The 104,162-nt window shown below is 73.9% G+C and carries 82 protein-coding genes and 3 tRNA genes; 30 read left to right on the top strand and 55 right to left on the bottom strand.

Features of this window, described 5'->3' with window-relative positions:
• Nucleotides 1-193: 193 nt before the first annotated feature.
• The 8 genes from ACZ4W5_RS02985 to ACZ4W5_RS02950 all read right to left on the bottom strand — a co-directional run bounded on the left by ACZ4W5_RS02985 (nt 194) and on the right by ACZ4W5_RS02950 (nt 12,478).
• The gene (locus ACZ4W5_RS02985) at nt 194-2,791 is read right to left on the bottom strand and encodes a ComEC/Rec2 family competence protein (protein ID WP_465652396.1); all 2,598 of its coding nucleotides are present in this window, start codon (nt 2,789-2,791) and stop codon (nt 194-196) included.
• An 82-nt stretch (nt 2,792-2,873) separates the two neighbouring features.
• Nucleotides 2,874-3,815, bottom strand: a complete 942-nt coding sequence (locus tag ACZ4W5_RS02980) for a ComEA family DNA-binding protein (RefSeq protein ID WP_360228829.1) — start codon at nt 3,813-3,815, stop codon at nt 2,874-2,876.
• A gap of 186 nt (nt 3,816-4,001) precedes the next feature.
• The gene (locus ACZ4W5_RS02975; RefSeq protein WP_465652393.1) at nt 4,002-4,847 is read right to left on the bottom strand and encodes a DegV family protein; all 846 of its coding nucleotides are present in this window, start codon (nt 4,845-4,847) and stop codon (nt 4,002-4,004) included.
• An 81-nt stretch (nt 4,848-4,928) separates the two neighbouring features.
• Entirely contained in the window at nt 4,929-5,747 is an 819-nt protein-coding gene (locus ACZ4W5_RS02970; protein WP_360228835.1) for a hypothetical protein, read from the bottom strand.
• 326 nt (nt 5,748-6,073) lie between these two features.
• Nucleotides 6,074-8,983: a leucine--tRNA ligase gene (gene leuS, locus ACZ4W5_RS02965; protein ID WP_465652391.1), complete on the bottom strand. Its 2,910-nt coding sequence runs from the start codon at nt 8,981-8,983 to the stop codon at nt 6,074-6,076.
• Between the two features lie 281 nt (nt 8,984-9,264).
• Nucleotides 9,265-10,626, bottom strand: a complete 1,362-nt coding sequence (locus ACZ4W5_RS02960) for a hypothetical protein (protein ID WP_465652389.1) — start codon at nt 10,624-10,626, stop codon at nt 9,265-9,267.
• A gap of 97 nt (nt 10,627-10,723) precedes the next feature.
• Nucleotides 10,724-10,796, bottom strand: a tRNA-Ala gene (locus ACZ4W5_RS02955).
• Nucleotides 10,797-11,038: 242 nt separating this feature from the next.
• On the bottom strand, nt 11,039-12,478 hold the full coding sequence (locus ACZ4W5_RS02950; RefSeq protein WP_465652387.1) for an MFS transporter: 1,440 nt from the start codon (nt 12,476-12,478) through the stop codon (nt 11,039-11,041).
• A 103-nt stretch (nt 12,479-12,581) separates the two neighbouring features.
• Here ACZ4W5_RS02950 and ACZ4W5_RS02945 point away from each other — a divergent pair, with 103 nt between their 5' ends.
• Nucleotides 12,582-13,481 (top strand): helix-turn-helix transcriptional regulator, encoded by a 900-nt coding sequence (locus ACZ4W5_RS02945; protein ID WP_465652385.1) that lies wholly within the window; start codon nt 12,582-12,584, stop codon nt 13,479-13,481.
• Between the two features lie 73 nt (nt 13,482-13,554).
• Here the strand turns inward: ACZ4W5_RS02945 and ACZ4W5_RS02940 are convergent.
• From ACZ4W5_RS02940 to ACZ4W5_RS02905, 8 genes are all read right to left on the bottom strand, one after another.
• Nucleotides 13,555-13,627: transfer RNA gene (locus ACZ4W5_RS02940), tRNA-Ala, on the bottom strand.
• Nucleotides 13,628-13,682: 55 nt separating this feature from the next.
• Nucleotides 13,683-13,755 (bottom strand) — tRNA-Ala (locus ACZ4W5_RS02935).
• Nucleotides 13,756-13,943: 188 nt separating this feature from the next.
• A complete protein-coding gene (locus ACZ4W5_RS02930) occupies nt 13,944-14,591 on the bottom strand; it encodes a histidine phosphatase family protein (protein WP_360228988.1) in 648 nt (215 codons plus the stop codon).
• Nucleotides 14,588-15,046 (bottom strand): ribosome silencing factor, encoded by a 459-nt coding sequence (gene rsfS / locus ACZ4W5_RS02925; RefSeq protein WP_350505427.1) that lies wholly within the window; start codon nt 15,044-15,046, stop codon nt 14,588-14,590. Before rsfS ends, ACZ4W5_RS02930 begins: the two co-directional genes overlap by 4 nt.
• A 138-nt stretch (nt 15,047-15,184) precedes the next feature.
• Nucleotides 15,185-17,089: a LytR C-terminal domain-containing protein gene (locus ACZ4W5_RS02920; RefSeq protein WP_465652383.1), complete on the bottom strand. Its 1,905-nt coding sequence runs from the start codon at nt 17,087-17,089 to the stop codon at nt 15,185-15,187.
• A gap of 13 nt (nt 17,090-17,102) precedes the next feature.
• On the bottom strand, nt 17,103-17,735 hold the full coding sequence (nadD, locus tag ACZ4W5_RS02915) for a nicotinate-nucleotide adenylyltransferase (RefSeq protein WP_360228853.1): 633 nt from the start codon (nt 17,733-17,735) through the stop codon (nt 17,103-17,105).
• Nucleotides 17,736-17,859: 124 nt separating this feature from the next.
• Nucleotides 17,860-18,015: a hypothetical protein gene (locus ACZ4W5_RS02910; protein WP_350525618.1), complete on the bottom strand. Its 156-nt coding sequence runs from the start codon at nt 18,013-18,015 to the stop codon at nt 17,860-17,862.
• A gap of 154 nt (nt 18,016-18,169) precedes the next feature.
• The gene (locus ACZ4W5_RS02905) at nt 18,170-18,316 is read right to left on the bottom strand and encodes a hypothetical protein (RefSeq protein WP_360228856.1); all 147 of its coding nucleotides are present in this window, start codon (nt 18,314-18,316) and stop codon (nt 18,170-18,172) included.
• 306 nt (nt 18,317-18,622) lie between these two features.
• Here ACZ4W5_RS02905 and ACZ4W5_RS02900 point away from each other — a divergent pair, with 306 nt between their 5' ends.
• Complete coding sequence (locus ACZ4W5_RS02900; protein ID WP_465652380.1) at nt 18,623-19,711, top strand: M48 family metallopeptidase; 1,089 nt, start codon at nt 18,623-18,625, stop codon at nt 19,709-19,711.
• Nucleotides 19,712-19,863: 152 nt separating this feature from the next.
• On the opposite strand, the gene ACZ4W5_RS02895 is transcribed toward ACZ4W5_RS02900, so the two are convergent.
• The 11 genes from ACZ4W5_RS02895 to ACZ4W5_RS02845 all read right to left on the bottom strand — a co-directional run bounded on the left by ACZ4W5_RS02895 (nt 19,864) and on the right by ACZ4W5_RS02845 (nt 34,654).
• Nucleotides 19,864-20,925: an SCO2583 family membrane protein gene (locus ACZ4W5_RS02895; protein WP_465652378.1), complete on the bottom strand. Its 1,062-nt coding sequence runs from the start codon at nt 20,923-20,925 to the stop codon at nt 19,864-19,866.
• A 115-nt stretch (nt 20,926-21,040) separates the two neighbouring features.
• Nucleotides 21,041-21,616: an SCO2584 family spore wall biosynthesis protein gene (locus tag ACZ4W5_RS02890; protein ID WP_360228864.1), complete on the bottom strand. Its 576-nt coding sequence runs from the start codon at nt 21,614-21,616 to the stop codon at nt 21,041-21,043.
• Between the two features lie 89 nt (nt 21,617-21,705).
• The gene (locus ACZ4W5_RS02885; RefSeq protein WP_465652376.1) at nt 21,706-23,028 is read right to left on the bottom strand and encodes a glutamate-5-semialdehyde dehydrogenase; all 1,323 of its coding nucleotides are present in this window, start codon (nt 23,026-23,028) and stop codon (nt 21,706-21,708) included.
• 127 nt (nt 23,029-23,155) lie between these two features.
• A complete protein-coding gene (locus ACZ4W5_RS02880; protein WP_402483458.1) occupies nt 23,156-23,680 on the bottom strand; it encodes a hypothetical protein in 525 nt (174 codons plus the stop codon).
• Between the two features lie 162 nt (nt 23,681-23,842).
• Nucleotides 23,843-24,979, bottom strand: coding sequence for a glutamate 5-kinase (proB, locus tag ACZ4W5_RS02875; RefSeq protein WP_360228873.1), 1,137 nt, complete (start codon nt 24,977-24,979; stop codon nt 23,843-23,845).
• A 311-nt stretch (nt 24,980-25,290) separates the two neighbouring features.
• Entirely contained in the window at nt 25,291-26,766 is a 1,476-nt protein-coding gene (gene obgE, locus ACZ4W5_RS02870; protein WP_360228876.1) for a GTPase ObgE, read from the bottom strand.
• Nucleotides 26,767-26,882: 116 nt separating this feature from the next.
• On the bottom strand, nt 26,883-27,140 hold the full coding sequence (rpmA, locus tag ACZ4W5_RS02865) for a 50S ribosomal protein L27 (RefSeq protein ID WP_030058248.1): 258 nt from the start codon (nt 27,138-27,140) through the stop codon (nt 26,883-26,885).
• 14 nt (nt 27,141-27,154) lie between these two features.
• Nucleotides 27,155-27,472, bottom strand: coding sequence for a 50S ribosomal protein L21 (gene rplU, locus ACZ4W5_RS02860; RefSeq protein WP_030233759.1), 318 nt, complete (start codon nt 27,470-27,472; stop codon nt 27,155-27,157).
• Nucleotides 27,473-27,704: 232 nt separating this feature from the next.
• Nucleotides 27,705-31,307 carry an Rne/Rng family ribonuclease gene (locus ACZ4W5_RS02855; protein WP_465652373.1) on the bottom strand — a complete coding sequence of 1,201 codons (3,603 nt, stop codon included), beginning with the start codon at nt 31,305-31,307 and terminating at the stop codon, nt 27,705-27,707.
• 435 nt (nt 31,308-31,742) lie between these two features.
• On the bottom strand, nt 31,743-32,504 hold the full coding sequence (locus ACZ4W5_RS02850; protein WP_360228882.1) for a TIGR03936 family radical SAM-associated protein: 762 nt from the start codon (nt 32,502-32,504) through the stop codon (nt 31,743-31,745).
• 221 nt (nt 32,505-32,725) lie between these two features.
• The gene (locus ACZ4W5_RS02845; protein WP_465652371.1) at nt 32,726-34,654 is read right to left on the bottom strand and encodes a TIGR03960 family B12-binding radical SAM protein; all 1,929 of its coding nucleotides are present in this window, start codon (nt 34,652-34,654) and stop codon (nt 32,726-32,728) included.
• Between the two features lie 482 nt (nt 34,655-35,136).
• Here ACZ4W5_RS02845 and ACZ4W5_RS02840 point away from each other — a divergent pair, with 482 nt between their 5' ends.
• Nucleotides 35,137-36,444, top strand: coding sequence for a M14 family zinc carboxypeptidase (locus ACZ4W5_RS02840; RefSeq protein ID WP_465652369.1), 1,308 nt, complete (start codon nt 35,137-35,139; stop codon nt 36,442-36,444).
• A gap of 125 nt (nt 36,445-36,569) precedes the next feature.
• On the opposite strand, the gene rodA is transcribed toward ACZ4W5_RS02840, so the two are convergent.
• The 12 genes from rodA to ACZ4W5_RS02780 all read right to left on the bottom strand — a co-directional run bounded on the left by rodA (nt 36,570) and on the right by ACZ4W5_RS02780 (nt 53,275).
• The gene (gene rodA, locus ACZ4W5_RS02835) at nt 36,570-37,769 is read right to left on the bottom strand and encodes a rod shape-determining protein RodA (protein ID WP_360228891.1); all 1,200 of its coding nucleotides are present in this window, start codon (nt 37,767-37,769) and stop codon (nt 36,570-36,572) included.
• Complete coding sequence (gene mrdA / locus ACZ4W5_RS02830) at nt 37,766-40,099, bottom strand: penicillin-binding protein 2 (protein WP_465652367.1); 2,334 nt, start codon at nt 40,097-40,099, stop codon at nt 37,766-37,768. Before mrdA ends, rodA begins: the two co-directional genes overlap by 4 nt.
• 63 nt (nt 40,100-40,162) lie before the next feature.
• A complete protein-coding gene (gene mreD / locus ACZ4W5_RS02825; protein ID WP_360228897.1) occupies nt 40,163-40,804 on the bottom strand; it encodes a rod shape-determining protein MreD in 642 nt (213 codons plus the stop codon).
• 3 nt (nt 40,805-40,807) lie between these two features.
• Nucleotides 40,808-41,761: a rod shape-determining protein MreC gene (gene mreC / locus ACZ4W5_RS02820; protein ID WP_360228900.1), complete on the bottom strand. Its 954-nt coding sequence runs from the start codon at nt 41,759-41,761 to the stop codon at nt 40,808-40,810.
• 245 nt (nt 41,762-42,006) lie between these two features.
• Nucleotides 42,007-43,851, bottom strand: a complete 1,845-nt coding sequence (gene ilvD / locus ACZ4W5_RS02815) for a dihydroxy-acid dehydratase (protein WP_465652365.1) — start codon at nt 43,849-43,851, stop codon at nt 42,007-42,009.
• A 205-nt stretch (nt 43,852-44,056) separates the two neighbouring features.
• Nucleotides 44,057-44,827, bottom strand: coding sequence for a class I SAM-dependent methyltransferase (locus tag ACZ4W5_RS02810; RefSeq protein ID WP_465652363.1), 771 nt, complete (start codon nt 44,825-44,827; stop codon nt 44,057-44,059).
• Nucleotides 44,828-44,872: 45 nt separating this feature from the next.
• Nucleotides 44,873-45,676 (bottom strand): sugar phosphate isomerase/epimerase family protein, encoded by an 804-nt coding sequence (locus tag ACZ4W5_RS02805; RefSeq protein ID WP_360227625.1) that lies wholly within the window; start codon nt 45,674-45,676, stop codon nt 44,873-44,875.
• A gap of 615 nt (nt 45,677-46,291) precedes the next feature.
• Nucleotides 46,292-47,254, bottom strand: coding sequence for a Ppx/GppA family phosphatase (locus ACZ4W5_RS02800; RefSeq protein WP_402482073.1), 963 nt, complete (start codon nt 47,252-47,254; stop codon nt 46,292-46,294).
• A gap of 121 nt (nt 47,255-47,375) precedes the next feature.
• A complete protein-coding gene (locus ACZ4W5_RS02795; protein ID WP_465652360.1) occupies nt 47,376-48,230 on the bottom strand; it encodes a glycerophosphodiester phosphodiesterase in 855 nt (284 codons plus the stop codon).
• A 158-nt stretch (nt 48,231-48,388) separates the two neighbouring features.
• The gene (locus ACZ4W5_RS02790) at nt 48,389-49,708 is read right to left on the bottom strand and encodes an SUKH-4 family immunity protein (protein WP_465652358.1); all 1,320 of its coding nucleotides are present in this window, start codon (nt 49,706-49,708) and stop codon (nt 48,389-48,391) included.
• A gap of 270 nt (nt 49,709-49,978) precedes the next feature.
• The gene (locus tag ACZ4W5_RS02785; protein ID WP_465652356.1) at nt 49,979-52,747 is read right to left on the bottom strand and encodes a toxin glutamine deamidase domain-containing protein; all 2,769 of its coding nucleotides are present in this window, start codon (nt 52,745-52,747) and stop codon (nt 49,979-49,981) included.
• Between the two features lie 57 nt (nt 52,748-52,804).
• The gene (locus tag ACZ4W5_RS02780) at nt 52,805-53,275 is read right to left on the bottom strand and encodes a hypothetical protein (protein ID WP_360225831.1); all 471 of its coding nucleotides are present in this window, start codon (nt 53,273-53,275) and stop codon (nt 52,805-52,807) included.
• A gap of 429 nt (nt 53,276-53,704) precedes the next feature.
• On the opposite strand from ACZ4W5_RS02780, the gene ACZ4W5_RS02775 reads away from it, so the two are divergent.
• The gene (locus ACZ4W5_RS02775; protein ID WP_360227622.1) at nt 53,705-54,526 is read left to right on the top strand and encodes a DUF3109 family protein; all 822 of its coding nucleotides are present in this window, start codon (nt 53,705-53,707) and stop codon (nt 54,524-54,526) included.
• A gap of 56 nt (nt 54,527-54,582) precedes the next feature.
• Here ACZ4W5_RS02775 and ACZ4W5_RS02770 read toward each other — a convergent pair whose 3' ends face one another.
• Entirely contained in the window at nt 54,583-55,752 is a 1,170-nt protein-coding gene (locus tag ACZ4W5_RS02770) for an NADH-quinone oxidoreductase subunit D (protein ID WP_360225829.1), read from the bottom strand.
• Nucleotides 55,749-56,765, bottom strand: a complete 1,017-nt coding sequence (locus tag ACZ4W5_RS02765; RefSeq protein ID WP_465652353.1) for an SAM-dependent methyltransferase — start codon at nt 56,763-56,765, stop codon at nt 55,749-55,751. Before ACZ4W5_RS02765 ends, ACZ4W5_RS02770 begins: the two co-directional genes overlap by 4 nt.
• Nucleotides 56,766-56,894: 129 nt before the next feature.
• Here ACZ4W5_RS02765 and ACZ4W5_RS02760 point away from each other — a divergent pair, with 129 nt between their 5' ends.
• From ACZ4W5_RS02760 to ACZ4W5_RS02685, 16 genes are all read left to right on the top strand, one after another.
• Entirely contained in the window at nt 56,895-58,124 is a 1,230-nt protein-coding gene (locus tag ACZ4W5_RS02760; protein ID WP_465652351.1) for a sensor histidine kinase, read from the top strand.
• A 25-nt stretch (nt 58,125-58,149) separates the two neighbouring features.
• Complete coding sequence (locus tag ACZ4W5_RS02755; RefSeq protein WP_402482062.1) at nt 58,150-58,839, top strand: response regulator; 690 nt, start codon at nt 58,150-58,152, stop codon at nt 58,837-58,839.
• Nucleotides 58,840-58,926: 87 nt separating this feature from the next.
• A complete protein-coding gene (locus ACZ4W5_RS02750) occupies nt 58,927-59,874 on the top strand; it encodes a Rossmann-like and DUF2520 domain-containing protein (RefSeq protein ID WP_360225817.1) in 948 nt (315 codons plus the stop codon).
• A complete protein-coding gene (panC, locus tag ACZ4W5_RS02745) occupies nt 59,874-60,779 on the top strand; it encodes a pantoate--beta-alanine ligase (RefSeq protein WP_465652348.1) in 906 nt (301 codons plus the stop codon). The genes ACZ4W5_RS02750 and panC overlap by 1 nt, the downstream gene beginning before the upstream one ends.
• A 51-nt stretch (nt 60,780-60,830) precedes the next feature.
• On the top strand, nt 60,831-61,280 hold the full coding sequence (gene panD / locus ACZ4W5_RS02740) for an aspartate 1-decarboxylase (RefSeq protein WP_360225811.1): 450 nt from the start codon (nt 60,831-60,833) through the stop codon (nt 61,278-61,280).
• 15 nt (nt 61,281-61,295) lie between these two features.
• Nucleotides 61,296-62,969 (top strand): L-aspartate oxidase, encoded by a 1,674-nt coding sequence (locus tag ACZ4W5_RS02735; protein ID WP_360225809.1) that lies wholly within the window; start codon nt 61,296-61,298, stop codon nt 62,967-62,969.
• 4 nt (nt 62,970-62,973) lie between these two features.
• A complete protein-coding gene (nadC, locus tag ACZ4W5_RS02730) occupies nt 62,974-63,942 on the top strand; it encodes a carboxylating nicotinate-nucleotide diphosphorylase (RefSeq protein ID WP_465652345.1) in 969 nt (322 codons plus the stop codon).
• Nucleotides 63,943-64,015: 73 nt separating this feature from the next.
• On the top strand, nt 64,016-64,801 hold the full coding sequence (locus ACZ4W5_RS02725; RefSeq protein WP_360225803.1) for a type III pantothenate kinase: 786 nt from the start codon (nt 64,016-64,018) through the stop codon (nt 64,799-64,801).
• 172 nt (nt 64,802-64,973) lie between these two features.
• Nucleotides 64,974-65,723, top strand: a complete 750-nt coding sequence (locus tag ACZ4W5_RS02720; protein WP_465652343.1) for a hypothetical protein — start codon at nt 64,974-64,976, stop codon at nt 65,721-65,723.
• A gap of 103 nt (nt 65,724-65,826) precedes the next feature.
• The gene (gene lysX, locus ACZ4W5_RS02715) at nt 65,827-67,383 is read left to right on the top strand and encodes a bifunctional lysylphosphatidylglycerol synthetase/lysine--tRNA ligase LysX (protein ID WP_465652341.1); all 1,557 of its coding nucleotides are present in this window, start codon (nt 65,827-65,829) and stop codon (nt 67,381-67,383) included.
• A gap of 249 nt (nt 67,384-67,632) precedes the next feature.
• Nucleotides 67,633-68,097: a BlaI/MecI/CopY family transcriptional regulator gene (locus tag ACZ4W5_RS02710; RefSeq protein WP_465652339.1), complete on the top strand. Its 465-nt coding sequence runs from the start codon at nt 67,633-67,635 to the stop codon at nt 68,095-68,097.
• 9 nt (nt 68,098-68,106) lie between these two features.
• A complete protein-coding gene (locus ACZ4W5_RS02705) occupies nt 68,107-68,643 on the top strand; it encodes an amino-acid N-acetyltransferase (protein ID WP_387618514.1) in 537 nt (178 codons plus the stop codon).
• Between the two features lie 91 nt (nt 68,644-68,734).
• A complete protein-coding gene (locus ACZ4W5_RS02700; RefSeq protein WP_360225788.1) occupies nt 68,735-69,085 on the top strand; it encodes a histone-like nucleoid-structuring protein Lsr2 in 351 nt (116 codons plus the stop codon).
• A gap of 669 nt (nt 69,086-69,754) precedes the next feature.
• Nucleotides 69,755-72,274 (top strand): ATP-dependent Clp protease ATP-binding subunit, encoded by a 2,520-nt coding sequence (locus ACZ4W5_RS02695; RefSeq protein ID WP_360225785.1) that lies wholly within the window; start codon nt 69,755-69,757, stop codon nt 72,272-72,274.
• Nucleotides 72,275-72,547: 273 nt separating this feature from the next.
• Nucleotides 72,548-74,893 carry an immune inhibitor A domain-containing protein gene (locus tag ACZ4W5_RS02690; RefSeq protein ID WP_465652337.1) on the top strand — a complete coding sequence of 782 codons (2,346 nt, stop codon included), beginning with the start codon at nt 72,548-72,550 and terminating at the stop codon, nt 74,891-74,893.
• Between the two features lie 405 nt (nt 74,894-75,298).
• Nucleotides 75,299-76,240 carry a M23 family metallopeptidase gene (locus tag ACZ4W5_RS02685; protein ID WP_465652336.1) on the top strand — a complete coding sequence of 314 codons (942 nt, stop codon included), beginning with the start codon at nt 75,299-75,301 and terminating at the stop codon, nt 76,238-76,240.
• A gap of 10 nt (nt 76,241-76,250) precedes the next feature.
• Here the strand turns inward: ACZ4W5_RS02685 and ACZ4W5_RS02680 are convergent, their stop codons facing one another.
• Nucleotides 76,251-76,880 carry a TetR/AcrR family transcriptional regulator gene (locus ACZ4W5_RS02680; RefSeq protein WP_465652335.1) on the bottom strand — a complete coding sequence of 210 codons (630 nt, stop codon included), beginning with the start codon at nt 76,878-76,880 and terminating at the stop codon, nt 76,251-76,253.
• 244 nt (nt 76,881-77,124) lie between these two features.
• Here ACZ4W5_RS02680 and ACZ4W5_RS02675 point away from each other — a divergent pair, with 244 nt between their 5' ends.
• On the top strand, nt 77,125-78,720 hold the full coding sequence (locus ACZ4W5_RS02675) for an MDR family MFS transporter (RefSeq protein WP_360225773.1): 1,596 nt from the start codon (nt 77,125-77,127) through the stop codon (nt 78,718-78,720).
• A 63-nt stretch (nt 78,721-78,783) separates the two neighbouring features.
• On the opposite strand, the gene ACZ4W5_RS02670 is transcribed toward ACZ4W5_RS02675, so the two are convergent.
• Nucleotides 78,784-79,701 carry an HhH-GPD family protein gene (locus ACZ4W5_RS02670; RefSeq protein WP_402482036.1) on the bottom strand — a complete coding sequence of 306 codons (918 nt, stop codon included), beginning with the start codon at nt 79,699-79,701 and terminating at the stop codon, nt 78,784-78,786.
• Between the two features lie 235 nt (nt 79,702-79,936).
• Here ACZ4W5_RS02670 and ACZ4W5_RS02665 point away from each other — a divergent pair, with 235 nt between their 5' ends.
• On the top strand, nt 79,937-80,827 hold the full coding sequence (locus ACZ4W5_RS02665) for a hypothetical protein (RefSeq protein ID WP_465652332.1): 891 nt from the start codon (nt 79,937-79,939) through the stop codon (nt 80,825-80,827).
• Nucleotides 80,828-80,998: 171 nt separating this feature from the next.
• Here the strand turns inward: ACZ4W5_RS02665 and disA are convergent, their stop codons facing one another.
• The gene (gene disA, locus ACZ4W5_RS02660) at nt 80,999-82,057 is read right to left on the bottom strand and encodes a DNA integrity scanning diadenylate cyclase DisA (RefSeq protein ID WP_350745866.1); all 1,059 of its coding nucleotides are present in this window, start codon (nt 82,055-82,057) and stop codon (nt 80,999-81,001) included.
• A gap of 202 nt (nt 82,058-82,259) precedes the next feature.
• Nucleotides 82,260-83,807 (bottom strand): DNA repair protein RadA, encoded by a 1,548-nt coding sequence (radA, locus tag ACZ4W5_RS02655; protein ID WP_402482032.1) that lies wholly within the window; start codon nt 83,805-83,807, stop codon nt 82,260-82,262.
• 150 nt (nt 83,808-83,957) lie between these two features.
• On the opposite strand from radA, the gene ACZ4W5_RS02650 reads away from it, so the two are divergent.
• Nucleotides 83,958-85,892, top strand: coding sequence for a BACON domain-containing protein (locus tag ACZ4W5_RS02650; protein WP_465652330.1), 1,935 nt, complete (start codon nt 83,958-83,960; stop codon nt 85,890-85,892).
• A gap of 36 nt (nt 85,893-85,928) precedes the next feature.
• Here ACZ4W5_RS02650 and ACZ4W5_RS02645 read toward each other — a convergent pair whose 3' ends face one another.
• Together ACZ4W5_RS02645 and ACZ4W5_RS02640 are read right to left on the bottom strand one after the other, a co-directional pair.
• The gene (locus ACZ4W5_RS02645; RefSeq protein ID WP_360225758.1) at nt 85,929-87,263 is read right to left on the bottom strand and encodes a DUF1254 domain-containing protein; all 1,335 of its coding nucleotides are present in this window, start codon (nt 87,261-87,263) and stop codon (nt 85,929-85,931) included.
• Between the two features lie 77 nt (nt 87,264-87,340).
• Nucleotides 87,341-88,678 carry a DUF1254 domain-containing protein gene (locus ACZ4W5_RS02640; protein ID WP_465652328.1) on the bottom strand — a complete coding sequence of 446 codons (1,338 nt, stop codon included), beginning with the start codon at nt 88,676-88,678 and terminating at the stop codon, nt 87,341-87,343.
• 209 nt (nt 88,679-88,887) lie between these two features.
• Between ACZ4W5_RS02640 and ACZ4W5_RS02635 the strand changes: the two genes are divergently transcribed.
• Nucleotides 88,888-89,928 (top strand): NAD-dependent epimerase/dehydratase family protein, encoded by a 1,041-nt coding sequence (locus ACZ4W5_RS02635; protein ID WP_465652326.1) that lies wholly within the window; start codon nt 88,888-88,890, stop codon nt 89,926-89,928.
• Between the two features lie 126 nt (nt 89,929-90,054).
• On the opposite strand, the gene ACZ4W5_RS02630 is transcribed toward ACZ4W5_RS02635, so the two are convergent.
• From ACZ4W5_RS02630 to ACZ4W5_RS02610, 5 genes are all read right to left on the bottom strand, one after another.
• The gene (locus ACZ4W5_RS02630; RefSeq protein ID WP_360225749.1) at nt 90,055-91,104 is read right to left on the bottom strand and encodes a family 2 encapsulin nanocompartment cargo protein polyprenyl transferase; all 1,050 of its coding nucleotides are present in this window, start codon (nt 91,102-91,104) and stop codon (nt 90,055-90,057) included.
• A 175-nt stretch (nt 91,105-91,279) separates the two neighbouring features.
• A complete protein-coding gene (locus ACZ4W5_RS02625) occupies nt 91,280-92,701 on the bottom strand; it encodes a family 2B encapsulin nanocompartment shell protein (protein WP_465652324.1) in 1,422 nt (473 codons plus the stop codon).
• A 285-nt stretch (nt 92,702-92,986) separates the two neighbouring features.
• Nucleotides 92,987-93,529, bottom strand: coding sequence for a methylated-DNA--[protein]-cysteine S-methyltransferase (locus tag ACZ4W5_RS02620; RefSeq protein ID WP_465652322.1), 543 nt, complete (start codon nt 93,527-93,529; stop codon nt 92,987-92,989).
• Between the two features lie 182 nt (nt 93,530-93,711).
• Nucleotides 93,712-93,945: a hypothetical protein gene (locus tag ACZ4W5_RS02615; RefSeq protein WP_360225740.1), complete on the bottom strand. Its 234-nt coding sequence runs from the start codon at nt 93,943-93,945 to the stop codon at nt 93,712-93,714.
• Nucleotides 93,946-94,129: 184 nt separating this feature from the next.
• Nucleotides 94,130-95,422, bottom strand: a complete 1,293-nt coding sequence (locus tag ACZ4W5_RS02610) for an MFS transporter (RefSeq protein ID WP_465652320.1) — start codon at nt 95,420-95,422, stop codon at nt 94,130-94,132.
• A gap of 202 nt (nt 95,423-95,624) precedes the next feature.
• Here ACZ4W5_RS02610 and ACZ4W5_RS02605 point away from each other — a divergent pair, with 202 nt between their 5' ends.
• Nucleotides 95,625-96,488, top strand: a complete 864-nt coding sequence (locus tag ACZ4W5_RS02605; protein ID WP_465652318.1) for a hypothetical protein — start codon at nt 95,625-95,627, stop codon at nt 96,486-96,488.
• Between the two features lie 20 nt (nt 96,489-96,508).
• On the opposite strand, the gene ACZ4W5_RS02600 is transcribed toward ACZ4W5_RS02605, so the two are convergent.
• The 3 genes from ACZ4W5_RS02600 to ACZ4W5_RS02590 are packed head-to-tail and all read right to left on the bottom strand — an operon-like array spanning nt 96,509 to nt 99,333.
• Complete coding sequence (locus ACZ4W5_RS02600; protein ID WP_465652316.1) at nt 96,509-97,327, bottom strand: serine/threonine-protein kinase; 819 nt, start codon at nt 97,325-97,327, stop codon at nt 96,509-96,511.
• Complete coding sequence (locus ACZ4W5_RS02595; RefSeq protein WP_465652314.1) at nt 97,324-99,135, bottom strand: ABC transporter ATP-binding protein; 1,812 nt, start codon at nt 99,133-99,135, stop codon at nt 97,324-97,326. The genes ACZ4W5_RS02600 and ACZ4W5_RS02595 overlap by 4 nt, the downstream gene beginning before the upstream one ends.
• 60 nt (nt 99,136-99,195) lie before the next feature.
• On the bottom strand, nt 99,196-99,333 hold the full coding sequence (locus tag ACZ4W5_RS02590) for a hypothetical protein (protein WP_465652312.1): 138 nt from the start codon (nt 99,331-99,333) through the stop codon (nt 99,196-99,198).
• A 370-nt stretch (nt 99,334-99,703) separates the two neighbouring features.
• On the opposite strand from ACZ4W5_RS02590, the gene ACZ4W5_RS02585 reads away from it, so the two are divergent.
• The 5 genes from ACZ4W5_RS02585 (at nt 99,704) to ACZ4W5_RS02565 (ending at nt 104,067) form a co-directional block, all read left to right on the top strand.
• On the top strand, nt 99,704-100,165 hold the full coding sequence (locus tag ACZ4W5_RS02585) for a hypothetical protein (protein ID WP_465652310.1): 462 nt from the start codon (nt 99,704-99,706) through the stop codon (nt 100,163-100,165).
• A complete protein-coding gene (locus ACZ4W5_RS02580) occupies nt 100,158-100,955 on the top strand; it encodes a class F sortase (RefSeq protein WP_465652308.1) in 798 nt (265 codons plus the stop codon). Before ACZ4W5_RS02585 ends, ACZ4W5_RS02580 begins: the two co-directional genes overlap by 8 nt.
• 177 nt (nt 100,956-101,132) lie before the next feature.
• Nucleotides 101,133-101,996 carry a hypothetical protein gene (locus ACZ4W5_RS02575; protein WP_465652306.1) on the top strand — a complete coding sequence of 288 codons (864 nt, stop codon included), beginning with the start codon at nt 101,133-101,135 and terminating at the stop codon, nt 101,994-101,996.
• A complete protein-coding gene (gene cseB, locus ACZ4W5_RS02570) occupies nt 101,993-102,757 on the top strand; it encodes a two-component system response regulator CseB (protein ID WP_360225713.1) in 765 nt (254 codons plus the stop codon). The genes ACZ4W5_RS02575 and cseB overlap by 4 nt, the downstream gene beginning before the upstream one ends.
• Nucleotides 102,754-104,067, top strand: coding sequence for a sensor histidine kinase (locus tag ACZ4W5_RS02565; protein ID WP_465652304.1), 1,314 nt, complete (start codon nt 102,754-102,756; stop codon nt 104,065-104,067). Before cseB ends, ACZ4W5_RS02565 begins: the two co-directional genes overlap by 4 nt.
• Nucleotides 104,068-104,162 lie beyond the last annotated feature (95 nt).

The following is a 104,162-nucleotide window of genomic DNA, read 5'->3' as shown; positions in this document are numbered from 1 at the left end:
CCCCCCCCCCCCCCCCCCCCCACCCCCCCCACCCCCCCCCCCCCCTCCCCCCCCCCCCCCCCCCCCCCCCCCCCCGCCGCAATCCCTTTCCCCGGGGCCCCCGCCCCCGCCCCCCTCCCACCCTCCTCCCTCCACCTCCCCCACCCCTACCCCCTGCCCACCCCACCTCGTGGAGGGAAGAAGGAGAGCGGGGTCACGGGGGCGGGGCGCGGGGCCCACGGGTGGAGTGCCCCGGGGCGGCATGCCCGGCGCGGGTGCCGTGGGCAGGCTGGGGGTGGACGGCGACAGCGAGGGTGGCCGGGGAGTCGCCGGTCACGGCGACGTCCCCCACCCGGTCCGTACGCAACACCGTGGCGCCCAACGCACGCAGGTGATCGACCGTACGGGGCGACGGATGCCCGTACGGGTTGCCCTCGCCGCAGGAGATCAGGGCGAGTCGGGGCCGCAGGGCACCGGTCAGGTCCCAGTCCTGGTGGGCCGAGCCGTGGTGCGCCACCTTCAGAACGTCCACTCTTCCGAGGCGCCCCAACAGGGCCGACTGGGCGGGTGGTTCGAGGTCGCCGAGCAGCGCCATCCGCAGACCGCCGACCGACGACACCAGCAGTGCCACGCTCGCGTTGTTCGCACCCGGCGCGTCGAAGGCCGCCCCGGGAACGGGCGACACCACCTCCCAGGACAACTCCGCACCGGCCGAGCGCCGTTCACCCCGGCCCGCGCGCAGCAGTGGCACACCGGCCCCCGCCGCCCATGCCCTCACCCGGGCCGCTTCTCCCGGCGGGTCGTCCAGGACCGTGCCCTCGACCGCACCCACCTGGCGCCCCCGCAACACCCCGGGCACACCCTCGACATGGTCCGCGTGGAAGTGCGTCAGGAGCAGCAGCGGCACGGTCGTGATGCCGAGCTCACGCAGGCACCGGTCGGCGGCGTCCGGGTCCGGCCCGGTGTCGATCACCACCGCGCTGTCCGCCACACCGGTCGCAAGGGCCAACATGTCTCCCTGCCCGACATCGCACATCGCCAGCCGCCACCCGGGCGGCGGCCAGCCCGTGGCGATCCGGGCCAGCTGCGGCGGGCGCAGCAGCACCCCCAACAGCACCACCAGCAGGACACCCGTCACCAACGCCCGGGCCCAGCGGCGACGGACACCCGTGCGACGGCCGGGCTCCGCCCGACGGGGCAGCAGCAGCGGCGCCGCCCAGCAGGCCGCCAAGGTCGCCAGGGCGACCGTCACCACCCCGAACCAGCCTCCGGGCCAGGACAGTTGCCCACCGGGCAGTTCGGCCCCGCGCCGACCGACGAAGGCCAGCCAGCTCGCCGGAACCCCGGCCGGCTCGGCCAGCAGCCGGGCCAGGGACGGGAAGAACGGCTGCAGCACGAGCACCCCGAAGCCGAGCAGCGTCGCCGGGGCCACCGCCAGCTCGGCCAGCAGGTTGCACGGCACCGCGACCAGGCTGATGTGCCCGGACAGCACCACCGTCACCGGCGCGCACAGCGCCTGCGCCGCCGCCGTCGCCGCCAGCGCGCCCGCCAGGTGGTGCGGCCAGCGCCGGGCCCGCAGGGACTCGGCCCAGTGCGGCCCCAGCACGAGCAGCCCGGCGGTGGCGAGCACCGACAGCAGGAAGCCGAAGGAACGCGCCAGGTACGGGTCCAGCAGTACCAGGACCAGGACGGACCCGGCGAGCGCCGGTACGGCCTGGCGGGGCCGGCCGGTGGCCAGGGCCAGCATGCCGATCAGTCCCGTGCCCGCCGCCCGCAGCACGCTGGGTTCGGGACGGCAGACCGTCACGAACGCCAGGGTCAGCGCCGTACCGGCCAGGGCACTGGTGCGCAGCGACAGCCCCGACAGCGCGGCCAGTCCGCGCCGCTCCGCTGTGCCTGCCTGCGCCGGTGCGCCCAGCAGCACGCCGAGGACGATCGCCAGGTTGGCCCCGCTGACGGCCACCAGGTGCACCAGGTCGGTGGCACGGAAGGCATCCACCAGGTCGTCGGGCAGTCGCGAGGTGTCGCCGACGACCAGCCCGGGGAGCAGCCCGCGCGCGTCCGGCGGGAGCCCGTCGCTGGCCGTGCGCAGTCCTTCGCGCAGCCGCCCGGCGATCCGCTGCGGCAGGCTCGGCGGTGCGAGCTGCCGGGGCGGGCCATGGACGAGCAGCAGCGCCGCCGACTCGGTGTCGTAGCCCTCTCCCGCCGGCCGCACCTCGGCCTCGACGGCCAGCCGCTCGGACGGCAGCACCCGCAGCCAGGAGTCGCTCTCCGGCCCGCGGACCATGACCGTCACCGGGGTGTGGGTCCGGGTGGCCCGGCCGTCCGGGAGGACGGTCGTGCGGTCGGCCACGGCGTCGACGGTGAGGAGGGTCTGCCCGCCGGTGGTGCCGCCCCGGGAGGTGTGGACCTTCGGGTCCCCCGCGACGGTCAGCTCCGCCTCGACCGCCGTGGCGGGTGTGCCCGGGGCGCGCGGCGGCGCGTGCTCGGCCGCGCGGGCGAGCTCCGGCAGCGGACCCCGGTGCAGGTCGGCGGTGTGCAGCGGGGTCGCGATCGCGGCCGCCGCACCGGTGAGCAGGACGGCCGCCAGCGCCACCGCTGCCCCGCGCCGGGGCAGCAGGCCCGGCCGGACGAGCAGCAGGACGGCCGCGAGCACGGCGACACCGGCCGACAGCAGGATCAGCGGCTCGGACCCTGGTTCCACGGGCAGGAGCACCGCCGTGACCAGCCAGGCCGAGACGGCAGGCAGCAACAGTCGGAAGTCGGCACCCGAGGAGCGGGTGCGCGGGAGCGGCGCGGTGGTGGCGGACACGGCGGTACCTCCTTTCGGCATCGACGACAGGGCCGGCAGCGAGGCCGGGGAAGGGGAGGGAAGGGAAGGAAACGGAAGAACGTCAGAGTGTGAGGAGCGGACGGAGTTCGGCGAAGGTGCGGGCACCGATTCCGCTGACCTGCCGGAGCTGGTCGACCGAGCGGAACGAACCGTGCGAGGCGCGGTAGGCGAGGATGCGCTGGGCGAGGGTCGGGCCGACGCCCGGGAGGGCGTCGAGCTGTTCGAGGGTGGCGCGGTTGAGACTGACGGGTGGTCGGGGCGTGCCGGCGCCGGGCAGTCCGCCGGCACCCCCGGGAGCGGGGACGGAGACGGGAACGGGCGCCTGCTCACCGACCGTGATCTGTTCACCGTCCATCAGGACGCGGGCCAGGTTGAGGCCCCGGGTGTCCGTCTCCGGCAGCGGACCACCCGCAGCCCGCAGCGCGTCGGCCACCCGCGATCCCCCGGGCAGGGTGTGCAGACCGGGCAGGTGGACCCGGCCGCCGACGTCGATGACGACGGCGGGCTCGGCACCCGGGCCCGCGGAGCCCGTCGGCGGCCCGGCCCCGCTGCCGGGCGGGCCGTCGGTGGCGGGCGGGCCCGACTCCGGCGGCGCCGACGCGGCCGCCAGTGCCGGAACGGCCACCGCCTCCGGCCGGGCCAGCCAGAAGTGCTGCACGGCATAGCCCACCGCGAAGAGGAGCAGGACGGCCAGCCCGGCCACCGCCCGCCGGTCGAGCGCCAGGGCCGAGGCGAACCGCAGCCGCGCCCCGGCGCCCGGCGGATCGGGCAGGTGCACCGGCTCGGGCGGGCCCGCCCCCGGCGGCACTGCGGCGGGCGGTACGGCCGCCACCGGACCGCCCTCCGGCGGCTGACCCGCAGTCGGCTCACAGACCGCCGACTCACGGCCCGCCGGCTCACGAACCACCGGCTCGTCATTCGTCGGTAGCAGCGCCGCCATCCGCAGCCGTACCGTCTCGTCGATTGCTTGGCGCTTCGCCGCGCCCAGGCCCAAGGTCGTCATGGCGAGGACGCTAGGAGCACTTCGCGGAACGTGCGGAAATTTCCGAAAGCCTGTGGAAAACCCGGGGGTTGTGGACAAAAAGTGTCACTCACACGAGTGGCAGCGCTATCACGCGATTGACCCGCCCCCGACCCCGGCCCACCCTCGCCCCCAGCCCGAGCCGCCCCGCCCTCCCCCACCCCCGCCTCAGCGCGGCGCGACCACCACCGCCAGCAGCCCCGGCCCGACGTGCGCGCCGATCACCGCCCCGACCTCGCCCACGTACAGCTCCCGCAACCCCGGCACCCGCGCCCGCAGCCGCTCCGCGAGCTGCTCGGCCCGCTCCTCGGCGGCCAGGTGGTGGACGGTGATGTCCACCCCGCCCTCCCCCGAACGCTCGACCGCGATCTCCTCCAGCCGCGCGATCGCCCGCGACGCCGTCCGCACCTTCTCCAGCGGCTCGATCCGCCCCCCGGCCAGGTGCAGCAACGGCTTGACCGCCAGAGCCGAACCGAGCAGCGCCCGCGCCGCCCCGATCCGCCCGCCCCGGCGCAGGTGCTCCAGGGTGTCCACGTAGAAGAAGCCGCTGGTCCCGGCCGCCCGCTCGGCCGCCGCCCCGGCCGCCTCCGCGAGGCCCAGCCCGGCCTCGATCGCCTCGGCCGCCGCCAGCACGCCGTACCCGAGGGCCATCCCGACCAGCCGGCTGTCCACCACCCGCACGGGCACCGGCGCCTCGACGGCGGCCAGCCGGGCGGCCTCGACCGTGCCGGACAGTTCGCCGGAGATGTGCACCGACACGATCCCCTGCGCCCCGGCCTCGGCGGCCGCCCGGTAGGTGGCGGCGAAGGTCTCCGGGTTGGGCCGGGAGGTGGTCACCCGCTGCTTGCCGCGCAGCGCCTCGGCGACGTCCTTCGGGGAGATCTCGACGCCCTCGCAGCGGACCTCGTCACCGATCGCGACGCTCAGCGGTACCACCGTGATCCCGTGCCGGTCGAGCGCCGCCTGCGGCAGGTAGGCCGTGGAATCGGTGACAAGTGCGAGGTCGGAGGGCATGAGGCGGAGGTTACTCCCCGTTCGTCCGGGATGACAGCAGCTGTCCGCGCACTCCTGGGCAGGCCCGGCCGCGCGCGGGAATCAGCTCGCGGACGGCCCCGTGGAGGGCCCCGCCGACGGCTTCCGCAGCCGCTGCGCCAGCTTCGCCAGCGGATCGGCCAGCCCGAGGAGGTCCTCGGCGCTGGGCCGTCCCCGGCCGTCCGTCAGCCCGGCCCGGGCCGCACCGGCACCGGCACCGGCTCCCGCACCCCCGCCTGCCCCAGCACCCGCACCCGCACCCGCACCCGCAGCGACACCGGCACCGCCCGCACCGCCAGTACCCGAAGCACCGGAAGCACCGCCCTCCGCCGTGTCCCAGTGCCGCAGCGCCCCCGCCTCGCTCTCGCACTCCTGGCTCAGCCGGCTCAGCTCGTCGTCCGCGAACCGGTGCATCCGGTCCTGGGCCGCCCACCGCATGGTCTCCGCGGCGTGGGTGATCCGCTCCGCGCGCTCCCGCAGTTCCGGCAGCTTGGCCGCGATCCGCGCGGTGTCCGGCTCGCGCTCCAGCACCCGCAGTTCGCCGTCCAGCTCGGCCGCGTGCGCGTCGAGCCGGGTGAGTAGCGCGAGGGACTCACCGAGCTGGCCGTCCTGCTCCAGCCCGCCCTCCAGCACCTGCCGGGTGCCGTCCAGCGAGGTCCGCAGCTTGAGGCGGACGGTGGCGATCTGCGCGGGCGGGCCGACCTTGGTGTACGTCTTCGCCTTGAGGGTGGCGGTCTCGACGGCGCGCCGGGCGTTGGCCTCGTGCTTCTCGACCTTCGCGGCGACGGCCTTGGCCGCCTTGACCGTACCGACCACGGCCAGGACGAGCGTCGCGATCCCGAAGAGCAGGACCAAGCCGATCATCACGCCGAACACGTCCATCGCGCGTCACCTTCCGCCGCCGTTTCGGCCCCCGCCGGGCCCAACGCGGGCCGCACTGCCGTGGGTTCCACCGTAGCGGCCGCACCCGGGCCCGGAAGGCCCGGAACGGGCCCGGCGGACGGAGATCAGGGACAGATCCGGGATCTCCCCGAGGGCCCGGCCCGCACCCCGCCCGCACCCCCGCACCCCTGCACCCCACCTCCACAGAACACCGGGCGGGTGCCCCGAAGGACACCCGCCCGATCAACTCCGACCCTGGACCCGAACCCAATCAGCCCCGAACCCAATCAGTCCCGATCCGGATCAGTTCCGCTCCCGAACCGACCTCAGCCGGTCACGATGTTCACCAGCTTCGGCGCCCGCGCGATCACCTTCCGCACCGCCGCGTCACCGATCGCCGCGACCACCGCCGGGTCCGCCAGCGCCAGTGCCTCCAGCTCCGCGTCCGTGATGCTCGGCGCGACCTCCAGCCGGGCCTTGACCTTGCCCTTGATCTGCACCACGCAGGTCACCGACTCGTCGACCACGTACGCCGGGTCCGCGACCGGGTAGTCGGTGTGCGCCAGCGACTCGCCGTGGCCCAGCCGGCGCCACAGCTCCTCGGCGATGTGCGGGGCCAGCGGCGCGACCATCAGCACCAGCTGCTCGGCCACGGCCCGCGGCGTGGAGCCGCGCTTGACCAGGTAGTTGTTCAGCTCGATCGCCTTGGCGACGGCCGTGTTGAAGCGCAGCCCGGCCATGTCGCCGCGGATGCCGTCGATGGCCTTGTGCAGGGCGCGCAGCGTCGCGTCGTCCGGCTCCTCCTCCGTGACGACCAGCTCGCCGGTGGTCTCGGACACGACGTTGCGCCACAGCCGCTGCAGGAAGCGGTACGAGCCGACGACGGCCCGGGTGTCCCACGGGCGGGAGACGTCCAGCGGGCCCATCGACATCTCGTACAGGCGCAGGGTGTCCGCGCCGTACTCGTCGGCGATCTCGTCCGGGGCGACGGCGTTCTTCAGGGACTTGCCCATCTTGCCGGCCTCGCGCTTGACCGGCTCGCCCTGCCAGAAGTACTTGCCGTCGCGCTCCTCGACCTCGGCGGCGGGCACCGGGAAGCCGCGCTCGTCGCGGTAGACGTCCGCGGTGATCATGCCCTGGTTGAACAGCTTGTGGAACGGCTCGACGGAGGAGACGTGGCCCAGGTCGTGCAGCACCTTGTGCCAGAAGCGGGCGTACAGCAGGTGCAGCACGGCGTGCTCGGCACCGCCGACGTACAGGTCGGCGCCGCCGGCCGGCTTGGCCTCGGTGGGGCCCAGCCAGTAGCGCTCGTTGGCCGGGTCGGCCACCGCGTCGGCGTTGGTCGGGTCAACGTAGCGCAGGTCGTACCAGCAGGAACCCGCCCAGTTGGGCATGGTGTTGGTCTCGCGGCGGTACCTGCGGACGCCGTCGCCCAGGTCCAGCTCGACGTTGACCCAGTCCTCGTTGCGGGACAGCGGGGTCTCCGGCGAGGAGGCGGAGTCGTACGCGTCGTAGGTGCGCGGCGAGTAGTCGTCGACCTCCGGGACCTCGACCGGCAGCATCGACTCGGGCAGCGCGTGCATCACGCCGTCCTCGTCGTAGACGATCGGGAACGGCTCGCCCCAGTACCGCTGGCGGCTGAACAGCCAGTCGCGCAGGCGGTAGTTGACGGTGCCCTCGCCGATGCCGCGCTCGGCCAGCCAGGCGGTGGCGGCGGCCTTGGCGTCGACCACGGTCAGCCCGTCCAGAGACAGGGACGCGGACCCGGACTGCGCCGAATCGCCCTCGGAGCGCACCGAGTTGACGATGACCGAGTCGTAGGTGTCGAAGGCGTCGTCCCACTCCGCCGGGTCCGAGCCACGCCCGTCGGTGGGCTCGACGACGCAGCGCATCGGCAGCCCGAAGGCACGGGCGAAGGCGAAGTCGCGGTGGTCGTGGGCGGGCACGGCCATGATGGCGCCGGTGCCGTAGCCCATCAGCACGTAGTCGGCGATGAACACCGGGACGGACTCGCCGCTGACCGGGTTGACGGCGTAGGCGCCGGTGAAGACACCGGTCTTGACCTTGGCCTCGACCTGGCGCTCGACGTCCGACTTGGCGGCGGCGGCGGCCCGGTAGGCGGCGACGGCCTCGGCGGGGGTGGCGGCGCCACCGGTCCACTCGGCGGGCACGCCCTCCGGCCAGGCAGCGGGGACGATCGAGTCGACCAGGTCGTGCTCGGGCGCCAGCACCATGTAGGTGGCGCCGAACAGGGTGTCGGGCCGGGTGGTGAAGACGGTGATCTTCCCGCCGTCGACCGCGAAGTCGACCCGGGCACCCTCGGAACGGCCGATCCAGTTGCGCTGCTGCAGCTTGATGGCCTCGGGCCAGTCCAGCAGGTCCAGGTCGGCGATCAGGCGGTCGGAGTACGCGGTGATGCGCATCATCCACTGGCGCAGGTTGGACTTGAACACCGGGAAGTTGCCGCGCTCGGAGCGGCCGTCCGCGGTGACCTCCTCGTTGGCCAGCACGGTGCCCAGGCCCGGGCACCAGTTGACCGGCACCTCCTTGGCGTACGCCAGGCGGTACTCGCCCAGCACCTCGTCGCGCTCACCGGCGGACAGTTCGGCCCAGGCGCGACCGCCCGGCACCTCACGCGCGCCGGACTCGAACTGGGCGACCAGCTCGGCGATCGGGCGGGCCTTGCCGGCCGCCTCGTCGTACCAGGAGTTGAAGATCTGCAGGAAGATCCACTGCGTCCAGCGGTAGTAGTCCGGGTCGATCGTGGAGATCGAGCGGCGCGGGTCGTGGCCCAGGCCCAGCCGGCGCAGCTGGTGGCGCATGTTGGCGATGTTGGCCTCGGTGGAGACCCGCGGGTGGGTGCCGGTCTGCACCGCGTACTGCTCGGCGGGCAGGCCGAAGGCGTCGTAGCCCAGCGTGTGCAGCACGTTGTGGCCGGTCATCCGCTGGTAGCGGGCGAAGACGTCGGTGGCGATGTAGCCCAGCGGGTGGCCGACGTGCAGGCCCGCGCCCGAGGGGTACGGGAACATGTCCATGATGAAGCTGTGCGGCTTCGCGGCGACGTCGCCGGCGGCCGGGTCGGCCAGCTCACCGGTGGGGTTGGGGGCGTGGAAGGTGCCCTCCTTCTCCCAGATGTCCTGCCAGCGGGACTCGATCTCCGCCGCCAGCGCGGCGCTGTACCGGAACGGCTCGGTCGCGGTCTCGGCCGCGCCGGACGCAGGGGTCGTCTCGCTCATGGTCCTTCAAGCTCCATCGGTGTCAGTTGGCGAACCGCGACGCGGCCGACCGTGGACCCGTCCCACGACGCGGGCGGGGGCGGAAAACAAAAAATCCCCTCGCAGGAGGGGACGCCACGCCGACTCCGGCACCGCCCGAGGGCGCGGCCGGTCCTGGTCAGCGCGGCCGGCTAAGGAGCAGGCGCACGGTTCGCATGGGCTCAGGGTACCGCAAGCAGGTCAGCGGTCTCCTGGCCGTCCGCGCCGCCCCGCCATCCCGCAGTCCCGCAGTCCCGCACCGCCTACGGCGCAGCCGCCCGCCCCGCCCCGCCGTTCCGCAATCCCGCCGCCCCGCCGTCTCGCTGCCCCACCCCGCCGTCCCGCAGCCCCGCCGCCTCGAAGTCCCGCAGCGCCCTGGCCAGCCGCTCCGACTGCATCCCCGCCGCGAGCGAGCGCGCCAGCCCCGCCGTCCGGGCCGCCTCGCGCTGGTCGCCGAGCCGCCGGTGGGTCTCGGCCAGCCGGACCATCAGCAGCGCCTTGGAACGGGCCCGCCCCGGCCCGAGCCCGGCGACGGCCTCGGCGAGCAGGGCCTTCGCCATCCGGTGCTGACCGAGCGCCAGTCGCCCCTCCCCCACCATCCCGGCGAGGTCGGCCCGGGCCTCCTCGGTGCCGGGGACGCCGTCGAGCTCGGCGAAGGCCCGGGCGGCGGCCTCCTCGGCCCGCTCGACCTCGCCGCGGCGGCCGTGGGCGCGGGCGATCCGGCCGTACTGGCGGGCCCGCCCGGTGGGGCTGAGCGCGGGCCCGTGGGCGTCCAGGGCGGTGCGCAGCGCGGTGACGGCGTCCAGGCCGCGCCCGCCGCTGCCCTGGGTGGCGAGGGCCACCAGCGCGCCGAGCCCGGCGACCCCGAGCCGGACGTCGCCACTGACGTGGGCGGCGCGCAGCGCGGCGACGAAGGCCCGCTGGGCGGCCGCGTCGTGGCCGAGGTCGAATGCGGCCCAGCCGGCCAGCCGGGCCAGCCTGCTGGCGGTGCCGTACAGTTCGCGGCCGAGTCGTTCGTCGTACGCGCCGAGCTCCAACAGCTTGGCCAGCATGGCGAGTTCGGCGCGGGTGGGGCCGAGGACGAGGCCGCCGCCGCAGGAGCGTTCGAGGCGCTGCTTGCTGCGGTAGGAGAGGCCGAGCTCACCGGCCAGGGTGGGGTCCACGCGCAGCGCGCCCTCGCCGCCGCCGACCGGCGGCGGCGGCGAGGAGAGCCGTTCGGCGGCGTGGTCGAGGTCGGCGCCGCGGAACAGGTCGGTGAGCCGGACCGGTCCGGCGTCGGTGGCGGCCTCACGCAGCGCGGTCTGGGCGGTGTCGGCGGTCCACGGGTCGGTGAGCAGCCGGGGCGAGAGGATCTTGGCGCCGCGGTGGCCGCCCATCCGGCCCCAGAGCTGCTCGTAGGTGACGGCTATGCCGAGGGTGCGGCTGAGCACCTCGCAGACCGTCTGGTCGTGCGGGCTGCGCGGCACCATGCCGCGGTCGCGCCACTTGTACGGGGCGGTGGAGCTGATCGCCAGACCCGGCGGGAGGGCGAGGCTCACCTCACGGGCGAGCCGTTCCGGACTCCAGCCGAGCTGGTGCAGTATCCGGGCCAGCTCCTCGTTCCGCCTTCGCTGCAGATCGGCCATGGCACGACGGTAGCGGTCTTTCCCTCCCGCCCGCCGGTGGCATGCACACAACGGCGAAGAGCCGCCCCCCGTAACGGGAGGCGGCTCTCTGTCACTGTGGAGCTATGGGGAATTGAACCCCAGACCTCTTGCATGCCATGCAAGCGCTCTACCAACTGAGCTATAGCCCCTTGACCTGCGATGTCGCCGGGTTTCCCGTCGTTTCCGTCCGGTTTCCCTCGGCGACATCGACTACTTTACACGGTCCTGGGCGTGCTCCTGAAATCCGTTTCCCGAGCCCACCACCGCCGGCCACGGCAGCTGGCACGGCCAACACCGCGCCACCCACGCCACCGCCCGCGCCAGCTACCCCGTCAGCGCACCACCCGCGCCAGCCACCCCGTCAGCGCGCCACCCGCGCCAGCCACCCCCGTCAGCGCACCGCCCGCCGGCTCCACGCCGCGAACCCCGCCCCGACCAGCACCACCGCGCCGTTGACCGCCAGCGTCACCAGCAGCGCGTGCCCCGACTCCCCGGCCGACGCCGGCAGGTCCACCTGCCCGAGGAACACCGAGCCGATCACCGCGACCCCGGTCATCTGCCCGAGCTGCAGGACGGTCACCGTCACCCCGCTGGCGTCGGCCGCGTCCTCCGGTGCCACCCCCGCCAGCGCCCGGGCGAACAGCGGGGCGTAGGCGCAGCCGGCGACCAGGCCGAGCGCGGCCGTCTCCACCAGCACCACCGCCCCGATCCCGTCGCCGCCGCCGAGCAGCACCCCCAGCAGCAGGTAGCCGCCGCCGAGCAGTACCCCGGCGAGCACCGGCAGCGGGCCGTGCAGCCGGCCCGGCAGCCGGTGCCAGCGCAGGCTGGCCAGGCCGAAGCCGACCGCGACGGGCGCCGAGCAGAGCCCGGCCCGCAGCGCGCTGTGGCCGAGGGCCGCCTGCTGGTGGAGGGCGAAGGTGAACATGAAGCCCGCGTAGGCGGCCATGATCGTGAACAGTCCGACGGCGGCGGGGCGCAGCCCGGGGGCGCGCAGCACCCGGCCGGGGATCAGCGGCTGCCCGCCCCGCCGGGCGACCCGGCGCTCGACCGCCACGAACAGGCCGAACAGCAGCGCGCTGCCCGCGATCATCGCCCAGCCCCAGACCGGCCAGCCGAGCTCGTTGCCGAGCACCAGCGGCACCACCAGCAGGGCGAGCGCCGAACCCAGCACCATCAGTCCGGGGACGTCGAAGCCGCGCGAGGCATCACCGGGCAGTCTCGGCAGGAGCCGGGCGCCGGCCACCAGCAGCACCAGCCCGATCGGCACGTTGACCAGGAACACCGGCCGCCACCCGGTGCCGAACAGGTCGGCGCTGACCAGCACCCCGCCGAGCACCTGCCCGAGCGCGACGCCGACGGCCAGCACCGCCGAGTAGAGGCCGATCGCCCGGGTGCGGGCGGCCCCGGTGAAGGTGCGCTGGAGCAGGCTCATCACCTGCGGCACCATCAGGGCCGCGCCCGCGCCCTGGAGCAGCCGGAAGGCGATCAGCGAGCCGGTGGTCGGGGCGAGTCCGCAGGCCAGCGAGGCGAGGGTGAAGGCGGCCAGGCCCAGTTGGAACAGCCGGCCGAAGCCGTACCGGGCGCCGAGGCGGGCGCCGGTGATGAGCAGGACGGCGTAGGCGACGGTGTAGCCGGCGATCACGAACTGCAGGGCGGCGCCGGAGGCGCCCAGGTCGGTCCGGATGGTCGGCACCGCGACGTTGACGATGGAGCTGTCGAGCACGGCCATGCACTGCCCGCTCAGCACGATCGCGAGGAGCGGCCCGGGCCGTGCGGCCGGTGCCCCGGTGGTGCCCGCGGCCGCGCCGGGCCGGGTCTGGAGGTCGGTCATGGCCACCAGCCTGGGGCGGCGCCGGTACTGGTGGTTAGAGCCTGCCGATCCTGGTACTGGCAGCACCTGTATCGCCCGCGCCCGCTGCGGCACGATGGACGGCATGACCGTGCTGGAGGAACTCCCCGCCGCGACCGGCGGCCGTGAACGGCGGCGCACCGAGCTGGCCCGCTTCCTGAAGGCCTGCCGGGCGCGGGTCACCCCGGAGGACGTCGGCCTGCCGCCGGGGCTGCGCCGCCGCACCCCGGGGCTGCGGCGCGAGGAGGTCGCGCAGCTCGCCGGGGTGGGGGTGACCTGGTACACGTGGTTGGAGCAGGGGCGGCCGATCAACGCGAGCGAGCAGGTGCTGCTGGCGGTGGCCCGGGCGCTGCGGCTGGACGGCACCGAGCGCCAGCACCTGTTCCGGCTGGCCGGGGCGACCCCCTCGGCGCTGACCCGCCCGGCCCCGCCGGAGCTGAGCCCGGCGATCCAGGTGATCCTGGACTCACTGGCGCCGCTGCCGGCCGCGGTCTCCAACACCCGGTTCGACGTGCTGAGCTTCAACCGGCCGTACCGCTCGCTGTTCGGCACCGAGCGGATGCGCCCGTCCCACGGGGTGTTCTTCAACAGCCTCTGGTGCATGCTGACCGCGCCGGAGTGCTGCAACCCGTGCGACAACCCGGAGGAGACCCTGCCGCGGATGGTGGCGGTGCTGCGCTCGGCGTACGGCCGGCACGTCGGCGAGCCGGCCTGGGAGGAGCACGTGCGGCAACTGTCGGCCCGCAGCGAGCTGTTCCGGGAGCTGTGGGACCGCCAGGAGGTGTCGCCGCCGAAGACCCTGCTGCGGATCTTCCGCCACCCGGAGCTCGGTGTGATGCGGCTGAACGCCACCTATCTGACGATGCCGGGCGTGCCCGAGTGCTACATCGTCGTGTACGTCCCGGAGGGCCCGGACGACCGCGAGCTGGTGGAGCGGCTCAACTCCCTGCCGCCGGGCGGCTGGCGGCACACCTGCAAGCCCTGAGCGCCGGGGACCACGGAAACCACGGAAACCACGAGAGGCCGCCACCCTCGGGTGACGGCCTCTCGAACTACTGTGGAGCTATGGGGAATTGAACCCCAGACCTCTTGCATGCCATGCAAGCGCTCTACCAACTGAGCTATAGCCCCGCGACACTGGCGACCTGGCTCCGGAACTCCGATGTCCACGACCGCCGATGCGGAGTGGAGCTATGGGGAATTGAACCCCAGACCTCTTGCATGCCATGCAAGCGCTCTACCAACTGAGCTATAGCCCCGCACTCACCGGATCTCCCGCTTCCCTTCCGGGCCGCGTTCCTTCCCTGCGAACGAGGAAGACTCTAGCTGGTCAGGCCCGGAACTGCGAAATCCGCTCCTTCCGGGCCCCCTCGAAGCCTCCGTCACCGGCACTCGCGACGCCCCCGTCACCGGGTGCCTGCCGCCGAGCCCCCGTCGCCGAGTGCCGTCAGGTGTCGTCGCCGATCACCGGCTGCGGGAGCGTGCCCGCGTTGTGCTCCAGCAGCCGCCAACCGCGCGCCCCGCTGCCGAGCACCGACCAGCAGCAGTTGGACAGCCCGCCGAAGCACTCCCACAGGGGAGGCTCCAGGCCCAGCAGCCGCCCGAGCATGGTCCGGATGGTGCCGCCGTGGCTGACCACGACCAGGGTGCCGTTCTCCGGCAGCTTGGCGACCGCCTCCAGCACCACCGGCACCGAGCGGTCGGCGACCTCGGTGGACAGCTCGCCGCCACCGCGGCGCACCGGCTCCCCGGCCGCCCAGGCCGCGTACTCCTCCGGGTGGCGCTCGCGGATCTCGGCGTTGGTCAGGCCCTGCCAGGAGCCCGCGTACGTCTCCCGCAGCCCCTCGTGGTGCTGCACGTCCAGTCCGGTGACCGCGGCCAGCTCGTCGGCGGTGCGCCGGGCGCGCTTGAGGTCCGAGGAGATCAGCAGGTCGGGGCGCAGGCCGGAGAGCAGCCGGGCCGCCCGCTGGGCCTGCAGCACGCCCTGGCCGGTCAGGTCGATGTCCGTGGTGCCCTGGAAGCGCGATTCGAGGTTCCAGGAGGTCTGGCCGTGCCGCCAGAAGACGATGCGCGGGCCGCGCGCGTCCCTACTCAGTGCAGGTCCTCGGGCTTGCCGAAGTCGTCGGCCGGGGCGACGGCGTTGCCGGCGTCGTCGGTGATCGCGTCGGGGCGGTTGCGCGACTCCAGGGCGTCCGCGGGCAGGGGCAGCTCGGGGCAGTCCTTCCAGAGGCGGTCCAGCGAGTAGAAGGAGCGCTCCTCGGAGTGCTGGACGTGCACGACGATGTCCAGGTAGTCGAGCAGGATCCAGCGGCCCTCGCGCTCGCCCTCGCGGCGCACCGGCTTGATGTCCAGCTGCTCGCGCAGCTGGTCCTCGATCTCCTCGGCGATCGAGCGGACCTGGCGGTCGTTGTTCGCGGAGGCGATCAGGAAGGCGTCGGTGATCGACAGCACCTCGCTGACGTCGAAGGCGATGATGTTGTGCGCGAGCTTGTCGGCCGCCGCCTGGGCGGCGACGTTGATGAGCTGCTGGCTGTGGTCGGTGACGGTCACGGTGTTCTTCCGGCTCGGCGGCTTGGGGCGGCCCCCGCACGGCGGCAGGGGTCGCCTTCCAGGATCTCACGCCGTTCCCGCGGCCTCGGAACGCTTTTCCGGGGCCGCGGGGGCGGGCGAGGGGCCGGAGCCGCTCCGCTACGGGGTCTTCGGCGGCTGGTAGTCCTTGCCGAGCACGACCACCAGGTCCGCGTTCTGGGCGTCGCCGACCTTCTTCACCGCCGTGTCCGGCAGCCCCAGGCTGGTCGCCAGGGACTTCGCCGCGCCCTGCCGGGCGTCGTCGGTGTAGCGGATCTCACTGGTGGCCTGCGGCGCGGTCTTGGCGCCGCCCGGGATGAACGTCAGGCCCGAGTTGACGATCTGGACCTGGGCCGCGGCGCCCGCCGCGTCGTTGCCGGAGGCGTCCTGGAGCGAGACCCGGGCGGGGGCGTCGCCGGCCGCCGCGGACTTCACGGTGCCGCCGAGCACGTCCTTGACCTGCTTGCCGGCGGTGGCCTCGTCCAGGGTGCCGTCCGGCTTGACGGTCAGCGCGGTGGTGCCGAAGTGGCCGTCCTTGGCCTGCTGGGAGAGCTGGGCGAGCACGCCGGCCAGGGCGTCCTCGGGCAGCGAGGGGTCGAGCACCGCGTTCATCCGGTGCACGTCGTCCTTGGCGTCCTTGAACTGGGTCGGCATGGTGCGCACCACGGCGTCCATGACCTGGCCGAACCGGGCCAGTTGGGCGTCCCGGTTCTCGCCCGGGCCCTGGAGGGTGGCGTAGGCGACCGCGGCCTTCCCGCTGAGCAGGGTGTTCTTGCCCGCCGCGGAGAGCAGCTTGCCGTCCGGCTTGCCGCCCTCGTGGGTCTCGGCGTTGGTGTCCACCCGGACGCCGCCGAGCTGGGAGACCAGCAGTTCCAGGTACGGGGTGTCCAGCCGCCAGGTGCCGGCCACCGGGGCGCCGAGCACGGTGGACAGGCCGTCGCGGGTCGCCGAGGCGCCGATCGCGTCCATGGCCTGGCCGACCGTGGTCACCGGCGGGTCGCCCGGGCCGGGCAGCCGCAGCACGTCGGGCAGCAGCAGCACCGTGCCCTTGTGCCCGGAGGCGTCGTCGACCAGCAGCGCGCTGGACACCTTGCCCTGGAGGTCGCGCAGGTGGACGACGTTGACCTGCCGCCCGCCCGCCGCGGCGGCCGCGGTCGGCTTGTCCCCGGTGAACCACAGGTAGCCGCCGACGCCGCCGGCCGCGAGCGCCAGCACCACGCCGAGGCCGATCAGCCGGTTCTTGAGCTTGCGGCGGCGCTCGGCGCGCACCTCGCTGCGGGACTCGGCGAACTTCAGCCAGTCGATGACGTCCTCGGACTCCTCCGCCTCCTCGTCGACGAAGGTGAACTCGCCCGTCTGGTAGGAGTCCTTGGGCGCCCGGCTGCCGGCCTTCCCGGGCCGGGCCCCGGCCACCTGCTCGGAGGGCGCTTCCGCCGCGGCCGGGGTGGCCTCCGCGGCCGGCCGGGGGGTCCGGCGGCGCGGCGGCGGTACGACGGCGGGCCCCGCCGGGGCGGACGGCTCCGGGGCGGACGGCTGGGGCACGGTCGGCTGCGGCTCGGCGACCACCGGCGCGGCCTGGTACGGCTGCTGGTACCCCTGCTGCCCCTGGTACCCCTGCTGCTGGTAGCCCCCGTACGGGTCCTGCCCGTACACCGGCTGCCCGTACTGGTCGTACGTCGGCGGCTCGTACTGCTGCGGCTCGTACTGCCGCGGTTCGTACTGCTGCCCGTACCCCTGCTGCTGCGGGAACTGCCCGGTCTGCTGGTAGCCCTGGGCCGCCTGGGCCTGCTGCCCGCCGTACGTGCCCTGCCCGTACACCGGCTGCCCGTACTGGTCGTACTGGTCGTACGCCTGCGGCTCGTACTGCTGGTCGTACTGCTGCCCGTACGCCGGGGGCTGCTGCTGCCCCTGCGGGTGTCCCTGACCCTGGCCCTGCCCCTGGTACGGCTGCTGGTACTGGCCGGTGGACCACTCCTCCGGCTGCTGCCCGCCGTTGCCGCTGCCGTTACCGCTGCGATCGGTCACGCCCGCTCCTGGCTCAGGTCCCGTGCGGCGCGTACAGCGCCCGCTTGTCGATGTAGCGGACCACCCCGTCCGGGACGAGGTACCAGACCGGCTCGCCCTTGGCGACCCGGTTGCGGCAGTCCGTGGAGGAGATGGCCAACGCCGGGACCTCCACCAGGGAGACCCCGCCCACCGGAAGCCCGGCGTCCGACAGAGTGTGCCCCGGACGGGTGCAGCCGATGAAGTGGGCCAGCGAGAAGAGTTCGTCCGAGTCGTGCCAGGACAGGATCTGGGCCAGCGCGTCGGCGCCGGTGATGAAGAAGAGGTCGGCGGCCGGGTGCAGAGCGTGCAGGTCGCGCAGGGTGTCGACGGTGTAGGTCGGGCCCTCGCGGTCGATGTCGATCCGGCTCACCGAGAACTGCGGGTTCTCGGCGGTGGCGATGACCGTCATCAGGTAGCGGTCCTCGGCCGGGGTGACCTGGCGGTCGCTCTTCTGCCAGGGCTCACCGGTCGGGACGAAGATCACCTCGTCCAGGTGGAACGCGCTCGCCACCTCGCTCGCGGCGACCAGGTGGCCGTGGTGGATCGGGTCGAAGGTGCCGCCCATCACTCCGAGGCGCTTCTTCACCGGTTCCGGTCCGCCGGGATTCCCGGCCTGCTCTCCCATGCCGCCACACCTTACGCGACGCCCGTTGCGGTGCGGGAACGCCCGTGTGGGGGTTGCCCGCAGATGCGTGAGGGAGCGGCCGGCGCACTGGCCGGACGCTCCCCGAGCCGTCCCGGGACCGGGCTCAGCGGTCCCGGTTGAAGCGGGTGGTGATGAAGAGCAGGAGCAGCAGGATGAACAGCGCGGCGCCGCCCGTCAGCAGCGGGTTCAGGCTGTCGTGGTTGCCCCCCTCGCCCTCGGCGAGCAGGTTCAGGACGGGGAGTGCGGCAGCAGTGCTCATGGTCGGCGGGACCTTCTCGGCTCGGTGAACGGACCTGGGGGGTGGTTCCGGGCCGGTGAGGGCCCATCCGTCATCGTACGGGGGGTTGCGCGGCAACCGCTCGGCGGCCCACCGCCGCTGACCGGGCGTGAGCGAACCGAGTGGGACGCGGCGGCTACTGGCCCCGGAAGGCGCGGGCCATGATCCAGACCAGCAGTCCGATCCCGACGAAGGAGGCGATCACGATGATCCGCAGGAACAGGCCCGGGCCGGCCTCGTCGGAGATGGGTGTGGCCAGGCTGACCAGCGCTTCGGTGGACATCTGAGGGACTCCTCGAACTGCTCGGTACCGCGGCCGGGTCCGGTCTCGGTTCTCCAGGGCATTCAGGGTAAACCGGCCTCACACCGGCACCGCCCACCGGCCCCCGCGCCGCGCCCGGGCCTCCGCCGGCCGGTCCCCACGCCGCCGCCGACCCCTCCCCCGGCGCCCCTCCGACCGCCCCCGGGGACGAGTACGCAACCGCGGACGTTGCACAGGCAGTCGTTGCAGACGAGTCACTGCAGGCGAAGACCAGCGGGGGGCCGGGCGCTGCACCGGGACCGCCGTCGACCAGGAGGTACGCAGACCATGACCGACACGACCGCGAACGCACCGAGCCGCCGTCGCCAACGCTTCCCCGAGATCTCCACCCGGGCCTGGGAGCACCCCGCCGACCGCTCGGCGCTGGTCGCCCTGCGCCGGCTCTCCGGCTTCGACGACGTCCTCAGGAAGCTCGCCGGGCTGGTCTCCGAGCGCTCGATCCGGCTGATGTTCCTGGCCACCGCCGTGAAGACCTCCGAGCGCCAGTTCCCGGAGCTGTACAGCATGGTCCGCGACGCCGCCTACGTGCTCGACCTGGAGCAGGTCCCGGACCTGTACGTCAGCCAGGACCCGACGGTCAACGCGTTCACCATCGGCATCGACACCCCGATCATCGTGGTCACCAGCGGCCTGGTCGAGCTGCTGGACGAGGAGGAGCTGCGCTCCGTCATCGGCCACGAGGTCGGCCACGCGATGTCCGGCCACGCGGTCTACCGGACGATGCTGATGATCCTCACCAACATCGCCACCCGGATCGCCTGGGTGCCGCTCGGCAACCTGGCGATCATGGCCATCGTCACCGCGCTCAAGGAGTGGTTCCGCAAGGCCGAGCTGTCCAGCGACCGGGCCGGCCTGCTCGCCGGGCAGGACCTCCAGGCGTCCATGCGGGCCCTGATGAAGCTGGCCGGCGGGCACAACCTGGCCGAGATGAACGTCGACGCCTTCCTGGAGCAGGCCGAGGAGTACGAGAAGGCCGGGGACCTGCGCGACGGCGTCCTCAAGCTGCTCCAGCTGCTGCCGCAGACCCACCCGTTCGCGGTGGTCCGGGTCGCCCAGCTCAAGAAGTGGGCGGAGAGCGACGAGTACCGCTCGATCATGGCCGGCGCCTACCCGCGCCGCACCGACGACCGGGACGCCTCGGTCGGCGAGCAGTGGAAGGCCGCCGCCGAGCACTACACGACCTCGGTGAAGGAGAGCAAGGACCCGCTGATGGGCCTGCTGCGGGACGTGGCCGGCGGCGCCGCGACCGTCGGCGGCAAGCTGCGGGACACCTTCACCGGCGGCGGCCGCAACGACTCGGGCCCCCGCAACGGCTCCGGGGAGCACGGCGGCTCCGGGAACCGCACCGACGGCTGACCTCGGCGGGGAGCCTCCCCCGCCGCCCGCTCCGGCACCGCTCCGGCACCCACGGCCGGTGACCCGCCCGGGTCACCGGCCGCGCTGCGTCCGGTACCGCTCAAGCCGTCCAGCCCGCGGCCCCGCTCAAACCGTCCAGCCTGCGCCCCCGCTCAGCTCCCGGCCAGCACCCCGCACACCTGCCAGGCCGGCCGCGCGTGGTTACCCGGGTCGACCGGCGTCGGCGCGGCCACCGCCGTGCCCTGCGCGGTGGCCAGCACCGGCTGCAGGAAGCCCGCCATCGAGGTGGTGCACGGCTCCGGGCCGGCCTGCAGCACCGCGTCCACCAGCCGCAGCTGCGCCTGCCCCAGGTCGACCCGGTCGAGCTGGAAGGTCAGCTCGCGCCGCACGGTCTCCAGGGTGACCGGGGCGCCGGCCGGGGCCCCGGCGGGCTTCAACGCGTAGACGAAGGTGTGGTCGGTGATGATCTGCAGCGTCCCGCCGTCCGACTCGTCGACCCGCATCGCGCCGACCACCTTCACGGTGTCGGAGGCCAGCGCGACCTGCGCCGGGTCGAAGCGGACGATCCAGCCGGTCACCGCGTGGTGCCGGTCGTCCACCGGCTGGGCGACGCTCGCGTCGAACTGGGCCTGCTCACCGGGCGTGACGAAGGCCCGCACGTCCGTGGTGGCGCCCTGGACCAGCGCCGCTGGCGTCAGCGAGGAGGCGACCAGGTAGCGCTGCACGGTGTCGAGGGCCTTGGTCACCTCGACCTTGCTGAAGTGCTCGGTGCCCGCGCCGCTCGGGGTGTTCAGTCCGGCCGCCCCGTCGCCGTACCCGGGCGGCAGCGCGGCGAAGGGGTGCGCCGGGTCGGCGACCGGGCGTACGGCCGAAGCCGGGCTCAACGCGACCAGGCTGACGGTCAGTTGACTGCCCTCCGGCCGGGCCGGGATCCCCTTGGGCGAGTTCACCCCGAAGTACACCGCGGCCCCGAAGGCCAGCAGGATGAGCAGCAGCAGGGCCAGCGCCTGACGCGGCACGCTGCCCAGCGGCCCGAGCCGCACCCGGGCCCGGGTGGCCTTGCCGAAGGAGCCCGCGAGCCGCTCCCGGGCGGACAGTTCCTGGATCCGGGCAGCCCGGACGAACGACTCGTCGAAGACGACGGACCGGAACTCGTCCTCATTGCCGGAACCGCCCTCGGGCGTACCCTCAGGAGGCTCGCGCGGGTCACCCATAGCACCAGGGTAGGCGCACACCGGGCCCGCCACGAGGGCCCCGGCGCAGATTGCCGGGAACGCTCCGTGACCACCGCCCCGGGGCGTGCGCCCCTGGACACTTCCCGGAGCCGCGCTACGGGGTCGACGCCACCAGTGACGGCTCGGCCGGCGCCGACCGGGGGTCCGCGCCCGGGCTGCTGCTGCCGGACTCCGGGCGCCGGGGCGCCCCCGAGGAGCCGCCCACGCCCTGGTAGACCGCCGCGACCGCCACCGCCACCAGGCTCACGCCCATGATCACGGCCAGCACCCAGGCCACCGGCCGGTGCCAGCGCTGCTGGGCCACGTACCGCCCGCGGGCCCGCACCGGGTCGTGGCGCCGACCCCAGCGCCGGCCCTGGCGGCCGGCCGCCCGGCCCGGGCCCGACCAGGGGTCGGGGTAGAGGTGGTCCTCGTCGAGTCCGCTCGGGTACGGGCGCAGCTCCAGCGGCAGCCCGTCCCCGGCCGGCACGTCATAGCTCCAGCCCGGTCCCGCGGAATCCGGCTCGAACCGCGCCTCGGCGGCGGCGAGCTGCCGCTCCTTGGCGGTCGGCTCGTGCACGGCGGCGGACCGGACGAAGGCCTCATCGAAGACCACGGTGGCGAACTCGTCGTCCGCACCACCGTGGTCGGCGCCGTCGGGGTACGGCAAGCCCCCCACATCCTCAGCCACGGATTCAGCGTATTACCGGCCGGGCGATTTGTCTGTGGCTCCCGGCAGTTGGTCCGTCACACGTGTGACGACCGCCCCGCGCGGCGCCCTCACCCGGCGTCCGCGCCCCCGCCCACGGTCTGCGTCGCCTCGCCGCGGACATGCCCGTCACCAGTGACGATGTACTTGGTGCTGGTCAGCTCCGGCAGGCCCATCGGGCCGCGGGCGTGCAGCTTCTGGGTGGAGATGCCGATCTCCGCGCCGAAGCCGAACTCACCGCCGTCGGTGAACCGGGTGGAGGCGTTGACGGCCACCGTGGTCGAGTCCACCAACTGGGTGAACCGGCGGGCGGCGGCCTGCGAGGTGGTGACGATCGCCTCGGTGTGGCCCGAGGACCAGCGGCGGATGTGCTCCACGGCCGCGTCCAGCGAGGGCACCACGGCCGCCGCCAGGTCGTACGAGAGGTACTCGGCGCCCCAGTCCTCGTCGGTGGCGGGCACCGCGGTGACGCCGGTGCCCTCGGCGGCCTTGAGCACCGCCTCGTCACCGTGCACCGTCACCCCGGCCTCGGCCAGGGCGGCCAGCGCGAGCGGCAGGAAGGCGTCCGCGACGTCCTGGTGCACCAGCAGCGTCTCGGCGGAGTTGCAGACGCTGACCCGCTGCGCCTTGGAGTTCAGCAGGATGCCGACGGCCATCGCCAGGTCGGTCCGGGCGTCCACGTACACGTGGCAGTTGCCGGTGCCGGTCTCGATCACCGGGACGGTCGACCCCTCGACCACGGTGCGGATCAGCGAGGCGCCGCCGCGCGGGATCAGCACGTCGACCAGGCCGCGGGCGCGCATCAGCTCCTGCACCGAGTCCCGGCTCTCCCCCGGGACGAGCTGGATCACGTCGGCCGGCAGCCCGGCCGCGACGACGGCGTCCCGCAGGACGGCGACCAGCGCGGTGTTGGAGCGGTAGGCGGAGGCGGAGCCGCGCAGCAGCACCGCGTTGCCGGACTTGAGGCAGAGCGCGGCGGCGTCCACGGTGACGTTCGGCCGGGCCTCGTAGATGATGCCGACCACGCCCAGCGGCACCCGCACCTGACGCACGTCCAGGCCGTTCGGCAGGGTGTAGCCGCGCACCACCTCGCCGACCGGGTCGGCCAGGCCGGCCACGTCCCGCACGTCCGAGGCGATCGCGGCGATCCGCTCGCCGGTCAGGCTCAGCCGGTCGACCACCGACTCGGCCGTCCCCGCCGCGCGGGCCCGGGCCACGTCCTCGGCGTTGGCCTCGACGATCTCGGCGCTGCGGGCGACCAGCGCGTCCGCGATCGCCAGCAGCGCGGCGTCCTTGGCCCGGCGCGGCAGCGGGGCGAGCGCGGCGGCCGCCTCCCGGGCACGGCGCGCTACGGCGAGGACGGGGCTGTCGGCGGTGGCGAGGTCGCTGGTCATGCCGCAAGGGTAGCGACTGCACCCGCTCCGCCGAGCCGTCATTTCGCCGGGTGAGACGGCGCACGGACGGCTCCGCGCGCCCTCGATACGCGGTACGCCCTGCCTCGGTACGCGGTACGCCCCGCCCTCAGTACGGGTGCACCCCGCCCAGGTGCGGCGGCGGATCGCCGAAGCCCTCGGCGACCCGCTTGTGGTACGTCGCCCGGTCGACCACCTCCAGCCCGACGATCTCCCACGGCGGCAGGCTCGCGGTCACCTTGTGCTCGCCCCACAACCGCAGCGCTATCGCCGCCGCGTCGTGCAGGTCCCGGGCCTGCTCCCAGTAGCGGATCTCGGCGTGGTCGGCCGCGTAGCGGGCGGTCAGGAAGAACGAGTGGTCGTGCGCCAGCCGCTCCAGCGAGGCCCGCAGCGCGGACAGCGGCGTGGTCTGCCCGGCCACGCTCAGCACCACGTGCCACAGCCGGGCCTGCTCCGGCACGCTGGGCGGATCCGCCGCCTGCGCGCGCTGCGGCCGCAGCCGGCGCACCCCGCCGGACCCCTGCGACGGCGGACCGGCCGGCTCGGCGGGGCCGTCCCCGCGTCCGCCGTCGATGCTGGTCAGCCGCCGGCCCGCCGTCCCTCCGGTCAGCGCTGCCTCGCGCCTGCGTTCCACCGGCGGCCTCCTGTTCGGCGATCTCGTGTCGTCCCGCACCGGCCCGCCGGCCCCCGGCCGACCGGTACGGCTGCGCCCCTCCTCGCCCGCGGCCGGGCCGCTCCCGGTACGGAGCGGCCCGCCGACCGCGCTGCGCCGTACGGCCGCCGGCCGTACGGCCGGTCAGCCGTGCAGAACGACCAGGTCGTCGCGGTGGACGACCTCCCGCTCGTACCCGGCGCCGAACTCCTGGGCCAGGTCGCGGGTGGACCGGCCGAGCAGGCGGGGCAACTCCCTCGCATCAAAGTTGACCAGTCCGCGAGCCACGATGTGGCCGTTTTCGGCAAGAAGGTCCACCGGATCACCCGCGGCGAACTCCCCGTCGACCTTGGTCACCCCGGCGGGCAGCAGCGAGGCGCCGCCGGAGACGACCGCCTCGACCGCGCCCGCGTCCAGGTGCAGGGCGCCGCGCGGGCTGCTGGCGTGGGCCAGCCAGAGCATCCGGTCGGAGGTGCGGCTGCCGGTGCGCCGGAAGAGCGTGCCGGTGGGCCGCCCGGCCAGCGCGTCGGCGGCGTGGCTGGCGGCGGTGAGCACCACCGGGATGCCCGCGCCGGTGGCGATCCGGGCCGCCTCCACCTTGGTGACCATGCCGCCGGTGCCGACGCCCGCCTTGCCGGCGCTGCCGATCTGGATGCCGTCGAGGTCGTGCGGGCCGCTCACCTCGGCGATCCGGCTGGTGCCGGGCCGGGACGGGTCGCCGTCGTAGAGGCCGTCCACGTCGGAGAGCAGCACCAGCAGGTCGGCCCGGACCAGGTGGGCGACCAGTGCGGCCAGCCGGTCGTTGTCCCCGAACTTGATTTCGGCGGTGGCGACGGTGTCGTTCTCGTTGACGATCGGCATCGCGCCCATCGCCAGCAGCTGGTCCAGCGTCCGGTAGGCGTTGCGGTAGTGGGCGCGGCGGCTGGCGTCCTCGGCGGTGAGCAGCACCTGGCCGACCCGGATGCCGTACCGGGCGAAGGAGGCGGTGTACCGCGCGACCAGCAGCCCCTGGCCGACGCTCGCGGCGGCCTGCTGGCGGGCCAGGTCCTTGGGCCGCTTGTCCAGGCCGAGCGGGGCGAGCCCGGCGGCGATGGCGCCGGAGGAGACGAGCACCACCTCGGGCGCCCCGGGGCGGCTGCGCACCTTGGCGAGCGCGTCCACCAGGGCGTCCACCCGGTCGGCGTCCAGGCCGCCGGCCGCCGTGGTGAGTGAGGAGGAGCCGACCTTGACCACGATCCGCCGTGCGGTCAGCACCTCCTCCCGCAGTGAGTCCTCGCTCATCTCGCTGTACGCCCTTCCGGTGTGGTGCGGGTGCGGCGGGGCCCGGCCCGGCCGTCATGGCCGAAATCTACGCGATCCCCGCAGGTCGTCCCCAGGGGGTTTCACCGGCTGGACTCGCCCCGACCACCGGGCCGGACCCGGCCTACCCGCTCAACTTCCAGTCCCCGCAGGCGAGGTGATGGTGCGTCATAGCACAACGAAGCGGACGGCCCCGCCACCTCGACAGGTGGCGGGGCCGTCCGCTGCGCGGCGGGGCCGACTCAGTGGTCCTCGTCGCGGGTGGACTCAATGGTCCTCGACGAGGAGCCGACTCAGTGGTCCTCGTCGTCCTCGATCGCGGCCTGCCGACCGCTGGAGAGCGCCTCGAAGGCGAGGAACTCGGCCTCGGCCGCGTCCCGGCCCTTCTGCTTCTCACGGCGGCGGTCGACCGCCGGGCGCTGGGTCTCCATCCGGTGGTCCTCACCGCGACGGCCGAGCATCTCGGCGCCGGCGGCCATGGTCGGCTCCCAGTCGAAGACGACGGCGTTCTCGTCCGGGCCGATGATGACGGTGTCGCCCTCGTGCGCGCCGACCTTCCACAGCCGGTCCTCGACCCCGAGGCGGGCCAGCCGGTCGGCCAGGTAGCCGACGGCCTCGTCGTTGCTGAAGTCGGTCTGACGGACCCAGCGCTCCGGCTTGACGCCGCGGATGCGGTAGGCGCCGTCCTCCTCCTCGATGGTGAAGCCCGCGTCGTCGACGGCGGTGGGCCGCAGCACGATCCGGGTGGACTCCTCGACCGGCTTGGCGGCACGCGCCTCGGCGACGATCTTCGCCACCGCGAAGCTCAGCTCGCGCAAACCCTTGCGGGAGGCGGCGGAGACCTCGAACACCTGGTAGCCGCGCTCCTCCAGCGAGGCGCGGGTCAGGTCGGCGATGTCCTGGCCGTCCGGGACGTCCACCTTGTTGAGCGCGACCAGGCGCGGGCGGTCCTCCAGACCGCCGTACTCGGCGAGCTCGGCCTCGATGGTCTCCAGGTCGGTCAGCGGGTCGCGGCCGGGCTCCAGGGTGGCGCAGTCCAGCACGTGCACCAGCACCGAGCAGCGCTCGACGTGCCGCAGGAACTCCAGGCCCAGGCCCCGGCCCTGGCTGGCGCCCGGGATCAGGCCGGGCACGTCGGCGATGGTGTAGACGGTGTCACCCGCGGTGACCACGCCGAGGTTGGGGACGAGGGTGGTGAACGGGTAGTCCGCGATCTTCGGCTTGGCGGCGGAGAGCACCGAGATCAGCGAGGACTTGCCGGCGCTCGGGTAGCCGACCAGGGCCACGTCGGCGACGGACTTGAGCTCCATCACGATGTCGCGGGACTCGCCGGGCTCGCCGAGCAGCGCGAAGCCGGGGGCCTTGCGGCGGGCCGAGGCGAGCGCGGCGTTGCCGAGGCCGCCGCGGCCGCCCTGGGCGGCGACGAAGCTGGTGCCGTGGCCGACCAGGTCTGCGAGCACGTTGCCCTTGCGGTCCAGCACCACGGTGCCGTCCGGCACCAGCAGGACGAGGTCGTCGCCCTCCGCGCCGGTGCGGTTGCCGCCCGCGCCCGGCTTGCCGTTGGTGGCCTTGCGCTTGGGCGAGTGGTGGTACTCGAGCAGGGTGGTGACCTGGGCGTCGACGGTCAGGATGACACTGCCGCCCTCCCCGCCGTTCCCGCCGTCCGGTCCGCCGAGCGGCTTGAACTTCTCACGGTGAACGGAGGCGCAGCCGTGGCCTCCGTTACCCGCGGCGACGTGCAGTTCGACGCGGTCCACGAAGGTGGTCATGGTTGTGCCTCCAGTACGGGGAAGGGTTCTTCTACGTGAAGCGCGAAGGGTGGACCGGAGAATTCCGGCCCACCCTTCAGTGTGAGTCCTCAGCAGACTCGGGAGTCCGTTCGGACTCAGGCCTCGACGGCCACGATGTTGACGACCTTGCGGCCGCGACGGTTGCCGAACTGCACCGCACCGGCGGTCAGCGCGAACAGGGTGTCGTCGCCACCACGGCCGACACCGGCACCCGGGTGGAAGTGGGTGCCACGCTGGCGGACGAGGATCTCGCCGGCCGACACGACCTGGCCACCGAAGCGCTTCACGCCGAGGCGCTGGGCGTTCGAGTCACGGCCGTTACGAGTAGAGCTTGCGCCCTTCTTGTGTGCCATTTTTCGCTATCCCCTTACTTGCTGACCGAGTCGATGCTGGTGATGCGCACCGCGGTGTGCTTCTGACGGTGACCCTGACGACGGCGGTAGCCGGTCTTGTTCTTGTAGCGCAGGATGACGATCTTGTCGCCCTTGGTCTGGTCGACCACCTCGGCGTGAGCCTTCACGCCGGCCAGGACCCACGGGTCGGAGGTGACGGCGTCACCGTCGACGACCAGGATGGTCGAGAGCTCCACCGAGTCACCCGGCTTGGCCTCGATACGGTCGATCTCCAGCACGTCGCCGACGGCGACCTTGTGCTGGCGGCCGCCTGCGCGAACGATCGCGTACATGCGGTACCTACTTTCCCAACTCGGTCGGAACTCCCGACGCCAGCCACCTGGGTACGGACACAGGGGCCTCCCTCCGAACGCGCGCGCACGGGGCGCGGTGCTCTCGGAGAGGTGATGTGCTCGGGAGCGCGGCGTAGACACGCCGATGGTCAAGAATACGGACCGGCCGCCCAGGGGGCAAACCGGCCGGTACGGCCGGGGGCGGGAAGGACTCCCGCCCCCGGCGTGGGCACTACTCGGCCGCCGTATCACCCTCGGCGGCCGCGGCCTTCTTGGCCGCCGCGCTCGTCCGCTTGGTCGCGGTCTTGCGGGCGGTGGTCTTCTTGGCCGCCGTGGTGGTCTTCTTGGCGGCGGTCTTCTTCGCGGCGGTCTTGCGGGCGGCCCGCTTCTTCGGCGCCGGGGCCTCCTCGGCAGCGGCCTCGGCCTCCACCACGGGGGCCTCCTCCGCGGCGGGAGCCTCGGCGGCCTCCGCGGCCGGGGCCTCGACGACCTCGGCCTCCACGGCGACGGTCCCGGCGGCGGCCTCCGGGGCCACCTCCGCGACGGGCTCGGCCGCGGCCTCGGCCACCGGCTCGGCGGCCGGGGCGGCGGCGGCCAGGGCCGCCTCCAGGGCCGCGTCGGCCTTCGCCTGCAGCACGACGATCTCGGCGGCCTGCGGGGCACCGGCCGGAGCCGTCGCCTTGCGCACCGCGCGGCGGCGCGGACGGCCGGCCGGAGCGGCGGCGGGGGCCTCGGCCACCGGCGCCTCCACGGCCTTCGGCGTCTCGACCACCACGGTCCCGACGGCCGGGGCCTCGACGGCCGGCGCCTCGACGCCCGGGACCTCCAGGGCCAGCTGGCCCTCGATCTCCTCGCGCACCGGCTCGGCCGGCTCCTCGACCGCCTCGGCGACAGCCTCGGCCACCGACCCGGCCTCGACGGCCTGCGGCTCCTCGTGGCCCGCACCGCCCTTGCCCCGGCGACGGCGCTTGCCGCTGCCCGAGCCCGCCTCGACGGCGGCCGCCGGGGCGTGGACGTGGGCGCTCGGCTGCTCCATGTGCACGATCACGCCGCGGCCGTTGCAGTGCACGCAGGCCTCGGAGAAGGACTCCAGCAGGCCCTGGCCGACCCGCTTGCGGGTCATCTGGACCAGGCCCAGCGAGGTGACCTCGGCCACCTGGTGCTTGGTCCGGTCGCGGCCCAGGCACTCCAGCAGTCGGCGCAGCACCAGGTCGCGGTTGGACTCCAGGACCATGTCGATGAAGTCGATCACGATGATGCCGCCGAGGTCGCGCAGCCGCAGCTGGCGCACGATCTCCTCGGCCGCCTCGATGTTGTTCCGGGTGACCGTCTCCTCCAGGTTGCCGCCCTGGCCGACGAACTTCCCGGTGTTGACGTCGATGACGACCATCGCCTCGGTGCGGTCGATCACCAGCGAACCGCCGCTGGGCAGCCAGACCTTGCGGTCCAGCGCCTTCATCAGCTGCTCGTCGATCCGGTAGGTGGCGAACACGTCCACCTCGGAGGTCCACCGCTGGAGCCGCTCGGCGAGGTCCGGGGCCACGTTGGAGACGTACTCGTGGATGGTCTGCCACGCCTCGTCGCCGGAGACGATGACCTTGGTGAAGTCCTCGTTGAAGATGTCGCGGACGACCCGGACGGTCATGTCCGGCTCGCCGTACAGCAGCGCCGGGGCGTTGCCGGTCGCGGCCTTCTTCTGGATGTCCTCCCACTGCTGCTGGAGGCGCTGGACGTCGCGGGTCAGCTCGTCCTCGGAGGCGCCCTCGGCGGCGGTGCGCACGATCACGCCCGCGTCGTCCGGGACGATCTTCTTGAGGATCTGCTTGAGGCGGGCGCGCTCGTTCTCGGGCAGCTTGCGCGAGATGCCGGTCATCGAGCCCTCGGGCACGTACACCAGGTAGCGGCCGGGCAGCGAGATCTGGCTGGTCAGGCGGGCGCCCTTGTGGCCGATCGGGTCCTTGGAGACCTGCACCAGCACGGACTGGCCGGACTTGAGCACCGACTCGATCCGGCGCGGGCCGCCGTGGCCCAGCGCACCGAAGTTGACCTCACCGGCGTACAGCACCGCGTTGCGGCCCTTGCCGATGTCGACGAACGCGGCCTCCATGGACGGCAGCACGTTCTGGACCTTGCCCAGGTAGACGTTGCCGACGTACGAGGTGGCCTGCTCCTTGTTGACGTAGTGCTCGACCAGCACGCCGTCCTCCAGCACGCCGATCTGGGTGCGCAGGCCGTTCTGGCGCACCACCATGACGCGCTCGACCGACTCCCGGCGGGCCAGGAACTCGGCCTCGGTGATGATCGGCACCCGGCGGCGGCCCAGCTCGCGGCCCTCGCGGCGGCGCTGCTTCTTCGCCTCCAGACGGGTGGAGCCCTTGATGGACTGCACCTCGTCCGGGTCGAACGACGGCTCGGTGGAGCGGCGGCGCGGCTCGCGCACCTTCACCACCGTGCGGACGCCGTCCTCGGTGGTCTCGGCGGCCTCGACGGCGCCGGTCTCACCGCTGCGGCGGCGACGGCGGCGACGGCGACGCGACGAGGACAGGCCGGCGGCCAGGTCGTCCTCGTCCTCCTCGTCCTCCTCGACGACGGCCCGGGCCGGCTCCTCGGCGGCGGGCTGCTCGGTCTCGACGGCCTCGGCGGCCTCGAAGTCCTCGGCCTCGCCACGGCGGCGGCGACGGCCGCCCCGACGGCGGCGGCGGGACGGACGGCCGTCCTCCCACTCGTCCTCGGCCTCCGGACCGGCGACGGGGGCCTCCGCGACGGGCTCCTCGACGGCCGGAACCTCGACCGGAGCAGCCTTCACGGGAGCGGCCTTCACCGGGGCGGCCTTGGCCGGGGCCGCCTTGGCCTGAGCGGCCTTGGCCGGCGCCTCGGCGGCCGGCTTGCGGCGGTTCGGCTCGACCCGGGTGCGCACCCGACGGCGGCGGCCGACACCGCTGTACTCGTACTCGTCCTCGTCCTGGCGCTCGGCCTCGACGGCCGGGGCCTCGACCGGCGCCGGGGCGGCGGCGGTCTGCTGCGGCTGCGGCTGCGGCTGCGCGGCGGGCGCGACGTAGGGGGCGGGCTCCTGGAACACCGGGGCCTGGAAGACCGCGGTGGCCGGGCGGACGGCGCGGCGGCGCACCCGGTGGTGCGGCTCGGCCTCGACGGCCGGGGCGGGAGCGGCGACCGGCTCGGCGGCGGCCGGGGCCTCGGTGACGGCCTCGACGGCCTCCTCCTCGGCGGGCTCCTCCTCGACGGCGGGCTCCTCGGCCACCGGCTCCTCCACCGGGGCCTCGACCACCGGCGCGGCCTCGACCACGCGACGGCGGCGCGGGCGGCGGGCCGGAGCGGCCGGGGCCTCCTCGGCCACCGGCTCGGCGACCGGCTCGGCCACCGGGGCGGGGGCGGCGGCCTCGGCCACCGGCTCCTCGACCGGGGCCTCGGCCTTCTTGCGGGTCCGACGGGCCCGAACGGGCTTCTCCGCCTTCTCCTGGGCCTTCGTCCCCTCGGCCTCCGGTGCGGTGACCACGATCGCGGTCTCCTCCGGAGCGCCGGCCGGGGCCTCGGCACGCTTGCGGGTCCGGCGGGCCCGGACCGGCTTCTCGGCCACCGGGGCCGCCTCGACGGGCGCCTCGGCCGCTGCGGCCGCTGCGGCCGGGACGACCGTCGGCTCGGCCGGGACGACCGTCTCGGCCGTCTCGGCGGCCGCACCCTGCGGGGTGCCCGCCGGGCGGGACACCGCGCGGCGACGACGGCGCGGCGGCGCGGCGGACGCGCCCTCACCACCGGTCGCGGCGGTTTCGTTCTGTTCCGTGGCCGCAGCCTGCTGCGGGTCGGTGTTATCGAGCATGCGGGTGGATCTCCCGTCAGGCCCCCGGGCTCCGCATCCGGGCACGGCACGGCACCAGTGGGCGGCCGGCATCGCGAGGATGCTCGGGCCGGACCCTTTGACGGTGCCGCCGTGCGGACGCGAGGCCGCACAGGGGCTCGTAGTCTCGCTCGGCGCCCCGCGTTGCGCGGGGTGTCGAAAGTCTTCTGGTCTGACCAGTCTTCTGAGTTTTTCCCAAGCTGAGCCGTCCCCCAACCCCGGGTGGCTCCCGGACGGGGTCCCGAGCCCACCGACCGTCCTGGTCGGCGGGCCCCGAGTGGCCGGCCTGTGCTGCGACGACGCTCGCTCCCCTGGGGAGCCGCGGCAACCCTGGAGGACCGTCGGGTCCAGTGAGGCACTGGACCCGGCCTCCGCCCCCTAGGCGGACGCGGTAGCGCGCGGCCCGCCGGCCGTTTCTCAGCCGGCCGGGGCCGCGGCGCGGTCGAGCGCCAGCGGGTCGGTCACCGTGCCGGACTCCTCGTCGAGCGGCCCCTGCGCCAGCCTGGTCACCTCTGCGGGGACCGGCGGCGCCAGGTCGGCCGTCGCACGGAGACCGGACAATACGTCGTCGGGTCGTACGGCGGGTGTGGCGTGTCGTACTACCAGGCGCAGTATCGCACAGGGACGGCCCGTCCGAACATCGCGGCCGGTTCCGACCGCCGTGTCCGCACCGCCGTCGACCTGCGGCTCGACGGCTTCGAGCGCCGCCACCGCACCGCGCGCGTCGAAAACCCGCACGCCGTTCTTGGTCCGGCGCTCGACCTCGACCTTCTCCTCGGCCAGGAACACGCGGACCGCCTCGGCGGCCTCGGCCGGCTCGACACCGTCCAGGCGCACCAGCCACTCGGAGGCCTCCAGGCGCTCCACGAAGTTGGGCGTGCGCACCTCGACCGCGTCGGTCACGTCCAGTCCGTCCGGCAGCGACTCGTCCAGCTGCGCCCGCAGCTGCTCCGGGTCGCGCACGGCGGCCAGGCCGATCTCCAGGTACTCCGCCTCGCTCGCCACCCCGGTCGGGGCGGCGTTGGCGTAGGACACCTTCGGGTGCGGGGTGAAGCCCGCCGAGTAGGCCATCGGAACGGCGGACCGGCGCAGGGCGCGCTCGAAGGCGCGCTGGAAGTCACGGTGGCTGGTGAAGCGGAGCCGGCCGCGCTTGGTGTAGCGGAGACGAATCCGCTGCACCGTCGGCGCGGGCGGCGGACCGTCGGGCGTACGGCGTGCCAGGGTCGCTCAGTCCTTAGTCAGTTCTCCCCGTCCGGCGCGGCGCAAACCCGCCACTGTCCGGACTCTGTCACCCCAAAGGGTACGCGCCCCGCCGCCCCGCTCGCTCCGCCCCTGGTCAGCCGCCCACCACCGACCCCCGCCCGGACCACTCCGGCCGGGGGTCGAGCGCCCTGCCCCGACTACTTGTTGACGACCGACAGCGGCAGCAGCTTCTTGCCGGTGGGGCCGATCTGGATCTGGGTGTCCATCTGCGGGCACACGCCGCAGTCGAAGCACGGCGTCCAGCGGCAGTCGTCGACCTCGACCTCCTCCAGGGCGTCCTGCCAGTCCTCCCACAGCCAGTCCTTGTCGAGGCCGCTGTCCAGGTGGTCCCAGGGCAGCACCTCCTCGTAGGAGCGCTCGCGGGTGGTGTACCAGTCGACGTCGACGCCGGTGCCGGCCAGGCCCTTCTCGGCGGCGAGCATCCAGCGGTCGTACGAGAAGTACTCGCGCCAGCCGTCGAAGCGGCCGCCGTCCTCGTAGACCGCGCGGATGACCGCGCCGATCCGGCGGTCGCCGCGGGAGAGCAGGCCCTCGACGATGCCGGGCTTGCCGTCGTGGTAGCGGTAGCCGATGTTCTTGCCGTACTTGCGGTCGCCGCGGATGGAGTCGCGCAGCTTGGCCAGGCGGGCGTCGGTGGCCTCGGCGGACAGCTGCGGGGCCCACTGGAACGGGGTGTGCGGCTTGGGCACGAACCCGCCGATGGAGACGGTGCAGCGGATGTCGTTCTGGCCGGTGACCTCGCGGCCCTTCTGGATGACGTTCTTCGCCATCTCGCCGATCTGGAGCACGTCCTCGTCGGTCTCGGTGGGCAGGCCGCACATGAAGTACAGCTTCACCTGGCGCCAGCCGTTGCCGTACGCGGTGGCGACGGTGCGGATCAGGTCCTCCTCCGACACCATCTTGTTGATCACCTTGCGCATGCGCTCGCTGCCGCCCTCGGGGGCGAAGGTGAGGCCCGAGCGGCGCCCGTTGCGGGACAGCTCGTTGGCGAGGTCGATGTTGAAGGCGTCGACGCGGGTGGACGGCAGCGACAGGCCGATCTTGTCCTCGGTGTAGCGGTCGGCCAGCCCCTTGGCGATGTCACCGATCTCGGTGTGGTCGGCGCTGGACAGCGACAGCAGGCCGACCTCCTCGAAGCCGGTCGCCTTGAGCCCGCGCTCGACCATCTCGCCGATGCCGGTGATGCTTCGCTCCCGCACGGGGCGCGTGATCATGCCGGCCTGGCAGAAGCGGCAGCCGCGGGTGCAGCCGCGGAAGATCTCCACGGACATCCGCTCGTGCACCGTCTCCGCGAGCGGGACCAGCGGCTGCTTGGGGTACGGCCACTCGTCCAGGTCCATCACGGTGTGCTTGGACACCCGCCACGGCACGCCCGGGGCGTTCGGCACGACACGGGCGATCCGGCCGTCGGCCAGGTACTCCACGTCGTAGAACTTCGGCACGTACACCCCGCCGGTGCGCGCCAGGCGCAGCAGCAGCTCGTCGCGCCCGCCCGGGCGGCCCTCGGCCTTCCAGGCGCGGATGATCTCCGTGATGTCGAGGACGGCCTGCTCGCCGTCGCCGATCACCGCGCAGTCCAGGAAGTCCGCGATCGGCTCCGGGTTGAACGCCGCGTGGCCGCCGGCCAGGACGATCGGGTCCTCGTCGGTGCGGTCCTTGGCCTCCAGCGGGATGCCGGCCAGGTCGAGCGCGGTCAGCATGTTGGTGTAGCCGAGCTCGGTGGAGAACGACAGCCCGAACACGTCGAAGGCCTTGACCGGGCGGTGGGCGTCCACCGTGAACTGCGGCACCCGGTGCTCGCGCATCAGGGCCTCGAGGTCCGGCCAGACGCTGTAGGTGCGCTCGGCCAGCACGCCCTCGCGCTCGTTCAGCACCTCGTAGAGGATCATGACGCCCTGGTTGGGCAGCCCGACCTCGTAGGCGTCGGGGTACATCAGCGCCCAGCGGACGTCGCAGGCGTCCCAGTCCTTGACGGTCGAGTTGAGCTCGCCGCCGACGTACTGGATCGGCTTCTGGACGTGCGGGAGGAGGGCCTCCAGGCGTGGGAAGACCGATTCGACAGTCATGTACTAGGAACCCTTACGACGTGATTCGGTGCCGCGAGTCGGCACGGGAGGGGTGACCCTCAAGGGTAGCCCAATCCGGGGAACGACCCGCCCGGGGCGGTCGCCCTCCGGTGCGCCCCGGCGCGGTCGGCGCCCGCCGGTGACCGCCCCGGCGCGGTCGGCGCCCGCCGGTGACCGCCCCGGCACGCGCGGTGCGCGCCCGCCGACCGGCCCGGTCCACCGTTGACACGCCCGGAACGCCCGTGCGGTACTGACAGGGCCCTGCCCAAGGCCCTGTACCCCTTCCGGAGACGGGAGTTGGGTCGTACGCTCGGCCAACGCCGACTCCCCGGCGGCCCGCTCGCCCCAGCACACCCTCCCCGTCCCCGCGCGGCCCCCTCCCCAGGCCCCGCGGAGCCCGTCCCCCCGGCCCGCAGGCCGCGTCCGGCGGCGCGGCACGCCCGCGCGCCCCGGCGGCCGTGCGACCGGTCGCAAGGAGAACCATGACCGACACCGGTCGGCGGGTCCGGCCCCTGGCCCTGCGCGCCCCCGACGCCCGGCCGGCCCGCTACCCGACCGCGGCCCAGGCCGAGAGCGCGGCCCGCCGCCTCGCCCTGCGCCACCCCGACCGCTGCCGGCTGCGCGAGGTGGGCCGCTCCCGGGCCGGGCGCCCGCTGCTGCTGCTCTCGGTGGACCGCGGGCCGCGCGCCGCCCTGGTGGTCGGCGGCCCGCACCCGAACGAGCCGATCGGCACCGCCGCCGCCGTCCGGCTGGCCGAGGTGCTGCTGGAGCGCCCCGCCCGGCCCGGCCTGTCCTGGCACCTGCTGCTCTGCCTGGACCCGGACGGCGCCGCCCTCAACGCCGGCTGGCTGGACGGCCCGCTCACCATGCGCCGCCACTACGAGCACTTCTTCCGCCCCGCCTTCGAGGAGCAGCCGGAACTGCTCCCCGCCCCCGACTCCGGCCGCCCACCGATGCCGGAGAGCCTGGCCCTGACCGGGCTGATCGACGAACTGCGCCCCTTCCTGCAGTGCTCGCTGCACGGGGTGGACTTCGGCGGCGCCTTCGTCCAGCTGACCGGCCCGGTGCCCGGCCTGGCCGAGCGCTTCGCCCGCTCCGCGGACCGGGCCGGCATCCCGCTCGACGTGGACTCCTACGACGCGGTCGGCTGGTCCAGCCCCGCCCCCGGCACCTATCTGATGCCGCCGCCCGGCAGCACCGGCACCCCCCGGGCGCTGCCGGACGAACCCGAGCTGTCCACCTGGTCGTACGCGGCCCGGTACGGCGGGGTGACCGCCGTCCTGGAGGTCCCGATGTGGGCCGTGGACGCGGTCGGCGACGCCCGGATCCATCCGGCCGGGCCGCGGGCCGTCGGCGAGGCGGCCCACGAGCTCACCCTGCGCACCGAGCAGCTGGACGCGCTGCTCGCCCGTGTCCCGGACCAGGCCCGGGAGGCGTACGGCCCGCTGGTGCGCACCGCCGAGTTCAACCTGGCGGTGGCTCCGCGGATGGCCGCCGAGTGGCTGGAGCTGTGGTGCCCCGGCCCGCTGAGCGCCGCCCGGGCGACCACCGCCGGGCTGGTCGCCGCCCGGCTGCCGCTGCGGGTCGCCTCGATCCTGCTGCGGCTGCTCGCCGACGCCCGCGGCCCGGCCGCCGAGGCCACCCGGGAGCGCGCCCGCGCCGTCGTCGCGGACAACCTGGACCGGCTGCGGCACCGCTTCGGTGCCCGCTGGGTGCCGGTCCAGGAGCAGCTGGCCCACCAGACCCGGGCGGTCCTGGCCGCCGCCGACTGCCTGCTGCAAGCAACCTGACGTAACGTCAACTCCCGCTCCCGGCAAGGCGAAGGGCCGGCCCGGAAGGATCCGGACCGGCCCTGGACCGACGGCCCTGGGAGCCGACGGCCCTCGGGGGCCGACAGCCCCAGCGAGCCGACAGCTCAGGCCGCTATCGGCCGCTGGCTGCGCACCGCCTGGAGCAGCCCGATGCCGATCCAGACCGCGAACATCGAGGAGCCGCCGTAGGAGACGAAGGGCAGCGGGATGCCCGCGACCGGCATGATGCCCAGGCACATCCCGATGTTCTCGAAGGCCTGGAAGGAGAACCAGGCGATGATCCCCGCCGCCACGATCGTCCCGTACAGGTCGGTGGCCTGGCGGGCGATCCGGCAGGCCCGCCAGAGGATCACGCCGACCAGCGCGATGATCGCCAGCGCCCCGACGAAGCCCAGCTCCTCACCGGCGACGGTGAACACGAAGTCGGTCTGCTGCTCCGGCACGAACTGCCCGATGGTCTGGGTGCCGTGGAACAGCCCCTTGCCGGTCAGCCCGCCCGAGCCGATCGCGATCCGGGCCTGGGCGGTGTTGTAGCCGACGCCGTTGGGGTCGAGCTGGGGGTTGGCGAAGGCGGCGAAGCGGTCGATCTGGTACTGGCTGAGCAGCCCGAGCTTCCAGATCGCGATGCTCCCGCTGACGCCGAGCGCCAGGATGCCGAGCACCCAGCGGTTGGCGGCGCCGGAGCCGAGCAGGATGCCGAGCACGACCGCGGACATCACCATGACCGACCCGGCGTCCGGCATCAGCAGCACCAGGCCCATCGGCAGGCAGGCCCAGATCAGGCCCCGGAACACCGCCCGGTGCGAGGGGAACTCCCGCTCCCCCGCGTCGACCTGGTCCGACAGCACGACGGCCATCGCCAGCAGGATGGCGACCTTCGCGAACTCGGCCGGCTGGACGGAGAAGCCGCCGCCGAGCTGGATCCACGAGTGGGCGCCGTTGACGGTCGAGCCGATCGGGCTGAGCGTCGCCAGCAGCAGCAGGATCACGCCGACGTAGACGAAGGGCACCAGGGTGCGGACCCGCCGGGCTCCTATCGCTATCACCACGGCGCACAGCACCAGGCCGATCACGAAGTTCGTCAGGTGCCGGTAGAGGAAGTACTGCGGGTCCCCGTGGGTGAGGTTGTCGCGCCCGCGGGTGGCCGACCAGACCAGCAGTGAGCCGACGAGCGAGAGGGCGAGGCCCGCCAACAGCAGTATCCAGTCCAGCCGCCAGAGCGGGGAGTCCTTGGCCAGGGCCTTGGAGACCCCGCTGCGCTGCGGGGTCAGCCGCAGCTGCCGGTACGAGCCGTAGGAGGTCATGCCCGTCCCCTTCCCGGGCGGTTCGGTTCGAGGGCCGCGGCGGCCGCGGTGTACGACGCCGGGCTGTCGGCCGGGGGTGCCGGGTCGAGGAAGGCCGCCGCCGGGGCGGCGTCCGCCTGCGCCGGGGCGGCGTGACCGGCCGCTACAGCCGCTACGGCCGGGGCGAGCGGTGGGACCGGCGCGAGCTGCGCGCTGGAGGCCCCCTGGGCCGCACCGGCGTCGTACGAGGCCGGCTTGATGATCGCGGTGCCGTCCGGGTTGAACTTCGGCAGCTGGCCCTGCGGCGTGGGCAGCAGCGCCTTGCTGTTGTCGATGTTGCCCTTGTCGTCCACCCCGTACAGCGCCTGGTAGATCCGGCGCACGGCGTCGCCGGAGCCGCCGGAGCCGGTGCCGCCCTGGCTGATCGTCATGACGACGGCGTAGTCCTTGCTGTACGTGGTCAGCCAGGAGGTGGTCTGCTTGCCCTCGACCTCGGCGGTGCCGGTCTTGGCGTGCAGCTCGATCTTGTTCTGCGGCCAGCCGGCCCCGGCGAACTTCCAGGCGGCGGTGCCGCTGGTGATGACGCCGGCGGTGGCCTGGTCGATGTAGCTGAGCAGCTTCTGGTCGCCGGGGAACTTGGCGTCCTCGTGCGGGGCGATGTCGCGGACGAGGTCCCCGCCCGGGCTTATCACCGCCTTGGCGATGGTCGGCCGGTAGAAGGTGCCGCCGTTGGCCAGCGCCGAGTAGATCCGGGCCATCTGGACCGGGGTGACCAGGGTGTCGCCCTGGCCGATCGCGAAGTTGACGGCGTCACCGGCGCGCATCTGGTAGCCGTCGACGCAGTTCTCCCGGGCGATCTGGTCCGAGAAGCTGTTGCCGCCCTTCTGCGCCTGGGCGCACCAGGCGTCCTTGTTGTTGTCGTAGAAGGACTGCTTCCACTGCCGGTCCGGCACCCGGCCGGGGACCTCGGCCGGCAGGTCGATGCCGGTCTTGGCGCCGAGGCCGAACTCGTGGGCGGTCTTGAAGAACCAGTCGCCCGGGTTCTTCGGCTTGATGCCGCCGTCCTTCATCCACTGGTCGTACGCCAGGCCGTAGAAGACGGTGTCGCAGGAGACCTCCAGCGCCTTCTCCAGGGAGATGGAGCCGAAGTTCTCGCTCTCGAAGTTCTTGAACTCGCGCCCGCCGATGGTGAGGCTCTTGGGGCACGGGTAGCTGCCGTCCAGCGAGTAGCCGGCCTGCACGGCGGCGGTGGTGGAGACGACCTTGAAGGTCGAGCCGGGGGCGGACTGACCCTGTATGGCCCGGTTCAGCAGCGGGAAGTTGGAGTCCTTGCTGGTCAGCGACTGGTAGTCCTTGCCGCTGATGCCGCCCACCCAGAGGTTGGGGTCGTAGGTCGGGGCGCTGGCCATCGCGACGATCCGGCCGGTGTGCACGTCCATCACGACGGCGGCGCCGGAGTCGGCCTCGTAGTTGCGGTTGGTGACCTTGTCGAAGGTGTTCCGGGCGTCGGCCATGGCCTGCGCCAGGTTGTCCTCGACGACCTTCTGCACCCGGGCGTCGATGCTGGTGACCAGGTTGTTGCCGGTCTGCGGGGCGACGGTGCCGGCGGTGCCGATCACCCGGCCGAGGTTGTCGACCTCCAGCTTGGTGATGCCGGCGGTGCCGCGCAGGTCGCGGTCGTACACCGACTCCAGGCCGGCCCGGCCGATCTGGTCGGCCGGCAGGTAGCGGTCCAGGCCGCTCTTGTCGGCGGTCTTGCTGACCTCGTCGTCGGTGACCGGCGAGAGGTAGCCGAGCACCTGGGCCATGTTGGCGCCCTCGGCGCCGGTGTAGCGGCGTACGGCGGTGGGCTGCGCGGTGACCCCGGGGAAGTCCTCGCGGCGCTCCATTATCTGCATCGCCTGCTGGGTGGTCGCCTCCTTGGTGACCGGGATCGGCTGGTAGGGAGAACCGTTCCAGCAGGGCTGCGGGGTCTTGGCGTCGCAGAGCCGGACCTTCTCCTGGACGTCCTTGGCGGGCATCCCGAGCACGTCGGCGAGCCGGCCGAGCACCCCCTTGCCGCCGTCCTTCTGCTGGAGCAGCGAGGTGCGGCTGACGGACACCACCAGCCGGGTCTCGTTGCCGGCCAGGATCCGCCCGGAGGCGTCCAGGATCTCGCCGCGGACGGCCGGTTCGACCACCTCGCGGATGTGGTTGCCGGTCGCCTTGGCGGTGTACTCCTTGGCGTTGCGGATCTGCAGGTACCAGAGCCGTCCGCCCAGGGTGGCGAGCAGCGACAGCACCAGGATCTGCAGCACCACCAGACGGATCGTCACCCGCCGGGTACGGCCGGTCTCGGGGATGTTGCTCACGTCTCGTGCGCTCCAGGGGTGCGGGAGGGTCGGGAGGTCTGGGGGCGGGCCTGGACCGGCCGGCTACGGGCGTCGGGCGAAGCCGGGCACGCGCCGCTTCTTGTACGACGGGCCGCTGGAGACCTCGCGGGTGGTGCGGTAGCGGGCCAGCGTGCCCAGGCCCGGGCCGCCCTCGTCGTCGTCGCTGGCGGCGGACACCGGGTCGCGGCCGAAGCGGCGGCCGAACAGCATCACCAGCGGCACCACGAACGGGGCCAGCAGCAGGTCGTACAGCAGGGCGCTGATCACCAGGCCGCCGAGGCCGACGTGCCGGGCCGCGGTGTCGCCGACCAGGGCGCCGACCATCGCGTACAGCAGGGTGGAGGCGATCGCCGCGGCGCCGACCACCAGCAGCGCGCTGGAGACGGAGCGCTGGCGGCCGTGCTCGGGGCGCAGCAGCCCGGCGGCGTAGCCCATCAGGCAGAGCACCAGGGCGTAGCGGCCGATCGCGTGGTCGGAGGGCGGTGCGAGGTCGGCCAGCAGGCCGGCCGAGAAGCCGACCAGGCAGCCGCCGGTCGGCCCGTAGACCATGGCCAGGCCGACCACGACGAGCAGCAGTATGTCCGGGGTGGCTCCCGGGAGCTGGAGCCGGCCGAGGACGCTGACCTGGAGGATCAGGCCGAGCAGGATCAGGACGGCGGAGACGGGGATGCGGGCGAGGCGCATGGCTCAGTTCCCCCCAGTGGGCTTGGCGGGCGGGGCGGCGGGCGCGGAGGCCTGCGGCTGGGCGGGCGCGGCCGGGGCCTGGCTCTGCCCCGGGGTGGGGGCGGGCGGCAGCACGGCGTCGCGCGGGTCGGTGCGCGGGGGCACCACGACCACGCCGACCAGGTCCAGTCGGGTGAACTGGACGAAGGGCTCGACCAGGACGGTCTTGGTCAGCTGGCCGGCGTTGGCCTGGACCTCGACGACCTTGCCGACCGGGACGCCGGGCACGAACGGGCGGCCGCTCTGCGAGCCGAAGGTGACCAGCCGGTCGCCGGTCTTGACCTGGGCCTTCCCGTTGAGCAGGGAGACCTTCATCGGGCTGTCGCCGCCACCGGAGGCGAAGCCGATCTCGCCGCTGCCCTCCAGCCGGGTGCCGGCCGAGAAGCCGGGGTCGGAGGCGAGCAGCACGGTGGCGGTGGTCGGGCCGACGGTGGTGATCCGGCCGACCAGGCCCTGGCCGTTGATGACGGTCATGTCGCGGGTGAGGCCGTCGTCGCTGCCGGCGTCGACGGTGATGGTCCAGGAGAAGCCCTGGGCCGGGCCGATCGCGATGACCTGGGCGGCCTTGACGGTGTAGCCGCCGGCGCCGGCGGTGCGCAGCAGGTCGTCCAGCTGCTTGGTGCGCCCGGTGGCCATGTCGGAGGAGGCGAGCTTCTGCCGCAGTTCGGTGTTCTCGCGGGCGAGCTGGTCGGTGCGGCCGCTGTCGGTGGCGGCGTCGCGGAAGGCGCGGACGGTGTTCGCGACCGGGTCCACGACGGTGGCGGCGCCGCGCTCGACCGGGCCGAGGACCTTCGCGGCGGCGTGCCGGGCCGGGCCGAGCGGGGAGTCCTCACCGCCCTTGATGTCCACGGTGATGAGCGCGAAGGCGACGGCCACCAGCAGGATGAGCAGCAGCCGGCTCTCTCGTGTGTCCCTCACGGTGCTGGTACTGCCCCTTCGTACCTGGCGGGGGGCCGGGGGGGGGGGGGGGGGGGGGGGGGGGGGGGGGGGTGAGGGGGGGGGGGGGGGGGGGGGGGGGGGGGGGGGGGGGGGGGGGGGGGGGGGGGTTGGTGCCCGCGGTGGTGCATGGACCACTTGTGTGTGGCGTGGGGCACCTGCCCGGGGAAAAAGGGGGGGGGGGCCCCCCCCCACCCCCCCCCCCCCCCCCCCGTGGCCGGCCGGGCTCAGCCGAGCTTGCTGACGTCCCGGACCGCGCCCTTGTCGGCCGAGGTGGCCATCGCCGCGTAGGCCCGCAGCGCCTGGCTGACCTGGCGGTCGCGGTTCCGCGGCCGGTAGCCGTGCCCGGCCTCCAGCGCGCGGCGGCGCTCGGCCAGGACCTCGTCCGGGACCTCCAGGGAGATCGTCCGGGCCGGGATGTCGATGGCGATGGTGTCGCCGTCCTCGACCAGCGCGATGGTGCCGCCGGAGGCCGCCTCCGGGGAGGCGTGGCCGATGGACAGGCCCGAGGTGCCGCCGGAGAAGCGGCCGTCGGTGACGAGCGCGCAGGCCTTGCCGAGGCCGCGGCCCTTGAGGAAGGAGGTCGGGTAGAGCATCTCCTGCATGCCGGGGCCGCCCTTGGGGCCCTCGTAACGGATGACGACGACGTCGCCCTCCTTGACCCGCTTGGCGAGGATCGCCTCGACCGCGTCCTCCTGGGACTCCACGACGACGGCCGGGCCGCTGAAGGTCCAGATCGACTCGTCGACGCCGGCCGTCTTCACGATGCAGCCGTCCTCGGCGAGGTTGCCGTACAGCACGGCGAGGCCGCCCTCGACCGAGTAGGCGTGCTCGACGCTGCGGATGCAGCCCTTGGCGGCGTCGGTGTCCAGCGACTCCCAGCGCTCGGACTGCGAGAAGGCCTCGGCGGAACGCTTGCAGCCGGGGGCGGCGTGCCACAGCTCGACGGCCTCGGCGGAGGGCGAACCGCCGCGCACGTCCCAGGTCTTGAGCCACTCGGCGAGCGAGTCCGAGTGCACGGTGTGGACGTCCTCGTTGAGCAGCCCGCCCCGGTACAGCTCGCCGAGGATGGCGGGGATCCCGCCGGCCCGGTGGACGTCCTCCATGTAGTACGAGCCGTTGGGCGCGACCTTGGACAGACAGGGCACCTTGCGGGAGATCGCGTCGATGGCCCGCTGGTCGAAGTCCAGCTCGGCCTCCTGGGCGGCGGCGAGCAGGTGCAGGATGGTGTTGGTCGAGCCGCCCATGGCGATGTCCAGGGCCATGGCGTTCTCGAAGGCGGCGCGGGTGGCGATCGCGCGCGGCAGGACGGAGGCGTCGTCCTGGCCGTAGTGGCGGTTGGTGATCTCGACGACCGTGCGCCCGGCCTTCTCGTACAGGGCCCGGCGGGCGGTGTGGGTGGCCAGGACGGAGCCGTTGCCGGGCAGCGAGAGGCCGATCGCCTCGGTGAGGCAGTTCATCGAGTTGGCGGTGAACATGCCCGAGCAGGAACCGCAGGTCGGGCAGGCGTTCTCCTCGATGATCGCGATGTCCTCGTCGGAGACGTTCTCGTTCACCGCCTGGGAGATCGCGTCGACCAGGTCCAGCTTGCGCACGGTGCCGTCGACCAGGGTGGCCTTGCCGGCCTCCATCGGACCGCCGGAGACGAACACGGTCGGGATGTTGAGGCGCAGCGCGGCCATCAGCATGCCGGGGGTGATCTTGTCGCAGTTGGAGATGCAGATCAGTGCGTCGGCGCAGTGCGCGTTGACCATGTACTCGACGGAGTCGGCGATCAGGTCGCGCGAGGGCAGCGAGTAGAGCATGCCGCCGTGGCCCATCGCGATGCCGTCGTCGACGGCGATGGTGTTGAACTCGCGCGGGATGCCCCCGGCCTCCTTGATCGCCTCGGAGACGATCCGGCCGACCGGCTGGAGGTGGGTGTGGCCGGGGACGAACTCGGTGAAGGAGTTGGCGACCGCGATGATCGGCTTGCCGAAGTCCTCGCGGGCTACGCCGGCGGCCCGGAGAAGCGCCCGGGCGCCTGCCATGTTGCGACCGTGGGTGACCGTACGGGACCTCAGCTCGGGCACTGTGCTCCACTCCTTCGGGGCTCTCGCCGGCGCCCCGCCGGTGAGGGGGCGCGGGGGCCGTTGTGGCTTACGAGCCTACGCCCGCCGTCCGGCCGGCGGACGGCGCGTCCGCGATGCGGGCAGTCGGGGCGGGGCCCCGACGCAGCGGCAGGACGGCGGACGTACGGGCCCCCGGGCGGCGGACCGGCGGACCGGCGGCTCGCGGTCAGGCCGGCTTGACGGCCACGGTGAGGTCCAGGCTGAACGGTTCTGCGACCACGCCGTCCGGGAACTCGACGGCCATCGCCTCCCGCTCGGCGGCCAGCACCGGGGCGCGCTCCTCCGGGCTGAGCGAGGCCAGGTAGGAGCGGGAGGTCAGGTCGGTGAGCACGTGCTCGACGGTGACCTGCCGCTCCCAGTGCAGCACCGTCCGCTCGACCACCAGGCCGGCCGGGGCGAAGTGCCGGGTGTGGCCGCTGATCCCACCGTAGCCGCGGTAGCGGCCGGGCAGCGCGGCGGCCAGCCGCTCGGCCCGGGCCCGGACCCACGGCACGGTCTCGTCGTGCAGGTTCCACCAGGTGGCCAGGGCGCCGCCCGGCCGCAGCACCCGGAGCGCCTCCGGGATGGACCGCTCGGGCCTGGTCCAGTGGAAGGCCTGGGCGTAGCCGATCAGGTCGGCGGAGGCGTCGTGGAAGGGCAGGTCGTCGCCCGTCCCGCGGACCACCGGCAGGGCCGGCGAGGAGGCCAGGAACTGAGCGGCCATGCCGTCGCTGGGCTCGACCGCGACGACCTCGGCGCCCCGGGCGGCCAGCAGCCGGGTGGCGATGCCCGTCCCGGCGCCGACGTCCAGGACCCGGGCGCCCTTGAGGCCGCGGCCCCAGAGCCGCTCCACCGCGTCGAACAGCTCGTCGGGGTAGCCGGGGCGGCCCTGGTCGTACTCGGCGGCGACCGCGCCGAAGCTCATGGCGAGTTCCCGGTATTCCCGATCCTCCGTCATGTATCCCCCTCCGAGCGGAAGTTCGGGCCCGGCCGGGCCCGGTGCTCAGCGTACGCGCGAGGGGGTGGCGAGGTGCAAGCGGGTGAAGGCGAGGGCCTCGGCCAGGTCGGCCTCGCGTTCGGCGGGGGACGCGGAGCGGCGGGTGTTGACCTCCAGCACCACATGGCCGTCGAAGCCGGTGCGGGCGAGGTGCTCCAGCAGTTCGGCGCAGGGCTGCTTGCCCCGGCCGGGGATCAGGTGCTCGTCCTTGCCGGAGCCGCTGCCGTCGGCCAGGTGGACGTGGGCGAGCCGGTCGCCCATCCGCTCGACCATCTCGAAGGCGTCGATCCGGGAGGTGGCGACGTGCGAGAGGTCGATGGTGAAGTGCCGGTACTCCTCCTCGGTGACGTCCCAGCCGGGGGCGTAGGCCAGCACCTCGCGGTCGCGGTAGCGCCACGGGTACATGTTCTCGACGGCGAAGCGGACGTCGGTCTCGCCCGCCATCCGGTTGATGCCCTCGACGAACTCGCGGGCGTACTGCCGCTGCCAGCGGAACGGCGGGTGCACCACGACGGCGCCGGCGCCGAGCTTCTCGGCCGCCGCCCGGGCCCGGACCAGCTTGGTCCACGGGTCGGTGGTCCAGACCCGCTGGGTGATCAGCAGGCAGGGGGCGTGCACGGCCAGGATCGGCAGCTGGTGGGCGTCGGAGAGGCGGCGCAGCGCCTCCAGGTCCTGGCTGACCGGGTCGTTCCAGACCATCACCTCGACCCCGTCGTAGCCGAGCTTGGCGGCCAGCTCGAAGGCGACGGCGGTGCTCGCCGGGTACACCGAGGCGGTGGACAGCGCGACCTTGGTGTCCGGGATGTGCAGGGTCGGGTGCTGGGGCAGCACCAGCCGGTCGGTGGTGCGCAGCAGCGGCGGGCGGGCGGCGTCGCGCTTGGCGGCCTTCACCGAGCGGACGGACTGGACGGCGGCCTTGGCGGCGCCGGCGGCCCGGGCGGTGCGGGTCTCCTTGGGCGGCTGCCCGGCGGTCCCGGTGGCGGCCTTACGGGCCGTGCTCCGCTTGGTCGGGGTCTTCGCGGTCTTCGCGGTATTGCCGGTCTTCGCGGTCTTCGCGGTGGTCGGCTGCTCGCTCTGCTTCCGCTCGGCGGCCGTGGCCTTCTTCGCGGTGCGTCGGCCCGCCTCGACGGCCTCGGCCCCCTTGGCCGCCTTGGCGCTCTTGGCAGCCTTGGCAACCTTGACCTTGGCGACCTTGGCCACCTTGCCGGCCTGTGCCGCGGTGGCGCCCTTGACCGCCTTGCCGAGACCGGCCTTGCCGAGCCGGCCGCGCGGGCCGGCCGACCGCGGCTGCCCGTCCGCTCCGGGAGCGCGGCCCTCCTGCGTTCCGTCCTCGCCCGCTGGTTGCACCACGGGAGACAGCGTAAGCGGAGCGCGCCCCGAACGGGGGCGGACGCCCGGCGGAGTGACCGCCGGCACGCTCCCCCGCTACTGGGTGAGCGCGGGGCGGCGCCGGTCGGCGGGGCTGTCCATGGCGTCCAGCTCGCGCAGGATGATGCCCTCGCGCAGGGCCCACGGACAGACGTCCAGCTCGTCCAGGCCGAACAGGTCCATCGCGGCGTCCGCGACCAGGGCCCCGGCCAGCAGTTGCTTGGCCCGGCCCTCGGAGACCCCGGGGATCTGCGCGCGCTCGGCGACGGTCATCGTGGACAGCCGCGGCAGCCAGGCGGCGAGCCCGCTGCGGGTGAGCCGGCGCTCGGCGTACGGGCCGGCGTCGGCGGGGGCGGCGCCGGTCATCCGGGCCAGTTGCTTGAAGGTCTTGGAGGTGGCGACGGCGTGCTGCGGCGCCCCGAGCCGGGAGATCTCGCCGACCACGTTGGCGATCTCGGCGCGGACGTGCCGTCTCAACTCGCGCAGCGCGTCCGGTTCGGCGACGTCCCCGGGCAGCCAGCGGGCGGTCAGCCGCCCGGCGCCGAGCGGCAGCGAGCAGGCGACGTCCGGCTGCTCGTCCAGGCCGCAGGCGATCTCCAGGGAGCCGCCGCCGATGTCCAGGTTGAGCAGCCGGCCCGAGGACCAGCCGAACCAGCGCCGGACGGCCAGGAAGGTGAGCCGGGCCTCGTCCTGCCCGGAGAGCACCCGCAGTTCGATCCCGGTCTCGGCGGCGACCCGGCGCAGCACCTGCTCGCCGTTGGCGGCCTCGCGGACGGCCGAGGTGGCGAACGGCAGGATGTCGACCACGCCCTTGTCCTCGGCGACCCGCAGCGAGGAGGCGATGTGGCCGATCAGCCGGTCGACGCCGGCCTCGCTTATCGCACCGGAACCGTCGAGCAGTTCGGCCAGGCGCAGTTCGGCCTTGTGCGAGTACGCGGCCAGCGGGGCGGCACCCGGATGGGCGTCCACCACGAGGAAGTGGACCGTGTTGGAACCTACGTCGAGCACACCGAGTCGCATAACTCTCCACGCTACGCGATCCGGCCCTGGAGGAGATCGGTTGTGACCGTATTCGCGCTGGTCCAGGTCGTTCCCGACCGTTCCGGGTGCGATCGGTGGGTGCTCCCCGACCGCCGTGCGCTCAGTGGCCGCGCGGGCCGGCCCGGCGCTCGGTGCGGCAGTTGGCGTCCACCCAGCGGCGGGCCGGGCCCGGGGTGTCGGTGATCAGCCCGTCGGCATCCCGGGCGGTCATCAGCTGCCAGGCCTCGTCGCCGTCCAGCGTCCAGACGTAGACCTCGCGTCCGGCCTTGCGCTCGGCCGCGATCCGGGCGGCAGTGGCCAGGCCCGCGTCCAGGGCGATGCCGTCCAGTTTGAGGTCCCCCGGGTCCTCGGCGATCCCGCCGCTCTGGATCAGCACCACCGGCAGGGCGGGGGCCACCGCGTGGGCCTGGCGCAGGTTGGCGACCGAGAAGGAGTAGAGCACGATGTGCGCCCGGCTGCCGGCCGCCATCCGGGCGATCCGGACGACGTCCTCGGGGCGCTGCCACTTGAGCTCCATCAGCAGCGTGGCGCTGCTGGTGGAGAGCCGCGCGAGCAGTTCCTCCAGGGTCGGGACGGGCTGGGCGCCGCCCGGGCCGACGGTCACCCGCAGGGCGGCGACCTGGGCGGCGGTCAGGTCCGCGACGGCGCCCTTGCCGTTGGTGGTGCGGTCCACGGTCGGGTCGTGCATCAGCACCGGGACGCCGTCCCGGGTGGTCTGCACGTCGGTCTCCAGCCAGTCCGCGCCCTGCTTGAGGGCGGTCTCGAAGGAGGCCATGGTGTTCTCGGGCGCGTTGAACGGCGCACCCCGGTGCCCGATCACCACCGGGGACGCGCACACCGGCGGCGCGGCGGGCGAGCGGGCCTGCAACGCGGGACCGGCGGAGGCGCACCCGGCGGCCAGGACCGCGAGCGCGGCGAGGACGGCCGTCTGGGCGGCGCGGGGCGGGGCGGTCACGGCTCGGTGCTCCGGTTTCGGTCGCTCGGGGTCGGCTGGTACGGGTCATACGCGGTCATCTGATCCTTTGATCCTTCTGACAGCCCCGCACCGACGTCCGGTTCCCCGGTCCACCGGGATCGCCGGGATCGGCCGGTTCGCCACGGCCCGCGGCCGGATCAGAGCAGGCCGTCCCACAACTGTTCCACGATGACGGCCCACCAGTTCTCCGGATCGCCGTAGACCGTACCGTCCAGCTCCGCCAGCCCCCGCTGCAGGGCGTCCACCGCCGTGCCCGCCGCGGCCGGGTCCAGCCCGGGCAGGGTCGGCCACCAGCCGGCGAACAGCTCCAGGCAGCGGACGAAGGCCCGCAGGTCGGCGTTGCAGTGACGGGCCGTCGCGTAGTCCGGGTCCACCGCCCGGACGGCGCCGTCCGCCGGGTCGAGGGTGATCAGCGCCCAGCCGTCCGTCCCCAGCACCAGCTGCCCGGCCGCCGCCGTCCGCTCCCGCTCGGCCACCCGGGTGCCGCGGCCGAGCGCGGCGAGGTACGGCGCGAGCGGGGGCAGCACGGTGCCCGGGCGGGAGCCGTCCGCGATCGCCTCAGCGCCCGGGTGGTGCAGCGCGAAGAAGCCGTCCACCGCCTTCGGCAGCCCGACCGCCAGCAGCAGCGCCGCCGCCTCCCCGGGCAGCTCGGCGCGCACCACGTCCGCCGGATCGAAGCGCTGGACGCCCGCCGGACCGAACCGCTCGGCCAGCCGCTGCGCCAGGGCGGCGTCCGGCTCCGCCGGCAGCGGCGGCACCGCCCGCGGGAACGGCACCCGGTTGCGCCCCGGCCCGTCCGGCACGTCCGGCCCGGCGTGCCCGGCGTGCCCGGCGGCCAACTCCCGTACGGCGGCGGCCCGGTGGTCGAAGCGCGGGCCGTACGGCAGGTCGAAGTCCAGCCGGACGTGCGGCAGTTCGGCCGCCAGCGCGTACGACCAGTAGCCGCCGGGCAGGGCCGCCATCCGCAGGTCGGTCCGCACCGCCAGCACGTCCTCCGCCGCGACGCCCCGCTCCCGCAGCCACCACCAGCCGCGCAGCGCCGGATGCGGCAGCCCGGCCGCCGAGCGCAGCGCCAGCGCGCGGGTGGCGCCGGTGCCGTCCCGGTAGGTCAGCTCGGCCCGGGCGCCCCAGCCGGTGGCCGGCGGCCGGGTCGGGTCGTGGCCGCCCGCGCCGACGAAGTCCCGGTAGAGCCCGACCACTTCCTCCACCGGAACCGACGGCCAGACCGTGAACCGCCCGCTCTCCCGGTCCACCACGGCGCACGCGGCCCCGACCTCCTCGGGCGCCCGCCGCTCCCCCGTCCGCGGGTCCACCTCCACCCGCGGCGGCTCCGCCCAGACCACCCACCCCAGCTCGAACTCGTGCGCGCACACCCGCCGCGCCACCCCGGCTCCCTGCGGCAGATCCCCGTTGATCCACCGGTGCCCCGCCTCCACCGCCTGCGCCCGTGCGATCACCCGTACACCCCCGTCGTCGAATCGGACCCCATCATCGTCCAGCCCCGATCATCCAGCCCCGATCGGCCACCGGGGGAATCCGCCGAAGGAGGACGCCGGTACCGCTCCCGCCCGACCGGAGCCTCCGGAGGGACGGTGAGCGCAACACCCCTGACGAGGACCGCCCGACCGGGATCCCCGGGCACGGCCGCTCCGTCGGCGCGGGAAGTCGGCCGAACCGGCTTCCCACGCGAACCCGATGGCGTGCCAGGAACGGGTGACACCAGGAGCTCAGGCCGCCACCAGGTCCAGGGGACGGCCCTCCGGGTTCAGGGCGATGGCCCAGAGGCCCTGGGTGGCGGGGTGGAGGGGGGCGGGGCCGCGGCGGGCGAGCTGGTGGTCGAGGTAGGTGACGGTGTCCCGGTGGTTGACGGCGTTCCAGGCGTGCGGGCGGCCGTAGGCGTCCAGGGTGAGCAGCACGGCCTGGGCGCCGTGCCCGGCCCGGCGGAGTTCGGCGGCGAGGCGGGTGAAGGCCTGGCCGCCGTCGCCGAGGTCGCGGAAGGGGGCGCCGAGTTCGCGTTCGGCGCGGTCGCGGCCGCCGCGTTCACCGGCGTCGCCCTCGGTGGGGATGCGCGGGGCCGCGCAGGTGGGGCGGCCGGTGTAGGTGTCGACGGCGGAGAGGGCGATCTCCAGGCTGTTGTTGGCCCGGCCGGCTTCGCGGTGGCCGCCCGCGTTGACGGCCTCGGCCCAGCCGCCGGCCGCCGGGTCGGGGTGGCGGGCGGGCAGGTCGTCCTGGTCGCGGGGCACCCGGCGTTCGAGTTCGGCCTGGTGCTGGGGGTCGACCGGGCCGAGCCCGCCGGGCCGTCCGTACGGGCGGCTGTCGGCGATGGTGCGCGGTCGGGGTTCTTCGGGGCCGTCGGCGAGCGGGCCGCGGCGGGCGCGCAGGGCGAGTTGGAGGGCCATCGCGTGGGCGGTGGCGACCGGGACGGCGCCCCAGGCGAGGGTCGGGTCGGCGAGGGCCGCGGCGGTGTCCCGGCGGCGGCCGTCGGGGTGGTGGGGCTCGGGCCGGCCGATGACCGGGGTGGTGCCGACGATCGGCGGCTCGGCCGGCGGCGGGGGTGCGGTGGCCGGGCCGTGGGTTCCGGCCGGGGTGCGGGGCGCGCCGGGCTGCGGTCCGGCGGCCACCGGGGCACCGACGACGGGCGCGCCGACGACAGGCGTCCCGGCCACGGGCGCGCCGGCTACGGGCGTACCGGCCACCGGCGTACCGGCCGCGACGCCGCCGGGCGCACCCGCCCCGACGCCGCTGCCGAAGGGCGCGGCCGGGTGCGCCGGGTATCCGCCGCCCACGGCGAGCGGGCCGGGCCCGACAGTGCCGATCGGGCCCGCCACCGGGTAGCCGCCCGGGTAGGCCGGTGTCCCGAACGGCCCGGGCGCACCGACCACGCCGACCACACCGACCGGCCGGACGACCGGGGGCGCGTCCGGCGCCGGGCTGTAGCCGGGTCCGCCGGTGGAGGGCGCGGCGACGGGCGCGGGCGGCGCGGCCACGGAGTCGGTCCGTACGGTCACCGGCACGCTGCCGCCACCGCCGCCTCCCCCGGTGTGCGTGGGCGCCTGGAGCGGGTAGTCCCCGTCCGACCAGGCCGCCGCCACCGCCGAGCCGCCCTGGTGGGCGGGGGCCGCCGCCCGGACCGACGGCCCGTCGTCCCGGGCGGGCGGCGACCAGTCGGCGGCCGCGGCCACGGCCCGGTGCGAGCCGCCGTACGAGGGGCCGGTGGCCGCGGCGGCCGGGTCGGCCGTCGGTGCCGAGGACGGGGCGGCCGTGGGGTCCGCGTTGGGCGACGCCACGGCGAGCACGGACGGGACCACCGGCGCGACGGCCTGGTCCACCGTCGGCAGCACCCCCGCCCCCTTCGGGTCGCCGCCGGGGGCCTTCCGGTCCCGCGGGTCGGTCAGGTCGGCGAGCGGCAGCCCGTGCAGGTCCTTCCCGGCCTGGTCGGTGAGCACCGGCTGCCCGTGCTCGTCGAGCCGGACGGCCAGGTCGGCCACCCCGACCACCGGCTTGCCGTCCGCTCCGGTCACCACCAGCAGCCCGGCGGCGTCGGCCACCGGTGTGCCGTCGGAGCGCAGGATGACCGGCTTGCCGTCCGCGCCGAGGACGGGCTGCCCGTGGGCGTCGAGCGCGACGCTGAGGCCGGGCACGCCGACCAGCGGCCTGCCGTCCTTCCCGGAGAGCACGACCAGTCCGGTGCCGTCCTTGCCGAGCACGCCCGGTTCGCGGAGGGCCGCGGGCAGTCCGGCGGCGAGCGGGTCGAAGCCGCCCGCGGTGCGGTAGGAGGCGGTGGTGACGCCGGGCGTGGCGGTGGTGCCGAGGCGCAGCAGGGCGACGGCGGAGGGGTCCTTGAGCGCGGTGGCCAGGGCGTCCTTCATGCTGCGGCCGAGTTCGGCGAGCAGTCCGGCGATCTTGAGGGCTGCGGTCTCCACCGCCACGGCCTCGATGCCCGCCGCGACCTGGCCGGCGGCGGCGTTCCTGACGCCGTCCGCGAAGCCGGCGACGGACTTCGCCAGCCCGCCGAACACCCCGGTCCGCCCCGTCTGCCCCGCCTGGTCCGCCTGGCCCGCCTGGTCGGCGGTGCGGGCCACCTCGGCCGCGGTCTGCTGGACCTTGGCGGCCTGCTCCCGGGCCTGCTGGAGCTCGGCGGCCAGGTTCCGCAGGGTGGCGATGATCTCGGCCTTGCAGCCGTCGACGTCCTTCGCGGCGGTGTCGAAGGCGGCGGCGACCAGCCCGACGGCGGTGTGGGCATCCGGCAGCCGGCCCTTGCCGCCGTCGCTGTAGGTGCGCCAGTACGCGGTGAAGGAGTCGACGGCGTGGCCGGAGTTGTCGGCGGCCACCCGCTGGACGGACTCGCCGCCCCGGCGGGTGATCCGTTCGGCCTCGGCGGCGAACTCCCGCCAGTGCGCGGCCGCCTTGCGCAGGGCCTCCTCGTCGGCCTGCGGCCACGGGTGGCCGGTCCTGGCCAGGAGCGGGACCAGTTCCTCGGGCAGTTTCCGGGACACGCGCTTCTTCCCCCTTCGAGCCGGGCCGTTCAGACCGACGTGTTCAGACCGACGTGTTCAGACCGACATGTCCTGGGGGACGGCCGGTGCCGCCCCCGGGGTTGCTCCGGTGCCCGAAGTCGTCGGCGGGCCCTGGTACACGGCGGGCCGGGCGACCGCCCCCGGGGCGGCTCCGGCCGGTCCGGTGGTCGCGCCGAAGCCGTCCGCCGTCGAGGTGTCGGTGTCGGTGGTCCGCTCGGCCATGCTGTGCAGTCCGGCCCCGACCTTGCCCAGTTGGCCGGCCAGGGCTTTCAGCCCGCCGAGGAGTTCACCGTGCGCCGGGCCGTAGACGGCGGCGAAGGCGCTGCCCGGCTGGTCGGCGCCCCAGGGCGTGCCGAGTGCGGCCAGGTCCTTCTCCAAGGTGCCCACGGCCTTGCCGAGTTCGCGTCCGAGCTTCTCGAACTCCCGCCCCTCGCCGTGGAGTTCCCACGGCTTGAGGGCGAACCCGGTGCCGTCACCGTCGGACCTGCCGGTGCTGCCGCCTGCCATCCCGTACCTCCCCGTAGCGGACCGCGGCCGCCATCCTAGGGCGTGTCTTGTGGATCAGGTCGGACCAGACCGCGGCGTCAGGGTGCGTGCATCGCAAGGCGGAGGAGGGAGTCCATGCGGTGGGGGCACCTCCCGGCCGAAGGCTGGGGGCCATCGGCGACCGACGACAACGCGGCGAGGTGCGTGCCCTGGCGTCGCGGGCCTGGCCTGATCCACAAGACACGCCCTAGGCACGCGCCCGGCCCCGCAGGCGCCCACGGCCGGACCTCTTCACCCCGCCTTCACCGCGTCCCGGGCGCGCGCCGGGCGTCGTCCACCGGTCCGTACGCCCCCGCGAAGCTCTACCCTTGCCGGGTGGCACCAGCAGAAACGTCCAAGAAGAAGACCAAGGCGAAGCCCCCGGCCGCCCCCGCTCCCGTCGACCTCGCGATGCCGACCCTGCGCCGCGAGATCCCGCGCGACGAGGTCCCGCTCGACTTCCCGCGCGCCTGGGTCGAGTTCGCCGACCCCGCCGACGAGGAGCAGGTCTTCCGCTGCGACCTGACCTGGCTGACCTCCCGCTGGTCCTGCGTCTTCGGCCAGGGCTGCCACGGCATCCGCGAGGGCCGCGGCGAGTCGGACGGCTGCTGCACGCTGGGCGCCCACTACTCGGACGAGGACGACGAGAAGCGCGTCCTCGGCCACGCGGCCCGGCTGACGCCCGAGCTGTGGGAGAACTTCGCCGAGGGCACCGACGCCAAGGGCCGGATCCGCTCCGACGGCGGCGTGACCATGCTGGACGAGGACGGCGACCGCCAGACCCGCCGGGTCAACGGCGCCTGCATCTTCGTGAACAGCCCGGACTTCGCGGGCGGCGCCGGCTGCGCCCTGCACGCGCTGGCCCTCAAGGAGGGCCGCGAGCCGCTGGAGACCAAGCCGGACGTCTGCTGGCAGCTGCCGGTCCGCCGCACCTACGACTGGATCGACCGCCCCGACGACACCCGCTACCTCCAGGTGACGATCGGCGAGTACGACCGCCGCGGCTGGGGCCCGGGCGGCCACGACCTGCACTGGTGGTGCACCGGGGCGCCGGCCGCGCACCAGGGCGCGGTGCCGGTGTACGTCAGCTACCGCCCCGAGCTCACCGAGCTGATGGGCCGCGAGGCGTACCAGGTGCTGGCCCGGCTCTGCGAGGAGCGGATCGCCACCAAGGGCGACCGCAGGGTGGCCCCGCACCCGGCGGACCCGGTCAGGAAGCCGAAGAAGGACTGACCCCGCCCGCCGGTACCGGCACACCCCCGGTACCGGCGCACCCCCTGGGTACCTGCCTACTTGTCGATGTCGCCGACCACGAAGAACATCGACCCGAGGATCGCCACCATGTCGGCGACCAGCGTCCCGGGCAGCAGCTCGGTCAGCGCCTGGATGTTGTTGAAGGACGCCGAGCGCAGCTTGAGCCGCCACGGCGTCTTGTCACCGCGCGAGACCAGGTAGTAGCCGTTGATCCCGAGCGGGTTCTCGGTCCACGCGTAGGTGCTGCCCTCGGGCGCCTTGAGCACCTTGGGCAGCCGCTGGTTGACCGGGCCGGGCGGGAGGGTGGCGAGCTTGTCGAGGCAGGCGTCGGCGAGGTCCAGCGAGTTGCCGGTCTGCTCCAGCAGGCATTCGAAGCGGGCGAGGCAGTCGCCCTCCTCGCGGGTGACGACGGTGAGCACCTGCCGCAGCTCCTCGGAGCCGTACGCGAGGTAGGGCTCGTCGCGGCGCAGGTCGAAGTCGAGGCCGCTGGCCCGGGCGATCGGGCCGCTGACCCCGTACGCCTGCGCCTGGGCCGCGGTGAGCACGCCGACGCCGGCGGTGCGGGCGCGGAAGATCTCGTTGCCGAGGACGAGGTCCTCGAAGACCGGCAGCTGGGAGCGGACGGTGGCGACGGCGGCGCGGACCCGGCCGAGCCAACCGGCCGGGAGGTCCTCCTTGAGGCCGCCGACCCGGTTGAACATGTAGTGCATCCGGCCGCCGGAGGCCTCCTCCAGCACGTGCTGGAGGTCCTCGCGGCCGGTGAAGGCGTGGAAGATCGGGGTGATCCCGCCGAGTTCCAGCGGGTAGGAGCCGAGGAACATCAGGTGGTTGAGCACCCGGTTGAGCTCGGCGAGCAGGGTGCGGATCCACACCGCCCGCTCGGGGACCTCCATGCCGAGCATCCGCTCGACGCCGAGCACCACGCCGAGTTCGTTGGAGAAGGCGGAGAGCCAGTCGTGCCGGTTGGCCAGCATGATGATCTGCCGGTAGTCACGGGCCTCGAACAGCTTCTCCGCGCCGCGGTGCATGTAGCCGATCACCGGCTCGGCGGTGACGATCCGCTCGCCGTCGAGCAGCAGCCGCAGCCGCAGCACGCCGTGGGTGGCCGGGTGCTGCGGGCCGATGTTGAGCACCATGTCGGTGGTGCCCGCCTCGCCGGTGAAGTTCTCGGCTCCCGCCCCGATGCCGACCGTGGTCTCCCTCATGACCCCAGAGTCTGCCATCCCGGCAGGGCCGCCAGGCTTTCCGGTACCGGCATGCGGACGGCTTGCAGGACCCATCCGAAGCCGCCCAGCCCGGCCGGGTCGGTGAGTTCGGCCCCCTCCCCGGCGCCGCTCAGGGCCCGCAGGTAGCCGGCCGGGTCGGTGGAGGCGAGCGCCAGCGGCGGGCGTCCGCCGCTGACCCCGAGCGCGCGCAGGGCCTCGCGCTGCGTCGTCCACAGGCTGTGGAGACCGGGGACGGCGACGGCGTCCAGCGCGACGTGCGCGGTCACGTCGCAGGAGCCGTCCGGCACCGGGGCCACCTCCCGGCCGTCCCGGAAACCGGTGAAGGTCCCGAACGGCGGCCGCCGCCCGGCCGTGTGCCCGTAGTCGACGGCGACGGCCAGTCCGCGCTCCAGCCCGGCCACCGCCCGGGCCCAGGCGGCGTCCCGGGGCGCCCCGAACTCCACCACCTCCCCGGGCTCGACGACCGGCCACCAGCGCTCGGCCCAGGCCGCGTCGGCCGCCGAGACGGGTTCGCCGAGGCGCTCCTCACCGGTCGCGGTGTCCACCTCGCGGTAGCGCAGCACGCCGTCCCCGTCGACCTCCCCGGCGTCCAGCGGCACGTTGTCCAGCCACTCGTTGGCGAACAGCAGCCCGGTCGCCCCGCGCGGCGGCTCCGTCGTCCACAGGGCTGTGGACGGAAGCCCGGCGGGCCGCTCGGCGAGCTCCACGCCGTACGGGCGCAGCCGCGCGAGCACCGGCCCGGGCAGTTCGGCCAGCACCCCGGCCAGCAGTTCGCCGCGCCCGGCCCCGACGTCGACCAGGGCCAGCTCCTCCGGACGGCCGAGGGCCTCGTCAACCTCCAGCAGCAGCCGGGCCACCGCACGGGCGAACCTCGGCGAGGCGTGCACCGAGGTCCGGAAGTGCCCGGCCGGGCCCTCCGGCCTGCGGTAGAAGCCGCCGTCCCGGTCGTACAGGGCCCGTTCCATGGCGGGCGCCCACCGCATCCACGTCATGGGCCGGGACGCTACCCGGCGGCGCGCGGCCCCTTCCAACCGGAGCGGGGCCGTCTCCGACCTACGGAGTAGGACGGATCGCCCTACCGGCGGACCTGGGCACCTCGTACGACTGCCTAGGCTGGACACGTGCATCGACTCAACGCCTGGCTCCGCCGTCACCCCATGGTGGTCGACGCCGTCTGGGCGTCGTTCGTGCTCTTCTTCGCCCTGGTGTCCGACAGCTCCTCCGGCAGCGGCTGGCTCCTCAACACGCAGATCCTGATCGCGGTGCTGCTGCCGCTGCTGATGGTCTTCCGCCGGCGCTTCCCCGACGTCACCGTCGCCGCCGCCACCGGCGTCGGCCTCGGCCAGGTCGCCGCCGACATCGACCCGGGCGCCTCCTCCATCGCCTACCTGGTGTTCGCCTACACCGGCGCCGCCTTCGGCCAGAAGTGGACCTCCCGGCTCGCCCTGCTCGCCGGGCTCTCCGCCGGTCCGCTGGCGTTCTGGCGGATGCACCTGGTGAAGACGTCCACCACCGACCACACCGGGGTCTACGTCTCCCGCCCGTACGGCTTCGCCGAGGCGGCGCTGGTCACCGTGCTGATGAGCACCCCGTTCATCCTCTGCTGGGCCTGGGGCCGGCTGACCAGGGTGCGGCGGGCCTACCTGACCGAGCTGGAGGACCGCGCGGCCCGGCTGGAGCGCGAACGGGACGCCCAGGCCAAGGTCGCGGTCGCGGCCGAGCGGGCCCGGATCGCCCGCGAACTGCACGACGTGGTCGCGCACAACGTGTCGGTGATGATCGTCCAGGCGGACGGCGCCGCCTACGTGCTGGACAACTCCCCGCAGCAGGCGAAGGAGGCGCTCGGCACGATCGCCTCCACCGGACGGCAGGCGCTGGTCGAGATGCGCCGCCTGCTGGGCGTGCTGCGCACCGCCGACACCGCCGAGGAGTACGTCCCGCAACCGGGCGTCGAGGAGCTGCCCGACCTCCTGGAGCAGGTCCGCACGGCCGGGCTGGAGGTCGACTACGCGACCTCCGGGCACCCGCGCGAACTCCCCCGCGGGGTCGAGCTGACGGTCTACCGGATCGTCCAGGAAGCGCTCACCAACGTCCGCAAGCACGGTGGCCCCGACGTGCACGCCCGGGTCGCGGTCGACTTCGGCGAACGGGAGCTGGCCGTCCTGGTGGAGGACGACGGCCGCGGCAGCACCGACGAACAACTGGCCGCCGGCGGCACGGACGGTCTGGGCCACGGCCTGATCGGCATGCGCGAGCGGGTCGGCATGGTCAGCGGCAGCCTCGACGTGGGCCCCCGCCCCGGCGGCGGCTTCCGGATCCGCGCCGTCCTCCCGCTCAAGGCGGCGCACTAACCCCCCGCCCCCCTTAGGAGCCATCTTGACCATCCGCGTGATGCTCGTCGACGACCAGGAGCTGCTGCGCACCGGCTTCCGGATGATCCTCCAGTCGCAGGGCGACATCGAGATCGCCGCCGAGGCGGGCGACGGCGCCCAGGCCCTGGACCTGCTGCGGCACACGCAGGTGGACGTGATCCTGATGGACGTCCGGATGCCGCGCCTGGACGGGGTGCAGGCGACCCGCCGGATCTGCCTGGCCGAGGACGGCAGTCCGCTGCCGAACGCCCCGCACGTGCTCATCCTCACCACCTTCGACCTGGACGAGTACGCCTTCGCCGCGCTCAAGGCCGGGGCCAGCGGCTTCCTGCTCAAGGACGTCCCGCCGACCGAGCTGGTGGCCGCGATCCGCGCGGTGCACGGCGGGGACGCCGTGGTCGCCCCGACCACCACCCGGCGGATGATCGACCGCTTCGCCGAGGTGCTGCCGACCCCGCACAGCGCGCCCGGCTCGGACGTCCTGGACCCGCTCACCGAGCGCGAGCGGGAGGTGTTCCTGCTGGTCGCCCAGGGCCTGTCGAACGGCGAGATCGCGGCCCGGCTGGTGCTCTCCGAGGCCACCGTGAAGACCCACGTCGGCCGGATCCTGGCCAAGCTGGGGCTGCGCGACCGGGTCCAGGCGGTGGTGCTGGCGTACGAGGCCGGGCTGATCCGGGCCGGGGCGTCCGACTAGGTCCGCCCGCCGGGGCCGCCCGTACACTGGGGCGGTACGTCCGGTACCCGACGCGGACCGGAACGGTCATTCAGGACAAGGGTGGACATGGATTCGTCCGACTTCGCCGACTTCGGAGAGTTCGCCCCGCTCGCCGACGGCCTCGGCGACCCCAGCAGCCGACCGGCCCGGCTCGCCGTCGGCGTGGTCGGCACCGGCCGGGTCGGCCCCGCGCTGGGCGCCGCCCTGCAGCTCGCCGGGCACACCGTGGTCGCCGCCTCCGGGGTGTCCAGCGCCTCCCGCCGCCGCGCCGAGTCCCTGCTGCCGGGCGTGCGGATCGTCACCCCGCCGCAGGTGATGGCCGCCGCCGACCTGGTGCTGCTGACCGTCCCGGACGACGCGCTCGCCGACCTGGTGGCCGGACTGGCCGCCACCGGGGCGGTCCGCCCCGGCCAGCTGCTGGTGCACACCTCCGGCGCCCACGGCGTCGGCATCCTGGAGCCCGCCACCCGGGCCGGGGCGCTGCCGCTGGCCCTGCACCCCGCGATGACCTTCACCGGCACCTCGGTGGACCTCGCCCGGCTGGCCGGCTGCCCCTTCGGGGTGACCGCCCCCGAGGAGCTCCGGCCGGTCGCCGAGGCGCTGGTGGTGGAGATGGGCGGCGAGCCCGAGTGGGTGCCCGAGGAGGTCCGCCCGCTCTACCACACCGCCCTCGCCCACGGCGCGAACCACCTGGTCACTCTGGTCGCCCAGGCGATGGACCTGCTGCGCACGGCCGGCGTCGCCGAGCCCGGCCGGATGCTCGGCCCGCTGCTCGGCGCCGCCCTGGACAACAGCCTGCGCTCCGGCGACGCGGCCCTCACCGGCCCGGTCGCCCGGGGCGACGCGGGCACCGTACGGCGCCACCTGGCGCAGCTCAGTACGGTGTCCCCGGACATCCCGGCGGCCTACCGGGCGATGGCCCGCGCCACCGCGCAGCGGGCGCTCGCCAACGGGACGATCGACGACGCGTCGGCGGCGGCACTGCTGGACGTACTGAACGAGGAGAAGCACTGATGGCACGCGGGAAGCAGCCGAGCAAGCCCCAGCGGGCGCCGAAGGTCCACCGGGCCGTCGTCACCCACACCGTGGACGACTTCGAGGCCGCGTTCTGGCCGGACGAGAGCCCGGTGGACAACGCCGTGGTGATGACCATGGGCGCCCTGCACGAGGGCCACGCCGCGCTGATCCGGGCCGCCCGCAAGCAGGTCGGCCGGGAGGGCCGGGTCGCGGTCACGGTCTTCGTCAACCCGCTGCAGTTCGGCCCGACCGAGGACCTGGAGCGCTACCCGCGCACCCTGGACGCCGACGTGAGGCTGGCCGAGGAGAACGGCGCCGACGTGGTGTTCGCGCCGTCCGTCGAGGAGGTCTACCCGAACGGCGAGCCGCAGGTGCGCCTGGCGGCCGGCCCGATGGGCGAGCGCTTCGAGGGCGCCACCCGGCCCGGCCACTTCGACGGGGTGCTGACCGTCGTCGCCAAGCTGCTGCACATCACCGACCCGGACTTCGCGTTCTTCGGCGAGAAGGACGCCCAGCAGCTGGCGCTCATCCAGCGGATGGTCGCCGACCTGGACTTCGACGTCGAGGTCGTCGGCGTGCCGACCGTCCGCGAGGAGGACGGCCTGGCGCTGTCCTCGCGCAACCGCTACCTCTCCGAGGAGGAGCGCACCCGCGCCCTCGTCCTGTCCAAGGCCCTGTTCGCCGGCCGGGACGTCGCCGCGCAGGGCCCGAAGGCCGTGCGCGAGGCCGCCTCGGCCGTCCTGGACGGCGCCGAGGGCGTCACCCCCGACTACCTCGCCCTGATCGACCCGCACGACTTCTCGGAGGCGGCGGACGACTTCCAGGGCGAGGCGGTGCTGGCCGTCGCCGCGAAGGTGGGCTCGACCCGCCTGATCGACAACGTCCGCATCATCGTCCGGTAGTACCGCAGTCAGAACCCCTCAGGCATGCACTCACAGGAGGCGTGACCCGCAATGCTCCGCACCATGCTCAAGTCCAAGATCCACCGGGCCACCGTGACCCAGGCCGACCTGCACTACGTCGGCTCGGTCACGGTGGACGAGGACCTGCTCGACGCCGCCGACCTGCTCCCCGGCGAGCTGGTCCACATCGTCGACATCAACAACGGCGCCCGGCTGGAGACGTACACCATCGCCGGCCCGCGCGGCACCGGCGTGATCGGCATCAACGGCGCCGCCGCCCGCCTGGTCCACCCGGGCGACCTCGTCATACTCATCGCCTACGGGCAGATGGACACGGCCGAGGCCAAGGGCTACGAGCCGAAGGTCGTCTTCGTGGACGAGCACAACCGGATCACCGGCTTCGGCGGCGACCCCGCCGAGGCACCGGAGGGCAGCGGACTGCTGCGCGGGGACACGGCGTACCGTGACGAGGACGGCGCGGCCACCGCGGCCACGCGCTGAAGGAGCCACTGAGCCATGTCCGTTACGCATCGCCTCACCGCCCCGAGCCCCGGGTGGACCGCCACCACCGACGTGGTCGTGGTCGGCTCCGGGGTGGCCGGTCTCACCGTCGCCCTCAACGTTCGCAAGGCCGGCCTGCGGGTCCTGGTGGTCACCAAGGCCGTGCTGGACGAAGGCTCGACCCGCTGGGCCCAGGGCGGCGTCGCGGCCGCCCTGGGTGAGGGGGACACCCCCGAGCAGCACCTGGACGACACCCTGGTGGCCGGCGCCGGCGTCTGTGACGAGGAGGCCGTCCGTACCCTGGTCACCGAGGGCCCGGACGCCGTCCGCCGGCTGATCGCCACCGGCGCCCTGTTCGACCGGGGCGAGGACGGCGAGATCCTGCTGACCCGCGAGGGCGGCCACCACCGCCGCCGGATCGTGCACGCGGGCGGGGACGCGACCGGCGCCGAGATATCGCGCGCCCTGGTCGCCGCCGTCCGCACCGACCCCGGCATCGAGCTGATCGAGCACGCGCTCGTCCTCGACCTGCTGACCGACGCCGAGGGCCGCACCGCCGGGCTGACCCTGCACGTGATGGGCGAGGGCCAGCGCGACGGCGTCGGCGCCGTCCGGGCCCGCGCGGTGGTGCTCGCCACCGGCGGCATGGGCCAGGTCTTCTCCGCCACCACCAACCCGGCGGTCTCCACCGGCGACGGCGTGGCACTGGGCCTGCGGGCCGGCGCCGCCGTCACCGACCTGGAGTTCGTCCAGTTCCACCCCACCGTGCTCTGGCTGGGCCCGGACGCCGAGGGCCAGCAGCCGCTGGTCTCCGAGGCGGTCCGCGGCGAGGGCGCCCACCTGGTGGACGCGGACGGCGTGCGCTTCATGGTCGGACAGCACGAGCTGGCCGAACTCGCCCCGCGCGACGTCGTCGCCAAGGCCATCACCCGGCGCATGCAGGAGCAGGGCGCCGAGCACATGTACCTGGACGGGCGGCACTTCGGCGCCGAGATGTGGGAGCACCGCTTCCCCACCATCCTCGCCTTCTGCCGCGCCCACGGCATCGACCCGGTCACCGAGCCGATCCCGATCGCCCCGGCCGCGCACTTCGCCTCCGGCGGCATCCGCACCGACCGGCACGGCCGTACCAGCGTCCCCGGCCTGTACGCCTGCGGCGAGGTCGCCTGCACCGGGGTGCACGGCGCCAACCGGCTGGCCTCCAACTCGCTGCTGGAGGGCCTGGTCTTCGCCGAGCGGATCGCCGCCGACCTGGCGGGGCTGCACGCGGCCGGCGAGCTGCCCGAGCGCACGGTGGACGTCGCCGCGGCGCGGGCCGCGCACCCGGTGCCGCTGCCGGGCTCCGAGGCCCGGGCCGAGATCCAGCGGCTGATGTCGCGGGGCGCGGGGATCCTGCGCTCGGCCGCCTCGATGGCCGACACCGCGGCCGGACTGGCCCTGATCGCCGAGCAGGCCCGCTGCCACGTGGCCGAGGAGAAGCCGGCCGACCCCCGGGTGGAGACCTGGGAGGCGGCCAACCTGCTGCTGGTCGCCACGGCGCTGGTCGCGGCCGCCGCGCAGCGCGAGGAGACCCGCGGCTGCCACTGGCGCGAGGACTTCCCCGAGCGCGACGACGCCCACTGGCGGCGCCACCTGATCACCACCCTCGCCGCCTCCGGCGACCCCGTCAGCACCCCCGAGGAGCAGTAGAACCATGACCCACGCGCACGAGGAACTCCCCCTGGCCGAGCAGGGCGGCTGCGGCGACGGCTGCGCCTGCGGGGACGGCGAGGGCTACGAGACCGGCCTGGACCCGCAGCTGGCCGAGCTGCTGGAGGAGGCCGGGCTGGACCCGATCGAGGTCGAGGACATCGCCACCCTGGCGCTGGCCGAGGACCTGGCCGGCGGCGAGGACGTCACCTCGGTGGCCACCGTGCCCGCCGACGCGGTCGCCACCGCCGACTTCACCGCCCGCCAGGCCGGTGTGGTGGCCGGCCTGCGGGTCGCCGAGGCGGTCGTCTCGCTGGTCTGCGAGGAGGAGTTCGAGGTCGAGCGGCACGTCCAGGACGGCGACCGGGTGGAGGCCGGCCAGGTGCTGCTGTCGGTCCGCTCGCGCACCCGCGACCTGCTGACCGCCGAGCGCAGCGCGCTCAACCTGCTCTGCCACCTGTCCGGCATCGCCACCGCGACCCGGGCCTGGGCGGACGCCCTGGAGGGCACCGGCGCGGTCGTCCGGGACACCCGCAAGACCACCCCGGGCCTGCGCGCCCTGGAGAAGTTCGCGGTCCGCTGCGGCGGCGGTGCCAACCACCGGATGGCGCTCTCGGACGCCGCCCTGGTGAAGGACAACCACGTGGTCGCCGCGGGCGGCGTGGCCGAGGCCTTCCGGGCCGTCCGGGCCGCGTACCCGGAGCTGCCGGTCGAGGTCGAGGTGGACGAGCTGGCGCAGATCCCCCCGGTGCTGGACGCCGGCGCGGACCTGATCCTGCTGGACAACTTCACCGTCGAGCAGTTGAAGGAGGCCGTCGCGCTGGTGGCCGGCCGGGCGAAGCTGGAGGCCTCCGGCGGACTGACCCTGGCCGACGCGCGCGAGGTCGCCCAGACTGGTGTCGACTACCTGGCCGTGGGCGCGCTGACCCACTCCTCGCCGATCCTGGACATCGGCCTGGACCTGCGCGCCTGACCGTCAGACCGTCACCGTCAGACCGAGAGCGGTTCCTGCCCCGATCCCGTCCCGACTCGCAGAAAGCGTTCCCGTGCTCCTCACCATCGACGTCGGCAACACCCAGACCACGCTCGGCCTGTTCGACGGCGAGGAAGTGGTGGAACACTGGCGGATCTCCACCGATCCGCGCCGCACGGCGGATGAACTCGCGGTACTGCTGCACGGGTTGACGGGCAACCGCACCGCGGTCCGGGAGGCCGCGGTGGAGGGCCTGGCGATCTGCTCCTCCGTGCCCGCCGTGCTCCACGAGCTCCGCGAGGTGACCCGCCGCTACTACGGCGACGTCCCCGCGGTGATCGTGGAGCCCGGGGTGAAGACCGGGGTGCACGTCCTGATGGACAACCCCAAGGAGGTCGGCGCGGACCGGATCGTCAACGCGCTGGCCGCCAACCACCTGTACGGCGGCCCGTGCATCGTGGTCGACTTCGGCACCGCGACCACCTTCGACGCCGTCAACGCGCGCGGCGACTACGTCGGCGGCGCGATCGCCCCCGGCATCGAGATCTCGGTCGAGGCGCTCGGCGTCCGCGGCGCCCAGCTGCGCAAGATCGAGCTGGCCCGGCCGCGCAACGTGATCGGGAAGAACACCGTCGAGGGCATGCAGTCCGGCATCCTCTACGGCTTCGCCGGGCAGGTCGACGGCCTGGTCGAGCGGATGGCCCGGGAGCTGGCCAAGGACCCGGACGACGTCCAGGTGATCGCCACCGGCGGGCTCGCCCCCCTGGTCCTCGGCGAGGCCACCACCATCGACGAACACGAGCCCTGGCTGACCCTGATCGGCCTGCGCCTGGTGTACGAGCGCAACCGGCCGAGCTGACCCGGCCCGTCTCCCCGCTGCCCCGCTGCCCCGCACCCCCGGCCACTCGGCCGACCCGGTGGGCGCGGGGCAGCGTCATAGGCGCGGCGAAAGGTTTCTCCAGCGGGCCGACCGAGCGGAATTCCGCGCGACGTTACCGACAAATCGGATATTCCTCACGTAGTGTCAACCCATGCCTACGCCACACGGATCGCGCGGCGGCATGGCCTTCAGCGCCGACGAAGTCCGCGTGCTGCGCCGAGCCCTCGCCCAAGCCCTGCACCCCGCCGTCCCCGTCCACCTCCAGGGGCCCGACCGGACGGCGCTCGCCGGGCCGGGCGCCGAACTGTGGGCGGAGGACGTCCAGGACGCCCTGCGCCTGACCGAGGCGATCGACGAGGCCGTCCAGGAGGGCGGCCGGCTGCGCGCCTTCCTGCTGGCCGACCTCGGCCGCTACCGCGCCGCCCTGCCCGGCAGCGCCGCCGGCTACCTGGAGCGTCTGGAGGAGGCGGTGGCCGACGGCTACCTGCCCGGGCCCGAGGACCTCACCGCCCTGCGCGGGCTGACCCGCCAGCCCTGCGGCCACGGCGAGCGGGCCCGCCGCTCCCGGCTCGCCGGCCGCTGCCACGCGCTGGCCGAGGCCGCCGTCCGCGAGCGCCTGGCGCTCTCCACCGGGCATCCGCGCCACCTGGTGGCCGTACCGAACCCCGCCGCACCACCCAGCAGTCACCCCACCCCTGTAGGAGGACGGATCACGATGAGCAGCACCGACTCCCGGGACTCGCGCCCGGAGCAGCCCGCCGCCGCGCAGACCCCGCCCCGCCCGCACCGGATGCCCACCCCGGCCGAACTGTTCGGCCGCCGCCCCAAGCCTCCGGCCCGGCCCGCCCCGGAGGCCGGGCAGGACGAGGACGAGGTCGAACTCGCCACCGGCACCGGCTGAGCCCGCCCGCACCCGCCCCGGAGGGGAGGCCGTCGATCCGACGGCCTCCCCTCCGGTGTCATCCGGTCGCGGAGCACGGCGTACGGCTGGCTACCCTTGTGGGGTGAGCGATCAGAGCCTTGTCCCCGCGACCGACGACCTTCCCGAGCAGATGCGCGTCCGGCGCGAGAAGCTGGACCGGCTCCGGGCGGCCGGGGTCGACCCGTACCCGGTCGGATTCCCCCGCACCAGCACCATCGCGGACCTGCGTGCCAAGCACCCGGACCTCGAAGCCGACACCGCGACCGGCGAGCGCGTCGGCATCACCGGCCGGGTGATCCTGTCCCGCACCGGCGGCAAGCTGTGCTTCGCCACCCTGCGCGACGGCTCCGGCGACCTCCAGGTGATGCTCTCCCTGGACAAGCTCGGCGCCGAACGGCTGGCGGCCTGGAAGTCCGACATCGACCTCGGCGACCAGGTCGGCGTCGAGGGCGAGGTGATCACCTCCAAGCGCGGTGAGCTGTCGGTGATGGTGGACCGCTGGGAGCTCACCGCCAAGTGCCTGCGCCCGCTGCCGGACAAGCACAAGGGCCTGACCGACCCGGAGGCCCGGGTCCGCCAGCGCTACGTCGACCTGATCGTGAACCCCGAGGCGCGCGAGATCCTGCACCTGCGCAGCAAGGTCGTCCGCTCGATCCGCCGCACCTACGAGGACCGCGGCTACATCGAGGTCGAGACCCCGATGCTGCAGCCGGTGCACGGCGGCGCCAACGCCCGCCCGTTCAAGACGCACATCAACGCGTACGACATCGACCTCTACATGCGCATCGCGCCCGAGCTGTACCTCAAGCGGCTGGTGGTCGGCGGCGCCGAGAAGGTCTTCGAGATCAACCGAAACTTCCGCAACGAGGGCGCGGACTCCACCCACAACCCGGAGTTCACCTCGCTGGAGTCGTACGAGGCCTACGGCGACTACGACACCCAGGCCGAGCTGATCCGCGCGACGATCGTCAACGCCGCCCGGGACGCCCTGGGCACCACGGTGATCAAGGGCGTCGACCCGCACGGCGTGGAGCACGAGATCGACCTGGCCGAGCCGTGGGCGGAGGTCAGCGTCTACCCGGGCATCTCCGCCCACCTGGGCGTCGAGGTCACCCCGGAGACCTCCGTCGAGGAGCTGCGCGCGCTGGCCACCGAGCACGGCATCCCGTTCGAGAAGAACTGGGGCCACGGCCAGATCGTGCTGGAGATGGTGGAGCGCCTGCTGGAGGAGAACGCCGTCCGGCCGACCTTCATCAAGGACTACCCGACCGAGGTCTCCCCGCTGACCCGCCAGCACCGCTCGATCGCGGGCGTGGCCGAGAAGTGGGACCTGGTGATCTTCGGCACCGAGATCGGCACCGCCTACTCCGAGCTGGTCGACCCGGTCGAGCAGCGCGCCCGCCTGACCGCGCAGTCCCTGCTGGCCGCCGGCGGCGACGTCGAGGCGATGCAGGTGGACGAGGACTTCCTGCGCGCCCTGGAGTACGCGATGCCCCCGACCGGTGGCCTGGGCCTCGGCGTGGACCGCCTGATCATGCTGCTGACCGGCAAGAACATCCGGGAGACCGTGCTCTTCCCGCTGGTGAAGCCGGAGCCGAAGGCCTCCGCCGTCGCGGCGGAGAAGACCGAGGAGGAGTGACCTGATGGACTACGTCAGCGCGATCGTGCCACCGCTGGTCATGGCGATCGGCTTCGGATTCCTGGTGCGGGCCATCTTCCGCAGCCAGGGCGGGGCCCAGAAGGCCAAGGAAGACATCGACTGATCGACTGACGCCGTCAGCCGCTGCGAACCACCCGCGCCGCCATTCCCGATTCCCGGGGGTGGCGGCGCGCCGGTTTGGCGCACTTCACAAGATTTGCCCCATTCACTCCCTATCCTGGCCGCACTATGGTCCGGCAACTCGGTGAACTTGAGAACGCCATCATGACCCGGGTGTGGCGGTGGAACCGACCGGTGACGGTTCGCGAGGTTCTCCTGGATCTGCGGTCGGAACGCGAAATCGCGTACACCACGGTGATGACCGTCCTGGACAAGCTGCACAGAAAGGGCTGGTTGCGCCGCGAGCGGGTGGGCCGGGCCTATCGATATGAACCGGTCTCCTCGCGTGAGGCGTACACGGCGGCTCTGATGAACGACGCCTGGGCCACCGGTGACAATCCCGCGGCGGCCCTGGTCCACTTCTTCGGCCTGATGTCGCCGGAGCAGCGCGAGGCCCTCCGGGACGCCTTGCGGGTCGCGGCCTTGTTCCCGCCCGATCCAGCGGCGGATCAGCCCGCCCCGGATTCCCCCGCGGACGGCCCGGATAGCGGCGGAGCGGATACCGGGGAGACCCCGCCGGGCGCGACACGATAACGTCCCGCCATGGAGGTCACCATCCGCCGCGCGCGGACCACGGACGTACGGGCCGTACGCGGGCTCATCGACGCCTACTCGCGCGACGGCATTCTGCTCGACAAGCCCACAGTCACACTGTTCGAATCCGTCCAGGAGTTCTGGGTCGCGGAACGCGACGACAACGGCGCGGTGGTGGCCTGCGGCGCCCTGCACGTGATGTGGGAGGACCTCGCCGAAGTCCGTACGCTGGCGGTCGATCCGTCCTGCCGGGGCTTCGGGATCGGGCACCTGCTGTTGGAGAAGCTGGTGCAGACCGCCCGCTGGCTGGGCGTCCGTCGGATTTTCTGCTTGACGTTCGAGGTTCCGTTCTTCGCGAAACACGGTTTCGTCGAGATCGGGGAGCTCCAGGAAACCGATGATGGTACGACAGACCCGGCGGCGATCGCTACGGATGTCTATGAAGAACTCCTCCGCTCGTACGATGAAGGTGTCGCGGAGTTCCTCGACCTGGAGCGGGTGAAGCCCAACACACTGGGCAACTCGCGCATGCTGCTGCACCTCTGAGCGGCTCCGCGCCGGTCAAGGGTTTGTGTTTTCCGCAGAAAGGCGCTTTCCTTTCCTTAGGCAATGGGTCGTTTAGCGGAAAGGGAAGCCCGTGGCACAGAGGGTGCAGGTCATTCTTGAAGACGATCTCGATGGCGGTTCGGCGGACGAGACGGTGACGTTCGCGCTCGACGGCGTTGCCTACGAGATCGACCTGAAGAGCGCCAACGCGGACAAGCTGCGCGGTCTGCTGGCGCCGTACGTGGAGAAGGGCCGCAAGCAGAGCGGCCGGCTGGCCGGCGCCCGCCGCCCGGGCCGCGCCGCCGCTGCGCGCCCGTCCGGCAGCGCTCCCGACACCGCGAAGGTCCGCGCGTGGGCCAAGGAGCAGGGCATGGAGGTCAACGACCGCGGCCGGGTGCCGAGCACGGTCCGCGAGGCCTACGACAAGGCCAACGCGGCCTGACCCCGGCGCCACCACCGGCCCGCCGGAGCGGATGCGGGGCCCCGGCGGCCGCGTACGGCACCGACAGCACACGCGCGGGGCGCGGAGGTGACACCTCCGCGCCCCGCGGTGCGCACCGGGCCGGCCGCCGCACCGGCGGCCCCGGGGCCCTGGCCGGCCCGGCCGGCCGGGAGCGCGGGCTCGGGCGGCGGAACAATCACGAGCTGTGCAACGCTGTAGGGGCGAAGCGGTAACGCGGACACCCCGGGATGGCGTACGACCGTCCCCGGCCGCCGTCGAACCACCGTCACCGCGGCCGGACTTCTCGCCAGGCGAACACCGCCACCGCGGAAACTGCGCGAGAACCGCCCCGATACCGGGTATGAATGCAGGTGGACGGGTTCTTCGACCCGTCCAGGGGCAGCATGTGCGACCGGCCGAAGAGGGTCCGGCTCCGCCCCGGCGACGCTTGTTCGCCGATGGCGTAGCGGTTTCCGGTGCATCCGGCCCACCTGTGGGAACACCGATTCCCAGCATCAGGTTGGGATTGGTGTCGGCTGGTCGCGCAGCATCTCGCTCCTCTACCGGGGAGTGAATCCGTGGGCCGCGCCGCTGAGCGGGACTAGCATGCGGAAGGACAGGGCGGGGACGGACCCCGAACTGCCCGACCGCTCTGAGGAGCGATAAACGATGTTCGAGAGGTTCACCGACCGCGCGCGGCGGGTTGTCGTCCTGGCTCAGGAAGAAGCCCGGATGCTCAACCACAACTACATCGGCACCGAGCACATCCTCCTGGGTCTGATCCACGAGGGCGAGGGCGTCGCCGCCAAGGCCCTGGAGAGCCTCGGGATTTCCCTTGAGGCCGTGCGCCAGCAGGTCGAGGAGATCATCGGCCAGGGCCAGCAGGCCCCGTCCGGTCACATTCCCTTCACCCCCCGGGCGAAGAAGGTCCTGGAGCTGTCGCTCCGGGAGGCCCTGCAGCTCGGCCACAACTACATCGGCACCGAGCACATCCTGCTCGGCCTGATCCGCGAGGGCGAGGGCGTCGCCGCCCAGGTCCTGGTGAAGCTGGGCGCCGACCTCAACCGGGTGCGCCAGCAGGTCATCCAGCTGCTCTCCGGTTACCAGACCAGCGGCGGCAAGGAGTCGGCCACGGCCGGCGGGCCCGCCGAGGGCACCCCGTCGACCTCGCTGGTCCTGGACCAGTTCGGGCGCAACCTCACCCAGGCCGCCCGCGAGGCCAAGCTCGACCCGGTCATCGGGCGCGAGAAGGAGATCGAGCGGGTCATGCAGGTGCTGTCCCGCCGCACCAAGAACAACCCGGTCCTGATCGGTGAGCCCGGCGTCGGCAAGACCGCCGTGGTCGAGGGCCTGGCGCAGGCGATCGTCAAGGGCGAGGTCCCGGAGACGCTCAAGGACAAGCAGCTCTACACGCTGGACCTGGGCGCCCTGGTGGCCGGCTCGCGCTACCGCGGTGACTTCGAGGAGCGCCTCAAGAAGGTGCTCAAGGAGATCCGCACCCGCGGCGACATCATCCTGTTCATCGACGAGCTGCACACCCTGGTCGGCGCGGGCGCCGCCGAGGGCGCCATCGACGCCGCCAGCATCCTCAAGCCGATGCTGGCCCGCGGCGAGCTGCAGACCATCGGTGCCACCACCCTGGACGAGTACCGCAAGCACCTGGAGAAGGACGCCGCGCTGGAGCGCCGCTTCCAGCCCATCCAGGTCGCCGAGCCCTCGCTGCCGCACACCATCGAGATCCTCAAGGGTCTGCGCGACCGCTACGAGGCCCACCACCGGGTCTCCATCACGGACGCCGCCCTGGTCGCCGCCGCCACCCTGGCCGACCGGTACATCTCGGACCGCTTCCTGCCGGACAAGGCGATCGACCTGATCGACGAGGCCGGCTCCCGGATGCGCATCCGCCGGATGACCGCGCCGCCGGACCTGCGCGAGTTCGACGAGAAGATCGCCGACGTGCGCCGCGAGAAGGAGAGCGCGATCGACGCGCAGGACTTCGAGAAGGCCGCGTCCCTGCGCGACGACGAGAAGCAGCTCCTGCAGGCCAAGGCCAAGCGCGAGAAGGAGTGGAAGGCCGGCGACATGGACGTCGTCGCGGAGGTCAACGAGGAGCTCATCGCCGAGGTCCTGGCCACCGCCACCGGCATCCCGGTCTTCAAGCTGACCGAGGAGGAGACCTCCCGGCTGCTGCGCATGGAGGACGAGCTGCACAAGCGCGTCATCGGCCAGAAGGACGCCATCAAGGCGCTCTCCCAGGCCATCCGGCGCACCCGTGCGGGTCTCAAGGACCCGAAGCGCCCCGGCGGTTCGTTCATCTTCGCCGGCCCGTCCGGCGTCGGTAAGACCGAGCTGTCCAAGACGCTCGCCGAGTTCCTCTTCGGCGACGAGGACGCGCTGATCGCGCTCGACATGTCCGAGTTCTCCGAGAAGCACACCGTCTCCCGGCTGTTCGGCTCCCCGCCCGGGTACGTGGGCTACGAGGAGGGCGGCCAGCTGACCGAGAAGGTCCGCCGCAAGCCGTTCTCGGTCGTCCTCTTCGACGAGGTCGAGAAGGCCCACCCGGACATCTTCAACTCGCTGCTGCAGATCCTGGAGGACGGTCGTCTGACCGACTCCCAGGGCCGCGTGGTCGACTTCAAGAACACCGTCATCATCATGACGACCAACCTCGGCACCCGGGACATCTCCAAGGGCTTCAACCTGGGCTTCGCGGCCACGGGTGACACCCAGACCGGGTACGAGCGGATGAAGGCGAAGGTCGGCGAGGAGCTCAAGCAGCACTTCCGCCCCGAGTTCCTGAACCGCGTCGACGACATCGTGGTGTTCCACCAGCTGTCCGAGGACGACATCATCCAGATCGTCGACCTGATGATCGACAAGGTGGACGAGCGGCTCAAGGACAAGGACATGGGCCTGGAGCTCAGCGTCGAGGCCAAGAAGCTGCTGGCCAAGCGCGGCTACGACCCCATCCTGGGTGCCCGTCCGCTGCGCCGCACCATCCAGCGCGAGATCGAGGACCACCTCTCCGAGAAGATCCTCTTCGGCGAGCTGCGGGCCGGCCACATCGTGGTCGTGGACGTGGACGGCGAGGGCAAGGACGCCAAGTTCACCTTCCGCGGCGAGGAGAAGTCGGCCGTCGCGGACACCCCGGCCGCGGTCGCCTCGTCCGGTCCGGACCTGACGAAGTAGACCAACATTTAACAGACAACTTCACAGCCACGAGCCCCCGGCGTTCGCGCCGGGGGCTCGTGGCGTTCCGGGGTCCCGCGCAGGGCCCTGACCAGGCCTTCTCTGAGCAGCCGTCAGCTGACAGGAAATCGGCGAGCATAGCGCCGTGGCCATGTCAGGGTCAAGGTCTATCTTTTCCAGCCCCACTTCGGTCAAATGACGTCCACCTGTCTTTCATATTGGTTTACCGGGCCTTGGCCAAGAGTCAGCTCGGTCGGGGAGGGCGTCACAACGTTGAAGACCACCAGGAGAGCCGCAGCGGTCACCACCGCGGCGGCGGTCATAGTCACGCTCGGCGCGGGTCTGTTCCCGAGCAGCGCCGTCGCAGCCGGCTCGGCACCGGTTCCGAAGGACCCGGCCGAGGCCGTCCAGAACACCGAGCACAACATCCCGGGCCCGCTGACCGCCAAGGTCGACGCGGAGAAGAAGGCCGCCACCGAGCAGCTGCTCAACGGCACCGCCCAGGTCGAGCAGCACAACGGCAGCACCAGCGTGAAGCTCGGCAAGGACAAGTACGTCGAGCTCGCCCGTGAGCGCACGGACAAGATCTTCACGATCCTGGTCGACTTCGGCGACCAGGTCGACAACACCACCAAGACCGCCGACGGCAAGGTCAAGTACGGCGGCGACCCGGGCCCCAAGCACAACGAGATCGCAGCGCCCGACCGCGCCACGAACAACTCGACCGCCTGGCAGGCCGACTACAACCAGCAGCACTTCCAGGACCTGTACTTCGCCAAGGACAAGCCCTCGCTGAAGACCTTCTACGAGAAGCAGTCCTCGGGCCGCTACTCGGTCGACGGCGTGGTCTCGGACTGGGTCCGGGTGCCGTGGAACGAGGCCCGGTACGGCTCCGACTACTGCGGCTCCAACGTCTGCGCGAGCGCCCAGGACCTGATCCGCGACGCCGTCGACATCTGGTACAAGGACCAGCTGGCGAAGGGTCAGAGCGACGCCCAGATCAAGGCGACGCTGGCCCAGTACGACCAGTGGGACCGCTACGGTTCGCACCACGACGGGAACTTCAACCAGCCCGACGGGTACATCGACCACTTCCAGATCGTGCACGCCGGCGAGGACAAGTCGGCCGGTGGCGGCAAGCAGGGCAGCAAGGCCCTGTGGGCGCACCGCTCGTACGTCTACGGCAACCTGACCGGCCAGGCCGGCCCGGACAACAACAAGCTCGGCGGCGTCCAGGTCGGCAACACCGGCCTCTGGATCGGCGACTACACGATGCAGCCGGAGAACGGCGGCCTCGGCGTCTTCGCGCACGAGTACGGCCACGACCTCGGTCTGCCGGACCTCTACGACACCGCCGGCAAGGGCATCGACAACTCGGTCGGCTTCTGGTCCCTGATGTCCTCCGGCTCCTGGCTCGGCGAGGGCAAGGACAGCATCGGCGACATGCCGAACGACCTCGACGCCTGGAGCAAGTACCAGCTCGGCTGGCTCAAGGCCGACCGCGCCAAGGCGGGCACCGAGTCGACCCACCACATCGGCCCGGTCGAGTACAACACCGACCTTCCGCAGGCGCTCATCGTCGACCTGCCGAAGAAGAGCATCACCACCGACATCAACAAGCCCTTCGCCGGCAACAGCGAGTGGTGGAGCGGCAGCGCCGACAACCTGAACGTCACGCTGACCCGCGAGATCGACCTGACCGGTAAGGCCAAGGCCAGCATCAACGCCAAGGCCTGGTACGAGCTGGAGCCGGACTTCGACTACGCCTTCGGCGAGGTCTCCACCGACGGTGGCAAGACCTGGACCGTGGTGGACGGCACCTGGAACGGCGCCGCCCTCCCGAAGGAGAACGGCCGCCCGGCCCTCAGCGGCCTCACCGCCGCCTGGGGCGACCTGTCGTTCAACCTGGACGCCTACGCCGGCAAGAAGATCCAGTTCCGCTACCACAACACCACTGACGGCGGTCTGCACTACCGCGGCTTCGCGGCGGACAACATCGCCGTGGTCGCCGACGGCGCCACCGTGTTCAGCGACGACGTGGAGAACGGCGACAACGGCTGGACCGCCGCCGGCTTCACCCGCTTCGGCGGCTCGTACACCAAGGACTACGCGCAGTACTACATCGCGGAGAACAAGCAGTACGTGTCGTTCGACCAGACCCTCAAGACCGGCCCGTACAACTTCGGTTCGGCCGCCAAGCCCAACTGGGTCGAGCACTACTCGTACCAGCCCGGCCTGCTGATCTGGTACTGGGACGAGTCGCAGACCGACAACAACGTCAGCGCCCACCCGGGCCACGGCCTGGTCCTGCCGGTCGACTCGCACCCGACCCCGATGAAGTGGTCCGACGGCACCCTGATGCGTCCGCGCATGCAGGGCTTCGACTCGACCTTCGGTTCGCGCCGCGTCCCGGCGCTGACCCTGCACAAGGCCGACGCCGAGACCGTCATCCCGAAGTCCAAGGGCGTCGACGAGTTCTCCGACCTGAAGTCCTGGTGGTCGAAGGACAACCCGTACGCCGGTGTGGACGTGCCGAAGACCGGCACCAGCATCGAGGTCGAGAACGAGTCCGCGAACTACCTGGAGACCTGGATCCGGGTCCGCCCGGTCGACAACTGATCGTCCCTGACGGTCAGGCCGTGATCGCGCGGCACTGAGTTCTCCACGTCCGGCCCGCCCCCGCCACCGCGCGGGGGCGGGCCGGACGCTTTTTCGGCGGTCGGCCCCGGCCCGGGCCCAGGACGCCGGGTGGCACTGGTCACAGCGGTTCGGCGCGGTACGACCGGGCCTAGTAGTCGGCGGGACGGGACCGCGGCGCGGACCCGGTCGGGCCCCGGCGATCCGATCTCATGATCATTACTCCGTCGGCTTGAATCCCCGGCGCCACGCCGACTATGCGGGGTAGTACGTCGCCGGGTTTGGGGCTGCGCTCGGTGACGGTTAAAGCTGAGTGCTCCCCCGCGCAGCCGACCGCCCGACCGGCGTTCCGTGCTGCCCCCGTACGACCGTGAGGTACGACCCGCGATGTCCAACGTCCCGCCCGTGGGGCCGGCCCTGCGCCGGCTCGCCGTCCGCGCGACGGCCCAGGCGGCCGTCTGGCAGCCGCGGATCACCCAGGCCCTGCGCAGCCGCGCCGTACCGCCGCTGCGCCTGCTCACCACCCCCCGGCACGCCACCCTGCCGGGCAGCCGGCAGCGGACCGAGCGCGACCACGCGGTGGCCTCGGCCGGGGCGGCCGCCGCGCTGCTGGCGGGAGTGCTGCTGGTCGCCGCCCCCGGCAGCGCCTCGGCGCAGACCGTACGGCCGACCACGCCGGGCAGCTCGGCCTTCACCGCCCCGCGGGCGGAGGTGCCCGACCCGGGCCTGGTGCAGGTGGCCGGACCGAGCCCGTACAAGCTGCCGGAGGACGCCGCCTCGGCGCAGGCCTTCGTGGCGGTGGCGCCCAACCTGCTGCCGCTCGACCCGCCGGGCGCGGAGCCCGCGCCCGCCGAGCAGCCCGCCGAGCAGCCCGGTTCGCAGCCGGAGGCCGCACCGGCCCCCGCGCCCGCGCCCGCGCCGGACTGGTCGGCGCCGGCGCCGGACGCGCCGACCAGCAATCCGTACGGGGTGGCCAACTCCGGCTACGCCGCCGGGTACCACACCGGGGTGGACTTCGCGGTCTCCCCCGGCACGCCGGTGCTGGCCGTCGGCGACGCGACCGTGGTCTCGGCCGGCTGGGACGGCGCCTACGGCAAGGAGGTCGTCCTGCGGCTGGCCGACGGGCACTTCGCGCAGTACGCGCACCTGTCCGCGGTCTCGGTGTCGGCCGGTGACCGGGTGTCGGCGGGCCGGCGGGTCGGGCTGTCCGGGAACACCGGCAACTCCACCGGGCCGCACCTGCACTTCGAGATCCGCACCAGCAACCGCTACGGCGCGGTGGTCGACCCGATCGCCTACCTCGCCGCGCACGGCGTCACGGCGTTCTGAGGACCGCCGCTCAGCCCCGGGCGGGCTGCCCGATCCGGGCGCTGATCTCCAGCGAGACCTCGCGGGCCGCTTCGAGCGCCTCCTCCAGGTCCGCGGCCGGCAGCTTCTCGCCCCACACGTTCTCGGTGTCGCCGCCGTCGGAGGAGTCCTGCTTGAGCAGGAAGAACGCCGAGTGGGCGGTGAACAGCGCCATCGCCGCCCGCAGGCGGTCCCGGAACCCGGCGTCGGGCCCGTGCACCAGCTGCATCATGGTGATCACGCGCTCCCGGAAGGCCAGCCCGGCCGGGGAGTCGCGCAGCGCGGGCTGGTTCTCGTGGAAGAAGCGCAGCAGCGGGGCCCGCTCGCTCATCCCGTCCGCGTAGCGCCGGATCATCTCGTCGCGCATCTCCGGGCTCCAGGACTGCTGCTCCCGGCCCCACGCGATGATCTCGTCGATCGGGGCGGCCATCCGCTCGACGATGCCCAGGACGATGTCGTCCTTGGTCTTGAAGTGGTAGTACAGCGCGGCCTTGGTGACGCCCAGTCGGTCGGCGATCTCACGCAGCGAGGTCTGCTCGTAGCCCTGCTCCGAGAAGAGCTCCAACGACACCTCGATGATGCGAGCCCGGGTGTCGCTGCGGGGGCTGTGCGGAGTGCCCATGGCCTGCCTCGTTGACTGCGTCGGTGACTACTGGGGTGACTGCTGGGGTGACTGCTGCGGACCCAGGGTGGCGTCCGCCCCGGGCCATTGTCCCTGCCCAGGCGCCCGGTCTTAAAACTGGCTTGACGACCGGCTAGTAAAAAGCCTACCGTGCCGACGATCGATAAACTAGCCGGGCGTCAAGTAAGTGATCCGCACAGGCGGCGCGAGGCCCGTCCGAAACACCCTCGGGAGACCCCACCCCATGTCACAGTCCAAGACCGCCGGCCCGGTACCGGAGGACAAGGCGACCGAGGAGGAACAGCCGCGGTCGCCCCGCGAGATCCGCCTCGTGATGGTCGGCCTGGTCGTCACGATGCTGCTCGCCATGCTCGACAACCTGATCGTCGGCACCGCGATGCCGACCATCGTCGGTGACCTCGGCGGTGCCGAGCACCTCTCCTGGGTGGTGACCGCGTACACCCTGGCCACCGCCGCCTCCACCCCGATCTGGGGCAAGCTCGGCGACCTCTACGGTCGCAAGGGCGTCTTCCTGACCTCGATCGTGATCTTCCTGGTGGGTTCGGCACTGTCCGGCCTGTCCCAGAACATGAACGAGCTGATCGGCTTCCGGGCCGTGCAGGGCCTCGGCGCCGGCGGTCTGATGGTCGGCGTCATGTCGATCATGGGTGCGCTCGTCCCGCCGCGTGACCGCGGCAAGTACCAGGGCATGTTCGCCGCCGTGATGGCCCTCGCCACCATCGGCGGCCCGCTGGTCGGCGGCTTCATCACGGACCACCTGAGCTGGCACTGGACCTTCTACATCAACCTGCCGCTCGGCCTGATAGCCCTCGCCGTCGTCATCGTCACCCTCAAGCTGCCGAAGGTCACCAACACCGCCCGGATCGACTACCCGGGCGCCGTGCTGCTCACCGCGGGCATCACCTCGCTGGTGCTGATCACCACCTGGGGCGGCCAGCAGTACGCCTGGGGCTCCAAGGAGATCCTCGGCCTGGCCGCGCTCGCCGTCGCCTCGCTGATCGCCTTCTGCTACGTCGAGCAGCGGGCCCAGGAGCCGATGCTGCCGCTGAGCCTGTTCAAGAACCTGAACTTCACCCTGGTCTCGATCATCGGCTTCGTGGTCGGCTTCGTGATGTTCGGCTCGACCGTCTTCCTGCCGCTCTACCAGCAGATCGTCCAGGGCGCCTCGGCGACCAACTCCGGCCTGCTGCTGATGCCGATGATGTTCGGCATGCTGGTCGTCTCGCTGGTGGTCGGCCAGGCCGTCACCAAGACCGGCAAGTACCGGGTCTTCCCGATCATCGGCACCGTCGTGATGACCGGCGGCATGCTCCTGCTCTCCACCATGGGCGTCGGGACCAGCAGCTTCACCTCGGCCTGCTGGATGGTCGTGCTCGGCGCCGGCATGGGCTTCCTGATGCAGATCACCATGCTGGTCGCGCAGAACAGCGTCGAGCTCAAGGACATGGGCGTGGCCAGCTCCACCGCCACCCTGTTCCGCACCATCGGCGGTTCCTTCGGTGTCGCGCTGTTCGGCGCCCTGTTCAACAACCGGGTGAAGGACACCATGACCTCGCGCCTGGGCGAGCAGGCCTCGGCCGGCGGCGGGGCGAAGGACCCGGGCCAGATGAGCCCGGCCGAGCTGCGCAAGCTGCCCGAGGTCGTCCAGGACGCCTACCACCACGCGGTGTCCAACGGCATGCACACCGTCTTCCTGTGGGGCGCCGGGGTGGCCGTGATCTCCATCGCCGCGGCGGTGTTCCTGCGCGAGGTGCCGCTGCGCGGCACCGGCAAGGGCGAGAAGCCGGCCGAGGCCTCGCTGGAGGCCGCGGCGGTCTGACCCGCTCCGCACGGACCACGGCGCCCCCGGGAGAGGACCTCCCGGGGGCGCGCCGTTCCGTTCCTACCGGGGCAGTCGGTAGACGCCCTGCTCGACCGGTTCGACCAGGCCGTCGGCGACCAGGCCGTCCAGGGCCCGGGCGCGCTGCACCGCGTCCGGCCAGACCGCGTCCAGCCGGGCCTGCGGGACGGTGCCGTGCGCCTCGCGCAGCACCGCGAGCAGCTTGCCGCGCACCTGGCGGTCGGTGCCCTCGTAGGTCTGGCCGCGCCGGGCCGGGCCCTCGTACGGCGGGCGGCCGGCCCGCTGCCAGGCGCAGACGGTGAACAGCGGGCACTGCCCGCACTCCGGGCCGCGGGCGGTGCAGACCAGGGCGCCCAGCTCCATCACGCCGACCGCCCAGGTGGCGGCCGTCGCGGCGTCGTCCGGCAGCAGCGCGGTCGCGGTGCGGCGCTCGGCGGCGGTGGTGGCGGTGGCCGGGTACTCGACGCCGGTCACCGCGCGGGCGAAGACCCGGCGGACGTTGGTGTCCAGCACCACGTGCCGCTGGCGGAAGGCGAAGGAGGCGACGGCGGCGGCGGTGTACTCCCCCACCCCGGGCAGCGAGAGCAGCGTGGCGTGGTCGTCCGGGACCTCGCCGCCGTGCTCCTCGGTGATCGCCACGGCGGCCCCGTGCAGGCGCAGCGCGCGGCGCGGGTAGCCCAGCCGGCCCCACATCCGGACCGCCTCGCCGGGCGCCTCGGCGGCGAGGTCGGCGGGGGTGGGCCAGCGGGTCATCCAGGCCTGCCAGGCGGGCAGCACCCGCTTCACCGGGGTCTGCTGGAGCATGAACTCGCTCACCATGACGGCCCAGGGCGTCGCGTCGGGGGTCCGCCAGGGCAGGTCGCGCTTGCTGGCCTCGTACCAGTCGATGACGGTCGAGTGCAGCAGCGGCAGGGGCAGGGGCGGCGCGGGGGCGGCTTCGGTGGCGGTGATGGCAGTCATGGCCCTTCGATCCTCCCACGGCCGCGGAGCCGGGCCGAAGCGGATGCATGGGCTCCGGACGGGCCGTTCTCCGTCGCTCTCTCCTCGGTTCCCGCCCGGGCGTCCGGGTGAAAGGTCTCCCTCGAACGGATCAAATGGCGGATCATGTGAAAGAAGGGGCGACTGTGCGGTGTTGGTGAGTCAATCGCCACACGCAGTCCCATAGAGTTTGATCGTGCCCTCTTTGCGTCAACCCGTGGGACCGCTGCCGGCCTCGATCTACTGGCGTCGGCGTGTCGTCGTGCTCGTCGCCGTCGCGGCGGTCGTCGCCCTGATCGCCTGGCTGATGACCGATCAGGGCGGGGGTGGTGACGGCGGCTCATCGAGCAAGGCCGCGCAGGCCGTGCCGTCCCAGAGCCAGACACCCGCTCAGGCGATCACGCCCGGTGCCTCGCCGAGCGGCCCTGCGGCGCACCCGGCCGGCGGCGGCTCCGGCGGCGGGCCGGTGGCCAGCGGCGGCGGCAGCGAGGTCGGCCTCAGCGGCGGCGCCACGGGTGGCGGCGCCGGCGGCTCCGGCGGTTCGGGCGGTTCCGGCTCGGGCGGTTCCGGTGCTCCCGGCGGGGGCGGCGGTACGGGCGGCTCGGGCGGTGCCGGCGGCGGCAGCCCGGCGCCCGGCGGGACCGGCGGCTCGGGCGGTGGCGCCCCGGCGGTGAACACCGCCGAGGTGATGGCGCTCCCGGTCTGCTCCTCCTCGCAGGTCGCCCTGGAGCTGGCCGGCACCCAGAACTCGTACCAGCCCAAGGACAAGCCCAAGCTGGCGCTCACGGTCAAGAACTCCTCCGGCGCCAACTGCCGGGTGGACCTGGGCCGCACCGCCTCCGTGATCACGGTCAGCAGCGGCAGCAACAACGACCGGGTCTGGTCCTCCGGCGACTGCCCGCCCGACAAGGGCAACATCTGGGTGCAGATCCCGGCGAACGGCAGCCAGACCGAGACCTTCACCTGGGACCGCAGCCGCAGCAAGCCGCAGTGCGCGACCGCCGACCAGACCGCCCCGGCGAACGGGACGTACGTGGTGCTGGCGGAGCTCACCGGACTCTCCGGCGACAAGGTGTCGGCCCGGACCTCGATCCGACTGGACAACTGAGCGTCCGTCACGCCCCTACGGAGCCCCCGGCCGCCGAGCGGTCGGGGGCTCCGCGCATCGGCCCGTCGGCCCGTCGGCCCGTCCGGGCCCGCGTTCCGGGGCCCCGGGACGCGGAACGGCCCCCGGGGAAGCGTTTCTCCGGGGGCCGTTCGCGGTCCGCTGCACGTCCGGTCAGACGTAGCGCTCCAGGATGGACGATTCGGCAAGGCGGGACAGGCCCTCGCGGACCGAGCGGGCCCGGGTCTCGCCGACGCCCTCGACCGTCTGCAGGTCGTCGATGCTGGCCGCGAGCAGCTTCTGCAGGCCGCCGAAGTGCTCGACCAGGCGCTCTATCACCGTGTTGGGCAGGCGCGGGATCTTCGCCAGCAGGCGGTAGCCGCGCGGGGAGACGGCGGAGTCCAGGGACTCCGGCGTGCCGGAGTAGCCGAGCGCCTTGGCGACCGTCTGCAGGTCCAGCAGCTCGGCGTGGGTGAGCGCCTCCAGGTCGGCCAGCACCTCGGTGACCGTGCGGCCCTTCTTGGCGGCGCGCTCCGGGAAGTAGTCCCGGGCGACCAGTTCGCGCTCCGGCTCCACACCGGCGATCAGCTCGTCCAGCTGGAGCGAGAGCAGGCGGCCGTCGATGCCGAGCTCCAGCACGTAGCCGGCGATCTCGGTGGCGATCAGCCGGACCATCTCCAGGCGCTGGGCCACGGCGGTGACGTCCCGGACCGTCACCAGGTCCTCGATCTCCAGGGCGGAGAGCGTGCCGGCCACCTCGTCCAGGCGCAGCTTGTAGCGCTCCAGGGTGGCCAGCGCCTGGTTGGCACGGGAGAGGACCGTGGTGGAGTCTTCCAGCACCCGGCGGGTGCCGTTGACGTACATGGCGATCAGCCGCATCGAGTGCGAGACCGCGACCACCGGGTAGCCGGTCTGCCGGTTGACCCGCTCGGCGGTGCGGTGGCGGGTGCCGGTCTCGTCGGTGGGGATGGTGGAGTCCGGCATCAGGTGGACGCCGGCCCGGACGATCTTGGTGATGTCCTTGTCCAGCACCACCGCGCCGTCGAGCTTGCACAGCTCGCGCAGGCGGGTCGCGCTGAACTCGACGTCCAGGACGAAGCCGCCGGTGCACAGGGACTCGACGGTACGGTCGAAGCCCAGCACGATCAGGCCGCCGGTGTTGGCCCGCAGGACCCGTTCCAGTCCGTCACGAAGCGCGGTACCGGGCGCGATGGCGGTGAGGGAGGCCCGCAGCAGGGCCTCCTCACGGGAGGCCTTGTCCGCCCCCCGGTCGCTGGCTGCCACGTGACTCCTCCGGTCGACCCCGTGCCGCGCGCCTCGCGCCGTGCGCCGGTCCGCGGTCTGTTGCTCTGTCGCTCAGTACCGCTCCGGTACTGCCTACTGGCCAATGAGACTGGGGAAAGTCTAACTGCGTGCGGCTTCGGCAGGGCTTGGGTCAGCGCAGTTCGTCGGAGTCGAGCGGCTCCCAGCCGTCCATCAGCTCCTCCGGGTACGCCGGGACCCGGGGTGCGCGGGGCGCCGGCGGGGCCGACGGGGCCTCACCACGCGCCTCAGTACGGGCCTCGGTACGGGCCTCGCCGCGGGCCTCGGAGCGCGGCTTGGCGGCCGCCCGGCGGCGGCCCGGGATGGCCCGCAGCGCCTCACCGATGTCGGCCACCTCGACCACCTTCATGCCCGGCGGCACCTTGCCCGGGTCCGGCGGGACCAGGGCGTGGGTGAAGCCCAGCCGGTGCGCCTCGGCCAGCCGGCGCTGCACACCCGTCACCCGCCGCACCTCGCCCGCCAGGCCGACCTCACCGATCGCCACCAGGTTGCTGGGCAGCGGGGTGTCGGTGGAGGAGCTGGCCACCGCGAGCGCGACCGCGAGGTCGGCGGAGGGCTCGGTCAGCTTCACCCCGCCGACCGTCGCGGTGTAGATGTCCTGCTTGCCGAGCTTCACCCCGCCGTGCCGCTCGACCACGGCCAGGATCATCGCGATCCGGGGCGACTCCAGGCCCGAGGTGGTGCGCCGCGGGGAGGGGATCTGCGAATCCACCATCAGCGCCTGCACCTCGGCGACCAACGGGCGCTTCCCCTCCAGGGTGACGGTGAGGCAGGTGCCCGGGACGGGCTTGTCACGCCTGGTCAGGAAGAGGCCGGACGGGTCGGCCAGGCCGACGATGCCCTCGTCGTGCAGCTCGAAGCAGCCCACCTCGTCGGTGGCGCCGTAGCGGTTCTTGACCCCGCGGATGAGCCGCAGCCGGGCGTGCCGGTCGCCCTCGAAGCTCAGCACCACGTCCACCAGGTGCTCCAGCAGGCGGGGGCCGGCGATCTGGCCGTCCTTGGTGACGTGGCCGACCAGCAGGGTGGCCATGCCCCGGTCCTTGGAGGCCCGGATCAGCGCGCCCGCCACCTCGCGGACCTGCGCCGGGCCGCCGGGGGCGCCGTCCAGCTCGGCGGAGGCGATGGTCTGCACGGAGTCCAGGATCAGCAGGCCGGGGTTGACCGCCTCGATGTGCCCCAGCACCGCGCCGAGGTCCTGCTCGGCGGCGAGGTAGAGGTGCTCGGAGAGGGCGTTGATCCGGTCGGCGCGCAGCCGGACCTGCCCGGCCGACTCCTCGCCGGTGACGTAGAGGGTGCGGTGCCGGTCGGTGGCCGCCTTGGCGGCGACGTCCAGCAGCAGGGTGGACTTGCCGACGCCGGGCTCGCCGGCCAGCAGCACCACCGCACCGGGCACCAGGCCGCCGCCGAGCACCCGGTCGAGCTCCGGCACGCCCGTGGAGCGGGCCGTCGCGACCTGGCCGTCCACCTGGGCGATCGGCCGGGCGGGCGCGCTGACCGGGCCCGCGGCGGTGGTGCGGATCGGCACCGCGCCGTACTCCTCGACCGTGCCCCAGGCGTTGCACTCCGGGCAGCGGCCGACCCACTTGGGCAGCTGGTTGCCGCACTCGGTGCAGCGGTAGGCCGGGCGCGGCTTGGCGGTGGTCTTGGAACGCGGAGGCATGCGGCCCACGGTAGCGGCTGGGTGTGACAGCGGCGGACCACCGTCGGACCGGGCGTTCACCCACACAGATGGGCGATGTTGTTACCCGAAAGAAGTACATACGCGGTGAACGGCGGGGGCGGGCCGCCCGCTGCTCCTACCGTCGGTCGGGTGACAACGCGAACTGTTGGGCCCGTCGGGGCTGCGGACGCCGTGCTCGCGGCGTACGACCGGCAGGTGGACGGCCTGTTCACCTACTGCCTCTCGGTGCTGTGCGAGCACGACGCGGCCGCCGGCGCCCTGCGCGAGGTCCGCGAACTGGCCCGACGGCACGGCAACCGGCTGGCCGAGCCCGGACTGGTCCGGGCCTGGCTCTTCTCGCTGGCCCGGTACTGCTGCCTGCGGCGGCTCGCGGACGGGGCCTGCCCGGAGGGCGGGACCGCGCCGATGGACGGTACCGGGCCGGTGGACGGGACCTGCCCGGGCCCGGGTGCTGAGCCCGGGGCGGAGCCGACCGGGGCCGAGGCGGTCCGGCGGCGGCGCGAGCTGGCCTCGCTCGCCTGGCCGGAGGCGGCCGGTACGGACCCGGAGCAGCGCGAGGCGCTGGAACTCTCCGTCCGGCACCGGCTGACCCCGCTGGAGGTGGCGGCCGTCCTGGGCCTGCCGTTCGAGCGGACCCGGGCCCTGCTCGCCGCCGCCGAGGCCGAGGTGGCCCGGACCAGGGCGGCGCTGCTGGTGCTCGGGGTGGGCAGCTGCCCCGAGCTGGACCGGCTGGGCGGGGCCGGGGCCGAGTCCTGGCGGGACTGGGTGCTCGGCCCGGCGCTGCGGCGGGAGCTGGTGCAGCACGTGGTGGACTGCCCGACCTGCCGGGGGACGGCGGAGCGGGTGGCCGCCGGCGGAGCGGCGGAGGGCGCCTCCGGACTGTCGGGGCTGCCGCTGCTGACGGCGCCGGCCCCGGTGGGCGGGGCGGGCCTGTCCCCGGCGGGCGGCGCGGCGCAGCCCCCGACGGCCGGGGCGGCGGGGCGGCGGGGTGTCGCGGCGACCGAGCCGGGGCTGCGCTTCGACCACGGCGGCTTCCCCCGGCACCGGGCGCCGGACGCGGGCCGGAGCCTGGCGGTCCGTCGGCGGGTGGTGACCACCGGGGTGCTCGCGGCCGTCCTGGCGGCGCCGGTGGTGGCGCTCTGGGCCGGGCACCGGGGCGGCGCCGGGGCGGGGGCGGCGGCCTCGGTGTCCGCGGTGCGGGTGGACGGGGCCGGGTCGGACGCCGGGCAGCGGCCGCCGTGGTCGGCCGGGGTGGGCGCGGTCGCGGGGATGCCCGGGCTGGAGCTGGCGGGTGCGGGCGGCGGCGGGGCGGCTGACGCCGGTGGTGGAAGGGGTGCAGAAACGTTGCTGCCAGGTTTTCCTCGGCTCACCCTCCAGGGGCCGCTGGTCCCGGTGCCGGCCCACGGCGCGACCCCGCTCGGCAGCCCTACCCTGGTCGCCGCCCCGGCCCCCGCGGTCGAACGGGCCTCCGCGCCGGGCGGGGTCGACCCGGCGCCCGCCGGGCTGCTCACCGTCGAGGCCGGGGAGTACGGCAGCCGGACGGTGCTCACCCTCACCAACTCCGGCACCACGGAGATCCGCTGGCACGCGGTGACGGACGCCGGCTGGCTCCGGCTCAGCCGCGACTCGGGGACGCTGGCGCCGGGGCAACGGATCACCGTGATCGTCACCGTGGACGAGGACCTCGCGCCCACCACCCACTGGACCGCCCGGATCGCGCTGCCGCCCTCCCAGGCGGTGGTCACCCTGGAGGGCGGGCCGCAGAACCGGGGCGGCTCCGCGTCCTCCTCGGCGGAGCCCTCGTCGCAGCCCTCGTCGGGGAGCTCGTCGCAGCCCTCGTCCGGGCCTTCCTCCGGGCCTTCACCCTCGGGGCCTTCGTCGGCCTCGGCCTCGCCCTCCTCGCCGGTGTCCCCTTCGACGACGGCCTCGGCCCAGCCCACCTCGACGCCGAGCCGGACGGTCCCGCCGTCCCCCTCCGGACCGCCGAGCAGCCCGCCCGCGACCACGGCGTCCCCGACGGCCGGTGCCTCAGCGCACCCGACGGGGGCTGCGGCGGGGCACTAGGGAGGCGGGCCGCCGGGCGTCGGGGTGGGGTGGGTGTCAGCGGCGGTGGATCGGGGGGATCTGGTAGGTGCCGTCCAGGACCGACGGCTTCGGCCGGTAGAGCCGGATGATCGGGCGGAACTCGCCGAGCGGGGTGGGGAGCCAGTTGGCGGCGGCCGTCGGGTCCTCGGGCTGCTCGTGCTGGAGGGTCACGGTCAGCGAGCCGTCCGGGCCGTAGACCAGGCCGGGGGTGCGGTCGCCGATCGAGTAGCGGTCCACCGGGTTCTCCACCAGGTAGTAGTCCGGCACCGAGTACATCGTGACGGACCAGAAGGCCTCGGCCGGCGGGGGCTGCTCGAAGCGGAGGGTGTAGCTGTTGGCGCCGGTGAGCGGGCGGCCGTCGGAGTCGTCGTAGGTCATCGCGTACGAGGCCTCGTAGGCGTGGTTGCCCCACAGCCCGGCCCGGGCGGCGGCGGCCCGGCTGAGGTAGGCGGCGCGGCGGTCGGGGATGCGCCACTCGGGGTCGTCCAGGGTGCCGGGGCCCAGGTGGTCGAGGTTGTAGTCGAAGAGGTGGAGCGCCGAGCGCCACTCGCCGAGCGGGTGGTCCTCGGGCGGGCGGGTCGCGTCCTCGACCCGCTCCCGCCCGGCGGCCAGGCCCTTGGCGAGCGCCAGGGTCCACTCGGCGGCGGCGGCGCGGTACGGCGAGGCGCCGTCGTCCAGCAGGCCGAGCGGGGCGAAGCGGCGCTGGTACTCGATGTCGGGGGTGGCCGGCGGGAAGGCCTGCATCCACACCCGCAGGCGTTCGAAGAAGGCCAGCCGCTCGGGGACGTCCGGGTCGGGCTCGGGCACTCCGGCGGGCAGGCCGCCGGGCTCCAGCGGCTCCAGGGCGAGCGCGGCCTGGAGGGCCTTGACCCGGGGCAGGTCGTCCGGGCCGTCGCAGGCGAACCGGCCGACGATCGTGCCGACGGTGGTGGGCAGTTCGATCACCCGGTCCGGGTCCGGCGCGGTGCCGTGCCAGTCCGGCGGGACGACCAGCCAGGTCTGCGCCGCGGTGCCGGTGGCGCGGCTGCCGAGGTAGGCGACGTTGTCCGTCCAGGCCCCGATGAACTGCAGCACGTAGTAGGCGCCGGCGGTGTCCGGGACGTGCAGCACCTGCGGGCCCTCGGAGAGGTCCAGTTGGGCGATGGAGTAGATGGTGTCGTTGTTGACCGAGACGAAGTGGTCGCCCGGGCCGGCCAGCCGGGTGGCGTGGCTGAAGTGGTTGAACGGCGCCGCCGGGAGGGTGCCCAGGCCGCCCTTGGCGAAGCGCTCGACCATGGTGAGGCCGGCGACGAGCGGGTAGCCGTAGACGTAGGCGTCGGCGGCCAGGGCCTCCAGCTCGGGCAGGTTCATCGGGGGTCCTTCGTCGGGTCGGCGGCGGTGGGGCGGTGGGGCGGCGGTGGGGCGGCGGGCGAGGTGAGCGGCGGGGGTCAGCGCGGGGTGAGCGGCGGGGGCTGCCAGCGGCCGTCCAGTACGGCGGCCTCCGGGCCGTGGATCCGGAGCACCACGGCGAACGGGCCGTCCGGGGCGGGCAGCCAGTTGGCGGAGTGCTCGGCGTTGGCGGGGCGCTTGTGCTGGACGTAGAGGGTCAGGCCGCCGTCGGGGTCGCGGACCAGGCCGGGGGTGTCGCCGCCGACCGAGTAGCGGTCCAGGGTGTTGTCGACCAGCCGGTGCCCGGGGAGCGCGTACATGGTCGCGGACCAGAAGAAGCGGGCCGGCGGCAGGGCGTCCGGGGCGAAGCGGATCAGGTGGTCGCGGTCGGCGGCGTTCGGCGGACGGTGGCCCTCGCTGTCCGCCGCCCAACGGCCGTACCAGACCTCCTCGGCGGGCAGTCCGTACGGGTCGAGCTCGGCGGCGACGGCCAGCCGGAGGAAGTCCTCGCCGACTTCCTCGCGGGTGCCGAACAGGCCTGCGGAGTCACGGAGTTCGGCGACCGCCCGGGTCAGCCGGGCCCGGCCGTCGGCGATCCCGCGGCCGAGTTCGGCCCGCACCTCCAGCGGCAGGGCGGCGGGCTCGAACTCGCCGCGGCCGTCGACGCCGAGGTCGGTGAGGCGGCCGCGCAGCGCGGTCTCGGCGGGCGGGAGTGCGTCGGTCGGCGGGAAGAAGCCGAGCAGGAAATCGAGGAAGGTGAGGAACTCGACGCCCTCCGGGACCTCGTCGCGCCAGACCGGCCAGACCGGTTCGGGGGCCGGGGCGGGCGTCGGGGTGCCCGCGTACTCGTGCAGCGGGCGCAGCCGGTACTGCTCCTGGACGGCCCGCAGTGCGGCGAGGTCGGCGGGGGTGTTCCCTGGCAGGCGGGTGCGGCCGACGACGCCGACCAGCCGGGTGGCGGTGCGGATCACGCCGGTGATGCCCGGCGGGGGCTGGCCCCGCCAGTCGGGGCCGGCCACCAGGAAGTCCCCGGCGCCCTGGCCGGTGGTCCGGGAGCCGATCAGACCGGCGGGCAGGGTGTCGAGTTCGTGCACCGCGAGGACGCGGTAGTCATCCGTGGCGGGGACGGAGAGCACCCAGGGTTCGGCGCGCAGGTCGAGCCAGGCGCGGGAGGGGAGGGTGTCGTTGTCGGGGGTGACGGCGTCGGTGTCGGCGGGCCCGGCCGGGCGGGCGGTGTGGCGGAGGACGCCGAAGCCGCCGAGGTAGCCCGGGTCGGCGTCGTCCAGGGCCTGGGTGTACAGGGCCCGGTAGTTCCGCAGGACGGGATGGGCGCGGATCCAGGCCTCGGCCGCGGTCGCGCGGATGGTGGCCGGATCGACGAGTGCCGGGTTGACCATGCTGTCGCTCTCCCAGGCCGGGTCAGGCAGATCAGGGCAGATCGGGGCGTATCAGGGTGAACAAGGGCGGATCGGTACACCTGGGATGCTAAGGCGGGCGGGTGGGGGTGGCATGTCGGACGGCGCCCGCGGCGGGCGGATCCGGTCCGGCGCTCTGCTCAGCGCTAATCCGCGCGTGGCGGCGGGCCGGCGGGGACAGGCTGAGCGCTATGAAGATCCTCCTACTCGGGGGCTCGTCCTTCCTGGGACGTGCCTACGCCGCCGAGGCGCTCGCCCGCGGCCACCAGGTCACCACCTTCAACCGCGGCCGCAGCGCCCCCGACCTGCCCGGGGTCGAGGCCGTCCGGGGCGACCGCGACAGTGCCGAGGACCTCGCCCGGCTGGTCGAGGGCCGCCGCTGGGACGCCGTCGTCGACACCTCCGCCCGGCAGCCCGCCCAGGCCGCGCTCTCCGCCCGGCTGCTGCGCGGACGGGCCGACCACTACACCTTCGTCTCCTCGGTGCACGCCTACGCCGACTGGGCCACCCAGGTGATCACCGAGGACTCCCCGCTCCTCCCCTGCCCCGCCGACACCCCGCCCGACCAGCCCTTCGGGCGCGAGTTGAAGGCGGGCGGCGAGCGCGCGGTGCTGGCGGGCTTCGGCGCCGAACGCACCCTGGTGCTCAGCAGCGGACTGCTGGTCGGCCCGTACGAGCTGGGCGGCCGGCTGCCTTGGTGGCTGGAGCGGATGGCCCGCGGCGGGCGGGTGCTCGCGCCCGGTGATCCGGAGCGGACCATCCAGGTGATCGACGTCCGGGACTTCGCCGCCTTCGGGCTCGACCTGCTGACGGCCGGGACGGTCGGCCGCTTCCTCACCACGGCGCCGCCCGGGCGGCTCACCTTCGGGCAGTGGCTGGAGACCTGCCGGGAGATCGCGGGCGCGGCCGGCACCGAGCTGGTCCCGGTCGGGGACGCCGCCCTGCTGGCCGAGGGGCCGGACCAGGTCGACCCCTGGCTCGAACTGCCCTTCTGGGCGCCGGACCTGCCGGAGTGGAAGTACATCTGGCAGGTCGACAGCAGCCGCGCCGAGGCGGCCGGGCTGCGCTGCCGCCCGTTCGCGGAGACCGCCCGGGACACCTGGGAGTGGCTGCGCAGCCGGGGGCCGGCCGAGGACACCGACGCCGAGGGGCGGAAGCTGGTGCCGGGGGCGCCGTTCACCCAGGGCATCGAACCGGCCAAGGAGCAGCGGCTGTTGGCCGCGTACGGGTGAGGCACCCAGGCGGGCCGCCCGGGTGAGGCACTCGGGGCGCGGCCGGGAGCCAGGGCGGGAGCCAGGGCGGGAGCCAGGGCCGGGCCGGGGGCAGGAGCGCGGCCCCCCGCCCCCGGCGGGGCGTGCTCAGTGGCTGCGGCGGGTCACCAGCTCGGCCAGCACCAGCAGTTCGTCCGCCGCGGACGGCTCCGGTACGGCCACGGCCAGCTGCGCCATCGCCGCGGCCATCCGCTCGCAGGACTCGCCCTGCGCCCAGCCGCGCCCGCCGGCCTCGTCGACGGCGGCCGCGCACTGCGCCAACTCGTCTGCGCTGAGCGGACGTTCGAGCGCGTAGAGCTCGGCGAGCCGGGCCCCCTCGGGGGTGCCGGAGCGGAGCGCCTTGACCACCGGAAGCGACTTCTTCCGGGCGACCAGGTCCGCGCCGACCGGCTTGCCGGTGACCGTAGGGTCCCCCCAGATGCCGATCAGGTCGTCGATCAGCTGGAAGGCCAGGCCGATCTCGCGGCCGAAGCCGTCCATCGCCCGGGCCGCGTCCTCGGAGCCGCCGCCGTACAGCGCGCCCATGGCGCAGGCGGCGCCGAGCAGGGCGCCGGTCTTGGCCTCGGCCATCGCCAGGCACTCGGTGAGCGAGACGTCGTTGCGCTGCTCGAAGGCGCAGTCGATCTGCTGGCCCTCGCAGAGCTCGACCACGCAGTCGGCGAGCCGGCGGATCGAGCCGCGGGCGGCCGGGTGGGCGTCCTCGGCGACCAGGCGCAGCGCCAGGGAGTGCATCGCGTCGCCGGCCAGGATGGCCTCGGTGGTGCCGAACACCCGCCAGGCGGTGGGCCGGTGGCGGCGGGTGTCGTCCCGGTCGATGACGTCGTCGTGGAGCAGGGTGAAGTTGTGGACCAGTTCCACGGCGGCGGCCGCGGCGACGGCCGTCCCGGGGGTGCCGCCGAGGGCCTGGGCGGCGGCGAGGACCAGGGCCGGGCGGATCGCCTTGCCGGAGGAGGACTCGGAGGGCGTGCCGTCCGCCTCCCACCAGCCGAAGTGGTACCCGGCGACCTTGCGCATCGTGCCGGGCAGCGAGTCGACGGCGGCCCGCAGCACCGGGTCGACCAGTCCGCGGGTGCGGGCGAGGATGTCCGCCGCCTCGTGACCCTCTTTGTGGTCCCGCTCCAGCGTGGAGCTCGTCATGGGTTCCTCCCCCTGTAGGGCGCCTGTCGTGGGACGGCCGGCCCGTCGGGCGGCCGGGTTGCGCCGGGGCGGCGAGCCGGTGGCCGTGCACACCGCGGCGCGCCGCCCGGCCGGGGAGTGGTGCCCCGGCCGGGCGGCGCGGATCGGGCTCGGATGCCGAGCCGGGAGCCCGTCGTCAGCGCTGGGCGACGTCCACGTTCTCCAGTACGCCGACGGCGTCCGGGACCAGGATCGCGGCCGAATAGTAGGCGCTCACCAGGTAGGAGATGATGGCCTTCTCGTCGATTCCCATGAACCGCACCGAAAGGCCGGGCTGGTATTCGTCCGGAATTCCGGTCTGGTGCAGGCCGACGACGCCTTGGTTGTGCTCGCCGACGCGCATCGCGATGATCGAGCTGGTGTGCCCGCCGATGATCGGGATCTTGTTGCACGGGAAGATCGGCACCCCGCGCCAGGCGTTGACGTGCTTGCCCTCGACCTCGACGGTGCCCGGGTTGAGGCCGCGCTTGTTGCACTCCCGGCCGAAGGCGGCGATGGCCTTGGGGTGGGCCAGGAACATCTTGGTGCTGCGGCGGCGGCTGAGCAGCTCGTCCATGTCGTCCGGCGTGGGCGGGCCGGAGTGGGTCTGGATCCGCTGGTCGTACTCGGCGCTCTCCAGCAGCCCGAACTCCGGGTTGTTGATCATCTCGTGTTCCTGGCGCTCGCGCAGGGCCTCGATGGTCAGCCGGAGCTGGTGCTCGGTCTGGTTCATCGGCTGGTTGTAGAGGTCGGCGACGCGGGTGTGGATCTTGAGAATGGTCTGGGCGACGCTCAGCTCGTACTCGCGCGGCTTGAGCTCGTAGTCCACGAAGGCGCCGGGCAGGTCGTACTCGCCCTGGTGGCCGGCGGAGAGGTCGATCGCCGCCTCGCCGTGCTTGTTCTGCGCCTGCTGGAAGCCGTTCAGGTACTCCATGATCTGCAGCTGCAGCGAATCGGAGCGGTCGTGCAGCTCCTGGAAGGAGGGCCAGGCGAGCGCCATCACCGTGCCGGAGGTGGCGGCGCGGACGGTGTACGGCCAGGCGCCGCCCTCCTCCTGGAGCGCCTCGTCACCGAGGTGGTCGCCGTCGGCGAGGGTGCCGACCACCGTCTCCTCGCCGTACTTGCCGGTGCCGATGCGGTCCAGCTTGCCGTGCGCGATCAGGAAGACCTCGGTGATCGGCGTGCCGGCCGTGACCAGGACGTCGCCCGGGGCGAACTGCCGCTGCACGAAGCGGCCGGCCAACTCCTCCAGCACCGCGTCGTCCTGGTACCCGCGCAGCACCGGCACCTCGACCAGCGTCTGCGGGACGATCCGCACCTCGGAACCGGTCTTGACGAAACTCACCCGGCCGCGGCCGACCTTGTGGCGCAGACGGCGGTTGACCCGGTACGTACCGCCGGAGACCTCCACCCAGGGCAGCATCCTGAGCAGCCAGCGCGGGCTGATGCCCTGCATCTGGGGCGCGGACTTGGTCGTGGTGGCGAGGTTCCGCGCGCCCGCCGTGCTCAGGGACTGCTGCTGCCGGATCTCCGGCTGCGCACCCGGCGCAGGAATACCGGCATTGGTTTCGGTCGACATAAGGGAGGCCCTTCGCATGCCCGATGAAGTGTCGCCTTGCGCATTCATGTTGCAGCTTCATGGTGGGCCCGTTCAGGGGCGTCCCGCAATCACTCTTTCGAGTGGTTCCAAATAACCGAACAAATAGTACGACTAGATCACCTGATCGATATTTGTTCGACTATTTATTCGAAACCACCGGAACCCCCGACCCGCCATCTTCCCCCATCGACCGCCCCGTCCGCGCCAGCCCTTGACAGATCCGGCACGCGCCCACCCTGCTGTTCGAAGCCGTGCTCGGCGCGGCTAGAGCGGGCCGTTCCAGTCCAGCGTCGGCTCCAGCACCCCCTCCAGGGTGAGCAGCCAGCGCTTCACGTCGATCCCGACCCGGCCGCCGCCGAAGCCGCCGATCCCGTCCGCAGCCACCACCCGGTGGCAGGGCACCAGCAGCGGGACCGGGTTGGCGGCCATCATCTGCCCGACCGTCCGGGCGGCCAGGCCGGGCTCGGTGACGTCCTCGAACACCCCGCTGCGGGCGGCCAGTTCGCCGTAGGTGATGGTCTGCCCGTACGGCACCTGCTCCCAGAGCGTGCGCAGCACGACGCGGTGCGGCCCGGAGCTGAGGCTCCAGTCGATCGGCAGGCCCAACTCGCGGGTGCGGCCCGCCAGGTAGGCGCCGATCCGCTCGGTCACGGCGGCGATCTTCGAGGGGTCGGTGCACGGCGGCACCTCGCCGTCCCGCCCGCCGTAACCGGCCGCCGCCACGCCCAGCGGCGTCACCGCGATGTGCATCGGGCCGCTGGGCAGCGGGGTGGGCACGGTCAGCCAGGACAACGACGACTGCGGCACGCTCGGGCCCCCGCCCTCCACCGGGTCGGACGGCGGGCGTACCGGCGTCCGAGGGGCTGGTCCGCCCTCTTCGCCATCGTACGGCGGGGCCGCGGGGCAGCCGGCGGGGTGCTGGAAGGCGGGGTACCGGAAGGGGGTGGCCCCGGTCATTGCTGCCCCTTCGGTCAGTGCTGCCCCTTGGGTCAGTGCTGCCCCTTGAGCTCCGCGGACAGCGCCCGCACCCAGTGCGACAGTTCGGCGCGGTCCGGCGCCCGGCCCTCGCACAGCACGGCGAGCTGCGCCTCGTTGATCCGGTTCGGCCCCGGGATCTCCAGCAGGTAGGCCAGTTCGGCCAGCACGGTGGCCAGCCGCTCGGCGTCCGTGTGGTCCAGGACGGCCGCGGCCTGGTGGTGGCCGATGGTGAGCGAACCGGGCATGGTCAACCTCCTCCGTGACCCCCGCCCCTCCACCGTACGACCGACCCGGCCACCCCGCCCGCCGCGGAGGCACACACGCGTGGGCGGAGCGACCGGCGGCACTCCGGGGCCGGCCGGTCACGGTGCGCGGTGGGCCGCACCGGTGGTGGCCGAGGGTGCGCCCCGGAGCCGTCCGAGGGGTGGGTCAGCTGCCCGGGCCCTCCTCCCAACGTCGATTCCGTACGGCCGGTACGGCCAACACTACGGCCCCGGCGGCCACTTGCCAGACCGCTCCGAGCAACAACACGTCACCGGTGCCGAACCGGGCCGCCAGCGGACCGGCCGCCGCCAGCCCCAGCGGGCCGAGGACGAAGGCGCCCAGCGCCCCGAAGGAGCTCAGCCGGCCCAGCAGTTCGACCGGCACCCAGCGCTGGGTGGTGGTGCTGAACAGCGTTCCGCAGACCGCCGAGCCGACCCCCGCCACCAGCGCCCCCGCGACCACCCAGGGCAGCGCCGCCCCCGCCGCCAGCGCCGCGGACGGCAGCGCCCAGGCCAGGCCGGCCACGGTCGCCACCGCGAGCGGACGCCCCGGGCGGCGGCCGAGCATCAGCAGCCCGCCCAGCACCGCACCGGCCCCGTACACGCCCATCACCAGCCCCCAGGCCCGGGCGCCGCCCAGCTCCCGCTGCGCGGTGAGCGGGCCGAGCACCAGGAACGGGGCCCAGACCAGCAGGTTGAACAGGCCCATCTGCGCGGTGGTGATCCACAGCCACGGGCGGGCGGTGAACTCCGACCAGCCGGAGCGCAGTTCCCGCAGCATCGACTCCCCGCCGTCCACCGGTGCCCGCCCGGGCAGCCGGAGGCCGGCCAGCGCCAGGGCCCCGACGCCGTACGTCAGTGCGTCGATCAGCAGCACCGCGGCCGGGCCCCAGGTCGCCGTGACCAGCCCGGCCAGGGCGGGCCCGGCCACCGTGGACACCGAACGCGACAGCCCCAGCAGGGTGTTGCCGTCCGCCAGCAGCTCCTCGCGGCGCACCAGGTCGGGCACGATCGCGCCGAACGCGGGCATGAACAGCCCCTCGCCGATCCCCCACACCGCCACCAGCACGACCATCACCCAGACCGGCGCGTGTCCGGCCGCCAACAGCGCGGCGAACAGCGCCTGGACGAGGCCGCGCAGGACGTCCGTGCCCAGCATCAGCCGGCGGCTGCCCAGCCGGTCGGCGATCACCCCGCCGGCCAGCAGGACCAGCACCACCGGGAGGATCCGGGCGGCCATCACCCAGCCGAGGTCGGTGCCGCTGCCACCACTGGCGCTACCACCGGTGCCGTCGCCGTCGAGCACCGCGAAGGCGACCGCGACCGGTGCCATCGAGGAGCCGAGGAGGGAGGTCGTGTACCCGAGGAAGAAGCGGGTGAATTCGCGCTCGCGCAACACGGCGAGCCGGTCTCCCGGCCGCCGGGGGCGGGCCGGGATCCGTTCGGTTTCCACTGCCATGGGCAGTCAGTCTGCGTGCGCCGGGGAGCCGGGTACAAGGGTTTCCAGGGAAAAGTTGAGCCTTTCCGCATCAATCTTGGGAAGGGTCGGTATTGCCGCAGTAAATCGGCCTTCTCATGGGCATTGAACTGCGGTTTACTGCGGATTGCCGATATCCTCGGAGGCGATGGAACCCGGCTGTTTACTGCGGAAGAAGGCGGATGTGACGGAGCTCCCCCCGGTCGAGTACGGCCTCGCCGTCGAGCGCTACCTGGCCGCCTCCGGGCTCGCCGAGGGCTCCCGGCGGATCTACCGGATCGCCCTGAACACCTGGGCCTGGGCGCTCGCCGACCGACCCGCCCCCACCGGCCCCGAACGGCGGCGCGCCCGCCCGCCCGTCCTGCCGCTCGCCCTGCTCGACCACCCGGACGCCCCCGCACGGCTGCACGTCGCCGTCGCCCACCGCGCCGACTCCACCGACCCGCGCACGCTCAACCGCGAACTCTCCACCCTGCGCGCGGCCGTGGCCTGGTGGCGCGCCCAGGGCTGGATCGACGGCGACCCGAGCACCGCCCTGCGCCCCAGCCCGCTGCCCGCCGAACCCGTGGAGGCCGGAGGTGGAGCCGGCGGAGCCCAGGCCGGGGGTGCCCCCTTGGGCGAGGACCAGCTACGCGCCCTGTTCGCCCGCCGGGCGCCGCTGCGCGAGCAGACGCTCTGGCAGCTGCTGCACGAGTCCGGCGCCGCCATCGACACCGTCCTGGCGCTGGACACCGACCAGTTGGACCTCCCCGGCCGCCGCACCCACCCCCGCTCCGACCGCCCCGGGCTCCGCTGGGGCACCGGCACCGCCCGACTGCTCCCGCTGCTGGTCGCCGGCCGCGCCGGCGGCCCGCTCTTCCTCACCGACCGCCGCGCCCCGGCCGGCACCCCCGCCGCCGACCGCTGCCCGCACACCGGCCGTGCCCGGCTCTCCTACCGTCGCGCGGCCGAGCTCTTCACCGCCCACACCCGGCCGCTGTCCGAACCGCCGGGCGCCGGCTGGACGTTGCGGCGGCTGCGGCCCGGGGGCCGGTCCGGGGGCCGCTGACCGCGCTCCTGCGCCTTCGGCTACGTCTCCGGTGGCAGGACGGCGCGGCGGCCCTGCGGGAGCAAGTCGTCCAGCACCGCCGACAGTTGGGCCGGGGACGGCCGGGCGGCCGGGTCGAGGCGCAGACAGGCGTCGACCGCCCCGGCGAGCGGGGCGGGCAGCCGGCGGCGCCGGGAGACCGGCGGTGGCGGGTCCAACGGCTCGCCGTCGAAGGGGAGTTCGCCGGTGGCGGCCTCGTACAGGGTGATGCCGATGCCCCAGACGTCGGTGGCCGCCGTGAGGTCGCCGCCCAGGAGCTGTTCGGGGGCGAGGTAGCCGTTCGTACCGGCCCCCGGACGGCCCGGGCCCGGCGGGCGGGCGATGCTGAGGTCGAGCACCTTGGCGCGGCGGCAGTCGATCACCACGTTGGCGGGCTTGAGGTCGAGGTGCAGCAGGTTCCGGCCGTGCAGGTAGCGCACCGCCGAGCAGAGGTGCAGCCCGAGCAGCGTGAGGTCGGTGGCGGCCGGGCGGCGTGCGCCGCGCTCCAGCAGGCGGGCGAGGGTCTCGCCGCTGAGCGTCTCCAGCACCGCGTACGGCTGCGGGCGTTCACCGGTGCCGTAGCCGCGCACCAGGTGCGGGTGGGTGAACTCGGTCAGCCAGCGGCCCTCCTGGAGCAGGCGCCCGCGCAGTTCGCGGTCGCGGCGGCGGTCGGGCCGGAGCACCTTGACGACGCAGCGGCAGTCGCGCTCCTCGCTCCAGGCGTCGTAGACGTCCAGCCAGCCGGTGCGGCAGAGGTGGGCGAGCACCCGGTAGCCGGGGGCGATCGGTGTCCCGGCGGGCAGCGGCTCCCGGGGGCTCACCGCGCGGCCTCCGTCGGGGTCGCGGCCCGGGCGAGCCGGGCGTAGTCGTCGTCGTGGGCGAGCAGCTGGGCGTGGCTGCCGGAGGCCACCACGCGGCCTTCGCGCAGCAGGACGATCCGGTCGGCGTTCCGTACGGTCAGCAGGTTGTGCGAGATGACGATGGTCGTCCGGCCGTTCATCAGCCGCCCCAGCGGTGCCAGGATCCGCCGCCCCGACTCGGGGTCGAGACCGGTGGTCGGTTCGTCGAGCAGCAGGACGGGCGCGTCCCGGACCATCGCCCGGGCGATCGCGATCCGCTGGCGCTGGCCGCCGGACAGCAGCCGCCCGTGCTGGCCCACCACCGTGTCGTAGCCGTCCGGCAGCCGGCTGACGAACTCGTGGGCGTCGGCGGCCCGGGCGGCGGCCGTGATCTGGGCGTCGGTGGCACCCGGTCGGCCGTAGGCGATGTTCTCCCGGACGGTGCCGTGGATGACCAGGGTCTCCTGCCACAGCACCGCGACCTGCTCGCGCAGGTCGCTCAGCGCCAGGTCGCGCAGGTCGATGCCGTCCAGCCGGACGGCGCCGCGCTCCGGGTCGTAGAAGCGCAGCAGCAGTTTGGCGACCGTCGACTTGCCCGCCCCGCTCGCCCCGACCAGGGCCACCGTCTCGCCCGGCTCGGCACGGAGCGAGAGGTCGCACAGCGCCGCGCGGGCCGTGCCCGGGTAGCGGAACCACACCCCGTCGAAGGCCACCGCCCCGCGCACCCGGGCAGCGCGCAGCGGGCGCGGCGGATCGGCCACCTGCGGTCGCTGGTCGAGGAGTTCGATGATCCGCTCGGCGGCGGCCGAGGCCGAGAAGAAGCCGTTGCTGAGCCGCCCGATGCCCTGGATCGGGCTGTAGAGCCGGCTCAACAGAGCGACGAAGACGAGGAGTTCACCGAGGGTGAGCCGGCCGTGGACCAACTCCCAGGCGCCCAGACCGAGCACGATCAGCGCGCCGACCAGCTCCAGCAGCTCCACGATCGGCGCGAACAGGGCGCGCAGCCGGGTCGCCGCCATGGTCGCCCGGAACCGCGCCAGGTTCTCCCGCAGGAAACGTTCCTGCTCCCAGTCCTGCCGGTTGTACGCCTGCACCAGCGCGATGTTGCCCAGCGTCTCCTCCGCCAGGGCGCTGACCGAACCGCTACGGCGGCGCCGCTCCCGGGACGCGTCCTTCACCCTCGTCGAGAACCGCCGGGCGGTGAGCCAGAACAGCGGCGCGACCACCAGCGCGGTCAGCGCGAGCTCCCAGCGCAGGTAGAACAGCACCCCCAGGAAGACGGCCAGCTCGGCGACGTACGCGACCGCGTCCAGGACGCCCGAGAGCAGGAAGGTCTCGACCGCCTCGACGTCCGAGGTCAGCCGCGACAGCACGTCACCGAGCCGCCGCCGCTCGAAGAAGCCCAGTGAGAGGCCCTGCAGGTGCCGGAACACGTCCGCCCGCAGGGCCAGGAGGAAGCGCTCGCTGACCCAGGTGGAGAGCGTCTGGTCCGCGAAGCCCAGGGCCCCCGCCAGCACGGTCAGCCCGGCGTAACCGAGCGCGACCGGCAGGAACAGCCCGAACCTGCGTGGCACCAGCACGTCGTCGACCAGGATCTTGAACAACCAGACCATGGCCGCGTCGACCACCGGGCCGAGCAGGACGACCACCACCAGCAGGGTCAGCCAGCGCCGTCCCCCTCGGGTGTAGGGCCAGAACCGTCGGAAGGCCCGCCGCAGCGACACGGCCGGCGCCGGGGCGACGACCGGATCGGTCCGGCCGTCGCCGTCACCGGTGTCGACGGCCGTCAACCGCCGCAGTGACCACACTCGCTCGTCCTGACCAGGGGACCGTAAGCGGTCCGTCGGTCGTCACTGGCCGTGCTTGTTCTTGCGGCCGTGACGACGACCGCGACTGGTCGTGTGGTTGGTGTTCCGGTCCTCCTTGTCGTGCTCGCGGTCCTTGCGGGACTCCCGCATCGCCGGCAGGAGGTTGGCGAGGATGCTCATCACTGCCACCTTTCTCTCGGTTGCGCCCCCACACCGGGAGGTACGGAGGCGCGGGCGGGGATGCTCAGCGGTGTTCGCGGCGGGCCCGGCTCGGCGTACGTCACGGGCCCCCGGTTCGGCGTACGTCACGGGGTCTTTCCGGCGTACGTCACGGGGCCGTTCCGGCCGGCCCGGGGACCGTTACGCAGCCGATGGGCGACCGTGACGCGGCCGGGCGGGGACCGCGACACGGCCCTCCTACCGTCACTCACGACGCACCGGCCGTACGAGCCGTACGAGCACCACGGACCGCACCGCCCGGTGCGCCGTCGGCGAGAACCGCGGTCTCGCCACTGACGCGTCCACCAGAGCCACGAAGGAGACCCCCGCCATGAGCAGGAGCCGTACCGACCGTTCGCCCGCCCGCCGTCTGCTGGCCGTCTGCGCACTGACCGGCGCCGCACTGATGACCGTCGTCACCGGCGGCCAGGCCTGGGCCGACGGCACCCCGCAGCCGGCCCCCGCCAAGCCGACCGCCAGCTCCTCCGACGCCGCGCCGGGCGGCGCGGTCGTCGGCGGACCCCGCCCGAGCGCCGCCCCCGCCAAGCCCGGCCAGCCGGCGGCGCCCGCGGGCGTCGCCCCGTCGGTCGCCACCGCGACCCCGTCGCACGGCCCGGCCGGCTCCCAGCCGCAGGTTCGCGAGGTGCCGAAGGGCGCCGCCCAGGCCGGTGACGGCTCGGGCGCGACCGACGGCAACGGGCTGATGCTGGTCGGTGGCGGCGCCGTCGCCGCCGTCGGCGCCGGTGCGCTGGGCTTCGCCGTCCTGCGCCGCCGTTCCGGTGCGCGTGGCTGACACCCGTCCCGGGTCCGCCGGGCACCCCGGCGCCCTTCCCCCGCACCCGGCCGGGCGGGGAAGCGGCGCCGGGGTGCCCCCGGCGGCGGGGACCGACCGGCGGGGCGGCCGTGGTCGTGGGCGGCGGCGGGCCGCCCCGCCCGGCCCGAGCCTGCTGCGGCGGAGCGTCTTCGGTACGGCCGGCCTGCTCTGCATCGCCCTCGGCAGCACCCTCGCCCTGTCGTCCGGCCGCGACACCCCGGTGGTGCGGATCGAGACCTCCGGCCACACCCCGGCCGCCACCGCCCCCACCCCCGGCGCACCCGCGCCGGTGGGTGCGCCGACCACCGGTGGCCAGCCGCTCGCCCCCTCGCCACCGAACCGCCTGCTGATCCCCTCGATCGGCGTGGACGCCCCGGTGACCGACCTCGGCCTGAACCCCGACGGCACCGTCCAGGTGCCCTCGGCCGACCACGCCGACCAGGTCGGCTGGTACCGCAACGGCCCCACCCCGGGCGAGGCCGGCCCCGCCGTCCTGATCGGCCACCTGGACACCAGGAACGGCCCGGCGGTCTTCAAGCGCCTGCCGGAGCTCCACGTGGGCGACCGGATCGGGATCCGGCGGGCGGACGGCCGCACCGTGGACTTCACCGTCCGCAGCCTGCTCCAGGCCGCCAAGGACCGCTTCCCCACCGACACCGTCTACGGCGACACCCCCGGGCCCGCGCTCCGGCTGATCACCTGCGGCGGACGGATCGGCCCGGACGGGCACTGGACGGACAACATCATCGTGCTGGCCGACCCGGCCTGACCGGGCCGGAGCCGGGGCCGGTAGAACTACCGGGACGACCACGGGGAGCGACGAACCGACCCCGCAGCCCACCGCGTCCCACTCCGGGACCCCGACGCCGGACGCCCTACGGCCGATGCCCGACACCTGACCGTGACCCCGACGCCCGACCGCGACCGAGGAGGACGAGCACCGACCGTGGCAGCACCGACCCCGCTCCGCCGCCGCCCCGGCGCCGTCCCCGCGGCCGCCCTCGCCGTCCTCGCCGCCCTGACCGCCCTCGGGGTCCTGGCCTTCGGCCGCGCCGCCCCCGGCGGCCTGCGGGACGACGGTCCGCGCCCGGCCGTCGCCCCGCCCACCCCGTCCGCGGTGGCCAAGCCGCTCTGGCCCGACCTGGCCACCGCGCCGCCGCCGCCCACGTCCCCGACCGACTCCACCCCCCAGGCCCCGCCGCAGCCCGTACCCGAGCTGACCGTGCCCGGGCACGACCTCACCGCCGTCGACGTCCGTGCCCTGCTCGCCAAGGACCCGGCGGTGAGCGCCGAGGAGCGCCGCGCGCTCGACTCCTGCGCCGGGTGCGAGGTGCGGGCCCCCGAGTTCCGCGACCTCACCGGGGACGGCCGACCCGAGCTGATCACCGCCGTCGCCACTCCCGGGGCCCTCGTGCTGCACGTCTACACGCTCGCCGAGGACCGGGTCGTACCGATCCTGCGGGCCCAGGTCCAGCAGATGTCCAGCGCGGCGACCGTCGACTCCGACCTCTGGCTGTACGAGCCGACCACCTACACCACCCGCACCAGCAGCCACTACCGCTGGGACGGGCACCGGCTCGCCCTGGTCGAGCGGCGGGTGGACGGCGTCGGCCTGCTCCCGCCCGCCGACCCGGGCGCCGAGCCGACCTCCACCCCCGGCCCGGAGCGCGTGCCCGTGCCCGTCCCCGGCCCGGTGCGCCCGTCCTCGGCACCGAAGCAGCCCCCGGCCGCCGGGGTCGCGTCCCCGTACGCCCCCCGACCCTCCTCCCAGCCGTCCGACCCCGCCGTCGTCCCGGAAGCGAAGCGATGACCACCGCAGCCGCCCCCGTCCAGCCGCACATCCTGCTCGTCGAGGACGACGAGGTGATCCGGGAGGCCACCAGGATGGCCCTGGAGCGCTACGGCTTCCCGGTCACCACCGCCGCCGACGGGCTGGAGGGGCTGGAGGCCTTCCACGCCGTCCGCCCCGACCTGCTGCTGCTGGACGTCATGCTGCCGCTGCTCGACGGGGTCGGCCTCTGCCGGCGGATCCGGGAGGAGAGCCAGCTGCCGATCCTGATGATGTCGGCCCGCACCGACCCGGTCGACGTGGTGTCCGGCCTGGAGGCGGGCGCGGACGACTACGTGGTGAAACCGTTCGAGAGCGCCGTCCTGGTGGCCCGGATCCGTACGGTGCTGCGGCGCGTCCGGGTCGCCCCGGCCGTCGAACCCGGCCCGGCCGCCGCCGTCGCCCCTCCTGCCCCCGAGGTCCCCGACGACCCCGTCGCGCCCTCCGCCGCCTCCCTCCGCACCGTCGACGGACTGCAGGTGGACACCGACAGCATGGAGGTACGGGTCGACGGCCGCCTCGTCCCGCTCACCCCCACCGAGCTGCGGCTGCTGCTGGAGTTCACCGCGGCGCCCGGCATCGTGCTGGAACGCTCCGCGCTGCTGGAGCGCGTCTGGGACTACGAGTGGGGCGCCGACACCCGGGTGGTGGACGTCCACGTGCAGCGCCTGCGCGCCAAGATCGGCTCCGGCCGGATCGAGACCGTCCGCGGCTTCGGCTACAAGCTGCGGCGCCCGGCATGACCCTGCGCGACCTGGCCCTTCGCCGTCTGACCCTGCGCCGTCTGACCCTGCGCCGGATGGCCCTTCGCCGTCCGACCCTTTTCCGCTTGGCCCTGCGGCGGATGACCCTGCGCCGGCAGATCGCCACCGCCGTCGCCACCATCTCCGTCCTGGTCGCGGTCACCGTCGGCCTGCTGGTCCACCAGGCGATGATCCGTCAGCACGTGGACCAGGCCCGCACCGCGGCCGTCACCGCCCTCGGCTCCGCGCTGGCCGACTACGGCCGCGGCACCCCCGGCCCCGGCGCCGCCGTCGACGACCCGGCCCTCCCGGCCCGGCTGCGTGAGCTCGCCGCCGCCGGCCGGCAGGGCTCGCTCCTGGCCGCCGACCGGCAGGGCGAGTCGATGTGGGCGGCGGGCCCGGTCCAGGGCGGGGTGCTCTCCGTCCGGGTGGACTTCACCCAGGACCGCCGCGCGATCGCCGACCTGGACCGGATCATCCTGATCACCGTGGTCGCCGCGGTGTTCACCACCGTGCTGGCCGGTGTGCTCGTCGCCGACCGGATCAGCCGCCGCCTGCGCACCGCCGCCACCGCCGCCCGCGGCATCGCGGCCGGCGGCACCGACACCCGGATCGGCGAACTCGTCGACGGCAAGGACGAGGTCGCCGACCTCGCCGCCGCCGTCGACCTGATGTCCCGCACCCTGCACCGCCGCCTCGCCGACGAGCAGCGCTTCACCGCCGACGTCGCCCACGAACTGCGCACCCCGCTCACCGGCCTGGTCACCGCCGCCGAACTGCTGCCGCCCGGCCGCCCCACCCAACTGGTGCAGAACCGGGTCCAGGCCCTGCGCGCCCTGGTCGAGGACCTCCTGGAGGTCTCCCGCCTGGACGCCGACGTCGAATCCCCCGACCTCTCCGCCGTCCCGCTGGAACGCGCCGTCCGCCGCACCGTCACCCTCACCGGCCTCGACGTCACCGTCGGGATCACCGCCGGCACCGCCGGCCAGCAGGTCCGCACCGACCTGCGCCGCCTCGACCGCATCCTCGGCAACCTGCTGCTCAACGCCCACCGCCACGGCGCCGGCCCGGTCGAACTCCACGTCGACGGCCGCCGCATCACCGTCCGCGACCACGGCCCCGGCTACCCCGACGACCTCCTCCACCACGGCCCCCAGCGCTTCCGCACCAACGCCCCGGAACGCGGCCGCGGCCACGGCCTCGGCCTCACCATCGCCACCGGCCACACCCGTGTCATCGGCGCGACCCTCACCTTCACCAACCACCCCACCGGCGGCGCCGTCGCCACCCTCACCCTCCCCACCGACTGACCCACCCCCACCAACGCCGAAGGGCCGGCCCACCCGGACCGGCCCTTCCCACGCTCCCGCTACTGAGCCCCCTGTCGGGTTCGAACCGACGACCC

It is taken from the genome of Kitasatospora sp. NPDC029367 (assembly GCF_055569135.1).
This window is presented reverse-complemented; position numbering and strand designations above follow the sequence as displayed.

Bases quoted from the DNA above. Each gene is read 5' to 3' on its own strand.
- ACZ4W5_RS02900 (WP_465652380.1), top strand. From the start codon at position 18,623: ATGACCGACACGACCGCGAACGCACCGAGCCGCCGTCGCCAACGCTTC.
- ACZ4W5_RS02910 (WP_350525618.1), bottom strand. From the start codon at position 18,015: ATGAGCACTGCTGCCGCACTCCCCGTCCTGAACCTGCTCGCCGAGGGC.
- ACZ4W5_RS02770 (WP_360225829.1), bottom strand. From the start codon at position 55,752: ATGAGGGAGACCACGGTCGGCATCGGGGCGGGAGCCGAGAACTTCACC.
- rodA (WP_360228891.1), bottom strand. From the start codon at position 37,769: ATGACCTCCTACGGCTCGTACCGGCAGCTGCGGCTGACCCCGCAGCGC.
- ACZ4W5_RS02960 (WP_465652389.1), bottom strand. From the start codon at position 10,626: ATGGCCGATCTGCAGCGAAGGCGGAACGAGGAGCTGGCCCGGATACTG.
- cseB (WP_360225713.1), top strand. From the start codon at position 101,993: ATGACCACCGCAGCCGCCCCCGTCCAGCCGCACATCCTGCTCGTCGAG.
- ACZ4W5_RS02645 (WP_360225758.1), bottom strand. From the start codon at position 87,263: ATGAACCTGCCCGAGCTGGAGGCCCTGGCCGCCGACGCCTACGTCTAC.
- ACZ4W5_RS02750 (WP_360225817.1), top strand. From the start codon at position 58,927: ATGGATTCGTCCGACTTCGCCGACTTCGGAGAGTTCGCCCCGCTCGCC.
- ACZ4W5_RS02640 (WP_465652328.1), bottom strand. From the start codon at position 88,678: ATGGTCAACCCGGCACTCGTCGATCCGGCCACCATCCGCGCGACCGCG.
- ACZ4W5_RS02615 (WP_360225740.1), bottom strand. From the start codon at position 93,945: ATGCCCGGTTCGCTCACCATCGGCCACCACCAGGCCGCGGCCGTCCTG.
- panC (WP_465652348.1), top strand. From the start codon at position 59,874: ATGGCACGCGGGAAGCAGCCGAGCAAGCCCCAGCGGGCGCCGAAGGTC.
- mreD (WP_360228897.1), bottom strand. From the start codon at position 40,804: ATGCGCCTCGCCCGCATCCCCGTCTCCGCCGTCCTGATCCTGCTCGGC.
- obgE (WP_360228876.1), bottom strand. From the start codon at position 26,766: ATGACCACCTTCGTGGACCGCGTCGAACTGCACGTCGCCGCGGGTAAC.
- ACZ4W5_RS02895 (WP_465652378.1), bottom strand. From the start codon at position 20,925: ATGGGTGACCCGCGCGAGCCTCCTGAGGGTACGCCCGAGGGCGGTTCC.
- ACZ4W5_RS02905 (WP_360228856.1), bottom strand. From the start codon at position 18,316: ATGTCCACCGAAGCGCTGGTCAGCCTGGCCACACCCATCTCCGACGAG.
- ACZ4W5_RS02670 (WP_402482036.1), bottom strand. From the start codon at position 79,701: ATGACTGCCATCACCGCCACCGAAGCCGCCCCCGCGCCGCCCCTGCCC.
- rpmA (WP_030058248.1), bottom strand. From the start codon at position 27,140: ATGGCACACAAGAAGGGCGCAAGCTCTACTCGTAACGGCCGTGACTCG.
- ACZ4W5_RS02800 (WP_402482073.1), bottom strand. From the start codon at position 47,254: ATGCGACTCGGTGTGCTCGACGTAGGTTCCAACACGGTCCACTTCCTC.
- ACZ4W5_RS02765 (WP_465652353.1), bottom strand. From the start codon at position 56,765: ATGACGTGGATGCGGTGGGCGCCCGCCATGGAACGGGCCCTGTACGAC.
- ACZ4W5_RS02585 (WP_465652310.1), top strand. From the start codon at position 99,704: ATGAGCAGGAGCCGTACCGACCGTTCGCCCGCCCGCCGTCTGCTGGCC.
- ACZ4W5_RS02565 (WP_465652304.1), top strand. From the start codon at position 102,754: ATGACCCTGCGCGACCTGGCCCTTCGCCGTCTGACCCTGCGCCGTCTG.
- ACZ4W5_RS02980 (WP_360228829.1), bottom strand. From the start codon at position 3,815: ATGACGACCTTGGGCCTGGGCGCGGCGAAGCGCCAAGCAATCGACGAG.
- ACZ4W5_RS02885 (WP_465652376.1), bottom strand. From the start codon at position 23,028: ATGACCAGCGACCTCGCCACCGCCGACAGCCCCGTCCTCGCCGTAGCG.
- ACZ4W5_RS02630 (WP_360225749.1), bottom strand. From the start codon at position 91,104: ATGACGAGCTCCACGCTGGAGCGGGACCACAAAGAGGGTCACGAGGCG.
- ACZ4W5_RS02855 (WP_465652373.1), bottom strand. From the start codon at position 31,307: ATGCTCGATAACACCGACCCGCAGCAGGCTGCGGCCACGGAACAGAAC.
- ACZ4W5_RS02775 (WP_360227622.1), top strand. From the start codon at position 53,705: ATGCCGACCCTGCGCCGCGAGATCCCGCGCGACGAGGTCCCGCTCGAC.
- ACZ4W5_RS02685 (WP_465652336.1), top strand. From the start codon at position 75,299: ATGTCCAACGTCCCGCCCGTGGGGCCGGCCCTGCGCCGGCTCGCCGTC.
- nadC (WP_465652345.1), top strand. From the start codon at position 62,974: ATGACCCACGCGCACGAGGAACTCCCCCTGGCCGAGCAGGGCGGCTGC.
- ACZ4W5_RS02635 (WP_465652326.1), top strand. From the start codon at position 88,888: ATGAAGATCCTCCTACTCGGGGGCTCGTCCTTCCTGGGACGTGCCTAC.
- ACZ4W5_RS02780 (WP_360225831.1), bottom strand. From the start codon at position 53,275: ATGGCAGGCGGCAGCACCGGCAGGTCCGACGGTGACGGCACCGGGTTC.
- ACZ4W5_RS02705 (WP_387618514.1), top strand. From the start codon at position 68,107: ATGGAGGTCACCATCCGCCGCGCGCGGACCACGGACGTACGGGCCGTA.
- ACZ4W5_RS02970 (WP_360228835.1), bottom strand. From the start codon at position 5,747: ATGGACGTGTTCGGCGTGATGATCGGCTTGGTCCTGCTCTTCGGGATC.
- ACZ4W5_RS02945 (WP_465652385.1), top strand. From the start codon at position 12,582: ATGACCGTGCTGGAGGAACTCCCCGCCGCGACCGGCGGCCGTGAACGG.
- ACZ4W5_RS02975 (WP_465652393.1), bottom strand. From the start codon at position 4,847: ATGCCCTCCGACCTCGCACTTGTCACCGATTCCACGGCCTACCTGCCG.
- panD (WP_360225811.1), top strand. From the start codon at position 60,831: ATGCTCCGCACCATGCTCAAGTCCAAGATCCACCGGGCCACCGTGACC.
- ACZ4W5_RS02680 (WP_465652335.1), bottom strand. From the start codon at position 76,880: ATGGGCACTCCGCACAGCCCCCGCAGCGACACCCGGGCTCGCATCATC.
- ACZ4W5_RS02590 (WP_465652312.1), bottom strand. From the start codon at position 99,333: ATGAGCATCCTCGCCAACCTCCTGCCGGCGATGCGGGAGTCCCGCAAG.
- ACZ4W5_RS02710 (WP_465652339.1), top strand. From the start codon at position 67,633: ATGGTCCGGCAACTCGGTGAACTTGAGAACGCCATCATGACCCGGGTG.
- ACZ4W5_RS02840 (WP_465652369.1), top strand. From the start codon at position 35,137: ATGACCGACACCGGTCGGCGGGTCCGGCCCCTGGCCCTGCGCGCCCCC.
- ACZ4W5_RS02950 (WP_465652387.1), bottom strand. From the start codon at position 12,478: ATGACCGACCTCCAGACCCGGCCCGGCGCGGCCGCGGGCACCACCGGG.
- leuS (WP_465652391.1), bottom strand. From the start codon at position 8,983: ATGAGCGAGACGACCCCTGCGTCCGGCGCGGCCGAGACCGCGACCGAG.
- ACZ4W5_RS02625 (WP_465652324.1), bottom strand. From the start codon at position 92,701: ATGTCGACCGAAACCAATGCCGGTATTCCTGCGCCGGGTGCGCAGCCG.
- rplU (WP_030233759.1), bottom strand. From the start codon at position 27,472: ATGTACGCGATCGTTCGCGCAGGCGGCCGCCAGCACAAGGTCGCCGTC.
- ACZ4W5_RS02810 (WP_465652363.1), bottom strand. From the start codon at position 44,827: ATGACGGAGGATCGGGAATACCGGGAACTCGCCATGAGCTTCGGCGCG.
- ACZ4W5_RS02720 (WP_465652343.1), top strand. From the start codon at position 64,974: ATGCCTACGCCACACGGATCGCGCGGCGGCATGGCCTTCAGCGCCGAC.
- nadD (WP_360228853.1), bottom strand. From the start codon at position 17,735: ATGGGAGAGCAGGCCGGGAATCCCGGCGGACCGGAACCGGTGAAGAAG.
- ACZ4W5_RS02735 (WP_360225809.1), top strand. From the start codon at position 61,296: ATGTCCGTTACGCATCGCCTCACCGCCCCGAGCCCCGGGTGGACCGCC.
- ACZ4W5_RS02845 (WP_465652371.1), bottom strand. From the start codon at position 34,654: ATGACTGTCGAATCGGTCTTCCCACGCCTGGAGGCCCTCCTCCCGCAC.
- proB (WP_360228873.1), bottom strand. From the start codon at position 24,979: ATGAGCGAGGACTCACTGCGGGAGGAGGTGCTGACCGCACGGCGGATC.
- ACZ4W5_RS02695 (WP_360225785.1), top strand. From the start codon at position 69,755: ATGTTCGAGAGGTTCACCGACCGCGCGCGGCGGGTTGTCGTCCTGGCT.
- ACZ4W5_RS02675 (WP_360225773.1), top strand. From the start codon at position 77,125: ATGTCACAGTCCAAGACCGCCGGCCCGGTACCGGAGGACAAGGCGACC.
- radA (WP_402482032.1), bottom strand. From the start codon at position 83,807: ATGCCTCCGCGTTCCAAGACCACCGCCAAGCCGCGCCCGGCCTACCGC.
- ACZ4W5_RS02610 (WP_465652320.1), bottom strand. From the start codon at position 95,422: ATGGCAGTGGAAACCGAACGGATCCCGGCCCGCCCCCGGCGGCCGGGA.